General features: G+C 68.5%; 89 protein-coding genes and 4 pseudogenes. 28 read left to right on the top strand and 65 right to left on the bottom strand.

Features of this window, described 5'->3' with window-relative positions:
* On the top strand, positions 1-810 hold an 810-nt coding region (locus tag IE317_RS28640; protein ID WP_229902970.1), incomplete at its 5' end, for an RHS repeat-associated core domain-containing protein.
* Positions 811-1,746: 936 nt separating this feature from the next.
* Here the strand turns inward: IE317_RS28640 and mobF are convergent.
* From mobF to IE317_RS28625, 3 genes are all read right to left on the bottom strand, one after another.
* Positions 1,747-6,858: a MobF family relaxase gene (mobF, locus tag IE317_RS28635; RefSeq protein WP_229902971.1), complete on the bottom strand. Its 5,112-nt coding sequence runs from the start codon at positions 6,856-6,858 to the stop codon at positions 1,747-1,749.
* Between the two features lie 361 nt (positions 6,859-7,219).
* The gene (locus tag IE317_RS28630; protein ID WP_191314448.1) at positions 7,220-7,438 is read right to left on the bottom strand and encodes a hypothetical protein; all 219 of its coding nucleotides are present in this window, start codon (positions 7,436-7,438) and stop codon (positions 7,220-7,222) included.
* A 68-nt stretch (positions 7,439-7,506) separates the two neighbouring features.
* The gene (locus tag IE317_RS28625) at positions 7,507-8,736 is read right to left on the bottom strand and encodes a hypothetical protein (RefSeq protein ID WP_191314447.1); all 1,230 of its coding nucleotides are present in this window, start codon (positions 8,734-8,736) and stop codon (positions 7,507-7,509) included.
* Between the two features lie 912 nt (positions 8,737-9,648).
* Here IE317_RS28625 and IE317_RS28620 point away from each other — a divergent pair.
* The gene (locus IE317_RS28620; protein WP_191314446.1) at positions 9,649-10,212 is read left to right on the top strand and encodes a hypothetical protein; all 564 of its coding nucleotides are present in this window, start codon (positions 9,649-9,651) and stop codon (positions 10,210-10,212) included.
* Between the two features lie 127 nt (positions 10,213-10,339).
* Here IE317_RS28620 and IE317_RS28615 read toward each other — a convergent pair whose 3' ends face one another.
* The 20 genes from IE317_RS28615 to IE317_RS28520 form a co-directional block, all read right to left on the bottom strand.
* Positions 10,340-10,798: a hypothetical protein gene (locus tag IE317_RS28615; protein WP_191314445.1), complete on the bottom strand. Its 459-nt coding sequence runs from the start codon at positions 10,796-10,798 to the stop codon at positions 10,340-10,342.
* A 253-nt stretch (positions 10,799-11,051) separates the two neighbouring features.
* Positions 11,052-11,549: a single-stranded DNA-binding protein gene (locus tag IE317_RS28610; RefSeq protein ID WP_191314444.1), complete on the bottom strand. Its 498-nt coding sequence runs from the start codon at positions 11,547-11,549 to the stop codon at positions 11,052-11,054.
* A 394-nt stretch (positions 11,550-11,943) separates the two neighbouring features.
* Positions 11,944-12,972: a DUF4192 domain-containing protein gene (locus IE317_RS28605; protein ID WP_191314443.1), complete on the bottom strand. Its 1,029-nt coding sequence runs from the start codon at positions 12,970-12,972 to the stop codon at positions 11,944-11,946.
* Between the two features lie 137 nt (positions 12,973-13,109).
* Entirely contained in the window at positions 13,110-14,144 is a 1,035-nt protein-coding gene (locus IE317_RS28600; RefSeq protein WP_191314442.1) for a DUF4192 domain-containing protein, read from the bottom strand.
* Between the two features lie 179 nt (positions 14,145-14,323).
* Positions 14,324-14,761 (bottom strand): hypothetical protein, encoded by a 438-nt coding sequence (locus IE317_RS28595; protein ID WP_191314441.1) that lies wholly within the window; start codon positions 14,759-14,761, stop codon positions 14,324-14,326.
* Entirely contained in the window at positions 14,754-15,170 is a 417-nt protein-coding gene (locus tag IE317_RS28590; protein WP_191314440.1) for a hypothetical protein, read from the bottom strand. Before IE317_RS28590 ends, IE317_RS28595 begins: the two co-directional genes overlap by 8 nt.
* A 170-nt stretch (positions 15,171-15,340) precedes the next feature.
* Positions 15,341-15,580 (bottom strand): hypothetical protein, encoded by a 240-nt coding sequence (locus IE317_RS28585; RefSeq protein WP_191314439.1) that lies wholly within the window; start codon positions 15,578-15,580, stop codon positions 15,341-15,343.
* Entirely contained in the window at positions 15,573-16,148 is a 576-nt protein-coding gene (locus tag IE317_RS28580; protein ID WP_191314438.1) for a hypothetical protein, read from the bottom strand. The genes IE317_RS28585 and IE317_RS28580 overlap by 8 nt, the downstream gene beginning before the upstream one ends.
* Before the next feature lie 197 nt (positions 16,149-16,345).
* Positions 16,346-16,951: a hypothetical protein gene (locus IE317_RS28575; RefSeq protein WP_191314437.1), complete on the bottom strand. Its 606-nt coding sequence runs from the start codon at positions 16,949-16,951 to the stop codon at positions 16,346-16,348.
* Positions 16,952-17,142: 191 nt separating this feature from the next.
* On the bottom strand, positions 17,143-17,859 hold the full coding sequence (locus IE317_RS28570; protein WP_191314436.1) for a hypothetical protein: 717 nt from the start codon (positions 17,857-17,859) through the stop codon (positions 17,143-17,145).
* Positions 17,860-17,873: 14 nt separating this feature from the next.
* Positions 17,874-18,860, bottom strand: a complete 987-nt coding sequence (locus IE317_RS28565) for a bifunctional DNA primase/polymerase (protein WP_191314435.1) — start codon at positions 18,858-18,860, stop codon at positions 17,874-17,876.
* Positions 18,857-19,813 carry a PP2C family protein-serine/threonine phosphatase gene (locus IE317_RS28560; RefSeq protein WP_191314434.1) on the bottom strand — a complete coding sequence of 319 codons (957 nt, stop codon included), beginning with the start codon at positions 19,811-19,813 and terminating at the stop codon, positions 18,857-18,859. The genes IE317_RS28565 and IE317_RS28560 overlap by 4 nt, the downstream gene beginning before the upstream one ends.
* A gap of 147 nt (positions 19,814-19,960) precedes the next feature.
* Positions 19,961-22,003 (bottom strand): ParB/RepB/Spo0J family partition protein, encoded by a 2,043-nt coding sequence (locus IE317_RS28555; RefSeq protein ID WP_191314433.1) that lies wholly within the window; start codon positions 22,001-22,003, stop codon positions 19,961-19,963.
* A 978-nt stretch (positions 22,004-22,981) separates the two neighbouring features.
* A complete protein-coding gene (locus IE317_RS28550) occupies positions 22,982-23,953 on the bottom strand; it encodes an SGNH/GDSL hydrolase family protein (protein WP_191314432.1) in 972 nt (323 codons plus the stop codon).
* A 121-nt stretch (positions 23,954-24,074) separates the two neighbouring features.
* Entirely contained in the window at positions 24,075-25,373 is a 1,299-nt protein-coding gene (locus tag IE317_RS28545) for an O-antigen ligase family protein (RefSeq protein ID WP_191314431.1), read from the bottom strand.
* A gap of 122 nt (positions 25,374-25,495) precedes the next feature.
* The gene (locus IE317_RS45505) at positions 25,496-26,314 is read right to left on the bottom strand and encodes a trypsin-like serine protease (protein WP_191314430.1); all 819 of its coding nucleotides are present in this window, start codon (positions 26,312-26,314) and stop codon (positions 25,496-25,498) included.
* Positions 26,315-26,545: 231 nt separating this feature from the next.
* The gene (locus IE317_RS28535; RefSeq protein WP_191314429.1) at positions 26,546-26,773 is read right to left on the bottom strand and encodes a hypothetical protein; all 228 of its coding nucleotides are present in this window, start codon (positions 26,771-26,773) and stop codon (positions 26,546-26,548) included.
* A gap of 256 nt (positions 26,774-27,029) precedes the next feature.
* Positions 27,030-27,380 (bottom strand): response regulator transcription factor, encoded by a 351-nt coding sequence (locus IE317_RS28530; protein WP_191314428.1) that lies wholly within the window; start codon positions 27,378-27,380, stop codon positions 27,030-27,032.
* A gap of 307 nt (positions 27,381-27,687) precedes the next feature.
* Complete coding sequence (locus IE317_RS28525; protein ID WP_191314427.1) at positions 27,688-28,341, bottom strand: hypothetical protein; 654 nt, start codon at positions 28,339-28,341, stop codon at positions 27,688-27,690.
* Positions 28,342-28,420: 79 nt separating this feature from the next.
* A complete protein-coding gene (locus IE317_RS28520) occupies positions 28,421-29,425 on the bottom strand; it encodes a DUF932 domain-containing protein (protein ID WP_191314426.1) in 1,005 nt (334 codons plus the stop codon).
* 237 nt (positions 29,426-29,662) lie between these two features.
* Between IE317_RS28520 and IE317_RS28515 the strand changes: the two genes are divergently transcribed.
* A complete protein-coding gene (locus tag IE317_RS28515) occupies positions 29,663-29,812 on the top strand; it encodes a hypothetical protein (RefSeq protein ID WP_191314425.1) in 150 nt (49 codons plus the stop codon).
* Positions 29,809-30,075 (top strand): annotated as a pseudogene (locus tag IE317_RS44725) (relaxase domain-containing protein); the annotation flags it as partial. The gene IE317_RS28515 and the pseudogene IE317_RS44725, both read left to right, overlap by 4 nt.
* A gap of 182 nt (positions 30,076-30,257) precedes the next feature.
* On the opposite strand, the gene mihF reads toward IE317_RS44725, so the two are convergent.
* Positions 30,258-30,539: an integration host factor, actinobacterial type gene (gene mihF / locus IE317_RS28500; protein WP_191314423.1), complete on the bottom strand. Its 282-nt coding sequence runs from the start codon at positions 30,537-30,539 to the stop codon at positions 30,258-30,260.
* Between the two features lie 25 nt (positions 30,540-30,564).
* The gene (locus IE317_RS28495) at positions 30,565-31,758 is read right to left on the bottom strand and encodes a DUF1173 family protein (protein WP_191314422.1); all 1,194 of its coding nucleotides are present in this window, start codon (positions 31,756-31,758) and stop codon (positions 30,565-30,567) included.
* A gap of 650 nt (positions 31,759-32,408) precedes the next feature.
* On the opposite strand from IE317_RS28495, the gene IE317_RS28490 reads away from it, so the two are divergent.
* On the top strand, positions 32,409-33,992 hold the full coding sequence (locus IE317_RS28490; RefSeq protein ID WP_191314421.1) for a pentapeptide repeat-containing protein: 1,584 nt from the start codon (positions 32,409-32,411) through the stop codon (positions 33,990-33,992).
* A gap of 77 nt (positions 33,993-34,069) precedes the next feature.
* Here the strand turns inward: IE317_RS28490 and IE317_RS44720 are convergent, their stop codons facing one another.
* On the bottom strand, positions 34,070-34,267 hold the full coding sequence (locus IE317_RS44720) for a hypothetical protein (protein WP_229902969.1): 198 nt from the start codon (positions 34,265-34,267) through the stop codon (positions 34,070-34,072).
* A gap of 169 nt (positions 34,268-34,436) precedes the next feature.
* Here IE317_RS44720 and IE317_RS28480 point away from each other — a divergent pair.
* From IE317_RS28480 to IE317_RS28470, 3 genes and pseudogenes are all read left to right on the top strand, one after another.
* Positions 34,437-37,669 (top strand): annotated as a pseudogene (locus IE317_RS28480) (error-prone DNA polymerase); the annotation flags it as partial.
* Positions 37,656-38,324 carry a GNAT family N-acetyltransferase gene (locus tag IE317_RS28475; RefSeq protein ID WP_191314420.1) on the top strand — a complete coding sequence of 223 codons (669 nt, stop codon included), beginning with the start codon at positions 37,656-37,658 and terminating at the stop codon, positions 38,322-38,324. The pseudogene IE317_RS28480 and the gene IE317_RS28475, both read left to right, overlap by 14 nt.
* Before the next feature lie 602 nt (positions 38,325-38,926).
* Positions 38,927-40,192, top strand: a complete 1,266-nt coding sequence (locus IE317_RS28470) for a hypothetical protein (protein WP_191314419.1) — start codon at positions 38,927-38,929, stop codon at positions 40,190-40,192.
* A 386-nt stretch (positions 40,193-40,578) separates the two neighbouring features.
* Here the strand turns inward: IE317_RS28470 and IE317_RS28465 are convergent, their stop codons facing one another.
* Positions 40,579-42,303, bottom strand: a complete 1,725-nt coding sequence (locus IE317_RS28465; RefSeq protein ID WP_191314418.1) for a pentapeptide repeat-containing protein — start codon at positions 42,301-42,303, stop codon at positions 40,579-40,581.
* Between the two features lie 177 nt (positions 42,304-42,480).
* Between IE317_RS28465 and IE317_RS28460 the strand changes: the two genes are divergently transcribed.
* The gene (locus IE317_RS28460) at positions 42,481-42,846 is read left to right on the top strand and encodes a GNAT family N-acetyltransferase (protein ID WP_191314417.1); all 366 of its coding nucleotides are present in this window, start codon (positions 42,481-42,483) and stop codon (positions 42,844-42,846) included.
* A gap of 103 nt (positions 42,847-42,949) precedes the next feature.
* Here IE317_RS28460 and IE317_RS28455 read toward each other — a convergent pair whose 3' ends face one another.
* On the bottom strand, positions 42,950-43,534 hold the full coding sequence (locus tag IE317_RS28455; RefSeq protein ID WP_191314416.1) for a pentapeptide repeat-containing protein: 585 nt from the start codon (positions 43,532-43,534) through the stop codon (positions 42,950-42,952).
* A 548-nt stretch (positions 43,535-44,082) separates the two neighbouring features.
* On the opposite strand from IE317_RS28455, the gene IE317_RS28450 reads away from it, so the two are divergent.
* From IE317_RS28450 to IE317_RS28435, 4 genes are read left to right on the top strand one after another with little or no spacing between them, the layout of a single operon-like run.
* Entirely contained in the window at positions 44,083-44,610 is a 528-nt protein-coding gene (locus tag IE317_RS28450; protein WP_191314415.1) for a YbaB/EbfC family nucleoid-associated protein, read from the top strand.
* Entirely contained in the window at positions 44,603-44,914 is a 312-nt protein-coding gene (locus IE317_RS28445; RefSeq protein WP_191314414.1) for a type VII secretion target, read from the top strand. Before IE317_RS28450 ends, IE317_RS28445 begins: the two co-directional genes overlap by 8 nt.
* The gene (locus IE317_RS28440) at positions 44,911-46,128 is read left to right on the top strand and encodes a WXG100-like domain-containing protein (protein WP_191314413.1); all 1,218 of its coding nucleotides are present in this window, start codon (positions 44,911-44,913) and stop codon (positions 46,126-46,128) included. The genes IE317_RS28445 and IE317_RS28440 overlap by 4 nt, the downstream gene beginning before the upstream one ends.
* Complete coding sequence (locus IE317_RS28435) at positions 46,125-46,382, top strand: hypothetical protein (protein ID WP_191314412.1); 258 nt, start codon at positions 46,125-46,127, stop codon at positions 46,380-46,382. Before IE317_RS28440 ends, IE317_RS28435 begins: the two co-directional genes overlap by 4 nt.
* Before the next feature lie 15 nt (positions 46,383-46,397).
* Here the strand turns inward: IE317_RS28435 and IE317_RS28430 are convergent, their stop codons facing one another.
* From IE317_RS28430 to IE317_RS28410, 5 genes are all read right to left on the bottom strand, one after another.
* Positions 46,398-49,169 (bottom strand): AfsR/SARP family transcriptional regulator, encoded by a 2,772-nt coding sequence (locus IE317_RS28430; protein ID WP_191314411.1) that lies wholly within the window; start codon positions 49,167-49,169, stop codon positions 46,398-46,400.
* Positions 49,170-49,861: 692 nt separating this feature from the next.
* Entirely contained in the window at positions 49,862-50,293 is a 432-nt protein-coding gene (locus IE317_RS28425) for a hypothetical protein (RefSeq protein ID WP_191314410.1), read from the bottom strand.
* Between the two features lie 205 nt (positions 50,294-50,498).
* Positions 50,499-50,678, bottom strand: coding sequence for a hypothetical protein (locus IE317_RS28420; RefSeq protein WP_191314409.1), 180 nt, complete (start codon positions 50,676-50,678; stop codon positions 50,499-50,501).
* Between the two features lie 318 nt (positions 50,679-50,996).
* Positions 50,997-51,968 (bottom strand): DNA-processing protein DprA, encoded by a 972-nt coding sequence (gene dprA, locus IE317_RS28415; protein WP_191314408.1) that lies wholly within the window; start codon positions 51,966-51,968, stop codon positions 50,997-50,999.
* Positions 51,969-52,016: 48 nt separating this feature from the next.
* Entirely contained in the window at positions 52,017-52,415 is a 399-nt protein-coding gene (locus IE317_RS28410; RefSeq protein WP_191314407.1) for a DUF7715 family protein, read from the bottom strand.
* 561 nt (positions 52,416-52,976) lie between these two features.
* On the opposite strand from IE317_RS28410, the gene IE317_RS28405 reads away from it, so the two are divergent.
* The gene (locus IE317_RS28405) at positions 52,977-53,390 is read left to right on the top strand and encodes a CHAP domain-containing protein (protein WP_191314406.1); all 414 of its coding nucleotides are present in this window, start codon (positions 52,977-52,979) and stop codon (positions 53,388-53,390) included.
* A gap of 88 nt (positions 53,391-53,478) precedes the next feature.
* On the opposite strand, the gene IE317_RS28400 is transcribed toward IE317_RS28405, so the two are convergent.
* The 14 genes from IE317_RS28400 to IE317_RS28335 all read right to left on the bottom strand — a co-directional run bounded on the left by IE317_RS28400 (position 53,479) and on the right by IE317_RS28335 (position 64,266).
* A complete protein-coding gene (locus IE317_RS28400; protein ID WP_191314405.1) occupies positions 53,479-53,988 on the bottom strand; it encodes a hypothetical protein in 510 nt (169 codons plus the stop codon).
* The gene (locus tag IE317_RS28395) at positions 53,985-55,643 is read right to left on the bottom strand and encodes an alpha/beta hydrolase (RefSeq protein ID WP_191314404.1); all 1,659 of its coding nucleotides are present in this window, start codon (positions 55,641-55,643) and stop codon (positions 53,985-53,987) included. Before IE317_RS28395 ends, IE317_RS28400 begins: the two co-directional genes overlap by 4 nt.
* Positions 55,643-55,951, bottom strand: coding sequence for a hypothetical protein (locus tag IE317_RS28390; protein ID WP_191314403.1), 309 nt, complete (start codon positions 55,949-55,951; stop codon positions 55,643-55,645). The genes IE317_RS28395 and IE317_RS28390 overlap by 1 nt, the downstream gene beginning before the upstream one ends.
* Before the next feature lie 370 nt (positions 55,952-56,321).
* Positions 56,322-57,200, bottom strand: a complete 879-nt coding sequence (locus tag IE317_RS28385) for a Scr1 family TA system antitoxin-like transcriptional regulator (protein ID WP_191314402.1) — start codon at positions 57,198-57,200, stop codon at positions 56,322-56,324.
* Between the two features lie 88 nt (positions 57,201-57,288).
* Complete coding sequence (locus IE317_RS28380; RefSeq protein ID WP_191314401.1) at positions 57,289-57,723, bottom strand: hypothetical protein; 435 nt, start codon at positions 57,721-57,723, stop codon at positions 57,289-57,291.
* Positions 57,720-58,118 carry a hypothetical protein gene (locus IE317_RS28375; protein WP_191314400.1) on the bottom strand — a complete coding sequence of 133 codons (399 nt, stop codon included), beginning with the start codon at positions 58,116-58,118 and terminating at the stop codon, positions 57,720-57,722. Before IE317_RS28375 ends, IE317_RS28380 begins: the two co-directional genes overlap by 4 nt.
* Before the next feature lie 7 nt (positions 58,119-58,125).
* Positions 58,126-59,208, bottom strand: a complete 1,083-nt coding sequence (locus IE317_RS28370; RefSeq protein WP_191314399.1) for an SAM-dependent methyltransferase — start codon at positions 59,206-59,208, stop codon at positions 58,126-58,128.
* Positions 59,209-59,325: 117 nt separating this feature from the next.
* Positions 59,326-60,327, bottom strand: coding sequence for a S1 family peptidase (locus IE317_RS28365; RefSeq protein ID WP_191314398.1), 1,002 nt, complete (start codon positions 60,325-60,327; stop codon positions 59,326-59,328).
* Positions 60,328-60,619: 292 nt separating this feature from the next.
* Positions 60,620-61,600, bottom strand: coding sequence for an SAM-dependent methyltransferase (locus IE317_RS28360; protein ID WP_191314397.1), 981 nt, complete (start codon positions 61,598-61,600; stop codon positions 60,620-60,622).
* Positions 61,601-61,629: 29 nt separating this feature from the next.
* The gene (locus IE317_RS28355) at positions 61,630-62,103 is read right to left on the bottom strand and encodes a hypothetical protein (RefSeq protein ID WP_191314396.1); all 474 of its coding nucleotides are present in this window, start codon (positions 62,101-62,103) and stop codon (positions 61,630-61,632) included.
* 461 nt (positions 62,104-62,564) lie between these two features.
* A complete protein-coding gene (locus IE317_RS28350) occupies positions 62,565-62,729 on the bottom strand; it encodes a hypothetical protein (RefSeq protein ID WP_191314395.1) in 165 nt (54 codons plus the stop codon).
* The gene (locus IE317_RS28345) at positions 62,726-63,220 is read right to left on the bottom strand and encodes a hypothetical protein (RefSeq protein WP_191314394.1); all 495 of its coding nucleotides are present in this window, start codon (positions 63,218-63,220) and stop codon (positions 62,726-62,728) included. Before IE317_RS28345 ends, IE317_RS28350 begins: the two co-directional genes overlap by 4 nt.
* 327 nt (positions 63,221-63,547) lie before the next feature.
* Positions 63,548-63,937: a hypothetical protein gene (locus IE317_RS28340; RefSeq protein WP_191314393.1), complete on the bottom strand. Its 390-nt coding sequence runs from the start codon at positions 63,935-63,937 to the stop codon at positions 63,548-63,550.
* Positions 63,925-64,266, bottom strand: coding sequence for a hypothetical protein (locus tag IE317_RS28335; RefSeq protein WP_191314392.1), 342 nt, complete (start codon positions 64,264-64,266; stop codon positions 63,925-63,927). The genes IE317_RS28340 and IE317_RS28335 overlap by 13 nt, the downstream gene beginning before the upstream one ends.
* A gap of 395 nt (positions 64,267-64,661) precedes the next feature.
* Here IE317_RS28335 and IE317_RS28330 point away from each other — a divergent pair, with 395 nt between their 5' ends.
* Positions 64,662-66,131 (top strand): helix-turn-helix domain-containing protein, encoded by a 1,470-nt coding sequence (locus IE317_RS28330; RefSeq protein ID WP_229902968.1) that lies wholly within the window; start codon positions 64,662-64,664, stop codon positions 66,129-66,131.
* Positions 66,132-66,135: 4 nt separating this feature from the next.
* On the opposite strand, the gene IE317_RS28325 is transcribed toward IE317_RS28330, so the two are convergent.
* Positions 66,136-66,693, bottom strand: a complete 558-nt coding sequence (locus IE317_RS28325) for an NUDIX hydrolase (protein ID WP_191314391.1) — start codon at positions 66,691-66,693, stop codon at positions 66,136-66,138.
* A gap of 364 nt (positions 66,694-67,057) precedes the next feature.
* On the opposite strand from IE317_RS28325, the gene IE317_RS28320 reads away from it, so the two are divergent.
* Positions 67,058-67,231: a hypothetical protein gene (locus IE317_RS28320; RefSeq protein ID WP_191314390.1), complete on the top strand. Its 174-nt coding sequence runs from the start codon at positions 67,058-67,060 to the stop codon at positions 67,229-67,231.
* A gap of 463 nt (positions 67,232-67,694) precedes the next feature.
* Here the strand turns inward: IE317_RS28320 and IE317_RS28315 are convergent, their stop codons facing one another.
* Positions 67,695-68,597, bottom strand: a complete 903-nt coding sequence (locus IE317_RS28315) for an MFS transporter (RefSeq protein ID WP_229902967.1) — start codon at positions 68,595-68,597, stop codon at positions 67,695-67,697.
* A 293-nt stretch (positions 68,598-68,890) separates the two neighbouring features.
* Between IE317_RS28315 and IE317_RS28310 the strand changes: the two genes are divergently transcribed.
* Positions 68,891-69,901, top strand: coding sequence for a LacI family DNA-binding transcriptional regulator (locus IE317_RS28310; RefSeq protein WP_229902966.1), 1,011 nt, complete (start codon positions 68,891-68,893; stop codon positions 69,899-69,901).
* A 366-nt stretch (positions 69,902-70,267) separates the two neighbouring features.
* Here the strand turns inward: IE317_RS28310 and IE317_RS28305 are convergent, their stop codons facing one another.
* Complete coding sequence (locus tag IE317_RS28305; RefSeq protein WP_191314389.1) at positions 70,268-70,831, bottom strand: TetR/AcrR family transcriptional regulator; 564 nt, start codon at positions 70,829-70,831, stop codon at positions 70,268-70,270.
* 58 nt (positions 70,832-70,889) lie between these two features.
* On the opposite strand from IE317_RS28305, the gene IE317_RS28300 reads away from it, so the two are divergent.
* Positions 70,890-71,678 (top strand): oxidoreductase, encoded by a 789-nt coding sequence (locus tag IE317_RS28300; protein WP_191314388.1) that lies wholly within the window; start codon positions 70,890-70,892, stop codon positions 71,676-71,678.
* 224 nt (positions 71,679-71,902) lie between these two features.
* On the opposite strand, the gene IE317_RS28295 is transcribed toward IE317_RS28300, so the two are convergent.
* The 4 genes from IE317_RS28295 to IE317_RS28280 form a co-directional block, all read right to left on the bottom strand.
* Complete coding sequence (locus IE317_RS28295; RefSeq protein WP_229902965.1) at positions 71,903-72,400, bottom strand: hypothetical protein; 498 nt, start codon at positions 72,398-72,400, stop codon at positions 71,903-71,905.
* A 136-nt stretch (positions 72,401-72,536) separates the two neighbouring features.
* Positions 72,537-73,070, bottom strand: a complete 534-nt coding sequence (locus tag IE317_RS28290; RefSeq protein WP_191314387.1) for a hypothetical protein — start codon at positions 73,068-73,070, stop codon at positions 72,537-72,539.
* Positions 73,070-73,426 (bottom strand): hypothetical protein, encoded by a 357-nt coding sequence (locus tag IE317_RS28285; RefSeq protein WP_191314386.1) that lies wholly within the window; start codon positions 73,424-73,426, stop codon positions 73,070-73,072. The genes IE317_RS28290 and IE317_RS28285 overlap by 1 nt, the downstream gene beginning before the upstream one ends.
* A 66-nt stretch (positions 73,427-73,492) precedes the next feature.
* Entirely contained in the window at positions 73,493-73,846 is a 354-nt protein-coding gene (locus IE317_RS28280; RefSeq protein WP_191314385.1) for a hypothetical protein, read from the bottom strand.
* A 169-nt stretch (positions 73,847-74,015) separates the two neighbouring features.
* Between IE317_RS28280 and IE317_RS28275 the strand changes: the two genes are divergently transcribed.
* From IE317_RS28275 to IE317_RS44715, 3 genes are all read left to right on the top strand, one after another.
* On the top strand, positions 74,016-76,850 hold the full coding sequence (locus tag IE317_RS28275) for an AfsR/SARP family transcriptional regulator (protein ID WP_191314384.1): 2,835 nt from the start codon (positions 74,016-74,018) through the stop codon (positions 76,848-76,850).
* A gap of 353 nt (positions 76,851-77,203) precedes the next feature.
* Positions 77,204-77,521, top strand: coding sequence for a hypothetical protein (locus IE317_RS28270; RefSeq protein WP_191314383.1), 318 nt, complete (start codon positions 77,204-77,206; stop codon positions 77,519-77,521).
* A 539-nt stretch (positions 77,522-78,060) separates the two neighbouring features.
* Complete coding sequence (locus IE317_RS44715; protein ID WP_229902964.1) at positions 78,061-78,537, top strand: hypothetical protein; 477 nt, start codon at positions 78,061-78,063, stop codon at positions 78,535-78,537.
* Between the two features lie 291 nt (positions 78,538-78,828).
* Here the strand turns inward: IE317_RS44715 and IE317_RS28260 are convergent, their stop codons facing one another.
* From IE317_RS28260 to IE317_RS28230, 7 genes and pseudogenes are all read right to left on the bottom strand, one after another.
* Positions 78,829-79,530, bottom strand: coding sequence for a hypothetical protein (locus IE317_RS28260; RefSeq protein WP_191314382.1), 702 nt, complete (start codon positions 79,528-79,530; stop codon positions 78,829-78,831).
* A gap of 331 nt (positions 79,531-79,861) precedes the next feature.
* Positions 79,862-80,314, bottom strand: coding sequence for a hypothetical protein (locus tag IE317_RS28255; RefSeq protein WP_191314381.1), 453 nt, complete (start codon positions 80,312-80,314; stop codon positions 79,862-79,864).
* A gap of 49 nt (positions 80,315-80,363) precedes the next feature.
* Positions 80,364-82,364 carry a choice-of-anchor P family protein gene (locus IE317_RS28250; RefSeq protein WP_191314380.1) on the bottom strand — a complete coding sequence of 667 codons (2,001 nt, stop codon included), beginning with the start codon at positions 82,362-82,364 and terminating at the stop codon, positions 80,364-80,366.
* Between the two features lie 37 nt (positions 82,365-82,401).
* Positions 82,402-82,812: a hypothetical protein gene (locus IE317_RS28245; protein ID WP_191314379.1), complete on the bottom strand. Its 411-nt coding sequence runs from the start codon at positions 82,810-82,812 to the stop codon at positions 82,402-82,404.
* A 598-nt stretch (positions 82,813-83,410) separates the two neighbouring features.
* Positions 83,411-84,364: a GGDEF domain-containing protein gene (locus tag IE317_RS28240; RefSeq protein WP_229902963.1), complete on the bottom strand. Its 954-nt coding sequence runs from the start codon at positions 84,362-84,364 to the stop codon at positions 83,411-83,413.
* 27 nt (positions 84,365-84,391) lie between these two features.
* On the bottom strand, positions 84,392-84,583 hold the full coding sequence (locus IE317_RS28235) for a DUF2188 domain-containing protein (protein ID WP_229902962.1): 192 nt from the start codon (positions 84,581-84,583) through the stop codon (positions 84,392-84,394).
* A gap of 276 nt (positions 84,584-84,859) precedes the next feature.
* Positions 84,860-86,738 (bottom strand): annotated as a pseudogene (locus tag IE317_RS28230) (PHP domain-containing protein); the annotation flags it as partial.
* On the opposite strand from IE317_RS28230, the gene IE317_RS28225 reads away from it, so the two are divergent.
* From IE317_RS28225 to IE317_RS45500, 5 genes and pseudogenes are all read left to right on the top strand, one after another.
* Positions 86,731-87,789: a hypothetical protein gene (locus IE317_RS28225; RefSeq protein ID WP_191314378.1), complete on the top strand. Its 1,059-nt coding sequence runs from the start codon at positions 86,731-86,733 to the stop codon at positions 87,787-87,789. The pseudogene IE317_RS28230 and the gene IE317_RS28225 sit on opposite strands and share 8 nt — an antisense overlap.
* Before the next feature lie 57 nt (positions 87,790-87,846).
* Positions 87,847-89,166, top strand: a complete 1,320-nt coding sequence (locus IE317_RS28220; protein WP_191314377.1) for a hypothetical protein — start codon at positions 87,847-87,849, stop codon at positions 89,164-89,166.
* A gap of 1,115 nt (positions 89,167-90,281) precedes the next feature.
* Positions 90,282-90,710 carry a hypothetical protein gene (locus tag IE317_RS28215; RefSeq protein WP_191314376.1) on the top strand — a complete coding sequence of 143 codons (429 nt, stop codon included), beginning with the start codon at positions 90,282-90,284 and terminating at the stop codon, positions 90,708-90,710.
* Between the two features lie 1,156 nt (positions 90,711-91,866).
* Positions 91,867-91,962 (top strand): annotated as a pseudogene (locus IE317_RS28210) (DNA-binding response regulator); the annotation flags it as partial.
* 17 nt (positions 91,963-91,979) lie between these two features.
* On the top strand, positions 91,980-92,288 hold the full coding sequence (locus tag IE317_RS45500) for an STAS domain-containing protein (RefSeq protein ID WP_373309134.1): 309 nt from the start codon (positions 91,980-91,982) through the stop codon (positions 92,286-92,288).
* Positions 92,289-92,339: 51 nt separating this feature from the next.
* Here IE317_RS45500 and IE317_RS28205 read toward each other — a convergent pair whose 3' ends face one another.
* From IE317_RS28205 to IE317_RS28195, 3 genes are all read right to left on the bottom strand, one after another.
* Positions 92,340-93,467, bottom strand: a complete 1,128-nt coding sequence (locus IE317_RS28205) for an FAD-dependent oxidoreductase (protein WP_191314375.1) — start codon at positions 93,465-93,467, stop codon at positions 92,340-92,342.
* Positions 93,468-93,549: 82 nt separating this feature from the next.
* Positions 93,550-93,996 carry a MarR family winged helix-turn-helix transcriptional regulator gene (locus tag IE317_RS28200; protein WP_229902961.1) on the bottom strand — a complete coding sequence of 149 codons (447 nt, stop codon included), beginning with the start codon at positions 93,994-93,996 and terminating at the stop codon, positions 93,550-93,552.
* Positions 93,997-94,004: 8 nt separating this feature from the next.
* Positions 94,005-94,334, bottom strand: coding sequence for a putative quinol monooxygenase (locus IE317_RS28195; protein WP_191314374.1), 330 nt, complete (start codon positions 94,332-94,334; stop codon positions 94,005-94,007).
* Positions 94,335-95,257: 923 nt separating this feature from the next.
* Here IE317_RS28195 and IE317_RS28190 point away from each other — a divergent pair.
* The gene (locus IE317_RS28190) at positions 95,258-95,971 is read left to right on the top strand and encodes a hypothetical protein (protein WP_229902960.1); all 714 of its coding nucleotides are present in this window, start codon (positions 95,258-95,260) and stop codon (positions 95,969-95,971) included.
* A 232-nt stretch (positions 95,972-96,203) separates the two neighbouring features.
* On the opposite strand, the gene IE317_RS45180 is transcribed toward IE317_RS28190, so the two are convergent.
* Positions 96,204-96,326 carry a hypothetical protein gene (locus IE317_RS45180; RefSeq protein WP_268246912.1) on the bottom strand — a complete coding sequence of 41 codons (123 nt, stop codon included), beginning with the start codon at positions 96,324-96,326 and terminating at the stop codon, positions 96,204-96,206.
* Positions 96,327-96,511: 185 nt separating this feature from the next.
* Between IE317_RS45180 and IE317_RS28185 the strand changes: the two genes are divergently transcribed.
* Positions 96,512-96,916 (top strand): ribonuclease domain-containing protein, encoded by a 405-nt coding sequence (locus IE317_RS28185; protein ID WP_191314373.1) that lies wholly within the window; start codon positions 96,512-96,514, stop codon positions 96,914-96,916.
* The last annotated feature ends 315 nt before the right edge of the window (positions 96,917-97,231 follow it).

Here is a 97,231-nt window from a genome sequence, read left to right as displayed (position 1 = left end):
AACCCCGGCGGTGAAGCCCACTACAGCGACACCAACCAGCGGACCTCGGTCACGTCGAGTTCCGGCACGCTGTTCACCGCCGGCTACGACACGCTCGACCAGACCCAGCCCGCCTCGACCACCGAGCGGGTCGGCTCGAGCGACGTCACGCACGTTTTCACCCGCACGGCGTTGGGTATTTCGCGGACCGTGGACAACGGCGCAGGCACCATCTACGCCCACGACGTCGACGGCAAGTTCACCGGGTTGGTCGACGCCGCGGGCAAGCACCACAACGCCATCACCGACTACCAGGGCAGCGTGATCGCCCTGGTCGACGACACCGGCGTGGTGACCGCTGGCTACACCTACACCCCGTACGGGTTCAACACCGGCATCACCGGCTCCGCGGGCTCGGCCAACCGGCTCCGGTGGCTGGGTACCTACCAGCTCGCCAGCAGTGAGTACCTGACCGGTTACCGGCACTACAACCCGGCGTACGCTCGCTTCACCCAGCCCGACCCCACCGGCCAGGAAGAGAACTCTTACGCGTACGGGACCGGCGATCCGGTGAATAACAGCGACCCCGCAGGTTCGGATGACGGCGTGAAGTGTGCGACCGCCATTTGGTCCGCAGCCGGCACGTTGATCAGTGGCGGTGGGTCAATTCGCGCTCTGTTCGTAGGAGCGAAAACCGCTGCCAGCGGCTCCGGCGCAGCATCGGGTTTCTTCTCGATCACTACCTTGGTGGGTTCCGACTTCGGTAGTTGCGGGCGAGTTAAGGCCAACATCAACTCGATCGACATCCAGGGCAACCAGTGGCACTATTAGTATGAATGTACGTTGGCATGTGCGGGCCCTTATCGTGAGGGCTCGCACATGTCGTATCTTCGATAAAGAGGTAGATTATGGCAGACGTGGTTTTTGACTCAGGCAGCGGGTCCAACGGTGTCACTTCGCAAGGTAAGAACGACCCCCTGTACTACTTGTGGGTGACATGCTGGTCGTGGTTGACGTCATCAGTGCCCTTGATATCGGTAGCAATATCGCTGTTGTCGTCCACTTCTGGAACATGGGTACGCTTGGGTCAAGTCGGGCAGTTTGTTCTTTTCTTATTCCTCGTTTGGCTGCTCCCGAAATCTAGCATGAAGGTGCTCAGATCGGAGTTGTCCGTCACTTCAAACGCTTCCGCGATGGCCGTTATTCACGATCCCGGCCAACTGCGGCGGCACATTGGCTCGAGCTTTTGGTCTCGTTGGTTGCGTGCGTTTCTTCCGAGAAAATCATTCGATCACGAATCCTTTCGGTTGGCGCCGGTTTTCATTATGGCGATCGTCCTTGTAAGCTGGGATCGTCAAACGGCGGGACATGTGTCGATCCTCTGGCCGATTGCACTGATTGCATTCATTGTCGTATTGATGTTCTTGGTTGCTCCGATTGGCGTGTCTCGTGTTCTCCGGATGCGCAAGTCTTAAGGTTTAGTGGAATGTTTTTCAACTGGAAACTTTTCAACTTTAACCTTGATAAGTTGTCGGCTGGAATGCCATGTGTATGACTACGCCTCGGTCCGAGATTGACGCATGTTGGTGGCCACCGGTCAGCCGCAGTCGTAGTCCCGCGCCCACCCCGAACTTGCACACGGGACTGGAAGGTGCATGCGACCAACCGGAATAGTCTATTTCTGGACAGGGGGGCCATCGTCTAGCCTGCGATCGTTCGCGCCATCGCGGCGTCCGGTGTCTTCGTCGGTCGTCGTTGATAGGCAGGTCAGTAGCTGAGCCCGCGATGAGCGTCTTCGCCTAAACCGTGTTCGCGGCCATCGACCAGTTCTTCTTCCAGATCGGTTCGTCGCGCGGCTGTGGCCGTCTCCGCCTCGGCATCCTCTTCCTGTTCCTTCTCGGCGGCGAGTTCAGTGTAGAACCGTGCGACATAGGCGTCGACGGAGTCACGCAGCGATTCACGAGTCAGCATCACGTCCGAGGCGGCGTCTTCGCGGTCGGGTGTGGTCATCAGGTGCCTCCATTGCCGGGTGATATCCCGCCAGGCCTCGACCCGAAGGTCGTTGCCGGCAGGTTGCTGGCCGAGCGGGGAGACAGCATCGGCGGTCGTGATTCCGTAGGTTTCACGATACGCCGCAGCCAGCCCGACAAGCTGATCCCACTGCCGCGCAAGTGCGGCATCCTCGGGACGTGCACCAAAACGCGCAAGCCACGCCGGTTGCTCCTGTACGACCTGGTCGCGCAGCTGTTCGGTCCGTGCGGTGATCTCCGCGTTCATGGTTGCCAGTCGTTCCAGCGGACCGTGGTAGTTCGCCGCGTGCGCGAGATCAGGTTGTGCCTGCCAGGGCAGCGCGGAGTGGTGCCCGTCGCCGGCGTCGTGCTGGCGGACAAGTGCGCTCACCAGCGCGATCCCAGTTGTCCGCGGGGCGGTGTTCTTGGCACCGGTCGTCGTCGCCGCGATCTGGCGGACGGCGTCGGTGAGCGCGGTGTCGGGGTCGAGTCCTGCGGTGGCACCACCGGCGGCGTGGCGCCACACGATGCCCCAGCGCTCCTCGGTCACGACAGCGTCGGGCAGGTGCGCGGCGACGATCTGCTGCCAGCGGCCGATCTGCTCGCCGGTCGCCGGGGCGATCCGGGCGGGCGCCTCGTAGGTTCCGACGTGGTCGTTGATGCGCTTGGCGAGCACCGCAGCCGGGTCGTCCGCCCAGCTGAATCCGCGGTCGTCGACGAGGTCACGCACGAGACGTTCGGCCTGCCACCCCCGGTCCTGGGCGCGCGCCAGCGCCGCCAGCGCCGCGGGCTCGGCACCGGCGTTGACCGCGTCCGGGACGTAGCGGGCAAGGACATCGAGGTAGCGGTCCTCGTCACCGTCGCGCGCCAGCAGCTCGTAGCGGCGGATGAGCACGTTCAACGGCTCGAGCGCAACCCGGTCCTCGGGGTGATCGAACTCGGCGAACACGTCGTCCGGCTCGGTGGTGTGAGCCGTCGATCGTGGCTTCGCGGGTGCGGATGACGCGGACGCTGGCGTCTGCCCGAAGGTGTCCCAGCGCTCGCTCAGGGTGCGCCAGGCGTGCGCCCTCGCGCCGTGACTGTCGGGTTTGCCGCCTAGCGGCGTCTCGCCCTCGATACGGAAGGTCTCGCGGTAGGCGGCGACGAGGCCGACGAGCTCGTCCCAGTCCTCGGCTGCGATCGGGTTCTCCAGTCGCGGCCCGAGGCTGGCCGTCCACTCCGGCTGGTCTCGAATCACCGCGGCGCGCAGCTGCTCGACGCGATCGGCGATCGCCTGGTTCATCTCGTACAGGTACTGCGCGTGCCCGGGGTGATGGCGGACGTGGGCGAAGTCGGGGCGGGCCAGCCACGGAACGGTGCGTTGATGAGCCTCACCACGCTCACCTCGGCGCTGCAGCTCGGCGGCCAAAGCCGCGTCGGCGTAGCGGTCATCCGGCATCGGATCCGGCACCACCGGACGCGCAGCGAGCTGGTGGCCGACGACGGTCAGCGCCGCGTCGATGTCGAACCCGGCCGCCAGCGCACCGGCGGCACGGTGCCAGATCGGGTCCCATTCCGGGTCTTCCACGGCCACGTGCGGGGCGATTGCGTCGACGATGCCGCGCCAGCGAGTGACATCCGCGGGTAGCGGAGGTGCAGTTGGCGAGGGTGGCTGACGGCGCTCAAGGTGCTTTCTGATCCGGGCTTGCAGCGCGGCGCCCGGGTTGTCGGCGTCGTCGAGCGACTGGCGCCAGCGCATCACGACGGCGACGAGCGGGTCGGGCTCCCAGCCGAGATCGTGGGCGTTGCGCAGCGTCTGGATCAGCGCCGGTTCACTGTCGAGATCGACGGTGGAGGGGGCGTGATGGGCGAGGATGGCGCGGTAGCGCTCGTCGTCGCGGTAGGTGGCGGTGTAGTTGTAGCGGAGAACGAGCGTGCCCATCGACACCGCTTCGTCCTGCGCCTCCCGCAACGTTTCGGTGGCCGAGACCTCGGCACCGGAGTGGTGCAGCACGCCGGTGAGCACGGACTCCGGGGACACTGGTTCGGGGGTTTCGAGGTGCTGGTCGATGACGTGGTGGTGGGTGACGACGTAGAGGTAGTTGCCGAGCATGGCGCGGGTGATGCCGGGGTAGAACTGCTCGCGGGTCATCGTCGGCGGCACCAGCAGGTGGGCGTTGCCGGTGCTGGTCATGCCCTGCACCCGGTTGATCGTGGCGACGTAGGCGAGCTCGACGTGCGCCTGGACGTATCCGGCCGGCAGCGTGATGGCAGCCTTGTGCACCCGGTGCTGGACGGTGATCTTGCCGGAGCGGTGTACGTCGGTGATGGTCCAGACGTCGCCGTTCTTGACGAAATCCTTCCCGCCGAACAGCGACAGCAGCCGTTGGTTGTGGCGGGTGACGACCCAGTCCCCGACACTGGCGGTGGTGGCATTGTGCAGCTCCACCTCCCGCCCGCGATCAACCAGGCCCCGGTTGAGGCGCCGTTCGCGGGCGTCGATGTTCAGGGCGACGGTGTCTTCGTTGGTCGGCACGATCAGCAGCGACTGCAAGCCGGCGTCGAGGTCGGCTTGCCAATGCGAGCGGGCGGCGTCGCGCATCGTCTCCAGCGACCCATCGGAGACCCGGCCCGACTCGAAGTAGTACTCGAGCCCCTTCGGGTTCGCGGCCCGAATCTGCAGCGACGCCGCAGCCTGCTCCCTGCGGTCGTCGCCGCGGAAGCGCACGATCTCCCTGAACCGCACTGCGCCGACGTCGTGGGCGATCAGCCGGATCGCGCCCCCGGCCTCGACTGCGGCCAGCTGGGCGTCGTCACCGATCAGCCGCACGTCGGCGCCGTGGGTCAGCGCGTACTTGACGACCTTGTGGAGCGTGTGGGTGCCGGCCATCGCCGCCTCGTCGACGATCACCAGGTCCCCGGCTTGCATAGGGAACGCGCGGTGGGCGAATCCAAACTTCAGTGCGGTGGTCAGCTGGTGCAGGGTGTGCGGCTTCGCCCCGATCGACGCACCCAGCTCTTGGGCCGCACGTGCTGAGGGGCCGAAGGCGTAGACGCGGTGCCCGGTGCGCCGCCACGCGGTGGCCAGGACCTTCATTGCCGAGGTCTTCCCGGCCCCGGCCGGCGCCAAGGCGAAGTGCAGGCGGCGCCCGGAGCGGGCGAACTGGCGCACCATCTCCGCCTGCCCGGCGTTCAATCCCTGACCGGCGAGGGCTTTCTCGACGGTGTCGGCACGTAGCCGGTGCCCGCCGCCGCGGCGCGCCCAGGCGACCAGGTCGCCTTCGGCGGCGAGGGTCGCGGTGGTGGTGTAGCGGGTCGAGTTGTGCTCCACGAACACCGACTCGCCGTCCCTCCGACGCAGCGAGGCCGGCTCGGTGACCGCGGTCGGCCCGACGAGGGCGAGGGTGTCGGGCTGGGCCAGGACGGTGTCGACGACGTCGACGACCAGCTGTCCCCGCTTGTCGACGGGCATCCGCAGGTGCGCGGACTGGCGGTGGGCTTCGGCGGCGAGGTTCCACCAGGAAAAGTGCGCGTAGTTGTCCGACACCACCTCCCGCGTGACCTGGGCGAGTTTCGCGATGTCGACCGCATCCGGCTCGGCGCGTCCGCTGAGGAACACCGTCCGGCTCAGCGCGTCGAGGACCTCGGCGGCAACGATGCCAAGCGCGTGCTCGCGCCACGCCGCGAGGTGCTCCGGCAGCGTCTTCGGCGGTTGCTTGCCGGGGCGGTTGTCGTACTGGGCGGCCCGGTCGATGGCGAAGATGTCCTTGGGCGTCGGCTCCTTCCCGTGTTTGGCCCGGAACTCCACGATGCGTTTCGCCCGGGCGGCTTCGAACTGACGATGCCGCTGGGAGAACAGCTTCACCAGCTCGACCGGAATCCCGTCGAGCTGCCACACCGGGCGTTTCATGTCGACGCCTTCGGCGCCCCGCTGCACCCAGGAGGCGCCCTGTTCGCGGAACAGGTCGCGCAGGCGGTTGTCGAAGTACTCCGACGCGGTGACGGTCGCGGCCAGCACGGTGCGGCCGTCGAGGGCGGTCCATTCACCGTCGTCGCTGCGTTGCACCTTCGAGGAGATCAGGGCGTGGATGTGCAGGTGCGGATCGGAGGCGCGGGAATCCCAGTGCTCGAACAACGCCGCGACGATGCCGTTGACGTCGACCTGCGCTTCGCCCATGTTCCCGCGGCGGGTGAACGCGACGTTGTCCTCCACCCAGGACAACGTGTCGCGGGCGGCTTGGCGGACCATGCCGGCGATCAGTTCCCGCTCCGCGGGTTGCGCCATCGCCCACGCAATCGACACCGACTTGTCCGGCGTGAACACCATCTCAAAACCCGACACCGCCGACTTGAGATCGCGCTTCTGCTCCGCAAGCCACTCGTTCAGCTCCGTGTCGCCGGCAGGGCCTCTACCATCGTGGGCTTTGCGGTAAGCCTGCAGCTGCACCCCGCGACGCAGCTCGGCACGTTCCTGCGCGGAGATCGGCGCGCCGACTGGACGTCCGTGCAGGCGGTTGTGGTCTTTGTACGCCTGCGACACCTGGGAGCGCAGATGATCCAGCGCCGAGTACTGCGGGAACCGGCGCCCCAGCCGAGTGGCGTTCAATGCCTCTGCGGCGGTGGCGCCGCCGGCGATCATCTCGGCTTCGATGGCGTCGGCGTGCGGGTTCCGGCCCTCGCCGAAGAGGGCGTCCATCTGGGCAGGGGTGACTGCGCCGGAGAGTCCTAAGTGCTCTGCTCCAGCGCCGAACCATTGGCCTGCCGGGTAACCACGGGAGAGGTAGTAGTCACTTAACAGCTCGCCGGGTGCGAGCTCACGGCTGCGATCGGCGCACGCCACCGTGTTCGTGAGATACACATGACCACCAGGGCTCAGCTTCCGCAAGCCCATCATGTCCACACCAGACTACGCCCAAAAGGCAGCGGCGCCCACCCGGTTCAGAACGTCTGCAAGACGTGCTGTGTGCGGGGTAGGGGGCAGGCTGGGTGAGGTGGTGGCGGTGGCGTGGTTGGCGGGGTGAGTGGGGGGCGGGGGAAGGTGCGGGGTGCGGTGTGGTGGCGGGCGGGGTGCGGTAGGTGGGCGGGTTGGTGGGGCGTGGGTGTGGTGAGCGAAATTTCGGGTCGAGTGCCGGCGCCTGCACTAAGGCGCCCCGGCGCCGTCTGCCGGCGCCTGCGCGGTCCCCGGCTGTGCCGACACGCCAAAGCGGCCGCCGATCCGGAGATCGGCGGCCGCTGTCGTGTGCGGACGGTCGTTAGGCCCAGCGGTCGTCGGTGAGGTAGGTCAGCTCAAGGCGGGTGGCGGCCGCCACGGTTTCGACCGTGAAGCTGCACGGGGCAGGCAGCTTTCGGATGTAGCTGATGAGTAGCTCCCGCAGGTCGGTGGTGACGGCGGCGGGTTCGTCGGTCGGGTTCGTGTCGGCGGCGGCTAGCTCGCGGTCGATGTCGGAAAGAATGTCGTGGAAGGTGCGCACGGTGGCGGCTCCTGGTTCGAGGGGCGGGGGCACTCGGTCGGGGGTGGCCCCCGCCGTGTGGCGGGTGGTCAGGCGACGGCGGCGAGTTCGCGCGACAGGCTGAGCGCGGACAGCGGCGGCATGTCGCGGTCCCGGCACATCTCGCACCGGTTGTCCGTGCTCGGGGTGCGCTGCTCGCTGGGGGTGCGTTCGATGTTGCACGCCACGCACAACCCGCCCGGCGCGACCGGGAGCAAGGCAAGCCGCTCGTAATCCTCATCGGACAGGGCGTAGCCGGTCAGGTCGGTTGCGGCGTCGCTGCTGTCGTCCAGGTCGGCGTGACGCTGCCGCTCCTGCTCGTAGACGTCCACCCCGCGCTCGTCCTTGTGGACGAAACCGGCGGTCGGGATCGCCTGCTCAATCTGCCGCCACTGCTCGTCATACCGGGCTTCCACCTCCCCGACGACGTAACGGCCCTCCGCCTGCTTCTCGATCGGCTCGCGCCCGGCCTTCGCCGTGCTCATGGCCTTGGTCTTCTCCTCGGCGGCGGGCGTGGCAACCGGCGCGGTGCCCTCGGCTGCTGCGGCAGGCTCGGCCGGTTCCCCGGTGACGGTGTGCTCCCCGGGCACGGGGCGCTGCGTTGACTCGGCTTCCCGGCGGCAGGCATCGGAGCAGTACCGCATCTCGGGGAGCCCGGCGAGGTTGCCGTCACAGTTGCCGCACCGGTGGATGTCACCGGAGGTGGCTTCGGTGGTCTGCTGCCGGGCGGCGGTGCGGGCGCGCGCGTGCTCGGCGCGGGCCTTGCTCGCGTACACGCACGCCAGGACGAGCGTGCGCAGGTCATCGGAGAGGCCGGGCCAGAGAGCGTGAGCGGTCTGGATGGCTTCGACGATGGCAGAGTGCGTGGCGCTGGGGTTCTTGAGCAGCGTGGCGCACGTGGTGAACGCGTGCTGCTGGCTGCCGCCGGTAGCGGCGTTGAGCCACCGCAACCCGTTGAGCGCGTCGGCGATACGCGGCGGGGTCTCGCGCAGCATCACCGTCACGTCGTTGACCTCGGTCACGGCGACGGCCCGGCGGGTCTCGCTGCTGTAGACGCACAGGTTGATCAGCTCGCGCTCGGTCTCGCCGTAGCTGTCCCACTCGGTGTGAGCGGTGCGCACGGCGGCGAGGACGTCACCGTTGATCGCGGCGTCGGTGTTGAGGAGGGTGGCGCACGCGGCGAGGATCGCGGGCGGGTTCTCGCCGCTGTCGGTGAAGGCGGCCCGTAGCTCGGTGAGGGCGGTCCGGACGCGTGGCGGCTGCGCCTGCAATGCCTGCACGGCGCGGGTGATGCTAGGGAGGTGCTTACGGTGAATGGTCGCAACCATGAGAGTTGATCCTTACGTGTTGAATGAGTTCGGCTATCGGGTTTGCGGTCCCGATCACCTTGCGATGTCAATATTACCGCGCGGCTGTCGTCTATTCCACGCGAAATGGGGTTTTCATGTGACTATTTTGGGCAATTCAACGGGCCTATTTGTTGTCCCATGTGTGACTTACTGTCCGGCTCGCCTTCGGGTGATCACGCGCGCGCTGAGGGCGGCTGCGGGGCGCCGTGGTGCTGCTGGTCGGCGAAGTAGGAGTGACCACGAGCTGAGTGGGTGGTGGGTGGCCCCGAAGCAACCGGGGCAGGCCCCCGGCCTGCCCTTAATGCCTGACCTAGGGAGTAGGGGCCCCGAATGCAAGGGTGGGGCCTCGAAATATTTTTGGCCACGCTTTTCGGTCAAAAATATTTCGGGGTGCCCTTGCATTTGGGGGGACGACCGATACAATTTCGGGGCCACCCACCACCCGCGGACGTAACCGATCCATCTCACGGGTGCGTCCCTGCCGGTGCTCTGGATCTAAGCGGCTGACCAGCGGAAACGGTTTCCCCCGTGGCCGGCACGGGTGTGATGGCCTGCGGGTATGCTCGTCGTAGCGCTCCGCGGGCCTACGTGTCCCTGAGTCGGAGCGTCAGCGGGCCGCCGCGAGTTTTGCGGCTTGCCACTTCGGTGGCGTGGCCCTTCGGGGCTGCTGCGGCGGTACCGCGCCCTTCTCCTCGCTCGCCGGCTGTCGTCGTGAACACGGTCGACGCTGTCGGTCGCCTTGTCGGCGGTGCGAGCGCTGCCCCGCCGGTGTGACGCGGTGACGCCGGTGCCGCGGGTAGGTTGGTGGATAGAACCGCAGCCCTCCCCCGCGGGAGGTGCGTCATGGTTGAACGTCACACAACACGTTCCAAGCGGAAGCGTCGGTCGTCGGCGACGCTGGAGCGGCTGGAGGCAGCGCGGCGCCGCCGCGTCGAGCAGCTGGAGCGCGAACGCGAGAACGAGCGGCGTGTTGATGCGGCGCTGGGCCCGTTCGCGGAGGCGGTGACGGCGATCGAGGCGGTGGAGCGCCGGCGTGCGGACCGCATCGGCGCGCTGGGCGCGCAGCTGGAGCGGAAGCTTGCCGAGCTGGACCGGCAGCGCGCGGCGAAGGTCGCGGAGTTCGAGCGGGCGGCCGAGCAGGTCCGTGCAGATGCGGAGATGGAGATCGGCGAGTGGCGGGCGGTGATGGCGACCGCGGTGGCCGAGATCCGCGCGGCGGATGTGGGTGCGGCGGAGACTGCGGCGTTGCTGGGAATCTCGGCGAAGGTGGTCACTGCCTTGTCGCGGATCGCCGCGGCAGCGTCGGAGGTCGGCCAGCGGAGCGACGCGGACTCCACGCGCGCGGAAGCAGGGGACGCGGCAACTTTCGGTGATGAGCGGGCTGCCGAGGCGCCCGCGAACGAGTAGGTCGAGCCATCCGAACGAGATTCAGGGGTGGATGTTCCGGCAGACTGATTCGGCCGGGCACCCCGGGCACGAGAAGAGGGGCGGTGGCACAGTCAGGTGCCACCGCCCCTCTCGTGGTGTCGGCGAGTTAGCGCGTCGCGGTCGGCTGGTTGGCCTGCTGCTGGGCGAGACGCCGGGCTCGGCGGGCCAAGGTGGCGCGTCTGCGGCGCTGGTAGTAGACGATCATCGCGGCGATGCCGCAGCAGAACGGGATTCCGACGGCCCACTGGCTGGCAGTGCCGCCTTGATCGGCGCCGGGGAAGTGCCCGATGAACAGGTAGCCGGGCAAGGTGACGGCGCCGAGGATGGCGCCGCGGTGGTAGCGGTGGGCGAGGTTCGGTTTGATTCGGTTGCGGCTGAGGTAGGCGACGCCGCACCCAATGAGCGCACCGAACAGGACGGCGCCGGGGAGGGCGAGCAGGCCGGCGGGGCCGGTGAAGGGCGTGACGAGGAGTCCGATGTAGCCGAAGGGCTGGATGCCGAGGTAGAAGCCGGTGCCTCCGGCGAGGACGAGCCCGGGGATCGTGACGCCGTAACGATTGCTCATGTTCCGAGCGTAGGACGATTCTCCTACCCTAAAGGGTGATTTCCGGCCCAGGGCACGAAGTATCCGCTCGGGCGCGACACGGCTCTTCGTCGGCGCATCGGATCGGGTGGACGTCGTGTTGTGTGCGGCGGGCATGGTGATCTCCGGGGTGCGGTGTGTGGCATGGGAAAGGCCGGGGCCAGCCGTCAGGCTGGCCCCGGCCTTCGGGGTGGTGCCCGGCCGGAGGGGAAGTCCGGCCGGACACCGGCTCTCATCAGAAGGGCGGCTCGTCGCTGAACCCGCCGCCGGCGGTCGCGCCGACCAGGTCGCGCTCGGCGGCCGGGCCCCACGGGTCGTCGGCGGGGGCCGCGCCGGTGTGGGTGCTGGTGACGCGGTCCGAGTTGGCCTTCGCGTTCTTGGTGACCGTGGTGGTGGCGTAGCGCAGCGACGGGCCGATCTCGTCGACGGTCAGCTCCATCACGGTGCGCTTGTCGCCTTCCTTGGTCTGGAACGAGCGCTGCTTGAGGCGGCCCTGGACGATGACGCGGGCGCCGCGGGTCAGGGACTCGGCGACGTTTTCGGCGGCCTGCTGCCAGATGGTGCAGCGCATGAACAGTGCCTCGCCGTCCTCCCATTCGCTGGTGGCGCGGTTGAAGGTGCGTGGGGTGGAGGCGACGGTGAAGTTCGCGACCGGGGTCCCGGTCTCGGTGAAGCGGAGTTCGGGGTCGGCGGTGAGGTTGCCGATGATGGTGATGGTGGTGTCGCCGGCCATGGTGTGTCTCCCTGGTGCTCGTTGGGGTGTGGAACGCGGCGCAGCTGAGCACGCGGCGGCCGGGGGTCGCCTTTAGGCGACGTCCCCGGCTCGGCTCATCCGCCCGCGCGCGAACCAGCTCGCGCGCGACTGGCATCGGAGCTCGGCAGGGTGAGGAGGCTGGTTCACCCGGGCGGATCGGGCCGGGCTTCGGGGACGCACTGCCCCTGGCCGGGGTGTGCTTACCTTCGGGCGATCCACGACCCGGCGAGCCGGGCGAGGCCACCGCCGGTGACAACGCCCCACCCGTCATGCCATCCATCCACGACGACTCCGCACCGGGCCGGTGACTGCCGACCGATGCCCTCGCACTGACCGCACGGTCGCGCGGCGCGAACAGCGAGAGGGGTGGGCGTCACGCCTGGTCGGTCGCGGGCTCGCTCAGGAGCGTGCGGCGGGCATCATCGCTGGCGTTCTGGAACACGTGATGGACCTTCGACGGCGCGATTGCGTGGGCGAGGACGGTCGAGAGTAGGCTCGCCAGGGGTTGTTCGGGGTCGGTGTGCTCGAGCGCGATCCGCGCGACGGTTCCGTCGCCACGGAGGTAGGAGTAAACCGCGACGACGGTGGCAAGCTGGCCGGCAATGGGATCGCAGCTGTGGCGCCACAGGTGTAGGACCAGGTTTTCGGCGGCCAGGCGTGCCGCGTGGTCGGGTAGGGCGAGCAGGGCGTCGCGGAACGCGGGCATGGCGAAGGTCGCGGCAAGATCGATGATGTCGGCCTCGTCGGTGGGCAGCTGGCCGTGGCCGGCGGCGCGGATCGCGGCGTCGGCGCGATCCAGCCGGACGTGCGCGGCCAGGTGCCAGGATTCGTCGATGGCGGCGGATTCGGTGGCGTGGGCGATGCGGGGGTGCAGCCGTGCGCGGAGCGGCTCGGGGACCGGGGTGAACCGCGCCGCGAGGGTTGCCCGACTGTCGGCGATGGAGTGTCCGGCGGTGACTGCGGCGGCCGCGGCTGCGGTGGCTGCGGGGTCGGGCAGGACACCGGTGCGGTTGGTGTTGCGGTAGGAGCGCCAGCGCGCGCCTTCGGCGATGTCCGGCACGTGCACGATGTCGACGTCGGTGAATCCGTGGTCGGCCAGCGCCGTGATGATGGCCTCGATGTCGGCGCGCAGCGGCAGCGAGTCAACGCCGTCGGTGCCGACGACGACACCGGTCATGCAGAGGACGGGCAGATCGGCGCATTGCCGGTTGAAGTGCTGCGCGCAGCCTTCCGGATCGTGGGCGAGGTGGGCGAGGTCGATTCGGGCGAGCGGGCCGCTGCTGGCCGAGCCGGTGTCCTTTGTGAGCGTGGCGATCAGCACGAGGGAGTCTTCGGGCATGAAGCAGAGCAGCGCCGGGATGCTGGCGACTACGACGCTGGTGTCGGCGGGAGTGAGCGGCATCGACGATCGTCCTTTCGGAGAAGAGCGAGCACGGACTGTCGGTGAGGACTGGGCTGGGGAGAGCGGCGGCAGAGTTCGGCGTGCAGGGTCCGTGTGGCGGGAGGCTGGGATGAACCCGTCGGCGGTGAAAACAGTTGTCAGCTATCGGTGGAGGTAGTCAGAGTTGCTCGCAACTGCTGTGCGACGTCTGCGATGTGGGTGTGCAGAGTGGCGAAGTCGACGCTCTCGCGCATCCAGTGGTGGACCAGCCGGGTGAGCTTCGTGGGGTGCGGACCGCGCTGGATGATGAGCCCGGCGACGCTGCTGTCCTTGCGCAGGAGTGCGGTGACGGCGGTCAGCGCGGTCATCGTGGGTGCGTATCGGTCGGAGGCGTGTCGCCACAGGTGCAGCCATAGCGCCTGGGCAGCCCCGCATCGCTGTTCGGTGTCCTGGATGAGGTGGATGTCGCGGAGGAGAAAGCTAGACAGGGCAGCGATCAGTTCGGCGATCTCGTGCTGGTCGGTGGGGAGCTGGCCGTGGGTGGCGGCGGTGACCGCATCGTCGATCTGCTGCAGGCGTCGGCGCAGCTGGGGGAAGTCACCGGCGAGTTCTTCGGCTTGGACGTCCTCGGCGATCGGGTCGGCCAGGCTTGCAATGCTGTCGCGAATGTCGGCGGTCGCGGGAACGAATTGGGTGAGGAAGGCGTCGCGGTTGCTGTAGACGCGGTTGCCGTGGAGTACGCGATTGGTGGTGGCCGGGGAGATGGCGGGGTCGGGCAGGGTGCCGGTGTGGTCGGCGACGTCGTAGCAGGACCAGGGAGCGCCGGCGGTGAAGGCCGGCACGTGCAGGAGTTCGATGTTGACGAATCCGGCCTCGCGCAGCCGGTGGGTGAGTTCGTGCAACTGAGCCCGGTAGGGCAGATCGTTGGTGTCAATGGTGTTGTCGTGGACGACGGCGCCGATGAGGCGCTGGACCGGCTGGTCGCCCAGCGCGCGGTTGAGGTCCGCGACGATCACGCGGGGCAGCCGCATGGCCAGGTCGAGGTCGAATCGGGTGATTCGGCCCAAGCGGACGGTGCCGTCGGCATGCACGACTGCGGCGACGATCACGAGGGAGTCGGTGGGGACGAACCCGATCAAGGCGGGGATGGCGGCCAAGAGACCCTCGTCGGTCAAGGAAATCGGTTCGGGCATCAGGGAACCTCGCTGACTACAGTGGACGAATGGTGCCGATGGGAAGGACGTGGCGGCTGCCCGGGGGCCCGACCGGCCACTGGTGGGTCGGCGACGTCGCCGGGGAATCGACGGCGGCTGTCGCCGCACGAGCGCCCGTTCCGGCAACGAACAAGGGCGTGGGCGACTGGAGCCGGAGGTCACCGGCCGAGTTCGGCGCGCAGCGTGTGCGCGGCGGTGTGGGCGATCCACGGCGGTGAGGGCCGTCGGACGTCCCGGCCGGAGGCGGGAATGAATCCGTTGACCGCGACGCTCCAGAACTCCAGCCAGGGTTCGGCGTCGGTGCGTTCGCTGCGGTAGATCACGCGCACGTCCTGCCCGTCGGCACGGCGGGCGTGCGCGGTGATCCGGATCGCGACGCGCAGGCGGTTGCGGCGCTGTGCGGGCTCGTCGTAGAGCAGCGAGACCGGTGTCGCGGGCAGCGCGCGGCACAGTTCGACGAGGACGCCGCGCGCGAGGTTCCAGGCGCCGTAGTCGCCGAGGCTGCCGCGGTGGGGGATGTTGCAGGCGACCGACTCGGGCAGCAGGTAGGAGCGGCTCCAGTCGTAGGCGGTGAGCCACAACCGGTCCTCAGGCATGGTCGGCCACCGCCGTGTTCGCCTCGGCGAGCGCGCGGGTCACGCAGTTGTCGGTGAAGCGGCGCCGCTCGTCCTGCAGCTGCTCAGGCCACGTGCCTGCGTCGGGTTCGAGGATGTTCCAGGCGGCGGTGAGCGCGGCGTCGGTGCAGAGGCCGTCGGGGTCGAGGTAGGGGTAGACGTTTTCGACGACCCGGCAGGCTTCCACGAGACTGGAGGGGAAGCAGGTGTTCCAGACTGCGGTGATGAACGCGGTCTTGTGCCGCCGGATGCGGGCGAGGTCGTCGAGCCAGGTTCGAGGTTCCGGCGCGAGTCGGCGGCCACCGAGTTCGGTTTCGATCAACCGGCAGGCCCGGGCGTAGGCGGATCCGGTGTCGTTGTACGGTGCGCTCTGGGCGGTGGTTGCGGTCATGGCGTGCCTCCGGGTCGGGTGGGTGAACCCGACCTCCCGGAGCACACCGGGGATCCTCGGGCGCCTGGCACCGTGCGGGGCGTGGCGCGGGAGCCGGCGCCCGAGGGTCCGGGTGTGCTGTGCTGGCGGCGGTCGTCCGCACCGGCCGGCGTGCCTGATCGCGGCTACGGTCAGTCGGCGGGCGGCGGGGAGGTGCGGTCCCCCTCTTCTTCCAGCGCCTGTTGGGTCCGGCGCACGAAGTCGAGCAGTTCGGCCCGGGTGCCCTCGACGGTGACCACCGTGATGTTGCGGTCATCGGTCAGGACGAGGGCGAAGTCGCCGTCGGCGCACAGCTGGACGCCGGCTTCGTCGCCGGGGCGTGCCAGCGTGACGTCGCATCCGGCGGGGATACCGGCGTAGTCGCTACTCATCGTCGGTCTCTCCCTCGGACTCGGTGGCGTCGGCGGGTGCTGTGGTCGAACTCGCGAGTGTCCGGTGCTGGATGCGGATGTCCCGGAGCGTCTGCGGAGTCGGTGCGGGGTGGGCGTTCTCGGTCACGTAGCGGATCAGGGTGTCGACTGGCTGCGGATCGTCGTGTGTCAGGAGGGCCAACGCCGCGTAGGTGTCCTCGTCGAGGGAATCGAGGTCAACGTCGGGGACGTGCCACTCCCAGGTCGGGAAGGCGTACCGGCCGCCGGCGTCGGGCCGGAGGCGCTCGACGGCGGGACCGCTTGTCGGATCGGTGTCGTCGTGGAGTGCGTCGTCGTCGGTGACGATCAGGTCGTCGCCGTCCCATCGGAAGCGCAGATGGTCTGAAGTGGCTTCGACGGTGATGGCGATCCACTCGGTGACGACACGACGAAACCGCGGCGTCACGGTGTAGTAGCGGCGGCCGTCTCCACCGTCGGCCGCGAACGTCGGCTCGCCCAGTTGCGCCGGGAAGTAGGGCTGGTCGTCACAGTCCTCCGGTCGTCCGATCGGCCAGGGGCGGTTCGGCACGTCGATGACGGTGCGGACCGGGTGGACGTACTCGCGGGCGGTCTCGTCGCGTCCGTGCCAGCGGACCGGTTCGTTGCGGCGGCGCAGGACACCGAGCCCGCCCTCAGCTGTAGCGCCCGCGGGCCGGCGAGAGGAAGCGGGCCCGGCGGCGCGACCGAGAACGCCGGGCAGAGAAGGTGCGGACATCGGGATTCCCTTCAGCGGGCGCAGAACGCGTGATGGATGGCGCGGACGAGCGGGAACCGGGAACGGCACCGGCGGCAGGAGACCGCGGCGGGGTAGCGCAGTTCCGGCGGTGCGGGAGCCGCACCGGGCGATGCCGCTGGTGGGGTTTTGGTGTCGTAGCGGGGGTTCCACGGTGTGCGGTAGGTGGTGCGCTGCGAGCTGTCCCAGCGGATCGTGATCGACCAATCCGGTTCGGTCAGGTCGCCGTCGCGGAACCGGATGGCGACGGTCTCGACGCGGTACCGGCGATGCCAGTACCCGTCCCAGTAGGTGCCGCCGACCTGGCGCGGGCCGATTTCCTCGAGCACCGCGCGCATCCGTTCCCGGTGACGCCACAGGCGGGTCTGCGCGGCGTCGAACGCGCGTAGCTCGTGCGGCGGAGGTGCCCAGAGACAGGCGCAGGGCTGCGGGTACCACAGTTCGGGCTCGTCGCCATCCGACGGCTCGATGGGGTAGTCGCGGTCGCTTACCAGGAATTCGCCGTCGCCGCCGCAGTCGCGGCAGCCGATGAGGGCCCACAGCCCGCGCAGGTGGGTTTGACGGTATCCCTCGGGAACGTGGATCGTCGGTTCCGTCATGTGCACCTCCGTGAACGGTCGGTCATCTGCGGGCGGGGCCGCCGGTGGTGAACGGGGCCTCGCATGCACGGCGCGGCCCGGGCCGACGACCGCCAGACGGGAGGTCGGGTTCCGTGGCGAGGTCCGGGCCGCTCCGTGCTTTTCTGGTGACCGGGCGCGCCGCGCGGCGTCCCGGCGAGGTCGGCAGCTGGCTACTTCTCGTGCGGGGCGTCCAGGATCGGCGCGAAGTGGGCGCAGACCACCGGTTGCCGTTGCCGGGCCTGGGAAATCACGATGTCGATGGCGTCGCGCAGGCAGGTGCGGACGGCGTGGTGGCTGGGACGGCGCGCCGGGTGGTGATGGACCACGACCGGGTCGAGAGGCCGCTGGCGCTCGCGGTGCTCGCCGGCGTGCTCGCGTTCTTCGACGCTGGACAGCGTGGCGACGAACCCGATGTCGGGCTGGAAGGCGATGTGCAGGCGCGCCCAGGGCAGCCAGCCGTCACCGGCCGACCGGCCGAGGTTCCAGTACGCGGTCGCGGTGTGGCCTTCCCGGCGGATGACGGGGTCGGGATGGGGCTCGATCGCCGAGACGATGACCGGGTCGGCCGGTGCGGCGGGTTCGGCGTCGTGCGGGCGGACGTCGGTCTTGTGGATGGTGAACCCTGAGCCGGGGCGCTCGCCGGCGATGGCTACGCACATGCCCTGGTCTTGCACGACCGTGCCCGGCTGTTGCACCCCGTCCCAGGTGAAGTCGACGCGGTCGCCTTCGGTGTAGCGGTGCTGAAGCATGGGCAGCCAGCCCGCGGGGATCAGGTGGGCGGGGATGAGGGCCTTTTCCAGGTCGGTGCTGTCCGGTTGCCGCTGCCAGAGCCAGACCAGCTCCGGTGTGCCGGGGGCGGCGGGATCTGATGGCGCGGTTTCGGGCATGGCGGGTCTCCTTCTCAGCGGATGGTGAGTCGTGGTCGGGGTGCCGGGCGGTCGGTGAGGATGCGGGGGTGTTCGCGGCCTGCGGCGATGCCGTCGCGGATGGTGGTGGCCAGTTCGGGGGTGTCGAAGTCGGCGACGCCGAGGTGGTGGCGGGCGGCGTTGGTGAGGTGGTGGGTGATCGCGGCGGCGCTGATCCAGCCGTTGCCGTGCAGTTCGCCGAGGGCCGCGGCGGCGGCGTAGACGGTGATGTGGCGGTGGCCTTCGGTGGCGGTGGCGACGTTGCGGCACTCCGCGGTGACGGCGGCCTGGACGTAGGCGCTGACGCGGCGGCTGGTCGCCGGAAGCGGCGGTGGTAGCTGATGGGCGGCCGGTAGCGGTGCAGGTGGTGGGGTGAGGGCGGTGACGAGCCAACTAGGCAGGACAGCGACCGGAAGACCCCAGGTGACGGCGTAGGGCACCGGCACGCCGTGGACGGCGGCGACGGATCCTGGGGCGGTGATGAGCGCGCCGGGTCCGCGGGTGTCGACGTGCCAGCCGAGCCCGCGGCCGCGGGCGCCGACGGTGCTGCGCAGCCGCGACCCGGACGGCCGGGAAAAGTACCGGTGTTCGCCGCCGCGGGGGGTCGCGACGGTGAACGTGTTCACCGGGTCGGGTTCGCCGGTCTGCTGGGCGAGCAGGGCGAGGACGTCGCGGCCGTGGGTGATGCCGCGGCGGGACCAGTGGATGGGGATGGGTCCGTGGGCGGCGTCGAGGTCGAGCACGAGCAGACCCGCGGGTCCGCAGGCGATGCCGACGTTGTGCCTCGGGTGGCGGCGCCACCAGCGGCGGATGCGGTCGGGATCGCAGGTGGCTCGCTGTTGCCAGTCGGGAATGGCGGGCCGCTTGCTGCGCGGGGCGAGCGGGAACACCGGCCATCCGCGCCCGGCGGCGCCCAACGCGGCTGCCAGCAGGCTGTTGGTGGCGGGGACGAGCGCCGGCGTCGGCGTAGTCGTGGTGGTCATGGCACCGGCTCGGCCGAGACCGGGGCTGGGACGGGGTCGATGACCATGACTGCGGCGTTGTCAGTGCCGCCGAAGTACCGGGTGGCGAGTGTCAGCCTGTTCGCGCACGCAGCTGGGCCGCTGAACGTGCGGCACGCGCGGACGAGGGAGGCGTGCGGGACGGGTTTGTGGACGCCGTCGCTGGTGAGGACCAACCGGTGGCGCGGCCCGTTCGTGGTGACGTGGCCGAGCGAGTCGTGCTCGGCGGTGGCCACGGAGCTGGTCACGACGTTGTCCCGCCGGGCGGCCAGCTCCTCGAGGTCCTGCGGCCGGTCGCAGTAGTGCTCGGCGAGGCTGTCGCGCAGATGCTGTCCTTCGGTGTGGTCGACGGTCAGCGGGGTGAGGACGCCGGAGTCGGGGTCGTATTCGTAGGCGCGGCAGTCCCCGACCCACGCGATGTCCCACCCGCCCCCGTGCTCGCGCGGGCGCGGGGCGGCGACGACCATGACGGTGTCGCCGTCGTGGATGGCGGCGAGGGTGCCGGTGGCGGCGAGCAGCCCGGCGACGGCGCCGCGGTCGGCGGCGACGTAGGCGGCGGTGTCGGCCGCGCTACCGGCGGCGTGCACGGCGAGCGGGGAGTCGCCGATGCCGTCGGCCAGGGCCCAGCCGTGGCGGGCGCCGACGAGGGGGACGTGGGTGCCGGTGGCGTCGGCCTGGTGGGTGCGGCCGCCGATGCGTAGCGCCGTTCCGGGCAGGTAGGTGGGGTGGTCGGCGGCGTAGCGGCGGTGGTGGCGGGCCAGGGCGCGAGCGTCACGGTGGGATTCGGCGATTTCAGCCCAACCACATCGGCAGGTGACGTGAGTCCAGCACGGGCCGGGCGGCAGCGGGGCGTAGGGCCAGACGGGGTGGTGTCCGGCGGCGTAGGTGCTGGTGCGGTGGATGGTGTCGAGGACCGGCGGAAGGTGCGGATGCATCGAAGTGAACTCCGTTCACGCGCGGGCTCGCGGCGAGCCCGGCGGGAGGCGAGGACGACGGGAAGTGGCAGGAAGCTGGGGCGGGCCCGGCAGCGCAGCGCGCGGGCCCGCCCCAGGGGAGGAACCGGGTGCGGCCGACTGTCTGGGCTAGATCGCGGGGCCTGTCAGCTCCGCCTCGACGTTGGTGTCCTGCTTGACCGGCTCCGGACCGGTGCCGTCCGCGGCGTCGCCATCGGCGTGGTCGGTCTCCGTGTCGTTCTGGTCGTCTGCGCCCGCGCTGTCGACGTCGTCGACCACGGCGGTGGGGTCGTCGGCGGGGTCTTCGACTTCGGCGTGGTCGGCGTCGTCCGGGGCCTCGGCTCCGTCGGCCTCGTCACCCTCGGCGGTGGTGCCGCCGTCGCTGGTGGGGTCGGTGGGGAGGTCGCCGAGCTGCGCGGCGATGACCTCTTGCTCGGTTTCGGGGTCGACGACCTTCCGCTCGACGTCGGAGGCCGGGTAGCCCCAGCCGATGATCGCGGCCATGTACTCCCGCGCGGAGCCCCACGGGTTGCGCCAGGTGTTGCGGGAGAGGTCCGCCTCGATCGCGCAGAGGGTGAGGAACAGGTCGTAGAGGGTGGCTTTCCCCGCGGTCGGGGCCTTGGCGACCTTGGCGGTCAGGTCAGCGAGCGTGGCCCCCACCTGCAGGCCGATCAGCTTCATGGCCAGCGGGTGGTTGCGCTCGAACGCGCGCCGCAGCGCGTAGCCGCCGTGGGCCTTCTGCAGGGCGAGGAACATCTGTGCGCCCTGCGGTGCGGTCTTGCGCTGCACCAGGTCGGCCAGCCATTCCCGGCGCGGGGCTGCGGAGGCGTCCCAGTCCTTGTTGTTCTGGATCACCCACTTGCGGATGATCGCCGCCTTCCGGCGGTCGAGTTCGGCGGCGGCGTGGGCGGCGCGCGCGGCCGCGACCTCATCGGCCTGCTCGGCCGCGTCCTCGTCGTCGGAGGACTCGTGGTCGTTGGGTATGCCGGTGCTGGTGGGCGCGGGGGTGAAGTCCGCGCGGCTGGCTGGGGCGTAGCTGAGGGCGTGACCGTGGGCGAGGAAGTCGGCGCAGCCGTAGACGGCCACCGGGATCTGGTTGCCCTGCTCGTCGTGGTGGTCGGTCTCGATCCAGGCGCCGTGCCCCGGGCAGGACGCGTGGTCCTCGGCGGTCAGCTCGGTGTGTGGCTCGTGTTCTGGGGTGGGGCGCAGCCGGTCCAGCGAGCGCGCGTCCCCATGGTGCCCGGCCAGGCTCGTGTCGAAGATCGTGACGTCCGCGGCGGTCAGTTCCTCGGTGAGGTCCTCGGTCAGGGCTGCGAGCCGCTGCTGGTCGGCGCGTTCGGTGCGCTTGCGCTCGGCGAGTTGGGCGAAGTTGTTCGGCGCCGTACGCGCGGTGAGGATGAGTTCCTTGGCGGTGTCGGTGTCGCCGGCTTCGTCGAATTCAGCGATGACCGCGGCCTGCAGCAGATCCAGGTCGTAGCGTTCGCTGGCCTTGAGCGCCAGCTCGCTCTGCCCGGCTCGCAGGACGTTCTCGACGTAGGTTTTGCCCTTCCTGCCCAGCGCGAGCTTGCGGGCGATCCCGGCGGGCTTGAGGTTGAACGCGGCGAGCTGCTGCAGCGCGCGAGCGGTGTCGGCCAGGGTCAGGGACCTGCGCAGGGCGGGTTCGTTCTCGATGAACTGGTTGACGATCCGCTCGATAGTGGCCTTGCGCTCGTCGGCCGGCGGCGGGGTCTTCATCCAGACCGGCACCGTGCAGCCGGCTTCGCGGGCGTTGAGGACGCGGCGCTGGCCTTCGGTGACCACGATGGCGCCGGTGTCGTAGTCGCGGTAGCCGTTGACCGCGGTCTTGACGCCGTGGGTCTTGAAGTTCGCTGTGGTGTCCTCGTCGGCCTCAGCGTCGGTGGCCCGCACGTTCTGCGCGAGCAGCACGGTGTGCGGGTCGGCCCGGACGATGGTGTCGATCTCGGCATCCCACGTCGCGTGCAGCGCCGCGCGGTCCTCGTCGGACAGCTCGTCGAGCGCGGTGTCCTCGCCGTCGGACGAGGACGTGTCGCCGTCGGGGGCGGCGTCGGCGGGGGCGGCACGGTCCAGGTCGGACGGTGGGATGTCGGTGTCCGGTGTGGTCGTGAGGCTGTCGGTGTCGCGCTGGGTGGGCAGATCCATCGTGCTGGTCACGAAGGGACTCCTTCACACAGGCCGGCCGGTCACCGGAACGAATTCGATGACCGACCACGAACCCCGCACCACCTTCTTTCTCCATGACCGCGTCGCGGTGAAGGAGAAGCGGAGTGCGGGCGTCCCGGTCGGGACGCACTCGCCCGAGCGGGGCCGCCCGCGTCGGCGGCAAGCCCGCCCCTTTCCTGCCCATCCGCCGCCGACGTCGTGATCGGGCGGGCTTCCGCTGACGCCAGGTTCCGCTAGAGTGCGTCGGCCCGACCGGAACACCCGCACCGCTTTTCTGAGCGCAGCAACACTGTCCGCGTCTCTCTGCCAGCCCTGCTGCAGCGGACTTATCGCGATCGGGCTCTTGCGTCGCTCATCTCTTGTTCAACTCACCTCGGAGCCGGATTCCGTAGCAAGGTCCGCATTCCGCTGCGGTGGGAGAGTGTCAGCCAGATGTCGGCGATGTAGCTTCACGGTGAGTCACCCGATCGGGTGGTCGTGCCCCGGGCTGGCTCGCGTCGCGAGGTGTATTCGAGTTGAGGGTGTCGCCGGCTCGGCACGGTCAGGGCTCGAGTCTCCTTACCTCCTCTAGAGCCATGTCTCAGGCGCGGGTTGTCGACGATCCAGCGCAGCTTGCCGCTATGGGCCGGCTAGGAGCGTCTGCGGTAGTAGCGACGCCCGACCACAATGCCAACGGTGACAGACCCGGCGAGCCACAAGATCGGTATGCCGACAGTGGCCAGGACCGCCCACCATCGACTATTCGCGTGCTCGTGGATGCCGTACCAGGCATCGGCATCACTGCCCAGTACTCCGCCGAGAGCAAGAAGCACCGCTGCGGGCGCCAGGACGAGCCCGGTACCCGCAGCGGTAACGACGCCGAGCATGATGGAGCGAAGAAGCACATTTTTTGGCGCGCGTGTCATAGTCTGTTCATTCGTTAATTATGTACAACCATAACAATTTTGCCGTGCCCGGTAACCGCCTGGATCAGAACGACGGTGTTGTGTAATTATTGATGGCGGCGGCGTACTGGGATTGGCCAGTCGCTGTCGGATGGAACGAGCGGCTAGCCACCTTGACGAACGGTGGGTTCGACGTGAGCTCGAGGCTCGGTTCGGCGATCCACTGCCCGCGGTCGCCGCAGACCTCGTGCCCGGCAAACGTGCCGGCCACGCCGACGAACTCGGCGACGCCGGAGTCTCGGGCGGCCGAGGCGATGACATCGTTGAGTCGGCTGTCGACTGAGCGAAGGTAGTTCTGCTCGTTGTGGCTAAAACCGATGGTCGGTCCCGGGAAATAGCGATTTCCGATGACGGCGCCTGGCGTCCAGTACTCGCGTAGCCATGCGCAGTTCTGTTCATGATCGGATGCGGGGAAGATCTGAGGGTAGCCAGTCACGATGAGTCGGGCATTGGGTGCATGTGCTCGTACGTTGCGGTAGAGGGCCACCAATCTAGAGTGCAGGGCCGAGAGTTGACTGTTCATCCAGTCGGCGAGGCTGCGTCGACCGCTGTATGGGTCATTCTGACAGTTGCTGTGGTCCCATGCGCAGAACGTCAACACGTTGGCAAAGCCCAGATTATCGCCACCAACAGTCAGTGTGACGAAGGTTGTGGCGGAGCTCAGTCGAAGGTTGTTCGAGTTGCCTCGGTCGACTTGATTGTCGAGTTGTCTGGCCGTTACGTCGTCGGTCGTAGCTCCGCTGCAGGCCAGGAAACCCCAGCCGTGGTCGGTCTGGCTGCGTGTGGCGTAGAAGGTCGCGCCGCCGCTAAACGGGATCTGGACCCGCGTTGAGTAGGCTTGCTTCGACCGATGGCAGCTGTTGTTCGGATCAAAGTACGGTGAGACGCCTTCGCCTGAGGCGTAGGAATCGCCGAGAGCGACGTACCGCAGGCTGTTGGATAGGCTGCCAAGTGAAGCCCCAGCGGCGGTAAACGTCGTGGTGAGCGCCGCGACCACGAACAGGACTCCGATTGTCAGCTGGGTTCGATTGATACGGCCTTGGAGCGTTCTTCGCCAGGCGGATGGGGCACGTGTTGCTGCAAACATCGTAGTTCCCTTCAACTTAGATATTGCGTACCTACGTCTCGGTTGGTGCAGGTTGTCTCGCCGCGTTAGGGCGGTCCTGTGGGACCACAACAGCTCGAGCTGGCCAAAGAGTTGCACCGACGATCAAGCCGACGACCGCTGGTACAAGCGGCACTTGGAGGGGAAAGTCGACCGAGCTGACGACGCTGACGCAGAGGAGAGAGGAGACGCCAACGACCCAGAGTTCGCGCTGGTGGCTTGTCCGTGTTTTCCAGGACAGACGTCCGAGTCGATACACGCAGAACACGAGTCCCAGCAGGCCGGGTATCCCGTAGTACAAACCGTATTGAAGGACGTCGCTGTGCACGAGCAGCGCCACGGTCTCGTGATGACTGAGCGCCGCCAACTCGTGCGGTCCCTCTCCGAAGAGACCGACTGTTTGCATGCGTGCGAGCGCACCTTGCCAGATGTCGATCCGTCCTCGGTTGCTACCGTTGTCCAGGAGTCGTGAGCGAAGGAGGACGACTCCGACTGCGCCGCAGGCTAGAGGAAGTAGCTGAACGGCGATCCGTCCGAGTCGGTGACGGCTTAGCCACGGCGTGCCGAGGACTAGACCGACGGCAGCAAGTGCGCTCAAGATGGCAAAGGCAGACCACGGACCATCGCCTCTTACTGCTGGCAGCAAGCCGGCGAAGGCGACCGCAGCCGGCGCGAGGCTGCTCCACAGTTTTGCCGCTACCCTCCGATGAACGACGAGAAGAACTGCGCCGCAAACGAGGACCGCCACGAGGACGCTCCGAGACTGAGTCGTCAGTGCGGCTGCGGCTAGCGTGGCGCAGCGGAGATGGTCGACGGCGCGCCCTGACTCGCGGGCAATGATGCCAGCACACAGCCAGCCGATAAGGAGCAGGAGGCCGGCGACGTTGGCATAGCCGAGCGTGCCCGATGCTCGCCAGCCATCGTGGAGCAGTTGCGCGAACGCAGGCACGTGAAAGGTTACGCCGACCCAGCAAAGCACCGCCTCTAGAGTCATGACATTGGCGACGAGGCGGACTACGTGCATGCCACTTTCGCAACACGCTGACGCGACGACACCGAGGCTGACCGCGGCAGCGAGAGGCGCCAAGGCGACGACAAGGTCGCTAGCCGCGCTGGTTGCGACGGCCGACGCGACGATGGCTGCCGTCGCCGGTGTTGCGGTCAACGACCACCAGCGAAGTGACCGAGGCAGCGGCTTGAATCCGAGTGACAGCATCGTTGAGAGAGCTAGAATAACAAAGATAATTAGGTTGATACCGTAGAACGCGCCGCCGGCCAGGACACCCCAGATTACGGTTAACGAAAGCAGCACGAACGTAGCGTTGCCGGGACCTTGAGCCGGATGTGGTCTAGTGGGCTCTTCGATAGCCTTCGCGAGGTGCGGCGGCAGCGTTCGCGCTTTTTTCGAGTCCGTTGGCGTTGAGTGGCACTGTGTCATCGCTGCGTCCCCGCTGGACCTGGCGATGGCGTCGGCCCGAGCCTCGGGGAGGTGTCTTCGTCAACGATGCGGTGTACCCACTCGTTCAAGACGTCTACACGAGCGACTGTCTCGGTTGAAGTGTGTGGGCAAGCGGGGCCGCCGACCTCGATGCCCGTCACGATGGCGGGTTGCTGGTCGAATGGTTGGCTCAGATAGGGAGCCCCCGAGTCGAACAGGCAGGCGCTTGTGGCAGCTGACGGGGACAGACCGTGAACACCGAACGTCGTCGCTGCGGTTGTTGCAACGCTCACTGTGCCGAGATGTAGGTGGGCTGCGGGTTCAGTCAGCCGCGGCAGGACGGCGCCCCAGCCGGCAAAGGTCAACTGCTGGTCGACGTGCGGGGCCGTGGTGCTCAGCATCGCTGGACGGATGCCGAGAATCGGCTGCGCAAGTTTCGCTAAGGCGATGTCGTTTACTGGCGATTGATGGACTTCTACAACCTGTCGTAGATGACCGCTGGTCTCCTTGAGGTCGGCCGTCCCCACTGTGACACTTGTCGGATAGCGAGGTGCTCCAGCTGTCCGAAAGTGCTGAGCGTCGTGAAAGCAATGGCCCGCCGTAATCGCCCACTGGGGGCTAGCTAATGCCCCCGAGCAAACTCCTCCAGTTGTGCCATTGGCTGTCGTGGTCACGAACCGGGCATTGAAGGGGTAGCTGTCCGGTTGGGCGGCAACTTTGGTAGTGCGTGCATCGGAAGCTGGCGGGACGTTTGAACTGGTCAACGCAACTGTGGCTACAGCGAGGAGTGCCACGATCAACTTGGATGATGTCATGGGTGTCTCTCATGCAAGGGCCGGTTGCGCAGGCCGGGTATGGCGACCTGAGTAATGGTCGCTGTCGTCGGTTGTGTTGTTACGAAATCAACCCTCGGTAGGCCTGTTGAGGCGACCTGCACTCGGATGGCCCAGTCGAGATATCTAGCGATAGGTTCAATTTGGTGAGCGATTGTCCGTCCGGGGGAGCTGATTCGTTTCGTTACTAAGGCCTGCTCGACTGCGTGGCAGTCAATTGATCAAGTTTGAGGCCGGCTGATCAAGTCGCCCGATGCGAAATAGCCGCCGCTGGTCGCGGAACGGGGCGATGACCTGCTCGAGGTAGCAAGCGCGACGCTCCGTTCGCGTGAACAATACGACCAACGGGAAGACGTCTTGGCCCTCAGGCCAGCCGTAGTAGGCCAGCTGCTGCGGGATCTTGGTGGAGATCTTGACGCCGTACTGCGTACCGCGGTCCACCTCGATGAAGTAGCTGCGCTTGCGACGCTGACCAGCCTGCTCAAGGCCGAGCTGAACGACAAGGTGAGGGTGTCGGTGAACTCCGAGCCGACGACGGCGTGCAGCACGACCAGATTCTGGGGGTCGACGTCGTACCGGGTGGGGTTGGCGAGGATTTCGGTGAGGTAGGCAGAGCTCTCCCCACCGGCACCGCAGGACACCGCGTCCAGCGGAGGGCTCCCACGCTGGTTCCCGAGCGAGAACAGCGCAGGCTCGGTCATCGCGGCCCTCGCCCGTGGCGGACGCCGCGACGAGCAGTTGCGGACGCCGCCCGACCCGGCTGCCCGGGGTCGCACCTGACGTGGCCCGGCGGCGACACCCGCCGCGGTATCGCTTGAGTCGTCGGCAGGTGCGGTCGTGGGCACTGGAGGATGCCGGTTTCGTGGGCGATGGCGACGGCGTGCGCGCGGTTGCGGGCCTTCAGCTTGGCGAGGATGTTCTTGACGTGGGTACGGATGGTCTCGTGTGACCGGAACTGCTTGAGCGCGATCTGGATGTTGCTCAGGCCGCGTGCGACGTCGTTGAGGACCTCCCGCTCCGTAGCGGTCAGTGTGGCTGGCTGGGACATGCTCGGATCTCCGATGGCAGGTGGCGAAGCAAAGGGGGCTGACCGGGCAGCGCGGCGCGTGCGCTGGCCCGGCCAGCCCCGAACCGGGAGCCGGCTCGCCCGGGGGAAGGCGTGCCGCTCGGGGATTCCCGGTTCATTCAGGTGGCCTCGCGTGGGGTGGTGTGCGGACGACCGCGGTCACCCAGGTTCCGCCGTGGCGCCGGTCAAGGCCCCGTGCCTGCGGCGGGGACGTCGATGTGCCGAGGTGGGGCCTTGACCGGTGTCGCGGGACCTGGTCGCGTGATTAGGACCGCACGACACCGCGAGGTCACGGGTGCCCGGGACACGGCATCGGGTGCGGCTCGCGATCGGCCGTCCAGGCGATGAGGGCGTCGGCGGCGGCGTGGACGGAGTCGTAGCGGGGCTGCTCGTCGTCGGGCAGGTCGGGACGTAGCAGGGATCCGGTGAGGTTGCGGGGTTCGTAGCGGTCGAGCACGCCAGCGCTGACACGATGGACGGTCCCGACGGCGCGGCCGTCGACAGGCACCGTCCAGACATAATCGAACCGGTATGCCGCACGGACCGGCGCGGTGCGCGGGTGGTGCTCGGGGTAGCGGTAGGCGGCCCACCAGTTGGTGACGGAGCAGTCGATGACGTGGTCGCCGGCGTTGACGATCGCGGTGACCGTGTCGCGGGCCAGCGCCGGGCCGAGGAGGTCGGCCAGCATCATGAACGCATCCCGCGCCTCATTGATTGCGGCCAGCACCGGCGCGGCCTGCTGCTGCAGCTGTGTCGCGTTCAGGTGCCCGAGTTCGGTGTTGTGGTCGGCGTAGGCGCGCTCGTCGGTGAACCCGCGGATCCAGCGAGGGGCGAGCACGTCTAGGCAGGCGATGCAGTCGTGGCAGTGGTAGATGCTCGGGCGGGGCACCGCGATCGAGATTCCGTGTCCGGTGTTCGTGCAGCCGTCGGTGCCGCACGTCATCGGCGTGATGGTGCTGGTGTCATGGCAGACGTCCTTTCGCGGGCCGGAACAGTGAGCGAGCGCGGGGACCGGAGAGCGTTCAGACGGTGGCGAGGACCTTGTGCAGGGTCGCGGCGGCGGTGCGGTCGTGCTTGGCCAGTTCACCGGTCATCACCCGGGTCATGTTCCGTTCGGCGCGTCCGGCACCGCGGATGAGGGCCTCGTGGTTGAGGTGGGTGTTGACTGCCTGCACCACACCCCATCCGGTGTTCTTCCACGGGCTGACTCGGCTGTCGCTGGTCCACAATCGGGTCAGCGCGGCGCGTTTATTGGCGGCGTTGGTGCGCCCCCGGCCCGGCTCGGTGGGGATCGGAGTGTGGGCGTCGAGGAAGGCTTTCCAGGCTCGGTCGGTGACCGTGGTCTGGCACAGTTTCTTGACCTCGGCTGCGAAGTCGTCGGCGACGGTGTGCACGATCTGCAGGGCCTCACGGGCGGAGAGCAGATGCAGGGCGCTGTTGCGCTTGTGGACGATGGCGACTTCTTGGCCGTCTTCGCGCAGGCTGAGGTTCATGGTGTTGTCGCAGACGACGTTGGTGACGACGCGCTTGTAGCGGGTCTTGAGGCTGGCGTCGTGGCTGGAGCAGGCGAGCAGGTTGGGCCGGAACTGCACGCCTTCGGGGGTGGTGATGTTGTCGGGGATTTCGACGCTGACCCAGGCTTGCTTGCGTTCGCGCAGCAGTCCGGCGGAGCCGATGGCGAGGCCGTCGTCGAGCAGGGCGGCGACGTTGTCCAGCAGCCAGGTGCTGTACTGGTGGATGCCGTATTCGTCGGTGTGGATGGCGAGAAGGTCGCCGGTGTCGGAGGTGGTGACGCCCAAGTGGTGCTCGGCAAGGCGGAGCCCGAACCGGTCTTCGACGAACACCCGGGCCGGCTCGGCGCTCCAGCCGAACAGGCGTCGTTTGACCTCGGTGATGGGGATCGGGCCGGGGTAGTGGTTCGGTTCGGTTCCTTGGTGGTCGGCGCGGTAGTGCCAGGCGTGGCCGCGTTTGTCGGTGAATCCGATGAGGACGTGAGTGTTGAGCCACGTGCTGGTTTCCTTCGACACGGTCGGAGTCCTCTCTTCGTGGCCGGTGCTTGCCCGCCGCACGGGGCGGCGGGCTCGCGGGTGGACGGCCACGGCTCACCAGGCCGAGCGCCGGCGGTGCACAACGCGCCGGAACCGCGGAGTGAGCCGGTGCTGTGGACAGGTGGCCGTGCACCGCCGGCGCGGGCCTGGTTCCCTCGGTCCGGTCACACCGCGACGGCCGAACGCCCGGCACCCCGCAACCGCCGCTCCATCGGGGTGCGAGGGGCATGCCGGGACGTCACCCGGCCCGAGTTCCCGCCGTGGGAGGGCATCCACCTGGAGACGGCGTCGACGATGCTCGCCCCGTCCAAGTCGCTCAGCGTGCTCATGGCACTCGGCGACGACCCACCCGCGAGCGCGCCATGAGCATCCACCGCCAGGCCATGCTCGACACCCTGACCTACGCGGAGGACAACATCGCGCTCACCCGCCGCGGCGACGGCGGCTACACCCAGTACGACGTCAAGGGCATCACCGCGGCTATCTTCGAGCACTGAGACTCCCGCGCCGGAGACCCGCACCTGCACACTCACGTGACGATCTCGTCGAAGGTCCAGGGCCCGGACGGGCGCTGGACCGCGCTGGACGGCCGCACCGTCCTAGCCGCCGCGGTCACGCTGTCAGAGTTCTACAACAGCCGCATCCGGGACCTCGCCCGGGAGAACGGTGCCTCTTGGACCGAGCGCAGCGCCTCGGGATTACCCTGCTGCAGGGCATACCGTGCACGATCCAGACCGGAGGCCGTTGCGCCATCATCCCGTCCGCCATCGAGCGCTTGGCTCGGAGGGCAGCCGTCGCGCGGAAAGCCAGATCAGCTGGTCGCGGAGAGAAGAGCTTCGCGCTGGCGGGGGCCAAGTCCGCCGATGCGGAGGCTGCCAGCTATCCCGGGGTTGCTCGAGCAGTGGCGCGCCCGGACGGCCCCGATGCCCGGCAACGCCTTCACCACCGCGAGGACCTTCGTCTTCTTCACGACCTCGTCGCCGATGTCGGACTTGTGCAGGACGTCGGTAAGTTTCGTTCGTCCAGTCTTGAGTGCAAGCAGCAGCTCCGCGCGAACCGTGCGAGCCTCCGCCGAGCTCGGCGCGCGGCGCACGCTGCTCGAACTCCGGCCGTTCTAGTCAGCCGAGGGTGACGGCCGGCAGCGGATTGCGGACGTCCCACTCCAGCAGCGTCCGCCCCGACTCGCGATAGAAGGACTGTTTGGCGCGTTTGCGCGCCTCGTAGCTCTCCCGTCCGCGCACGCCCCACACCTCGATGTAGGTCTCCGGGTCAACGTCGACGAGCACGAAATCCGGGAACACCTCAGTGCCGTCGTAGCGCAGTGGCTTGTGGAATGCGCGACCGGCCGCGGTGAGCGCGTCGGCCATCTGCGCCTCGTAGCTTGAGTCGGCCGGCAGATACGAGCTGGTGGTGAGCATCGCGGCCAGGTCGACGACGGTCGGGTAGCCGCGAGGGCTGCGCTCGACCAAGGACAACACCACCTGCCGATGGCCACCTTGGGTCGCCTGCTCGCCGAAAGCGCTCGGATACGAGCGGCGGACACGGTTCATCAGCTGCGAGGAAGCGAACAGCGGCGCGCGCTGATGGGCCAGGCGAATCCGCATGCCGTAGTCGGTCGGCTCGACAGCGCGGATCTCGCCGAGCACCAAGCCGCGCCGACGTATCCCCCGGAGGTTGGTCAACCGGCCCAGATAGCGCTCCCATGCGGCGTTGATCTTCTCGGCCTGGTCGCGCTGGAACGGCGGCACGATCCACATTGCGTCCGCCAGCTCCAACCGGTTGACCCGACAGTCGGTGACCTGCTCGTTCAACAGCTCCCGGCAGTCGTGCCAGCTCCTGCGTCCGTCGCGCGGATGCCACACGTTCAGCTGCGCGGACTCCCACATGAAGTGGAGCAACGCCAGCAGGCCCATCGAGCGTCGCGCGGTCGCGTCAGACCCGGCCGCCGCCGGGGACGTTGGGGTGTCGGACGGCGCGGCGGTCGCGCCGCGAACGGTCAGCGGAATGGACAGTCGTATCGACGTCCCGTCGTCGTCGACGGCGATGGCCTCGGCGTAGGCGCTGCGCCCCGACAGCGAGGACGGACTGCGGAACCACGGGCATCCGGCAGCATGCTGCTGCCCGCCCGCCGGCCAGTTGGCCAGGTGGTAGCGCCCGGAGCGGCAGCGGATCACCAGTCGGACCAGCTGATCAGTGCGGCACAGACACACCGCGTGCCCGACCTCGCTGCGCGCACGCTCGAACAGCGAGGTATACCGCTCCGGGTGTTCTCGGACAGCGGAGATCGCGACGACCCGGTCGGCCAGGCGCACGTGGCCTGCTGTCTCCGCGACGGAGCCTGCGGCTGCGCGGCGGGCCGGTGGGTACATGGCATCCTCCTCTCGAAGGCCGATCCACTTCAATTCTTCCTGTTCACGTCCCAGTCTCGCCGCCTCGTACGAGCACAAAACCCGACCTGTGGCCTGTGGCTGCGGGAATGGCCGCCGCGCACCCGCCGTGCTGGCCGTGGGCGGCCCCTATCGGGTCGGCGATGTCCCGGCTTTTCACGCGCGGCGGTGCTGATCGGCTGGATCCAGTACCTGCACGTCACCGGCTTTGGCTGGCACGGCGCTGCCTAGCGCGGTCGTAGCGGCAGGCCACGCCGCGGCGATTGACCATCTGTGACGAAGCGGAAGCTGATGCTCTTCGAATCGGTCGGGCGGGGCTGGGCGCCGGCGCGCGGGGCGCTGGTCCTTAGCGGGGTGGCGCTGCTGGCCGGGATGGTGGTGCTGTTCGGGTGGGTGGACTGGCCTGCGCTGGGCCGGTGGGCGCGTCCGCTGGCGGTGCCGCTGGCCCTGTTCGCCGTCGCCGCCGGCGGGCTGGCGATTGCGGTGGCGCGGCGGCGCGGTGAGCGGGCGCCGCGGGCCCGGGCGGTGGGGATGAGCTGGTGGGTCGTGGTGGCTGCCGCGATCGCGGTGCCGCGGTGGGGTGGGCGGCGACCAGCTGGTTGCTCGGCGAGGCCGACCAGGCCGGCGATGCGGACAAACGGGCGGCGGCGCGGGTTGAGGCGATCAAGACCGGGCTCGGGATCGGCGCGGGCACGACCGGCATTTTCGCGTTGCTGCTGGCGGTGCGGCGCCAGCAGCACACCGAGAGCGACGCGACGGAGAAGAACGTCACCGAGCTCTACACCAAGGCCGCCGACCAGCTCGGCTCCGAACAGGCCCCGGTCCGGCTGGCCGGGCTGTACGCGCTCGAGCGGCTGGCTCACAACAACCCTGGCCAGCGGCAAAGCATTGTCAACGTCATTTGCGCCTATTTGCGGATGCCGTTCACCCCGCCGGACCCCAAACCGCCCGCCGCCACCGAAGACACCCAGCTTAAGGAACACCAGGGCCGGGTGCAGGAGCAGGAAGTCCGACTCGCGGCACAGCGCATCCTCGTCCAGCATCATCAGCCAGAGGTCCGCCGGACGTTCTGGACAGACATCGACCTCGACCTCACCAACGCCCACTTAATTGGCTTCACGCTGGACCGATGCCGAGTAAGGAAGGCATCTTTCGACGGCGCTACCTTCGCCGGCGACGCCTGGTTCAGGGAGGCGACCTTCACCGGCGAGGCCTGGTTCGTCGGCGCGACCTTCACCCGCGACGCCTGGTTCGACGGCGTGACCTTCACCGGCGACGCCTGGTTCGGCGACGCGACCTTCACCCGCGACGCCTGGTTCGACGGCGTGACCTTCACGGGCCACGCCTGGTTCGTCGGGGCGACCTTCACCGGCCGCGCCTCGTTCGACAAGGCCACCTTCACCGGCGACGCCTCGTTCGGCGGCGCGACCTTCACCAGCGGCGTCCAGTTCGGCGGCGCCTCGTTCAGCAAGGCGACCTTCACCGGCGGCGCCTCGTTCGAGGGTACGACCTTCTCCGTCGCCTCGTTCCACTTGGCGACCTTCACCGGCGGCGCCTCGTTCAGCGGTACGACCTTTACCGGCCACGCCGGGTTTCGCGGCGCGACCTTTACCGGCCACGCCGGGTTCGTCGGCGCGACCTTCACCGGCAGCGTCCGGTTCGTCGGCGCGACCTTCACCGGCAACCTCCGGTTCAACGAGGCGATCTTCACCGGCGACGCCTCGTTCGTCGGCGCGACCTTCACCGGCAGCGTCCAGTTCGACGAGGCCAGGTTCACCCGCATCGTCGAGCTCGACTCTGTGACCGTTGTGGGCGGCGCCAGGTTCGCCCGCGCAACTTTCTACGGTCGCCCGGGCGACCTCCCGGATCTCCGCGCGCTCTTGGGAACGGCAGTGATGCTTGCTCGGACCACGTGCCGCAGCGCGATCGTCGATCCGCAGGACCTCAAAACCGTTACATCGCGGCGCGCATTACCCAAGGTTTCTAGTAATGCGGCCTGCATCACTCACTTACGAGGCGTCGGCCGAGCTCTGCCAGCTGATCACCGGTCGAGCGGGACTGTTCGCCAAGTTTCGGTGGCCCGGCGCTGGGTTGCGGCCGTGACGATCTGCACGCGGCGACCGTCCTTGTCGAGTTCGGGGCGAAGGTGCCGTCACTGACTGGCGGAGAGGCGGTATTCGAAGCTGCAGTATTCGTTTGCCCAGGTCCGAGCCCCTGCCAGCGTGGCGGTTGCTGGTCAGGCCGGTTTGCGGACGAGTCCGGTGTAGGCGGCGATGGCGAGGGTGGCCAGGCTCCAAAGGAGGCCTTGGAGTGCCCAGAGGATGACGGTGAAGGTTTGGCCCCAGCCGGTGGCGGTGTCGAGGTCGCAGCGGGTGCGTAGGCCGGTCGCGCCGAGTGGGAGCCCGTGGTCGACGCCGAGCCCGGCGAGTTCCATGGGTGGGCAGGGTGTGCCGGGGGCGTCAGTTTCGCGGTGGCGGGTGGCACGCGTTCGGCGGCGTGGTGGCCGGCGTGGGTGGTGACGTGCCCGGCGAGCAGGTTCAGTCCGGCGGCGAGGGCGAGCACGACGGCGAGGGCGAAGACAATGCGGTGGGTGCGGTAGCCGTAGCGGCGACGGTGGCGATTCCCCGGCCTGGTCGCGTAAGCGCGAGGGCTACCGTCCGCCGGAGGGGTTGCCGGCGCGCCGCAGCCGCGACGACGGCGCGGGCGAGCTGCGGCGCCGTACGCCGAGTTGCACACGCACTCCTACTGCAGCTTCCTCGACGGTGTGTCCTCGCCGGAAGCGCTGGTGGAGGAGGCCGCGCGGCTGGAACTGGACGCGGTCGTGCTGACCGACCACGACGGCATGTACGGCGCGGTCCGGTTCGCGGTCGCCGCGCGCGAGCTGAGCCTCGGGCTGTCCGCGCCGCAGGCCGGGGTGCCGGACCCCGAAGGCACGCACCTGCTGGTGCTCGCGCGCGACATCGAGGGCTACCGGCGGTTTGTGCCGGGTGATCTCCCACGCCCAGCTCGCGGGGAGGAGAAGGGCCGCCCGGTCTACGACCTGGACGAGGTGGTCGATGAGCTGGCCGGGCACGTGCAGGTGCTGACCGGCTGCCGTAAGGGCGCAGTCCGCCAGGCCCTCGTCCAGCGCGGCCCGGACGCGGCAGCCGACGAGATGAGGGTGCTCGTCGACCGGTTCGGGCTCCGAAACGTCGCCGTGGAGCTGATTGACCACCGTCAGCCGCTCGACAGCACCCACAACGACCACCTGGCCGCCATGGCGAAGCACCTGGGGTTGCCGACGGTGGTGTCGAACAACGTCCACTACGCGCGCCCCGAGGACGCCTGGCACGCCGACGCCGTCGCCGCGATCCGCGCGCGCCGGTCGGTCGAGGAGATCGAGGGCTGGCTCCCGGCGGCCGGGACGGCGTACTTGCGCTCGGGCGCCGAGCAGCTGCGGATGTTCGAGCGCCGGTATCCGGGCGCGGTCGCCCGCGCCGCCGTGCTCGGCGTCGAGTGCAGCTTTGACCTGGCGTTGGTCGCGCCGAAGCTGCCGCCGTTCCCGGTCCCGGCCGGGTTCGCCGACGAGGAGGCGTACCTGCGGCACCTGGTGATGGAGGGCGCGGCCGTCCGGTACGGGACCCCGGCGGAGGCGCCGGAGGCCTACGCCCAGCTTGAACACGAGCTCACCGTCATCCGCGAACTCGGCTTCCCCGGTTACTTCCTGGTCGTCTGGGACATTGTCCGGTTCTGCCGCGAGCGTGGCATCCTCGCGCAGGGCCGTGGATCCGCGGCGAACTCGGCGGTGTGCTTCGCGCTCTGGATTTCCCACTGCGACCCGGTCCGCTGGGGCCTGTTGTTCGAGAGGTTCCTGGCGCCGGAGCGGGACGGGCCGCCGGACATCGACGTCGACATCGAGTCCGACCGCCGGGAGGAGGCGATCCAGTACGTCTACGCCCGGCACGGCCAGCTGCACGCCGCCCAGGTCGCCAACGTCATCACCTACCGGGCGCGCTCGGCGGTCCGGGACGCGGCGAAGGCGCTCGGGCACAGCCCCGGCCAGCAGGACGCCTTCGCCAAGGCCGTCGACCGGTGGCACCGGGTCGCCGACGCCGACAACCCCGGTGAGCGCGGGCACGGCGTCCCCGACGACGTCCGCGAGCTGGCCGCGCGGCTGGAGGACACCCCGCGCCACCTCGGCGTGCACTCCGGCGGGATGGTCATCGCCCACACCCCGGTCTCGGAGATCGTCCCGGTCGAATGGGCGGCCATGAAGGACCGCAGCGTGCTGCAGTGGGACAAGGACGACTGCGCCGAGATCGGGCTGGTCAAGTTCGACCTGCTCGGCCTCGGGATGCTCTCCGCGCTGCACTACACGATCGACCTCGTCGCCGAACATCACGGCCGCCGGGTCGACCTCGGTGAGCTCGACCTCGCGGACCCGGCGGTCTACGACATGCTGTGCGCCGCCGACGCGGTCGGGGTGTTCCAGGTCGAGTCCCGCGCGCAGCTGGCCACGCTGCCGCGGCTGCGGCCGCGGAAGTTCTACGACCTGGTCGTCGAGGTCGCGCTGATCCGGCCCGGCCCGATCCAGGGCGGCTCGGTGCACCCCTACATCCGGCGCCGGCGCGGTGAGGAGACCTGGCGCCACGCCCACCCCCTCCTCGCCAACTCCCTGGACCGGACGCTGGGGGTGCCGCTGTTCCAGGAGCAGGTCATGCAGATGGCCCGCGACGTCGCGTCGTTCACCGCGGCCGAGGCCGACCAGCTGCGCCGCGCGATGGGCGCCAAGCGCTCCAGCGCGAAGATGAAGGCCCTGATGGCGCGGTTCTTCGCCGGGTGCGCGGCCAACGGCATCGACCGTGAGCTGGCCACCCGGATCTTCGAGCAGATCCACGCCTTCTCCGGCTACGGGTTTCCCGAGGCGCACTCGATGTCGTTCGCGCTGCTGGTCTACGCCTCGGCGTGGTTCAAGCGGTACTACCCGGCCGCGTTCTGCGCCGGGCTGCTGCGCGCCCAGCCGATGGGCTTCTACTCACCGCAGTCCCTCGTCGCCGACGCCCGCCGCCACGGCGTCCACGTCCGCGAACCCGACATCAACACCTCCCTCGTCCACGCCACGCTGGAGCCCGAGCCGGGCTCAACCGGCGGGGTGGCGCTGCGGCTCGGGCTGGCCGGGGTCCGCCACGTCGGCACCGACGTCGCCGACGCGATCGTCGCCGAGCGAGACCGCGGCGGCCCGTACGAGAGCATCGGCGAGCTCACCGAGCGCGTCCAGCTCAAGCAGCCCGTGGCCGAGGCCCTGGCCACCGCTGGCGCGTTCACCGCGCTGGGCCCGGACCGACGGCAAGCCCTGTGGGCCGCCGGGGCGGCCGCGCGGACGCGGGCCGGGCATCTGCCCGGGATCGCGACCGGGGTCGACGCGCCCGCGCTGCCGGGCATGACCGCCCTCGAGGTCGCGGCCGCGGACGTGTGGGCCACCGGCATCACCCCCGACCGGCACCCGGTCTCGTTCGTGCGCGAGCACCTCGACGGGCTCGGCGTCGTCCCGGCCGCCCGCGTCCTGCACGTCCTCGACCGCAGCCGGATCCGCGTCGGCGGCGCCGTCACCCACAAGCAGCGCCCGCCCACGGCCGGAGGAATCACCTTCCTGAACCTCGAAGACGAAACCGGCATGATCAACGTCTTGGTCCACCCCAGTACCTGGACAAAATTCCGACAGATCCTCGCCGCCAGCTCGGCGCTGGTCATCCGCGGCCAGGCCCAGGTCACCCAGGGCACCGCGTCGGTCGTCGCCGACCAGATCACCCCGCTGGACCTGCGCGCCCTCGCGGCGAAGAGCCGTGACTTCCGCTGACCCGACCGACCGCCGCGACGGCACCGGGGCAGGCGCCGCGCGGGCAGGGCGCTACCTCGACGTCCCGCTCTGGCCGTGGCCCCGCCCCCTCGACGGCCAGCAGCACCTGCCCGGCACCTGCCCGGCCGGACACCGCCTGCGACCCGGGTCACTGCAGGAGACCCCGAACCAGGACTACGGCACCCGAGAACTCGTGTGCCTGTGGTGTGAAAACCAGCCGGATCGCGGCGGCCGGTGGGCGCTGGTCGACACCTCGATCACTGCGCAGGTCACCGAAGCCGAGGTGCAGCAGCGGAGGCTGCAGCTGGTCGTCGTCCCGCCGCCCGTCCGCGCCGGGGCGGGACAGATCCAGCTGCGGTGGGGCGCCACGATCTACGGCCACGTCGAACTGTCGCTGTGCCCGGTCGACCGGCGCGGCCTGCTGCTCGGTCTGCACGTCGAGCCCCGGCACCGGCGCCGCGGCGTCGGCCGGGTCCTCGCCCGTGCCGCAGCAGCGCGCGGTGGTGGGTTCAGCTGGAGCGCCAACCCGCCGGACGAGGCTGATGCGGCCGCGTTCTGGGCCCGGGTCGGAGCACCACGCGCGCCGGCGAGCCCGTGCTCGCACCAGGAAGCCGTCGGGCTACGCATCGAACCCCGCTGGCCGAAATGGTGGTAGCACCCGCCGTTGAACGCTGATGAGGCCGGTTCCCAGCTCCGATACGACGGGCCCGCACCTTCAGCCCCCTGTTCGCGCAGCACGTCGCCGGGTTCAAGGGCGCCAACACCCAGCAGCGCGGCCGCGCTGTCGCCGCCGAGTGGACCCTGGACCAGCTCCAGGAGTTGCTGGACGAGTGGCTGATCGTCGGCTGGGCCCGCCGCCCGCACGACGCGCTGCGCGATCCGCACACCCCGCGTCGCAAGCTCACCCCCCAATGACCGCTACACCGCGCTCGTCGTCGTCGCCGGCTACCTGCCGCTCACCCTCAGCGGCACCGACTACCTCGAGCTGCTGCCGGTGAAGTTGGCGCGCGATCAACGCCTACGGCATCCGGATCGACTACCGCACCTACGACTCCCCCGATGCCCGTCCGGGCAGAGTGGACGGTCGTTCGGCTGCCCGCCCGGTCCTTCACGCGGCTCCTTGACACCGGTTGAATCGGTGGTGTGTCGCACGAGTTCCTCAGGTCCCGGTCGGTCGCTCCCGCGAGGTCGCGGGCCGGCGCGGTCGGGCGCCCAGATGCGGGGGGTGCACCGCTGGCCGGGGCGCCGTCGCCTGCCTTGCTGCTGTCGTTGCAGCGGAGCGTGGGCAACCGGGCGGTGGGCTTGGTGGCGAGGGGGGCCGTCCAGCGGACGGTGGCCTTCACGCGGGACGGGACGCCGGTGTCGAGCGTTAGCCCGGAAGAGATCTGGAAAGCGTTCAACGCGCGGATGGACGAATTGCGGTCGTCAATACCGGAAGCCTGGTGGGTTGATGGTAAAGCGAAAACGCAGTTGAGCCGACTATCAATCGGGAAAGCTTTCCGGGCCGCGAGAGATTCGCCGACCGATCACGGCACTGTGGCCCTGGACTCATCCGACGACCTGTTCCGGTTCTGCCGGTTGCTGATCGGGATCGCCACCGGGGCCGGCGGGAACACCGCCGTGGGCGGCGCACCGTCCACGGCCGCGCCCGCAGGCGCCCTTGCGGGGGCGGCCGCGCCCGCAGCGCCGGGCAACCGGCAGGTGCCGGCGTTGACCGGCCACCCCAAGTACGACCAGATGAGCGCGGTGATCGTGACCGAGCGCGTCCGGGATGAAATCGTCCCCATCCTCGACGAATGGGAGGAGTACGCCGAACAAAAGTGGAACGCGCTCAGGCCACTTTTCCAAGACCTGAAAGATGAGCGCGTCGCGATGGGGGTGGCCTACTACTCGGCGGAGAACGAGAGGATCCGGGCCCGCTCCAAATCGTTGCGCACCGCGTTCAGGCACCTGGGTGGAGCAAAGGACGAGTGCAAGAGCGTGGCGAAAGGTCTGCGAGCCGCAAATGGGCCCGGCTTGGCGAGCTTTGCCGCGCTCTACCACGGGACGCAGTTGCAGGGCGTCGTGGAGTGGAACTACCCCGACGCCAGCCGCATCGAAAACATCGCCGGCAACCCCCACAACATCGTCGTACCCACGGATGTGCAGCCCCCGCATGTACGGCCCGTCCGGGGCGTGGCGGCCGCGCTGCTGGCGCTGACGGTCGCCCAGCACCGGTCACACGCCAAGCCGGGACAACCAGCCGCGGACATCGCCCTGTTTGCGTTGAACAACAAGGTCAAGCCGATCTACGACCGCTACTACTTCCAGGTGTTCGCCGGCAAGAAACTGCACCCCCGCCCCAAGCGGGAGGACAGGGTGGCGAAGCGAGCTGCGGGTCACAAGCCGGAAAAGGAGACGTGGCATCAGAAGCGCGGCATGGTCCTCTCGCATGAGCGGGCGGACAAACTGCTCAAGGACGTGCAACCACACACGTGGCTGGCCGTGCCCGATACGCTGAGGCCGTACCTGCAGCCGCAATGAGCGAGACCGGGGCGATGCCGCCGACCCGGCGGCGACCAAGGTGACGCCGGGGTGGCACGTCCTTCACCTTCGTCACCGAGCCGAGCGGGCCGTCGAGCTGGCCCGGGCCGTCGCCGTGACCAGGACGTGGCGGTGGCCGGCGGCGCGCCGAGTGCTGACCGTCGGCCGCGTCCTCGCCCGAGCCGCAGCCGCCCGCGGCGCCGGATACACCTGGAGCGCCAACCCACCGGACGAGCCCGACGCGGCCGCGTTCTGGGCCCGGGTCGGAGCGCCACGCGCGCCGGCGAGCCCTGCTCGCACCAGGAAGCCGCCGGGCTACGCATCGAACCCCGTTGGCCGAAATGGTGGTAGCACCCGTTGAAGGCTTGTGCGAGCGATTTTCACCTTTACACCGGGCTGGGACCTCCAGCGGGATCAGGCTCATCAGCGCGCCGGGGTACACCATGCTCAGCCGGGTCGAATGCGCGTCCGCCGTCGTATACCGCCCCGTCGAAGCTGGTGCTGCCGCCGAACTTCGCCCCACGGAACCTGGCGTCGCCGCCGAACTCCGCCCCGCGGAAACCGACGTCGCCGCCGAACTCCGCCCCGCGGAACAAGGCGTTGCCACCGAACTTCGCCTCGTCGAACCAGGCGAGACCGCCGAACTCTGCCCCGCGGAACCCGGCGTCGCCGCCGAACTCCGCCCCGCGGAACAAGGCGTTGCCACCGAACTTCGCCTCGTCGAACCAGGCGAGACCGCCGAACTCTGCCCCGCGGAACCCGGCGTCGCCGCCGAACTCCGCCCCGCGGAACAAGGCGTTGCCACCGAACTTCGCCTCGTCGAACCAGGCGAGACCGCCGAACTTCGTCCTGCGGAACACGGCGTCGCCGCCGAACTTCGTTCCGCCGAACAAGGCGAAGCCGCCGAACTCCGTCCCGCCGAAATCAGCGACGCCGCCGAACTCCGTCCCGCCGAACCCGGCGTCGCCGCCGAACTCCGCGCCGCCGAACCCGGCGTCGCCGCCGAACTCCGCGCCGCCGAAATCGGCCTCGCCGAACTCCGCCTTGCCGAACCCAGCGACGCCGCCGAACTTCGTCCCGCCGAACTCAGCGACGCCGCCGAACTCCGCCTCGCCGAAATCGGCCTCGCCGCCGAACTCCGCCCCGCCGAAATCGGCCTCGCCGAACTCCGCCCCGCCGAACCAGGCGGAGCCGCTGAACTTCGCCTTATTGAAGATGGCGTAGCCGTGGAAGGCTGACCTTCCGAAGGCGGCGTTGGCGACTGTGCAGTTGGCGAGGGAGAAGTCGATGAGGGTGGCGCCGGTGAGGTCGATGCTGATGCCTGGCCAGAAGTCGGGTCGCGGATGTTCGGGGTCCTCGCCGGGTTGGAGGTGCTGGTGCAGGATGCGTTGCGCGGTGAGACGTACCTCGCGTTCCTGCACTTGGGCTTCCCGGGTGCCGCCGGCGGAGGGGCTCGCGGGTGTGCGGGAGCGGTCGGCGGATTTCAGCAGGGGCCGGTGCACACCCAGCCGCCGGGTGCCGGCGGTGTTCGATGGCGGGGTGAAGGGGCTGCGCAGGTAGGCGCAGATCACGTTGACCACGGTCTGCTGCCGTTTGGGGTCGTCTTGTGCGACTTGCTCGAGGGCGTAGAGGCCGCCGTGGCGGACCGCGGCCTCGGCGGAGCCGAGTTGCTCGACGGCCTTGAGGTACAGCTCGTTCTGCCGCCGCTGGGCGGTATCGCGTTCGGTGGCGGTGGCGGTGGCGACCCGGTCCTGGTGCGCCATCGTGGCTGTGTGGACTTCTTGCTGGTGGGCGAGGGTGCGTTCGGTGGAGTGCTGGCGCCGCCAGGACAGGTACAGGGCGACGACGCCGCCGCTGCCGACACCGACGCTCAGCCCGATCTTGAGCGCGTCCAGCCGGGCGGTGACCAGCTCGGCGCCGTTGAGGCCGCGGGTCGCCGCCCACCACAGCACCACCACGACGGCCGTGGTCAGGAGCGCGATCACCGCAGCGGTCAGCCACATCGCCCTCGGCGACAGTTCCCGCAACCGGGCCTGTGGTGCTGCTGCGGAGGACTGCTGCGAAGCCGCCTCCGCCGAAGACTTCGGTGGTGGCGTGGTGTCGTCGGTCATGTTCGTCTACGTCGCCGAAGGCAACCCGCACGTTGCAGACATCCGTGGCCGACCGTCCGCGAGCCCGGTCATGACCAGCAGTGCACAAGTGTGCTTGTGGTGTGAGAACCAGCCGGAGCGCGTTGGCCGATGGGCGCTGGTCGACACCTCGATCGCGGCCCAAGTCACCGAAGACCAGTGCAACAGCGGCGACTGCAGCTGGTCGTCGTCCCGCCGCCCGTCCGCGCCGGGGCCGGACAGATCCAGTTGCGGTGGGGCGCCACGATCTACGGCCACGTCGAGCTGTCGCTGTGCCCGGTCGACCGGCGCGGCCTGCTGCTCGGTCTGCACGTCGAGCCCCGGCACCGGCGCCGCGGCGTCGGCCGGGTCCTCGCCCGTGCCGCAGCAGCGCGCGGTGGTGGGTTCAGCTGGAGCGCCAACCCGCCGGACGAGGCTGATGCGGCGGCGTTATGGGCCCGGGTCGGAGCGCCGCGCGCGCCGGCGAGCCCCTGCTCGCACCAGGAAGCCGCCGGGCTACGCATCGAACCCCATTGGCCGAAATGATGGTAGCACCCCGTTGAAGGCTTGTGAGGGCGATTCCCGCCTTTACGCCGGGCTGGGACCTCCAGCGGGATCAGGCTCATCAGCGCGCCGGGGTACACCATGCTCAGCCGGGTCGAATGCGCGTCCGCCGGCGTACAGCGCCCCGTCGAAGATGGTGCTGCCGCCGAACTCCACCCCCCCGGAACTCGGCGTCGCCGGCGAACTCCGCCCCGCGGAACGCGGCGTCGCCGCCGAACTTCGCCACGTCGAACTCGGCGTCGCCGCCGAACTCCGCCCCGTCGAACGCGGCGTCGCCGCCGAACTTCGCCCCGCGGAACGCGCCGTCGCCGCCGAACTCCGCCCCGTCGAACGCGGCGTAGCCGGCGAACTTCGCCCCGACGAACGCGGCGTAGCCGGCGAACTTCGCCCCGTCGAACCCGACGTCGCCGCCGAACTCCGCCTGGTTGAACCAGGCGTCGCCGTCGAACTTCGCCCGGTTGAACCAGGCGTCGCCGTCGAACTTCGCCCCGTTGAACCAGGCGTCGCCGTCGAACTTCACCTCGCGGAACCCGGGGTAGCCGCTGAACTCCGCCCCGAAGAACAAGGCCTCGCCGCCGAACTCCGTTCCGCCGAAATCGGCGTCGTCGCCGAACTTCGCCTTAGGTCTGGGACCCTCCGCTTCAACGGCGGAACGGCCTACCGCCTGCACGGCAACACCAGCCGCCAGGCGCTCGACGGCTACCTGCAGGCCCAGGCTGTGTCCTACCGGTCCGTCTGGAACGCCGCGTAACCCGTTGCGGGGAGCCCGTCCGCGTGACGGGCTCCCCGCCCTTCCACCCTCCGGCCGGACACCGGCCGCGAACTCCCCGAACCTGACGTCGCCGTACGCCGAGATGCCCGGCATGAGCACCGAAGGCCCTGGTCAGTCGCCGTCGCCGGAGCACGCGACGATCCGGATCGCGAACGCCTTCGAGTCCTACGACCAGGTTGGCCGGCACTGGGAAACCGCCGGCGACGACGAGAGCCGAGCTGGGCGGCGGCGTAGCTCGCCGTGCACAGCAGCGATCCGTACGCCGCCAGCAGTGGCAGCGCTTCCGGATCGCCGTGGGCGGCGCCGAGTGGCTGTGCCGGTCGCCTGGACGGCGTGTGCGTCGCGTGTGCGCCGCGTGTGCACGCCGGGACGCATGCTTGCGGCCTCAGCGGAGAGGCGGGCGGCAGGGTGGGGACCACCCGGCCCCCGGGGCGAGGGGGTGGAGTGTGTTCGAGGAGTTCGACGAGATCCTCGCGGTGGAGGACCCGGTCGACATGGCCCGCCGGCTCGACGAGCAGGACGTCAAACTGGAACGGATGGCGCGGTCCTACGCCGAGCTGGACCGGGCCACGGAGTCTCTGCGCGTCACCGAGACGGACCCAAGCGGCGCGATCGCGGTCACCGTGGATGCGCAAGGGCGCCTGCTCGAAGTACGCACCGGGCCGGTCGTGGCGCGGCTGGCGCCGGAGCAGGTCGGTCCGCGCGTGCTGGCCTGCGTCCGGCGTGCGCAGGCCGGGATCGCCGCCAGAGTCGAGGAAGTGGCCCGGCAGACGGTGGGCGAGGACGAGATGGCAGTGCACGTGGTCAGCACGCTGCGCGAACGGTTCCCGGCGCCGGAACCTGCGTCCCCGCCACGCACCACGGCGGACCCGGCGGTGCTGAGCTTCGGCTGGGACGACTCCGACGACGACCCGCCGCGCCGAAGCCACCGGCGGTACGGTTCGCGCGCGGCGGAAGTGGGCCGTCGTGCCTGACGGATATCAGGTCGATCCGGACGATCTGGCCCGGCATCGGGGTCACGTCGAGGCTTTGGCCGACGAGCTGCGCGAGGCGCATTCCGCGGCGCGCGGCGTCGCGCTCCCGACCGAGGCGTACGGCAGGATCTGCCAGTTCTTCCCGTCCCGGCTCGACCCGGCGGAGGACAAGGGGGTCGAAGCGCTGCTAGCCGCGGTCGAGGGCATGACGGAGGTCGCGCGATCCCTGGGCGTCTCGGGCGCGCGTTACGGCGACACCGAACGCAAGCACACCGACGCCTTCCGCAGGGGGCTGGCGAGATGACCAACGAGCTGATCGCCGCACCGAAGGACGAGACGAAGTGGTATTCCGGGATCGCGCAGGCCGAGGAGGTCGTGTCACTGTGCGACGCGATTGACCACGGCGACTGGAAAGACGCCACGATCAGCGGCAGCGGGCTCGCCATGGACGGCCTGACGCTGATCTACGACCCCGCAGGGGCACTGGGGATCCTGGTGGCCGCGGGCCTGGGCTGGGTGATGGAGCACGTCGGTCCGCTGAAAAAGGCACTCGACGACCTGGCCGGTGACCCCGCGGTCATCAAGTCCTACGGTCAGACGTGGAAGAACGTCGCCGGCCGCGTCCGCCAGGTCGCACACCGGCACGAGGCGGACGTCAAAGCCGATCTCGCAGGCTGGACGGGCCCAGCGTCCCGGACCTACCGCGGCGAAGCAGCGCAGCGAGTGACGGCGATGAACGCGGCGGCGAAGGCGGCGGACACGATGGGCGACGCGGTTGTCCAGGCGGGCGCGATGGTGGCCACGGTCCGCACGATGGTCCGCGACACGATCGCCACCTTGGTGGCGTCGTTGATCTCGGCGCTCCTGCCCCCGGGAGGCGGCACCGCGAAGGCGGTCGGCATGATCGCGAAGGCGGGCCAGAAGGTCGCCCGCTTGATCGAGAAGCTGACCCGGGCGCTGGGTCGGCTCGGCGAGCAGCTGTCGAAGCTGGCGGAGATGATCGGCGGGCTGATCCGCCGCCTCCGCGGCGGAGCTCGGCAGACCTCGCGGACCTCCACCCACGTGTCGGCGGCCGGGGAACCGCCGGAGCCGCGGCTCGCCGGTGCGGGAGGTCACTGGCCGACCATTGACGAATCACCAGGTGGCGCGGTCGGCCAGCTGAACAACGGCTCTTGTGTTTCAGCCTGCGGGGAGATGATCACCAGCGGGGGCCGCAGCCAAGAGGAGCTGATCGGGAAGATCGGCGCGCCGGCGCCGTTCGAGTCTCTGGCCAAGGAACTCGGTCCGGAGTGGCGGGCAGGTGGGATTTCGTGGAAGGACTTCCACAACATCGTCGAAGAGACGCCGGTGGTCGCCGAGCTGATGGAGATGGGCAAGATGCCCCATGCGGTGATCGTCGAAGGGTTCGACGAGGCGGGTAACCTGAAGATCAGGGACCCGTGGAGCGGGGGAAGCACCTACAAGATGACGCGGGAAGCTTTCAACCGGGTATGGACGTCGAGGGTCGTGTTCAAATGAGCGCTGTTCGGCTGGTTTCGATCCAGGATCTCGGTTCCAACTGCTACGCCGTCACCCTGGCCGACGATCAAGGAGGTCGGCGGAGCTTCAGGTTGACGGTGGACGACTCCATCGTTCCGGTGGTGCCAGCGTCCGACGAATTGCTCGCTGCTTGCCACCTGAACGTGGGCGCGCTCAAGCCGGTGTTCCAGGCCGTGCTCGACTTTCACGCCGCCTCGCGGATGGAACTGGACATTGACCTGGCGACCCGCTGACCGTCCCGCCCGCGGTCACGGCTCTGGCCTGGTTGTCATCCCGGCGGCCTGGAGGAGCGCACCCACCGCGGCCGCCTCCGGGCCGCCCAGTGCCGACAAGATCCCGTACGCCTCCTGCAGCAGGCGGCGGACCTCCGCCGGTCTCCCGGTTGCCGAACGCAGATCCGCTAGCCGCCGCAGTAGCTTGGCCGCCGTGCGGCGGTCGTCGACCTCGCGGGCGATGGCCAGGGCCGCGGAGTAACTGGCATCGGCCAGCTGTGGCTCGCCCGTGTCGCGCTGGAGGTCGCCCAGGCTGGTCAACGTGAACCGCTGCCCGGCCCGCTCTCCTGTACGGCGCTGGATTAACAGTGCCTCCCGTATGTTCGCCGTCGCTTCATCCGGGCGGCCCAGCTCGCGGTGGGCGTCACCCAGGTTGGACAGCGCAATGCTCTCGCCGTGCGGATCTCCCGCCCGACGGAACAACGGCAGTGCCGACCGATAGCAGTCCGCCGCCTCCGCGTAGCTGTGCAAGTCGTCGTAGGTGACGCCCAGGTTGTTCAGGTTCCACGCCTCCCCGAGAACGTCGCCGGACCGGCGGAACAGCTCCGCCGCGGCGCGGTGGCACCACACGGCATCGTCCAGTTGGCCGAGGTCGCTGTGGGCCACCCCCAGTCCGTTGAGCATCCGCGCCTCGCCGTCCGAATCGGATACCTCCCGGGCGGCGACCAGGCCCAGCCGGTGCGTGGCCACCCAGTCGTCCCAGTGCTTGCGCAGGTAGAAGAAGCTCAGGCACGCGCACGGCAACTGCCAGGCGATCTTGTGCTCGCGCCGGTCGACGGCAGTCTGTACCAGCGTCACCAGCGCCGAGCGCTCGTCCTCGAACCAGTCGAGCGCCGCTTCGCGGTCGCGGAGCGACGGCAGGTGCGCCGGGGCGGCGGCCGGGTCGAGCGGCACCCGCCTGCCAGCGGGATTTACCACCCCACTCGCCGCGTCCGCCGCGTGGAGGTACCAAATCAGCAGGCGCTGCAGGGAACGGTGAATGGCCGCATCGGATTGTTCTTCGGTCGCCCGGGACATGGCGTAGAGCCGGATCAGGTCGTGCGGGCGGAATCGGCCCGGCGTGATTTCCTCCAGCAGATGCTCGTCGGCGAGCGCTTCCAGCGCGTCGTCGGCGGCTGCTGGTCCGATCCCGGCGAGCGCGGCGACCGATAGGGCAGTGAAGGACTCCGCGGGGTGCAGACCGGTCAACCGGAACACCCGCTGCACGCCGGGCGGCAATAGCCGGTACGACAGGTCGAACGCCGCCCGGACCGCCCGGGTGCGCCCATGTAGTGCCGCCAGCCGCTCGGTGCGGACCTCCAGCAGCCGCGCAAGATCCCCGATCGTCCACTTGGGCCTGGTGTGCAGCCGTTGGGCGGCGATGGTCATGGCGATCGGCAGCCGTCCGCACAACTCGGCAACCCGCGCCGCCGCGGCCCGATCCGCCAACACCCGCTCCCGCCCGGCGACCTGGGCGAGCAGCGTGATCGCGTCCGCGGTGTCGAACACCTCGAGGTGGGTGACGTGGGTGCCGTCGAGGTCTGGCAAGGCGCGCCTGCTGGTCACCACGACCAGTGTCCCACTGCTACCCGGCAGCAGCGGGCGGACCTGCTCCTCATCGGCGGCGTTGTCCAGCAGCACCAGTGCTTTCCGGCCGGTCAGCCGGTCGCGGTAGAGCGCCGCGCGAGTTGCCGGATCGGCTGGCACCCTATCCGGTGGCACGCCGAGCAAGGCGAGAAATCGGCTGAGCACCTGCGCCGGCTCCGCCCGCGCCGCTTCCGGGTCGAAGCCACGCAGGTCGGCCCACAGTTGCAGATCGGTGAACCGGCCGCGGCGCACCAGTTCGTGGGCGGCGTGCACGGCCAGGCGGGTCTTGCCGACTCCGGCCATGCCGGTCACGACCCAGACCGTCACCGATTTGGCCGGTTCCTGCGCCACCAACCGGTACACCTCGTCGAGCGCGGCTTTGCGGCCGGTGAATCCGCGGGCGTCCATGGGCAGCTGGTGCTGCGCTCTGACCGGCGTCGCCGGGACGGGGGAGGGGCTTGTGGTGAGGACGTCCCGGTGCACGGCGCTGAGCCGGGCGCCGGGTTCGACACCCAGTTCGCTGACGAGCCGGTGGCGCGCCTCGGCGAACACGGTCAGCGCATCGGCCTGCCTGCCGGAGTGATGCAGGGCGAGCATGAGTAGCGCGGCGAGCTCTTCACGCGTGGGATATTCGGCGACGAGCCGGTGCAGGTCGGCGACGACGGTGTCCGCTGCGCCGAGCGCGATCCTTGCCCGTGCGAGTCCCTCGGTGGCCAGGAGCCGCTGCTCGGTCAGCCGGGCTCGCTCGGCTCGCAGTGCCGGCCCCGGTTCGGTGTTCTCGAACGGTTCACCGCGCCAGAGCCCCAGAGCTACCGCGAATGCGTCGGCCGCTTCGCCGTCTTTGCCGGCACCGGCGGCGCACTGGCCTTGGCGGAAGGCGTCCTCGAACGCGGTGAGGTCCAGCTCGCCCGGCTGCACCGCCAGTCGGTAGCCGCGGTTCCGGGTGGTCAGCCGGTCGCTGAGGCCCCGTCGCCCGAGGAATTGGCGGATCTTGGCGACGTAGGTGCGGATGTTTGAGTCCGCGGCCTTCGGCGGGACGTCCCACACCGCTTCGCACAGGTAGGGCAGGGTGACGGTCTCGTTGGCCCGCGTCAGCAGCGCGGCCAGCACCGCGAGCTGACGGGGACCGCCGGGCCAGGGGCCGGCGGTTACTTCGACCGGGCCCAACAGCAGAAATTTCATCCGCGCCACGGGCCTGAGGTAGTGACGAGCACCGGTTCGCTCCCCCCGGATCGATGGTGCCTCCACTTTACGGAGTCCAGGGGGCCCCGTCAGCGGATCGCCTCGCTTCCGCGAGAAGTCTCCGTAAAGCCCAGTGAAAAAGGGTACCCGGCTGCGAATCCGGTTCGGTCTCCGTAGACGCGAAAGTGTCGCTCGATGGCTGTCAAGCCACAGGGGGAAGTCGGGTAAGCTGTATAACGCCCTTTATCGGAGCGACATGCGCGCCAACCTGGTGTTTTAGTCATTGTCGTGCTGAGGCTCGCGATGACCTTGTCGATTTTCATCGGATGTCCATACGAGCGAGAAGGATCCGAACATTTGCAGTAGACGGGCGGTCCCCGGCGCATAGACCGCACCGGGCTCCCGCCTCCACCCGTTGATCCACTCTTGGCTTCAGTCCGCCAATGGACTCCAGAAGGAGGCGTCGGCGTGGAACCGGTAGAGGTCGCTGTCCTCGATCCGGGAGCCGGCGAACAGATGGGTGATGGGGTCGTCGGGGTCCACGCGGCAGATGTGGCGGTCCAGGAACCGATGCCACCGGACCGCTAGAGCACGTGATGCACGAGGTGACCCTCCAAGAGGTGAGGGCGGCGACGTCCCGAAGCGGGTAACGATGCCCGGGATGCCACGGCCGAGATGGGTGTCGAGCGTGGTTACCAGCGGGTCGCGCCGACGCGGCCGGTGAGCATGTCGAGTTCATTCTCGACGACATGGGGTTCGGCGTGCTGCTGGAACAGCACACCGATCGCAGCGGCGCCGAGTGCTCCGTGCCCGTGGGCCAGCGCCCGGGAAGTGAGGGGCTGGTCGTCGCGGCGCAGGGTGCTAGCCGCGATGAAGGTGGCCGGCCGAGCCCGTGTCCGGGGGTCGGTGGTGCTGCGGCAGAGGGCCATCCGCAGCTGCTCGACCCGCTGCGGACCGAACTCGGCTGGCGGCAGAAGCATCGGCCCGTAGATGGTGTTGTCGGCCAGCGCGGTGGTGACGGCGAGCGCCGCGACGTTGTCGACGAATTCGCCGCGGCCGGCCTGAGTGGTGGTGTGGGCGACGATCCGGTTCGCCTCGCCTCTGCGCCGTGCGATTAGCGGCACGACCCGGCGGGTGAATCGGGCCGATAGTGGCCGGCAGGGTCTCGCCGGGCTGGGTGAAGGGCAGGCTCCAGGTCGGGGTCGGGGCGTCCCCGCCGAGATGCAGAGGTGCGGCGAAGTCGAGGTCGGCGCGCGGGGCGATGACGGTGCCGATGAGGGTGGGACGGCGGTAGTCGCGCCATGGGGCGCCGGGGCGGGTGTGTGGAGCTCAGTAGCGGCCGAGGATGGTGTGTCCGGCGGGGCGCAGGTCGGCTTCGAGCGCGGCGATCGCCGCCCGCAGCGGAAGCCCACCTCGGGGGTTCTCCTCGGCGATCACGACGACCAGGTCGGTGTCGCGCTCGGCCGAGAGCGCGGCTCGCAGATGCTCGGCGATCTCGTGGGTGGTCATGCCGCGTACCCGGGTGACGGGAATGCCGTGCCGGTCGGTGTGGTGAGGCGTCGTCGGATGGTGGTGCGGGGGCGGGTGTGGGGTGGCAGGGCGATGACGTGCAGTCTTGTAGGGATCCGATCAGTTCATCGGGGGTCCGGTACGTGATCACGGTCAGCGCTCCTGGAGATCGGCCTCTCCGGCGAGCAGGCCGGGGAGGCGGTGACGGCCCACGCAGGTGTGAGCCGCCACCGCCCGAGCGCGTGGCCCGGCGGCGGCCTGCGAAACTTCCCGGCGTCACCAGGGCCTCGTCAGCCAGGGCTGCCGCCGGAGCGTGCGCTAGCGTCGCCCGGCCTCATCCGCAGGAGCGGCCGTCTCCGGTTCCGTGCCGGCATCGTCGCCGTCCTTGACGACGGCGATGATGTCATCGGCGGAGGTGACCAGGCGCGCGGTGCCGTCCTGGATCAGCTGATGGCACCCTGCCGATGTCGTTGAGGACACGGGACCCGGGAGTGCGAGGACGGGCCGGCCGAGCTTGCCGGCGAGGCGGGCGGTGTGGTGGGTGCCGCTGCGCCGTCCGGCCTCGACGATCAAGGTGGCTCTCGTGAGGGCGGCGGTGAGCCGGTTGCGGGCGAGGAAACGGTGGCGCGCCGGCGGGGTGCCGGGCGGGTATTCGCTGACGAGGGCGCCACTGTTGCTGACGATCCGGTTCAGCAGGCTGACGTGTCCTGCCGGGTAGCCGACGTCGATCGCGCAGCCCAGCACGGCGACGGTCACGCCGTCGGCGGAGAGGGCGCCTCGGTGCGCGGCGCCGTCGATGCCGTAAGCGGCGCCAGAGGCCCCCGGCACGCCTCGGGAGGCCAGCCCGTAGGCGAGGTCGGCGGCGTGGTGTTCGCCGTACGCGGTGGCGGCCCGGGATCCCACGATCGCGATCGAGGGCGCGGCTGCCAGCCCGTCGAGCCGTACGTCGCCCTGAACCCACAGGCCCAGTGGCGGCCCGCCCAGGGCGCCGCCGTCGGCGGCCAGGGGGCTGAGTCCGGCGAAGACGGCGGTCGGCCACTCGTCATCCTCGGGGATCACGAAGCGGCCACCCAGACCGGCGGCGGTCTGAAGACTGGTGTCGACCGAGCGCCAGCTCACGTCGCGGCGGCACTCGTGCAGGACCTCGGTGGGGGCGGTGCGGTCGGCCACGTGGTGGGCGGCGTCGACGGGTCCGACGTCGGCGATGTAGTGCGCGATGACCGGGGTGGTGGGTTCGGCGGCGTGCTGGAGGAACGCGCGGGCGCGCCGCGCCTCGGCGGAATCGGGCATGAGGACTCCTTCAAGCAGTGTGCTGGGGGTGTGAGGGGGCGAGGGCGCTCAGGTTTCGTCGGGGAAGCGACGTACGCGGATCTCGTCGCCGCGTCGCTCGACGACGGTGCCGACCGGCCACTGCGCCGCGATCCGGAGCATCTCCATCGCGTCGTTGGCGGCGTCAGTGCGCAGCTTCGGACTGTCTTCGAAGCGGAGGGCGAGGAGCATGGCGTAGAAGCGGTCGACATACTCCGTCGGGGTCATGTCGGATTCGACGATCTCGGCTGTTGTGGTGGCCTGACGGCTGTCGAAACCGACGAAGCTGCGCGCGCATCCGCAGATGGGGCTGTCGGGATTGTCATGGCATGTGCCGGGGAGGTCGACGAGTTCGACGTCGGGAACACTGTTGGAATCGTTGTCCCGGTCGCCTTGGGTGCGGTGGGTGGAGACGAAGTACTTGAGCACGGTTCCTCCTCGGTGGCTTCGCCCGGATGGGCGGTGGACGCGGTCCGCGAGCGGGCCCCGCGGGTCCGGGGCAAGCCGGCGGCGCCCGGTTGGCGGTGTCCGCCGTGGACGGTGGGCTTGCCCCGGACCGCGGGTCTGCTGCACTGCGCTTGCAGGCACGGCCAGTCGGGGTCGTCCGGGGAGGATGTCGACCGGTGCTGCGTATCGCGCATGACTCGACACTCAAAGTAATTGTCAGAAAATCCGCCACACTTGTGGCGAATTACTGGTTTGTGGGGCACTCTGGTTTCAGAAGGTGATCCACGGTGGTCCACAGGAGCGGCCACAGTGGACCCTTCTGGGGATCCGGTCCGCTGCCAAAACCCCGGTGGTAGAGGGATTCCCGGCTCGGGAGGGGGCACTGGGGAGGGCGCTCCTCCTGAGCCAATTTCAAGGTTAAATAAGCCGCTGCCCCTTGTCCTCATACGAGGCACGTCGAGTGAATGCTCAATCCGAGTGACGTCGACGAGTGGTTCCAGTAAGGTTGTTGTTCTTCTCGCCGCCACACTCCCGGGGGACCTGATGGTGCGTGCTCTGCGGTTCTGCGCAATCTTGCTGATGCTGTCCGCCGCGCTGGCAGCGCCTCCGGCCGACGCAGTGCCCGTCCCTCTCGTCAACCACTACGCACCTGGCGAGTGCACGTGGTGGGCCTCCGCCCGCCGCGCTGAAGTTGGCCGCCCCATCCCGCAGTTCTGGGGTAATGCCAAGACCTGGGATGACTTCGCCCGCCGAGATGGCTATGCGGTCGACCAGACCCCTGAGGCAGGCGCCGTCATGCAGTCGGATGCTGGAAGTCTCGGGCACGTGGCCTTTGTCGAGACCGTCGGTGCCGACGGCAGCTGGCAGGTCTCCGAAATGAACCAGGTTGCCTGGAACGTCGTCAGCTACCGGACCTTCACCGCAGCACAGGCAGCTTCCTATGACTTCATCCACTAAGAGGCCGTCGAACCATTGCAAGTTCGTTGTGGCGAATGGAGACGGTGGTGGAGCTTGCGTCGAACGTCAGTCGGCTTCGACACCAACGCTAGCGACTTGCCGGTGGCGTGCCGTCTCGCCACACGCATGGTGTGCTGGCGCCGATGTTGAGGCGGCCGGCGGAGGATGCTTCCAGGCTCATGAGGTAGTCGTCTCGTGAGGCGTTGAGGAAGGGATCGTGGGGGCGTTTGTCGGCTTCCACGTGCCAGCCGTTGGCCGCGAACCACGTCTTCAGCTTGTCGAAGTAGGTGGTGTTGGCTGCCTTGTCGATCCCGTCGACCCAGTAGTTGACGCTTGTCAGGACTTTGCCGGTGGGCCTGTCGGTGGAGTCGTTGCACTGCAGGGGCTGGGGTCCCTGGTCGGTGAGGTGGAATCCGCTGGGGAAGACGGCGCCTGCGGCGTCCTTGACCATCTTGTCCGCGTTGGCTTGGACCTCGGCGAGTGACGCGGTTTTTTCCATGTCTCCCTGCTCTCCGCATGCCGACACCGTGAACAGCAGCGCCGTTGCTGTTGCGGCTGCGAGGGCGCGTGTGATGGTTGTCCGGCTCTTGCTGTTCATGGTCGGCCTCCGGCGATGACGTTTCCCATTGACCTGAGCGAGTCGGAGCGGGGGAGCCAGTAGTCGCCGTGTGAGGTCAGCGGGTTGGTCGATTCCGACTGGAAGGTTTGTCCGCCGAACCAGGCTGTTGTCGGGTCGGGGCCGAGGGGGTCGATCGTGTCGGCCGCGGGGTTGTCGAAGTTGGTCAGGGCCGGGATCGGGTCGGTGGGTGCTTTGGTGGAGTAGAGGTGCTGGCCGACTTGGTCGGGTGGGATGCCGTCGAGGCGCAGGTCGCCTGCGTGTTGGACGCCGACGCCGGGGCTGGCGACCATGACGAGGTTGTCGGCCGGGAGTCCGAGATCTCGGGCGGTCTGTCCGACGACGGTGGTGCCGTAGCTGTGCCCGATGATCGTGGTGTTCACCTCGCCGGGCTGGTGGGTGGCACCGAGGCCGTCCTGGAAGCGCCGGAGTGAGGTTTCGGCGTGGTCGGCGTAGCTGGTGCTGGCGGCGTCGACGAGGGTTTGCGGGGCGTCGTAGCCGGCCCAGGTGATGACCGAGGTCGAGGGTGATCCGGCGCGCTGGGCAGCTTGGACCATGGCGTCGGAGCGGTTGATGTCGGTGGCCATCCCGTCGTTGATGCCGGCGGTGGTGCCGGGGACGTAGGTGGCGACGTTGACGGCGGTGTCGGGGTTGTCGATGGCGATGATGGCCTGGCCGGAGTTCTGCGGGTTGATGCCCAGCAGGTAAGCGTGGGGCTGCCCGGGCAGAGGATTGGTCAGGCGATCGTTGATCTGGTCCATCCCGGTCAGTGTGCCGCTGAGGCGGTCGCGTTGCCGCTCGAGGTCGAAGTACTCGTTCTGCTGGGTAGGGTCACTTTGGTTCAGGCTGTCCATCCGGTGCTGCAGGTCGTCGCGTTGGCGTTTGAGGTCGTCGTAGCGCTGGGTGAACACGACGCGGTTGGCTTTGTCTCGGATGTCGGCGGGGATGCCGTCCATGGCGCCGAGGGCGGCGGGCCGGTCGTGCAGCAGGATCGCCTGTCCGGCGGGGGACAGCGAGTTCCACCAGGCGGCCGTCTGGGACGGTGTGGCGTTGGGCGGTGGTTCGGGCAGCGTGAGGCCGGGGTCGCGGGCGCCGTCGGCGGCCGCGGCGGTGACGGTGGTTTCGTCGCCGGTGCCGAAGTCGCCCTCCTGGGCCCGCTTCAGGACGGAGGCGAGGTCGGCGTCGATGTCGTCGGCGGTGCGCAATGCCTGGGTGACCGCGTCGGCGACCTGGGTGCGGATTCGGGCGCGGTCCTCGGGATGGATGTCCGGTGGCGGGTGGCCCGCGGGGAAGGTGTCGATGAGGGTGCCGTCTTCGGCGATGCGGTAGCCGTATTTGCCGGCGAGGGCTTCGGCGTTGGTGATGGCGTGCTGGACGCCGGTGATGGCGTCGGCGGCTTGACCGATCGCTTTGGCGACGACGCTCGCGCCGGCCGCCATCTTGTCGATCCTGGACATGAGGCTGTGGTGGGCCGAGCCGGCGGTGTCGGCGGACGGGCCGGACCAGCCGTCGACGGGCATCACCTTACCGAAGTCATCACCTGAATGGGTGAGGGTCTGGAGTCGTTGCTGGACGGTCTGGAAGATCTCGTCGAGTTGCGCGGTGTTCCACCGTTTGACGTCGGAGAGCGCGACCATCAGCGTGGCCCGTGCAGTCGGCCGGCGTCGGTGGTCGCGGTGGCGGCGCCGTGGTTGCCGGCTTCGTAGTGGTCCGCAGCCAGCACCAGGTCGCTGCCGTAGCGTTCGGCTTCGGTGCACCAGCTGCGGAACGTCATGCCCCAGCTCGTTCCGAACGAGGAGGCGGCCGGCGCAGCTTGGCCGCCGGGGAGGGCTTCGGCCACGCCGGTGACGGGTTGGGCGCAGTCGGCGCTGCGGAGCTGGCTGAGCGCGTCGACAATGGCTCGTCCGGCGGCTCGGAGCGCGTCGGGCACCGTCCGGAATCCCATGTGTTCCCTCCCCGTGGTCGCCGCATCACTCTATGGGACATCCGCGAGCCACTTCAACGCGCCGAGGGTGCCCGCAGGGACGAGGAAAAGCACGTCAGGTGGGGTTGCGCAGGCGCGGTGAGTAGATTTGCTCAGCTCGGAGGTCCGGGCGTTCCGTCGCCATTGCCCGGTGTGATTTCTGGAGGCGAGGTGGGCGCGGTGTCGAGCATGGCGGCGGCCGTGTCGAGCAGGTGCGCGAGCTGATCGGCCGAGGCTGGTGGCACAGTGCCGGCTCGGACGGCGGCGCGCACTTGGTCTGCCGCCGATGTGATTGCGGCGCAAACGTCGTCCGGGCCGACATCAGAGGGGTCGGGGGAGCGGGACGGCGGTGTCACGGTGTCTCCGCTGCGTCGGGCGACTGCGTGGTGCCGTCCGTCGGGCGTAGCGGCGTTTCGTCGATGTCCTGCAGGTCGACGCCGTGGTGGCGCAACTTGTGCGTGACGCGCTGGTAGGCGGCAAGCGTGTCGCGGTCGGCGAGATAGGTACTAGCGCGGTAGTGGTGTAGCGCGATGGCAAGTGCGACCGTGTGGTCGCTGTAGAGGGTGAACGCGCTGATCAGGCCAGGTGGGCACACGTCGGCCGGAACTATGAGCAGTGTGATGTTCGGTTTGGTCGCCAGGCGCTCGAGGTTGCCGAGCTGATCGGTACGTAACTGAGGTGGGCAGGCGCGCAGCGCGGCGTCGCCGACGAGGAACGTGTAATGCCGTTCGCGGTCGGCGAGGTTGTTGCGGCGTGCAGGTGCGAGGAGGCTGGGCGCGTCGGCATGGCCGATGTCGGAGACCGGGTGGTTGAGCAGGTAAAGGTCATGCTCAGGGGTTCGTAGCGGATCGGGAATGAGGGTGGGTGCCCACGCGAAAACGTGGGTGGCGAGCTGTTCGTAATGTGAAGCCAGGGTGGCGTGGTCCCAGTGGTCGAGGTCGACGAATGCGGGGTCGCTGGCGTGGCGAGCCTGATCGAGAATGCGGTGGGTTGTGGCCGAGTCGGCCTGGAGTGCGCCGAGTAGCTGGGCCACGACGGTGATCGGCGGGATGCGTTTCGCAGTTTCCCAGTTCGACAAAACTTGCGCGCGGAGCTCGAGCTTGGCGGCCAGCCGGCGCAGCCCGATACCCCGGGCAGTGCGCAGTGTGCGGAGTGCCTGGCCAACGGCGACTGTCGCGGGACTCTGAATGATGTTCGTGCTGTGGCGTGAGCCGTGGATCTGTGTGCGCATTGCGGCTTCTTTCGGTGGGTGAGGCGTCGTCATGAGCTGGGATGGGCGTCGTTGGTGACGTCAGCAGACGTAGCGGGCTGGGGCTCCTTTACACCGAGGTACCTGTGCTGTCCGGGTTGTCGGTTTGCTGCCGCGGCGTCGCAGCTGCGGACGGTCGTGCAGGAAAGCGGCGCAGGCCGCGCAACACGCGGACCACGACTTCCGGGTCCGGTCGTTCGGATGAGCAACGGGGTGCCGCCTCGGCACGGCCGACGTACGGCCGCGGGCGGGGCGGAAGCACGAGTGGCAGGACTTCGGTGGGTTCCATGTCCAGGGCGGGGTGGATGACGGGCAGGACCTCGGTCGGGGCGTCGGCGGCTTCGACCTCGGCGCGTTCGCGGGCCACTCGGCTGCGGATGCTCGCCACGCTGGTGGGGCTGCGCTGGATGTGCCGGTTGTGTCGGGCGTCGTGCACGATGAGCGCGACAGCCAACGCGATCGGCAGCGCCAGGCAAGCCAGCACGGCCAGCACGCCGAAGTTCACTGATCTGGCGGTTCGGGTTGGCCACTTGCGTTCGTCGGGGTCCGCAGGCCCAGCGTGTTGGCGTGAGTCTGCAGCATCCTGGTGACCTCCAGCAGCGAGTCAGCCGTGTCGTGGAATTGGTCCGGCGTCGCCGTGGTCGTGCGCAGGCGCACCGCGACCGCCACGAGGTGGCGGCCGCCGAGGCCGACGTGTTCCGCCAAGGTCACCGGTGCTCCTCGTGCGTCCGCATTGTTGGCGTGGGTTGTCAGCACGTCCGCCAGCTCCATCAGAAGAGCGGCGAAGGCGCGTTCCCGCTCAGGCGGCATGGTGCCGGTGAGGAGCTCGCAACTGATTTCCGGCACATGCTTGAGCACGCCAGCCAGGGTGCGTACCAGTTCGGCTGTTTGCTGGTCCATCGGTTGGCTACTCCATCGCCGGGCTGCTGCGCGCACCTGTGCCCCGGCGTCCAGAGCCAGGCGTTCGCACATGGCGTCCTGCAGCAGTGCGGTCAGGGGCAGGTGCCGCAGACTCGGCACGACCACGTGCCGGGCGTCCGCCCGGACCAGGCCGCCCAGGCTGGCGACGCCACAGGAGCAGGCGATACTCCAGGTCACCGGCCTTGCCTCCGTCCGCCGACGTGGATGGCCCGCTCACTGCCGGGGTGGAGCGCCGTGGGCTGCGCGGGTCACGTTGGCCGAGCAGCGCGGTGTGCATGATGGGGCTGGCTGCGTCTCGGTCCAGCGCGGCCCGTATGTCGAAGTCCGTCGTGATGTGCGCGATGTCGCCGAGCAGCTGATCGGCTGCGAGCCGGTGCTCGATTGCGAGCGGGATGCCGGCTTCGGCGAAGCGCGCTCCGAGAGATGACGCACCGGTGTGGTCCTGATCGTCCGTCCCGTGCGTGATGAGCTGGGTGATTGCTGTGGGGCGGCCGGAAGGTGCGCTGTCCAGCAGCGCGAGGATGGTGGCGAGGCGGAGTTCGGCTGGCCGTAGCAGCCCGGTGGCGAGGATGCCGAGCGGCGCGCGGTCGGTGAGTAGGTGCGTGACCGCGGGTGTTGTTGCGAGGTTGTGGTGGCGGTGGGCGGGCAGGCAGAGGACGTGGGCGCGGCCGGCGGCGGCGCCGTGGTCGATGCGGCTGTGCAAGTGCTGGGTGACGGGGTCGTGTTCGATCACCAGGATCCGCGCGCCGGCGTCGTGCAGGTCGGTGAGGGTGGACGAGTGAGCCCAGAGGGGCAGGCCGCCGGTGCCGAGGACGAGGAAGTGGCGGAGCCCGTGATCGAGCATGGCCGCTGGGGCGCGGCGATCCCAGGTGGCGGCCGCGATCGCCAGCTGGGGCAGCTGCGGGTGGTCGGCGAGGAGGCGGTCGGCGAAGAGGCGGTCGATGGTGGTGTTGAGGTGGCCGTCGAGCAGGTAGTCGGCGACAGCGTCCCGGCGGGGACTTTCGATGTCGACGTGGACGCGTTCGCCATCGTGCGGGTGAGCGGGTGTGGCTGCGGTGCGTGGTGGCATGTCGAGGTGCTTTCGAAGCTGGTCAGGCGCTCGCGCAGTGGCGGGGCGTCCGTTGGACCGGGGGTGGCCGCGGCATCGGATCTGCCGCGACCACCCCGAGAGCAGGTGTTGTGTGTGTCAGCCGACGGGCGTGGCCGACGCGGTGTGAATGGTTGCGCCTGGGGCGCCGGGCAGTAGCTTGTGGATCTGCTGGTTGATCCACCACTGGTAGGCGTGGAGGTTGGTGTAGATGGCCGCGCTGCCGCAGAACTCGGCGATGGTGCGGGAGGCCGCACCGAGCAGGTACCAGTCGCTGCCGTGGCGTTGCAGGAGCCCGGAGCCGGAGTCGCCGTTGCAGATGCCGCCGCCGGTGGGCGGGACTCCGGCGCACAGTTCGCCGGTGCCGATGCCGCCGGGGGCGCACTTGGCTGTGTGCAGGAGCGGGACGTCGAGCTGGCTGAGCTGGGCCGGTGCGGGGCCGGTCCAGGCGGCGGGGTCAGTGGTGATGCCCCAGCCGATCGCCCGCGCGGGCTGCCACAGCCACGCGGGGGCTATGCGGGCCGGGCGGACGCCGTCGACGTGGCCGGTGAAGCGGATGAGGGAGACGTCCCAGATCTTGCCTTCATTGTCCGGCAGGCCCCAGGCCCAGCGCAGCGGGACGACGATCTTGGCGCCGATGCGGACGACGCCGTCCTGCAGCCGGTTGGGCGAACCGAACCGCGCGTGGTAGATCGCGGGATCGCTGCGGTCGATGGTCGGGTCGCGCAGGTCAGTGCGGAAGCTGGCGAAGGTCTTCTTCGCCGCGGGGCTCATCCGCGATTGCTCTTCGGGACTGGGCGGGTTGCTGAGGCAGTGGCTGGCCGTGGCGGCGACCGCGGCCGGCTTACCGGTTTCGTCGTAGCCCTGCTGGAGGAGGGTGACCCCGCATGAGTGCCAGTCGGGTTCGCCGTGGTCGAGCAGCTGCAGGGACCCGGCGCCGGCGTAGGCCACCGGGGCGGGGTCGCCCCCGACGATCCGCGGCGACGCCGTGGCGGTAGACGGTGAGGGCGGGGGTGTGCCGGTGTCGGCGGTCGCGGCGGAGATGCTGAACAGCATCGGCAGCAGGGCGAGCGCTGCTGCGGCTGTTGTTCTGAGACGCACGAGTCGAATGTCCTTTCTCAACGAAGCTTCGGCGCAATTCGAGTGCGCCGGGTGCGGTGTGTGGGTGCCTGGCCGTGCGTGGGGGGCGTGAGCACGGCCAGGCACCGGTGGTCACCCGCGATCGGGGGAGGCCGGTTGCTTGACCTTGTGATCGCGGGCGGGTGACCGGCCACCCCGGTAGCCGGTCGAATCCGGGCAACCGGTGTCCTCGCGCGGGTATCCCGTTCCGTGCGAGGACGCCGGTCCCGGTTCCCTGACTGTCCGCGACATCGGGGCACGGACGGTCAGGAAGTCAAGGGCGTGCCGGCCGCCACGGGGGTTCCGGCAGGTCGCGGTCCGGTCCAGGTTTCTGGGTGAGGACCGCGGCGGTGAAGTTCCCGCACAGCGGCGTGTCCGTCGGTGGCCCGTCGGGAAACCAGGCGAACGCGGGGACGATCCCAGGCGGTAACAGGCTGGTGCCGTGGATCATCGCTTCGATCTGGGCTTCGGTGGCGAGGCTTCCGGTACCGGGGCCACGGCGCTGCAGCGCAGCTTCGAACTCGAGTGCCTGGACGGCGAGGTCGGGATGCTCGGGCTGCAGCAGATGTGTCATGGCCAGGAACGCATTGGCGGGCAGCCGGGCGAGGTGATCCTGCACGACCTGCGCGGCTTCGGCGCGGCTGCCGCCGTGAAAGGACATCACCCCGCCCAGCAGCAGCGCCACGCGGTCGTGATCAGGCGAAACCAGGCCCGAGGTTTCCTTGCCGGTGTTGTAGAGCGTGTTCCACATGGCGTGGGGATCCCAGGGGTCGGCGTCAACGACGTGGACGCCATTGCCCTCGTCGGCGAGAGTGCGCAGGTGCGCCAAGACCAGAGGGTCGTGATCGACATAGATCACACTCGCGCGAGCGACGGTCTGCTCCCGCGTGCGGTTAGTCGCCTCGCTGCGGCGGATGAGCGAGTGCAGGTCGTGTTCGCCAGCGATGTTGGGCAGTCCCGCACCGGCAACCACGATGCTGCTGACGCCCTGCCGGGCAACCAGGTAGGCGGCTGCGCGATCAAGGAACGAGCGTTCGGACCGGAACACGAACCCTGCGTCCGGCACCTGGGCTTCGAGCAGGAGCGCAGCGTCGAGTTCGTTGTTGTGGGCGAATTTGACGCAGGGGACATCGCGGTTGTCGCTATTTTTGGCTGTGCGGAAAGCATCGAGGAGGAAGGCGAGGTTGACCCGGTCGGGATTCGTCCCGACTGGTCTTTGCCACCAGGGCTTCCCAGTGACTGTGGGTTGGTGCATCGGGGTGGCGTGTGTCGTTTCTGATGGCGTCATGGGCGTGCCGGCGCTTCGGTGGACAGGAGGACGGTCAGGTGCGCGATGCTGAGGCGACATCGATCCGCCAGCCGCGCGAGGTCGACGGGCCGCAGCCCTCGAAACGGGGGTCCGCCAGCGCGGAGTTCCTCTTGCGCCCAGCGGGCCGCGGGACGGAGTGCGTCGAGCTGGGTGACAGCCAGGACAGCGAGGTCCACGGCCAGGTCGGGATCCCAGCCGATGCGGCGCTCAGCGCGGGCCAGCAGCTGCGAGGGACGGATCAGGTAGATTCGGCTAACGTCGCCGAGCTGACGCAGGGACATCGAGCGGGTGGCTTTCTCCCACATGATGAGTGTTCGCGCGTTCGCTCGGCCCTCGGACCATGCGGCGAGAGCAGGGCGGGACCAGCCACGGTCTTCCCGCTGCCGCTGCAGTTCCGCGCCCACGGCATGGGCAAGCTCGCCGGTGTCGGTCGTGGTCATCAGGGTCATCCAAGGCTTCCTGGAGCGGGTGGACGGTGTGCGGATAGTCGGGATCGCGAGTCGGCCAATGCCGTATCCGAGCCGTGGGTGTGCGGGAGTCGAGGTAGTCGTGCAGCGGCCGCGCGCGGACGATGGCCCACCAATAGGTGTGGGGTCTTGCGCCGTCGGTCACGGGCATGGTGACTCCGCGGTAACTGGAAAGTGGGTCACATCAGCCGGCGGGTCGGCGCCAGCGTCGTCCCCACTGCATCGAGATTTCTCGCAGGTCACGGCGGCTGAGGTCTCTCGGTAGCGGGGCCAACGGGAGCGAGCGGCGTGGACAGTGTCGCGTCGGGAATCCGCTGACGCGCACGCGGGTGCGAGCACCCCTGTGGATTCGAACGTGGCGTCATCGACGCGGTGGATCCGCGGATAGTTGGTCGACGGCGACCGTAGAACGATCGCGGTCGGCCGACTGCTTGAGGATGCCGTCATGCCACGACCTCGCGCTTCCACCGGTAGACACCCTTCGAAGCGGGATGTCGCGATCGCTTCGCCGTGCTCGGCGTCGCTCGCTTCTTCTTGTTGCTGGCGAGTGGCTTCTCACCTGAGTCGGTGCGCCAGCGGTCGGTGTCCACCTTGCTGTGGTCGGTCATGCGAGCTCACCATCCGACCGTTGGCCGTCGTCCTTGTTGCCGATGGCGTCGTCGTGGTCCTCGCCGACCGGGTGGATCTCGGCGATGACTGACGGGGACAGCCCGGCCGCAAGTCGATACAGCCGCCCGGTGGCCTGCGCGCAATCCTCGGCCAACGCCTCGATATCCATCGCCACCGAATCCGCGCTCGCTGAGCCGCCCGCAACGTGCTCTGCGAGGCCAAGGGTGGTCCGCAGCTCCTGGGCAACTTCCGCCGCAACCTCTCGAGGGTCGTCGGCCGGCTGGTCACGACGAGCGCAGGCGTGGATGAGGACCTGTGCTCCGACCCCGATCAGGTCGTAGCCAAGTTTCCTGTAGGACGTCCAGTCATGACGGTCACACTCGGCGTAGGCGAGGCGTACCAATGCATCGGTGTAGGCGTCGGTGATCAAGCCGAGCAGCTTCATCGGCGGTGTGCCGGGCTGATCCGGCGATCGTTCGGAGTCGGTCATCAGTGTGTTCCGGTGACGTGGTCAGCTAGACGGTGAGGCAAGCAGTTGTTGCGTGCGAGACCGGTGACGGTCGGCCCAGAGCCGTTTGATGCGAGTACATCTGCGGAGTCGAGGGTGACGAGATCGACGCGGCGGATTCGCGGATGGCTCCGTGGCAGCACGGTGTTGTTGTTGAGGTCGTGCATGGTGATCACGTTCCAGGTTTGGGGATGAGCACGTTGGATGCGCCTCGACCGCCCGGTTTGGGAGTTCGCGTTCGGTCGAGGCGTGCAAACCGGACAGAACGGAGGTACGCACACTGCCTGTCCGGGCTGGGATTGCGGAGGGTTAGGTTCGCGAGACGGGATCGTCGGGGTCACCTGGCGGATCGGCGTTTCCGTTCGTTGCCAAGCGCAGAGAAAGGGCGCGCAGTGCATCTATGAGGCTCTGGTACATGGGGGCGAGGTGTGTCGGTGCGATCAGGTCGGGGTCGCCCCAGCCCGCGAGAAACGCTGTCAACCTCGCTTGCGCGTATTTCAACGCCCGCGCTTCGTCCGATGACGCGTGAACTCGCCGCAGTGCGCGGTCGACGATCGCGCCAATCTCTTGCAGCTGGGTGCGTGCCTGTTCTTCGGACTCGGGATCGTGCCAGCGGACGTCCGGCAGAGAGACCAGCGCCTGCCGGGCGTCGGCGATGGTGAGCTGTCGTCGCGCTCCCGGCCATTTCACGGTGTCCACACCCGCGGGGCCGAGCCGATTACGAGGCGGGGTGCGCGGGGGTCGCTGGGCGCGGGTAGGTCGACGAGCTGGTGCAGGATGGTAAGGGCGTCGCCTTCGCGTTCCCAGACCTTCCCACCGGCGTGATCCATTCGGATGGCGGCGGCGTCGGTCTCGCTCTTGACTCGGAGAGCGTCGACGAAGCCGTCCACCTCCCACGTGAAGGCGCCCGTAATCTTCTTGAGGAGGCCGTCGGCGTCAAACACGGGCAGGAACTCCCAGTGGCGTCGCAGCAAGGTCGTGAACGGCTCGATGGCCGGCTCGTCCCAGAGGAACGCGAACGAGCTCATGACGGGCAGGATCATCGGAGGTCACAACCTGACTCGTCGAGCCGCCCATGGCGCGGATGATCGCCGAGGCCAGTCGCGCTATCGCATCCGGAGTGGTCTCCGCTCGGCTCACGCGCGGAATCGGCGAGATCGAGCAGCTTGTCTCGTGACAGTGGCTCAGACTGTGCTGTCCGACGGTCCGAGAGGCCGTCACCGACCTTCCTATCACGGTGTGTTACCTCGGGCATGCCTCGAGCATCTGCCTGATGTGCCCCGGAGAAAACGATGTCGGGGTATCAGATCGCACGCTCGGAGCCGCTTAACGTCAGATTCCATACATCAAACGTATGGAATCTGACGAGACCTTCGCCGCGTCACATATACTGCGGTGAACGTCGGGCGAGGGAGGTACTTTGGTGCGGAAGGCAGAGCGCACGTGCGTCGGATGCGGTTCGCGCCTCGCCCGTCATCGCGTGAGCAATCACTGCGGCGCATGCACCCGACTGCTGATCTCGACCAACGCACGCCAGCAGACGGCGGCGTTTTGGGAGTCCGACAGCATCAGTGCTGCAATCAATGCGCGCCACTTTGGCCAGCTCTTTGCGGCCTACCGCCGCGAATCAACTCCGCGCGTGTCACAGGCCACGCTCGGCCAGTGGCTTGGCATGACACAAGCACAAGTCAGCCGCCTTGAAGCTCCCGGCGCGCCCCCGCCGAGCAACCTGCGCAATCTCGAGCGCTGGGCGAAAGCTCTTCATGTTCCACCGACGCTGCTCTGGTTCGATGTGTCTTATACGCTCGACGAATCAGTCGAACCTGAACTCGCGGCTACCCTCGAAGACGTGCAACGGCGACAGTTCTTCAAGACCGCAGGCGCAGGCGCCACAGCGATCGGCGCCTCGCTGCTCGGAGCCAGAACACCGGTGGCAGTCGGCCCGCTAAAACCGCGAAGCTCCGACGTCGAGATCGTGCGCGACATGACCGCCACATTTCGGTGCCTTGACAACAGATTCGGCGGCGGGCACAGCAGAGCCACAACCACGATCACCGCATACCTGACCTCGACTGTTGCACCGATGCTGAACGACGCGAGTAGGCATCGAGCATCACGTGACGAACTGTTCGCCGCTGCCGCGGAGCTGCACCACGTGGCCGGCTGGATTGCCTACGACGTCGGCAAACCCGCAGAAGGCCAACGGCATCTGCGCGACGCTCTCAAGCTCGCGCAGGACGTCGGTGACGAGGCGCTCGAGGCCGAGATGCTCGCTGCGATGAGTCATCACGCCGCATTCGCCGCGATGGACGAGCACAAGGCGTTCGACGTGTCCCGCGACGTCGCGCTTGACATGGCGCTCGCCGCCCGGCAGCGGGCGAAGCGATCCGGCCTAGTCGCCCTCCAGGCAGAAGCCGCGGTCCTCGAAGCTCATGGACATGCCCTGAAACGAAACACATCGGCGTGCTTCGCCTCGCTTAGCGAGGCCGAACGCGCCTTCGAGCGATTCTTGCCGGGTTCGGGACCAGCGTGGCTGGCCTATTTCGACAGCGCATACCTGTCGGCAAAGTTTGCGCATACATTCCGAGACCTCGGTCGACCAGTCGAGGCCGAGCAGTTCGCGCGTCGATCACTCGGAATGAGTGAGGGGTACGACCGGGGCAGGTTATTTAACACGGCGTTGCTTGCTTCGACACTCGCGGATCAAGGGCGTGTCGACGAAGCATGCGCGGAGGCCACGAAGGCAGTAAGGATGAGTGAGGACGTCCGGTCTATCCGCGGCAGCGCCTACCTCACCGATGTTGGCCGACGCCTCGCCCGGCACAAGGGCGACCACCGCGTGCGCCGGCTCTACAGCCAAATGAATTCTGCGGGTGTGCCCACGCCGGTGTAGCCAATCAACGGTAGAATGCGAGGATGTGAAGTAGCGCGACCTGCGACGCCGCACCGACGATCTCACCTTTCATGATGCGGTCTCTGACCGTGTCGAGTTCAATCCACGCAACCCGCGCCGCTTCGTTGATGTCCTCGGGTTCGCCGATGTACTTGGATCGTCGAGCCACGTACAATAGGTTCTCGGCGTCAGCACTTCCCACAAGCGGCTGCAACGAACCGAGCGGCTCGACATCGAGCGGTCGCCATCCGGTCTCTTCTTCGACCTCTCGCGCCGCGGTCACGGCGGGGTCTTCTTCCGGGTCGACGTAACCCCCTGGTAACTCCCACACCCACCGGTCGATGATGAACCGGTGTCGCCAGAGCATGAGCACTCGGTCCTGATCGTCGAGAACGGCCATCATCGCGGCCTTGCGGATGCGGAACACCCACTGCTCGAAGGTCACCCCGTCAGGTAGCTCGACTGAGGCGATGCTGACGCGATCACGGCGTGTGTCATCGACCAGTCGTTCGCCGTGGATCTTCCAGCGCGTCGATTCTTGCTCGTCGGGTTCTGTCGCCACGAAATAGATGCTACGGAAGAGCCGTGGCTCGCCAGCTGACGCGGTACCGATCGACTCCAGCGGTCGCGGTCACTCCGCAGCTGATCGAGCGCAGCGGCCAGCCGGGACAGCGTGACGATCTCCACCAGATCATGCTCACCACCCCCCGTGCCGACCTGGAGCCGTCCAGCGAGGCTCACCGGACAGTGTCGGACACCGTACTCCCGCCGATAGTGCCCTGCATTCTTGCTGGTCAGGCTGCACCTGCGTGCCGTTCTGCTGTCCGGGTCGCTACAGAGCCCGTGCCGGACCCCGTCCCGGGCTGGTCGGCTGGTCCTCGAGCACGGACTGGCCGGGCTCGCGACCGGGAGAACAGGAAATGATCATGTGGACGCCGTTGGTCACCCTCATCGCACTGGTGCTGCTCACCGCCGTCGGCGCCGCCACCGGGGTGGCGCTCACGACAACTGACCACCAGCGCGCGGCGCGGGCGCTGACGCTCCTCAAGGTCCTCTCCTCAGCGCACTCCTCGGCAGCAGCGGCGTGCTCGTGGCGGTGATTCGCCTGCACCAGGCCGGACTGCTGTGACACAGCGACGGAAAGGAATGTGGCTCGGAAATCGTCCGGGGCTGCGAGCTCGCCGACAGGTTGGATCTCTGCCGGCCCCGGGGCCCGGCCCGGCCCGACCCGGCCACACCGGTCGTCCTGCAAGCAGCCGATGCAGGCGGCAGCGACCTCTCCCGATGCCGGGCTAGGCGTGCCTGGCGGAAGTCTCGGCTGGTGGTCGAGTTGCTGGCGTAACGGGCGATGCTTCAGGAGAGACTTCTCGTCACGACCGTCGAGATGGGAGTCGCGGGCGTGGTCAGTTGGCAGTACTCCCGGCTCGTCTAGGTACGTCGGTGGCAGACCCGCTACGAATCCGAGTCGGATCCTGCGCACTGGCCGATGGTGAACTCCGCGGAAGGACGGCAAGCAACTGGGGGCTCGCGGCGCGGACCTTGGCTCGCAACTACCGAGAGCAGTCAGATGCGAGGAGAGTCCCCTTCAGCTCGCTTGAACGCCGTCGCGCGCCAGACCACCAAAGCCGACGTGAGTCCGCCCGCGGCCGCGATCGCCACCGCGGCCGGGAGCGCGTCGTGGTCCACGCCGAGGCCGCCCAGGGCCGCACCCAGCGCGATACCGATCTGGAACGCCACGATGTACACCGCCGACGCGAGGTCCGGCCGTCCCTTTGCGACCCGCAGCACTGCCGCCTGCAGCACCACGCCGATGCCCGCCGCCGGGGCGGCCCACGCCACGACCGCGCCGCCGGCCGCGACCGGGCCCGGCGCCCAGAGGAGCACCAGCATGCAGGTGGCCAGGCCCGCCGTCGTGACCAGCGCCGTCGCGCGCGGGTGGCGGTCGATGTGGCGGCCGATGATGAGTAAGCCGAGCAGCCCGGCCGTGCCGTGGGCGAGGAGCAGGACCGACGTCGGCGGGCCGGTCAGGTGGACGTACCGCGCGATCAGCGCCGTGATGTAGGTGAACGCCGCGAAGTGGCCGGTCACCAGGAGCAGGGTCGTCAGGTGCACCGGGGCGAGCGCCCGGTCGGCGACGATCCGCGGCCCCGGTGCCGACGTCTCCGCGGGCATCGGACCGACCGTGAGGCGTATGACCAGCGCTGTCAAGGCCGCCGCCCCTGCCACGGCGAGCACCGCCGTCCGCCAGCCGAGCGTTGCGCCGAGCCAGGAGCTCACCGACAGCCCGAACAGGAAGGCCACGGAATTCCCGGCGAACACGACCGCCGTCGCGCGGCCGCCCTTCCCGGGACCGAGCAGCCGGGCTGCCATTGACGCGACGACCGACCAGAACACGCCGTGGCCAGCGGCCGCCACGAGCCGCGCGGCGACCGCGACGCCGTACGTCGGCGCGAACGCGAGCACCATGTTCGACACCACGACCAGGCCGAGGGTGAGCAGCGCGTCGTCCGGCGGTCCCAGCGGGAGGTCAGCGCGACCAGCGGCACCACCGAGACCGCGACGACCAGCGCGTACCCGGTCATCAGCAGCCCGATCGCGGAGTCGTCCGCGCCCAGGCCCGCCGCGAGCTGTGGCAGCAGCGCCACAGGCAGGTTCTCCGAGGTCACGGACGCGAAGCAAGCCGCGCTGAGGGCTCCCAGCGCGATTCGGGTACGGGGCTCGACGAGCATTGTTTAACGATACACAGCTAAGGTGGGCCCATGTCCAGACCCACGATGGCCGATGTGGCGCGCCGGTGCGGGGTTTCGGCGATGACCGTGTCGTACTGCTACAACCAGCCGGACCGGGTCGCGCCGGAGACGCGGCGCCGGGTTCGGGAGGCGGCCGCCGAGCTGGGCTACCGGGGGCCGGACCCGACAGCGCGGTCGCTGCGCCGCCGGCACGTCGGCGCAATCGGCGTCGTGCTCGGCGAACACCTCGCGTACGCCTTCGAAGACCCGCAGGCCCGCCGGTTCCTGGCCGGGGTCGCCGAGGTTTGCCGCGAGCGGGGGAGCGGGCTGAACCTCATCCCGACGACCGGCGCGGACGACGACGTCGAGCGCGTCCGGTCGGCGTCGGTCGACGGCTACATCGTCTGGACGACCGTCGACACCGACCCGGTGCTCGAAGTCGTGACCGGGCAGGGCAAGCCGGTGGCGATCCATGGCGGCCCGGCGTTTCCCGGCGCGCGGGTGGTCGGCATCGACAACCGCGCCTCGGCCCGCGAGCTGGCCGCCCGCACCTTCACCGGCGCGCAGCGGCCCGCCGTGCTGAGCTTCCCCTTCGACCGTGACCGCCGGCCGCGCCGGGAAACCGGACCGTCGCCCGGCGGCGTGTCGTTTCCGGTGACGCGCGAACGTCTTCTCGGGATTTACGACCACCTCGAAGACGCAAGCGGCCTGCCCGTGGCCGTCGTGGCGCGCAACGACCGCGAGGAAGCCGCGAACCTGGCCGACGAGCTTCTCGGCACCGGAGCCGACGCCGTGGTCGCGATGAGCGACCAGCTCGCGTTCGCCGTCCTCGACGCCGCGGTCCGCCGGGGCCTGCGCGTGCCCGAAGACCTCGCGGTCGCCGGGTGGGACGGCGGCCCGGACGCGGAAGCCGCGGGCCTCACGACGATCACGCAGTCACTGTTCGCCCAGGGCCGCGACTGCGCCCTGATCGCCCTCGGCGAGCGCGGTGCGGCACGGGCAGCGGAATGGACAGCGACGGTCCGGACGTCCACCCGCTGACCGGCGGCGCCCGCATTGAGGAACGCGCCGTCGAAGAAACTCTGGGCGGCCGCTACCGACGGTTTGCCGCGCCGGGCTCGGCTCGTTCCCTTCGTGTGGTGACTGAAGTACCGCTCGCCTGGAAAGCTCGCGAAGCTCACTTGGCAGATCGCGCTCATCGGCATGTCCGGACGTGCGATGTCGTCACTGTTGTCGACTCGTCACCCTGGGTGAGCCCAGCAGGGCCACGGAACCCTGTTGGGAGCTGCGGCAGGCTCCTATCCTGTTCGCCGAGGCGGCGGCTTGGCGCGTCCCGGGAACGATGTCACCGCTCGGGCGTTCGTGAGGAAATGATCTGTGTGCGGACTGGGTTAGTGGTCCGAGGCGCTACTTCGGGTTCAGTAGTTCACGGGCGAGTGCGAGCGCTGCCGTAGCCCGCTGCTCCGCTGTCCCGCCGAGTTGCGCGCCGCGCGTTTCGGCCATGATCAGGGTGCTCACGGCGAGCCGGGCGCGCATGCGGCCGTCGATGTCGGTGGCCGGGGCGAGTGCCCGCGTTAGGTCGTCGAGGTGGTGGAGCAGCTCGGCCGCCGCCGGGCGGCCGGCGAGCGCGTGCTCGTTGATCCGGGCGCACACGAGCAGTGCACCGTGCTCGCCTTGGATAAGCGCGGCGAACCGGTCCAGGGCCTCGCTGCGCCGGTGCCACGGGGCCGGCTCCGGGTGCAGGGCCTCCGCGAGCTCGGCCAGCTCGGGCAGAACCTCGCCGTACGAGCTCGCCAGCACGTCTTCCTTGCTGCGGAAGTGGTGGTAGACCGCCGGGCGGGTGATGGCGAGTCGGTCCGCGACCTCGGCCAGCGTGGTCCGCTCGTACCCCTGCGTCGTGAACATCTCCAAGGCGGTGGCGCGGATGCGCTCGCGGGTGTCAGTACGCCGACCGTCGGCGCGTTCGCTCATACGGTCAGCATCCCACCCAGCAAACTGACTTACACGTAAGTCAGGTATCTTCGGCGGTATGGAATCCGATTACGACGTCGTCTCCGCAGGACTGGCCGGTCGCCGGGTGCTCGTGACCGGCGGCAGCCGGGGACTGGGCGCGGCGATCGTCCGGCGCTTCGCGGCCGCCGGCGCCACCGTCCTGGCCTCCGCCCGCAGACCACCGGAGCCGGGTGAACTGCCCGCGACGTTCTTCGCGGCCGACCTCGCCACCGCCGGAGGGGCCGCGGACCTGGCCCGCCGGGTGCTCGACACCGCGGGCGGCGTCGACGTCCTGGTCGACAACGCCGGAAGCGCCTCGCCACCGGCGGACACCCTGGTCCGCAGCGACGAAAGCTGGGAGGCCGACCTGGCGCTCAATCTGCTGGGCGCGGTCCGGCTCGACCGGCACCTCGTGCCCGGGATGGTCGAACGCGGGCGCGGCGTGGTCGTGCACGTCTCGTCGATCGCGAGCCGGTTGCCGCAGCCGGGGCAGGTCGCCTACGCGGCAGCGAAAGCCGCGCTCAACACCTACAGCCGTGCTTTGGCGGCCGAACTCGGCCCGAGCGGCGTGCGGGTGGTGAGCGTGCTGCCCGGCTTCATTCCCACGCCGGGGGCGATCGCTCACCACCGCGAGATCGCCCAGAGCCGCGGCGTCAGCCTCAAGCAGGCCCAGCGGGACCTCGCCACCAGCCTCAACGTTCCCATGGCTCGGCCCGGCTCACCCGAAGACGCGGCAGAACTCGTCGTGTTCCTCGCCTCGGACCGCGCCCGCTGGTTGACCGGCGCGCAGTACCGGGTGGACGGCGGGATCCTGCCCGTCGTCTGAGCAGTGCGAGGGCCGGACGAGCCGGACCGGCCGAGCACGCGCGGAGAGCCAGGCCCACAGCCTGCGTCGCACGTGACTCTGTATTGCCAAGTGCTGCCATGCGTGGGCCCAGCACACGCTCAGCGGCATGTGAGTGCATTGGCGGTGCATGCGTTACGGCGGCGGTGCAGCAGTTGCTCGCTTGAGCGACAGTGGTGATCAACGGTCCGGGGCCGATGACCGGCTCACCGGCGGGGCCATGGGCGGCCGGTGATGGTCATTGTTTCGATGTGGTGGTGTGGTGCGGCGTCGGGAGGTAACTCGTCGGTGGTGATCAGCCATTCGTCGGCCGAGGACGCGACAGTCAAGTCGCCCGCGTCGAAGCTGAGGAGGACTCCGCCGACGGATGGCTCCGTGGAGGACTCCCGGATCAAGGTGGCATCGCGAAGACGGGAGCCGACGTACTTCGTGAGAAGGCTTGGTGCCTGAGCGGGACCTACTCTGCCCTCGCCGTACTCGCCCATGTCATAGGAGCCACCGGGCACGGATTCTTGCAGGTGAAGCAGGTCGCCCGTGCAGTGCAGCCGCAGAACGAGTGCGTGGCGAAAATGCAACCAGACCCTCAGCAGTGAGCTCTGCTCGCGTTGGTACCAGTGCCACTCTTCGGTCACCGACTCCAGCGCCAAGTGCAGCCGGGCCCGAAGCAGCGCCGCGGCCCGGGTGCCGTCGTCCGGAGCGAACATCGCTGCAGGATACGGTGCTGGCGAGGCGTGCGGCGAGCGAAATTCGAGGCTTGATGCCACTGATGTGCCCCGGTGGTCCTACCCGGCTCCGCTCATCCGCTCGTCGGCATGAGCGAGCGACGATGTCCCACCGACCTCAGTAGAAGATGGTGATTGCGCCCGGCAGGTCCGGAAACGTCGCTTTAGCGGCCGCCGTCAGGCAGTCGTTGAATTCGGTGCCGGCGCGGGCCTGGCCGTGGTAGTCGCCGTAGTCGGTCTCATCTCCTCGCGCTTTGATGCCCTGTCGTCGGAGGCATTCGACGGCGTCGTCCCGCAATCGGGGATCCAGTTTCCCGGGGTGGGTCGAGAGGTAAGCCGGCTCGATGTCACCCAGGTCCGCGTCGTGGTCGCAGGCTGCGAGCCTGGCGTTGAACTCGGCGGGTCGTCCGTCGTGCGGCGGGACGACGTCCCGCAACAGCAGGCGCTGGTCGAGCGGGCTGACGACCGGGCCGGACACCAGGTAGCCGTGCCTGCGCATGCAGTCCAGGAACGAAGTCACGGCGGCCCGGTACTCCGCGGCGCTGACGGGCGCAGCGGAGCCCCGTCCGCCCGCGCCCGCGTCGGCGCAGCCCGCGAGGGCCAGAGCGGCCAAGACGGTCGCGGTCACGGCGCGGGCGGACGAGGCCGGCATCACGTCACTGACACCGAGCAGCTGTTGCAGCCCCAGTGCAGGCCGCGGATGGCGTCGATGTTGTAGATCCGGGTGAACGCTTGCGAGTTGGTGCCGTAGACCCGGGGCGAGATGTATCCGTCCGACGACTGCAGCGCGACGGAGAGGACGCCGTCGCAGGTCCCGCTGACCTTGGTCGTCTGGGCCCAGAAGTTACCTCCACCGCCGCCGCTGGCGATGTAGTTGGTGCCGCAGGAGCGGTTGACGTTCCGAGAGCCGAGGGCGTCGGCGGGCGCGGTCGACATCAGCGTCATCCCCAACGCCGCGACCGCACTCGCGACCGTCACTTTCTGCCAGCGTTTCACAGTTTTTCTCATCACGTCCCCTTCTGTCGAGTTCGAATGGCGAATTTGTTCGTCTGTCGTCATCGGTCGGTACGCGCGTTACCTCCAGATGTGCACGGTGGCGCCGGGACAGCCGACGTCGCAAATGATCGTCGCGTCGTACGCGGAGTACACGTTGGACAGTCCCTTCCACAGCGCTGAGTTGAAGTAGCCGCTGTAGACGGTCTTGCCGTTGTTCACGTCGACGACCTTGATCTGGTAGTTCGAGCTGATGGTGCCGGTGGCCAGGAAGATCTGGTGCGAGGCACTGGCCGGTGTGCTGCCGGCGGTGCAGGTCTTGGTCTTCACCGTGCAGTAGTGATCGTCCGCCGCGAACGCCGGCTCCGACGTGGCCACCAGCATCGCGCCCGCCGCTGCCGTGGCGGCCACCGCCGCCGTGATCGATTTCCTCATATGTGCCCCTCTGTCGTGTCCGCCCGGCGCGGGCCGGTTCGTGAAGAGAGTCGGCCCGCGGTTCCTCACGACGTCACCACGTTTTGGCAATCGCCTGGTCAGCGGTCGTACGGCGGTGTACGAGCGGAGTAGGAAAGGGCGCGGGGAGGTGGACATCGTGGGGACGGAGATGTCTGTGCTCGGACCGGTTGAGCTGCGGGTCGACGGCCGCGTGCTGGAGGTCGGCCACGCGCGGCAGCGGTGCGTGCTGGCGGTGCTGCTGGTCGAGGTGAACCGGGTCGTCACGACGGAGCAGCTGCTGGACCGCGTCTGGGCGGATCGCCTGCCGCACAAGGCACGGCAGGTGGCGAGCAACTACGTGTCGCGGCTGAGACGGGCACTGACGTCGGCCGGCGACGTCGCGGTCCTCCGGCGCGGCGGCGGGTACGTGCTGGAGACGGATCCCGAGTCGGTGGATCTGCACCGGTTCCACCGGCTCGTGGAGCACGCACGCGGGCGAGAAGACCCGCAGGCGCTGGCCCTGCTGGAGGAGGCGGCGGGGTTGTGGCGGGGTGAACCGTTCGCCGGCCTGGACACCCCGTGGCTCGCGGCGGTGCGCACCAGCCTCGAGCGGGAACGCGTCGCCGCGCGCCTGGACCGCGTCGACGTGGCCCTGCGGTGCGGCCGGCACACCGAGGTGCTGCCGGAACTACTGGCCCTGGCAGATCAGGATGTCCTGGACGAGCGCGTCGCCGCCCAGCTCATGCTCGCCCTGCACCGCGCCGGCCGCACCGTCGACGCGCTGGCCCACTACCGGCGACTGCGCGCCCGGCTGATCGAGCAACTGGGCACCGAGCCCGGTGCCGCACTGCAGAACTTGCACCAACGCATCCTCGACACCGACCCCGCCCTCGCCCCGCCGCCGCCGCCGACGATCGAAGGAGGGACGCTGGAGCGGCCGGTGCCTCGGCAATTGCCCGCGCCGCCACGGTGCTTCACCGGCCGTGGCTCCGAACTGGCCCGGCTGGACCAGGCTCTGATCGCCTGCCGGCCGGCCAGTACCCGATCGGGAACAACGGTGGTCGTTTCGGCGATCGGCGGGGCGGGCGGGATCGGCAAGACCTGGCTCGCGCTGGCGTGGGCGCACCAGCACCTGGAACGGTTCCCCGACGGGCAACTGTTCACCGACTTGCGCGGTTTCAGCCTCGTCGACGCGCCGGTCACGCCCGACGCGGCGCTTTTCGGGTTCCTCACCGCGCTGGGGGTCACCGCGAATCGCGTTCCCGCCGACATGGACGCCGCTGCTGCGCTGTACCGCAGCCTGGTCGCCGGCAAACGAATGCTGGTGGTCCTGGACAACGCCGCCACCGCCGACCAGGTTATCCCGCTGTTGCCGGGCAGCCCGACCTGCGCCGTACTGGTCACCGGACGCACCGGACTCGCCTCACTCATCGACCGGCACGGCGCCCGTCACCTGCGCCTGGACGTCTTGGACCGCACCGAGGCGCGGGCGCTGCTGGCCGCACGGCTGGGCGCGGACCGCGTCACCGCCGAGCCCGATGCCGTCGACGAGCTGGCGCAGCTGTGCGGGGGCTACCCGCTGGCCCTGTCGATCACCGCCCGCCACGCCGCCACCCGCCCCTCCGTACCACTGGCCGAGATCGCCGCCGAGCTACGCGAGCTCGGGTTGGAGATGCTCGACCACGACACCGACCCCGCCGCCAGCCTGCCCACCGTCCTGTCCTGGTCCCTGCGCCACCTGACCGACGAACAGCGCACCGTGTTCGGGTTGCTGGGCATAGCCCCCGGCCCCGACACGACACTGCCCGCCGTGGCCGCCCTCACCGGTCTGCCCCCGGCCGCCGCACGCAAGGCGCTGTCGGCACTGGAGGAGGCGTCGATGGTGGAACGGCGGCCGCACGGCCGGTATGCGATGCACGACCTGATCCGCGACTACGCCGCCACCACCGCCCACGACCTGCCCGACAGCGCGCGGGAAGCGGCCCTGCTCCGGGTGATGGACTTCTACCTGCACACCGCCTACCTCGCTGACCGCCTTCTGGAACCCCACCGCGAACTCCTGCGCCCTGACCCGCCTATGTCCGGGGTGCACCCGCACCCGCTGCCCGACGCCGCGGCCGCGTTGGCTTGGCTGCAGGTCGAGCACGCCACCCTGCTGGCCACCCAGCGGGCCGCCGTCGCCCTCGGCCGCCACCACGTCGTCTGGCACCTCGCCTGGGTGCTGGACGCCTTTCACTTCCGGCGAGGACACCTGCGCGACGCACTCGCCTCGTGGCGAGCGGCCTTCGACGCCGCCGCGCACCAGTCCGACCCCACCGTCCGGATCCGCGCCCAGCGGTTTCTCGGCAGCGCCTGTTCCCGGCTGGGGCGGCACGAAGAGGCCCTCGAGCACCTGGGCCGGGCCCTCGACTCGGCCACGCACCATCGCGACGACACCGAACAGGCGCACACTCATCGGGCGCTCATGGCCGCGTGGGCACTGAGGGGAGACGACCAGCAGGCCCTGGACCACTCCCTGCGCGCCTTTGACCTCTACCACGCGGTCGGCAACCCGGTGTGGGATGCCGACGCGCTCAACGCGGTCGGCTGGTTCGCCGCACGTCTGGGCAACTTCGCCACCGCCCGCGACCACTGCCACGCCGCCCTCGTCCTCCACCGGCGCCACCACAACCCCGCCGGCGAGGCGGACACCCTGGACAGCCTCGGATTCATCGCCCACCGCACCGGCGACCACCGCGCGGCGGTCGACCACTACCACCAAGCCCTCACTCTGCTCCGCAGCCTCGGCAACACCTATCAGGTAGCGAACACCCTCGACGCCATGGGCCACCCCCACGCCGCTCTCGGACACCCCGACCAGGCCCGTGCAGCCTGGAGAGAGGCGCTGGCGCTGTACCGCGAACAGGACCGCGCCGACGACGCCGCCCGCATACAACAACAGCTCGACAACCTCGCTGAGTCAACAGAGTCGAACAGACCGCCGGACACGGGCGCAACCGCGTAGTGCACGCGAACTTCGACTTGGCTCTCGCCCATTCGATCAGCGGCATGAGCGGCGCTGGGCCGCAGCCAGCCTCACCCAACTCACTCAGTGGATCTGATCAACGCCGTGTCGGGGTGCCAACAACTGTGCACCCAACCCACCCACCAGTGCTCCCCAGCCATCGGACCTCATTCCAGCACTCACACCCAGTCCCCGTGTCACCCGCCGGGTTCGTCGACGCCTCACATGTCGAAGCCAGCGACGGTCACACCGACGGCTGACACCTCAACGGAAATCGGCCGAACGGGTTCATTCAGGTGGAGTCCTCGCAAGTATACGTCATCTGGTACGTGGCTGACGCTAACTTTAGCCGCATGACACCGTTAGCGGCCGCCACATGGGGCCTTGTCGGCGCGCTGGTTGTCGAGGTGCTCGAATTGGCTGCGGAGATCCGCCGCAGAAAGGGCCGCTGGCCTTGGACAGGTCCACGGCTGTGGCCATCGCTGCTGGCGGTGGGCTTGCGGTTGACTGCGGCGGCGCTCGTGGCCGCCGCGATGTCCGATCAGTTCGCGGGTAGATGGCCAGCATTCTGCGTCGGGATCTCAGCGCCTTTGATCGTTGCGCGCATCGCGCAAGAGGTGCCACCGTTCACCAGCGGTCGCGATGTGTCGGTTGGGAAGTCGACCACATGACATCCGCTGAGTTCCGCCGCTTCCTTGACCGACTCCTTGACGCGCTCTCCCATCACCGAAGGGGACAAGTGGTCGAGTCCGGCTTACCAGCCGCGGGCTTCGGTCAGCGACTTGTCCGCGCTGTCGGCAGGTTGCCCATCGAGCCGCCTGACCTTGCTACAGGTGAGTCGGCGACCCCGGCATCCCACCGTGATCTTGAACGAGACGAATCCTCCGCACCGAGCTCGCCTGCGATCGACGCGCATCCGAGCGCGAAAACGGAAATTCGATCGCTGAAAATGGGACATGACAGTCTGGCGTATGGGGTGCCGAACGCGAAGCCTGGCACGATCTTCGTGCTCAGCCGAGCTGGGGGGGTTGCCATCGAACCAGGCGAGGGCCGAACGGTCGCGTTCGGGCGGCACCCGTTGGAAGTGGACGTTCGCGTAGGCGAGGACGACCCGTACGTGGGTCGCCGTCAGGGGACACTGACCTACCGCCAGACCAGATGGTGGTTGACTAACACGGGCCGGTTGCCTATTCGAATGCCATATTCGCGCATGCTGCGGACCACCGACGAACCGGTGCCGCTGGAAATGGGATACACCCCGTTGTTTCTCAGCGGGCGAAGCGGTCGTCAGCATCTGATCGAGGTGGTCGTCACCGACTCACAGGTACAGTCCAAGGTTGTTGACTCCGTGCCAGTGGGCTGGCGTCTCGTCGAGGACGAACGGCTGGTGCTGGCCACTCTCGCCCAGAAATACCTATCTTATGAAGCATCTCCACTACCGCTGTCATGGCAACAAGTCACCGAGCACATGAACCGATTGCAACCCGGCGCCGGATGGACGCCACGCCGGGTGGAAGAAGTTGTTGACGGGGTGCGTACACGCCTCTTGCACGCCGGCGTCCCAGGTTTGGCCCGAGAGGAAATCGGAGATCAGCCCCGCTACGCAATCCTCGACAATCTCATAACGGAACTCATCCGGTCTACCACCCTCGTGCCCACCGACCTCGCCCCGCTCAAGTTGGCCTGAGTCACGCCTGCAATCATCACGCATAGCGGTGAGCAGATCGGTGTGCCGCTCACCGCGAGGTCGGCCTCGCACCAGCTCATTACCGAGCCCGGAAGAGACGATGATCACCGCTCACGAGACCAGGCGGGGACGCCCCACGTGTGAGACCAGTCCAGTAATAGGTGCATGCATACTGGTGGCATCCCCAGCGGCGCAGTTCCACGTTTGTCTGCTGTCGAGTTGTGTAACCTCGATCGTCTACCCCCTGGTAACGGGAAGGCCGTGCACCGGCGGAGGGGCGTAAACATCGGACTAGACCCGGTGGACCGTGGCCAGGCCGGCTTGAAGTGACGGGGATGTGCCGGTCGGAGGTGTTCGAGATGACGCGCCAGCGTTCGCATCGGCTCGCTTGTGCCAGTCGGTGTCCACTATTTCGATGTTCTTGACACCGGACGGTGGTGTGTTGTTTCCGCAGGAGAGCGTGGCAGTGGGGGAGATGGACGCTGTCGCGTACCCGATCGACCAGAAGTCTCTCTTGCGAAATGTGAAGTAAACTTCGCTGTGTAAATCCGCTTTCCTGGTTGCCTCGACGGCTCCCCAGGTGATGTGAAAAGTGTAGGTGCCGTCACGTGGGACTTCGGCCTTCACCCATACGCGGCCTTCACCGACGCCGAAACCCACGTTGCCGAACTTGCAGTCGATCGCTTCGTCGCTTTTGTAGACAGGCTCGGTGACTACGGCCACGAGTGTCCCAGAGATCAAGGTGACTGCGACCGTCGCGGAAAGGGCAATCGGCCTTCTCTGGCCTTTACGCGTTGCTAGGGCAAGGACGGTCAGCCGGGTCAGTGACAGCAGGAAGATCAGTAAGAATGCAAAGCCAATCCAGGTGTCTAGGTAGAATGGGAAGCTCACCTTCACGGCGAGGGCGGCGACGGCAAGCAGAACTCCCAAGATGCCCAGGAGAACGCCGTGGTTGCTCTGTCTCTCAGCTTGGCTGCCGTCCTTTTCGTCCATCCTGCTTGCCTCCGGTGCATTGGCCAAGTCGCTGGGTGGCGAGATCCTACAGGAGGGTGTCGGTACGATGGCGATGCCTGTAAAACGATCAACGAAATGATCGACAACATGCGGGAAATAGCCTGACTGGTCACGGCTTCAACGTGGGCGCGACCTTGGTGGTGGTGCCCACCGGTCGGGGATGCCCCGCGTACCGGTGGGACATCGACTTCCTGCACAACGGCGAGTACTGGTCCTCCTCATAGCGGCTGCTCAGGCGCCCGCCGGACGGTGTTGACCTCAGGCAGCTGCTACGGACCGGGTTTGCCGATCGTGAGGCCGCTGCCTTTGTTCAATTGCTGATGAGTCGGATGGTCCAGTTTTCAACGTGGTGCTGCCAGTTCGCCTCCGGGAGTTCGGCGGCGTCGGCGTGTCCGCGCACGGTGATGTCGGCGAGGTAGTGCCCGGGGTGCGGGAGGCGGAGGTAGCGGATGGTGGGGGCGGTGATGTCCGGGTTGTCGGAGGCGGGAAGGTGGAGGACGGGACCGTTGATTGTGGTGGCCAGGCATAGCTTGTTTCCGGCTACGACGAGGGTGGTCCGGGCGTGGGCGTCGCCGGGCACCGCTGCGTGGGGTGGCGTGGTCCAGAGTTCGACTCGGACGTGGGCGTAGTGATCGGTTCCGCCACTGTGCAGCCACAGCGCGCCGGGGGTGGCGGTGGCGAGGTGGTGAGGCGGGTCGCCGGGATCCTGACGGGTGCGCAGGTGGGGGTCGAGAAGGAGGAACGTGCGGTGTTCGACCAGCACGTCCTCCTCCACGACCGCCTCGGGGTGCTCCGTCAAGGTGCGGGCACGGTCAGCCGAGACGGCATTGGGCGAGGACGATTTCCTGTCCGGGCACGATGACGACGCCGCCGACGACCACGGGAGGTTTGACCACGCGGACCGCGTTCTGCACAAGATCTCCCCGTGCGTTGGTGGTGCTTTCGTTCAGGTAGAGCGACGCCACGCCGGGAATCTCGAGCGAGGTCGTGCCCGGAGTGATCGTGATGCCGTTGATGCGCCCGACGGTGGAGGTGCGGGTGATTCCCTCGGCGCCGGCGGTGCAGCGGCTCTCGATCGCGTCGATGCGGATCAGGCCCGTCAGCAGGCTCGCCGAGGACAGCGTGGCGCGGACGTCGGTGTGGCCGATGGCCGGGTCCATCGTGCAGGTGACGCTGAGTGCACCGGTGCTGCCAACGGGGGTGGTGAGCCCGACTTGGGTCTGGCGGTCATCGGGTGGGCAGTGCACGTCCGGGGTCGCCGGCACGGTGAGCAGGCCACTGGCTTGCAGCGCGAATCCGTGGCCGGGCACGTATAGCACGATCCGCACGGTGGCGGTGGCCGTGGCCCCGTCGTCGTCGGCCACCGTGACAGTGATGGTGCGCGGGCCGAGGCCGCCGAAACCGTAGGTGTGGCTGGCGGTGCAGGTGCCGCTTCCGGCCTTTTCGGTGACCGTGCCGGTCGCCGGTGGAGTGGCGTCTCCGAACGCCAGGGTGCAGGTGTGACGGTCGTTGGCGCCCGGGTCGGTCAAGGTCACGCTGACCGGCACCGGGTTGCGGGCGTTGAACAACTGTCCCGCCTGAGGGCTGGTGATGGTCGCGGCCGGGGCGACGTTGGTGACGGTGACCACTGCGCTGTCGGTGACCGGGGACGGCGGTCCGTGCCGGTCATCGGCGAACAACGTCACGGTGACGGTGCCGTCGTCGGTGCAGGCGATTGTCGTGGCGGGCTGGTTCGGGTTGCCGAACTGGCAGGTCATGCCCGGGTCGGTGTCCGGGTCGAGCTGATAGGACCAGGTGATGGCCGGGGTGTCGTCCGGGTCGGTGACGCTGCCGGCCAATGCCACGGTGGCGCCTTCGGTGACGGTGGTGTCGGGACCGGCGTTGACGGTGGGTGGGGTGTTGCCGGGAGGGATGGGTCCCGGCTCGCCGCCGCAGCCGTCGCAGCCGGTGACCTGAACCCAGAAGGTGTCGCCGTCGAGGATGCCGTCGGCGGTGTACCAGGCGCCGAGCTCGCGGCCGGCCTTGTTGTTGTGATCCCGGTTGATGGGACGCGCGGAGTAGGACCAGAACGAGTCGGGGAACAGCACGCTGAAGTAGGCACCTTCGTAGGTGCTGCGGAAAGGATACTCGTCGCACTCGCGGGGTCCCTCGGGGCCGCGGGCATAGTCGACGCCCCAATAGCGTTTGCAGGTCTCCACGGCCGTGTCGTGGTTCATGCGGTAGCGGTTCGAGTTGTACCCGGGGTACATGCGGGTCAGCTTCTTGGGGATCTGGGCGTGGTCGTCGCCGGGGATGAGCTTGCCGTGAGCGCCCGGCTTCGTCTCCTCGGGAACCTTTTGCGCGGCGAGCACGTGCGCTGCTTCCTCGTCGATGCCGTCCTCCGGGCGCAGGCTCAGGTAGTGCACGGCCGCGATCTCGGTGAACTGGCAGCCGCCGCCGCTGGCGTAGGCCGCGGCGTCGCAGCGGAACGGTGCGGTGAGCCGCTGGACCTCCTCGAACTCGGCCGGGTTGGTGAAGTAGGTCTGCAACTCGTGGTAGCTGACCTTGTCCAGCTTGTTGTGGTATGGATCGCCGTCACCGCTTCCCGGCGAGGCGGAGGTATCGTAGTGCGCGACCGGCATGGTCCGGTCCGCGACCCACTCCGGGATCGTCTTGGTGACGCCGAAGACGGTCTGGCTGCCGCAATTCGCGCCGGGCAATGCCACGCAGTCCATCTCCACCCTCATCTGGGGCGAGGGCCCCATCTCGCCCACATGTTGGGGCTGGTCCATCTCTGCGACGTAGCTGATACCGCGGTCGCCGCGGTTGCCCATGCCGATCTGTGTGAACCGGAAACGCGTCGTCCCGACCTCAGTGCACTGCCCAGGTCGGGTGCAGACGTGACGCGAAGTGGTTGCGGTACTTGGGTGTCTTACCATCCAAATTGTACTGCTGGCGGCATTCTTCCAAGGTGTACCAGTTGTAGGGTTGCGCAGCGACGGCCTGCGACGCGAGCGCCGCGGCCGGTTTCTGAGTAGCGGCGCGCTCCACCTCTGCCGCCTGCGCCACCGAGTGCACCGGCTTCATCCGTTCCTGCGGACCGGGACGGTCGAGACGCGATCCGGTCATCGGCGCGTTGGCCGCCGGCGTGGACACCGTCACCGTGTTGTGCCATTGCGTTACCGGCTCTACGGCGACCGCTGGTTGAGCTGCGCTCACACCGGCCAACGCCGGCACCATCGCAACAAACGAACACATGATCAAACCACGACGTGCGCGCATGATCCCCCCATTGGCGCGACGACTACGTATGAGCAAACTGTAGGCTCAGCAAAATCGACAGATACCGTGCAACCGGGTCAAATCACCCTAATGGAGCATCAGATTTAGAAGTGATCTTGCCGACGAGACATTCAATAATTGCGCTCACGCTGCGAGATACGAACGAATCAGCCCCACCTTCTGCTGAATCCGCACTCCTCGACACTCGTTCCTGGCACGCGCCAACGCTGCGGCGCCACAGCCGGCGCTGACGTCGAGACACGGGGCGATGTGACCGCTCTGCAGTGACGACCAGCACGCCCACGCTACAGGCGGACGCGGAATCCCGTCCGAGACGCGGAACCGCCAACGCGTGTCAGTTGTTGCAGCGTCCGGCAGCACGGCGACCTCCTCGCGCACCTCCACGACACCACGGCGCCGCTACCAGCTCGGTGATATCCAGCCACGCCGCGCCGAAACGGGAGTGGTCTGGATGAGAGAGGCTGGCTCGGCGGCAACGGGGACGTTGGACGTACCGGGCACGGCTCCGATGTGATGATATTCCGGGTGAACCGTCCGTAGGACCACGAGAGCAGTGGGTCAGCGGCACGCGCGGTCGTTACGCGGCCGGTGTCGTGGTCGGGTCGGCGGCGGAGCCGTCCGCGGTGGCGAGCTCGGTGGGCACCGCGAGGACGACGCGGTTGCGGCCGGTCTTCTTCGCGTGCAGCAATGCCCGGTCGGCGGCGAGAAGAAGCTCGTCGGCGGTGCCGCCGGCCTGGGGGAAGGAGGCGACGCCCATGGACGTCGTTACTCCGCGCAGGATGTGGTGCTTGCCGTCGCTGGTGGCGGTCAGGGTGATCGGTGTGCCGGCGAGCCGGGAGCGGATGCGTTCGGCGACGTCGAGTAGCTGTTGATGTTCGAGGTCGGGCAGCATGACGGCCAGTTCGTCGCCGCCCCAGCGGGCCACCAGATCCCAGGAGCGGACCTCGGCCTGCACCAGGTCGGCGATGACCTGGATGGCTTGGTCCCCGGCGGGGTGGCCGTAGATGTCGTTGATTTCCTTGAACCGGTCCAGGTCGAGGAACAGCACACCGACTGAGGTGCCGGCGAGCTTGGCGCGGCGCAGCGCGGCGGTGAGGGCGTCGGACCAGTAGACGGCGGCGGCCAGGCCGGTTTTCTGGTCGGTGCGGGCTTGGCGCATGTACTGAGGCAGCAGTAGGTCGCGGTGCACGCACAGCACGGCCAGCATGGGTGCGGGCAGTACCCACGGGGAGTGCACCAGCACTACCGCCATGGTCACCCCGAGACCGAGCGCGGCGGCGACGACCAGCTGGTCGGCGGGGTGGCCAAGGGCGGCTTTGGCGCTGATGCGCTCGTCGGAGGACAGCAGGATCGCCAAGACGACGAGGGCGTAGTTGGTCAGCCACCAGGCCGCGGCCGCGGCGACCACCATGAGCAGCGTCCAAGCGCTGGTCGGCAGGCGCGGTGCGGTGCTGAGGCCGCCGGCGTGCAGGACGGCTTCGGCGGTGGCGGAGGCTATCACGAAGGTGCTGCCGGAGTAGACCTTGCGCACGGCGACCGCCGGGCCGTAGACCCGCAGCTAGCTGTTGCGTTCGCCGATCGTGCCGTCCATGTTGCGGATGAAGTGTTCGACCTCGCGTTCCCTGGCCAGCTCACGGCCCTTCTCGACGGCGGCGGCCTTGGTGTCGTGGCTGCCGAGCATCTCGGTGGTGCCTTCGATCTTGTTGTGCCACTGGCCGTTCTCGTGGTAGGTCTCGACGTCGCCCTTCACCGGCAGGCCCCTTCCTCTTCCTTGATCGTTGCGCGACAGGAGGACCCGGGAGCCCCGGGGTACATCGGCCCTGTTCAGGCCGGTAAGGCAGTGGGAACCGAGAATGCCGCGGCGGGTACGTGGCGCTGATCAGCGGGCGGAGCTCTGCTGACGGTGGATGCAGGGTGGTGCCGTTCTGGGGAAGGAGATGCGGGCGCGGAAGGACGTGCCGGGGCCGCTGTCGGGCAGCGGCGCAGTCCAGGTGTAGCCGGGTGCGCGGGCGGGGGCCGCGGCGACGAGGGCCGGGTCGGCGAGGTCGAGTTTCCCGATATCCACTGTGGTCTGGTGGTGTTCGGCGACGAGGTCGATCATGTAGTACAAGGCCGAGAGCATGCCGAGCCCGAGCAGGTCGAACTTGACCAGCCCGACGGTGGCGCAGTCGTCCTTGTCCCACTGCAGCACGCTGCGGTCCTTCATCGTCGCCCATTCGACGGGGACCACTTCGGACACCGGCTGCTTCGAGATCACCATGCCGCCGGAGTGGATGCCGAGGTGGCGCGGGAAGTCCTCGATCCGCGCGGCCAGGTCGAGGACGTCGTCCGGGATCGCCCCGGCCGCCTGCTGCTTCGTGGCGGCGACCCCGCCCCAGCGGTCGACGAGCTTGCCGTAGGCGTCCTGCTGCCCGGGGCTGTGCCCGAGTGCTTTCGCCGCGTCACGGATGGCCGAGGGAGCGCGGTAGGTGATGACGTTGGTGACCTGCGCGGCGTGGAACCGGCCGTGTTTCTCGTAGACGTACTGGATGGCCTCTTCGCGGCGATCGGACTCGATGTCGATGTCGATGTCCGGCGGCCCGTCCCGCTCTGGGGCGAGGAAGCGTTCGAACAGCAGGTTCCACTTGACCGGGTCGGCGTGGCAGATGCCGAGGGCGTAGCAGACCGCGGAGTTCGCGGCCGAGCCGCGGTCCTGGCAGAGGATGTTGGATTCCTTACAGAAGCGGACGATGTCCCAGACGACGAGGAAGTAGCCGGGGAAGTCGAGGGCCTTGATTACGTCGAGCTCGTGTTCCAGCTGCGCGTACGCCCGCGGCGACTCGGCGCGGCTGCCGTAGCGGGTGGCGGCGCCGGCCCACGTGAGCTCGGCCAGGAACGACATCTCGTCGTGGCCAGGCGGGACCGGGAACGGCGGCAGGTCCGGCGCGACCAGCTGCAGGTCGAACGCCACCTCGACGCCCAGGGACGGCGGCCCGGCCGACCGCGCCCGGATAGCGGCGCTCGAACCGGCGCCGCTGCTCCATCCCGGAGCGCAGGAACGCCTGCCCCGACGGCGGCCGCCAGCCCTCCAGCTCCTCGCCGGATCGACGCGCGCGGACCGCGGCGACGGTGTCGGCGACGACAGCGTCCTCCGGGCGGGCGTGGTGAACGTTGTTCGACACGACCGTCGGCAGCCGCAGCTCCTTAGCCATCTTGGCGAGCTGGTCGTTGATCGTGGAGTCCAGCGGGAGCCGGTGGTCGATCAGCTCGACGGCGACGTGCGAACGCCCGAACCAGTCGACCAGCCGGCCCAGCTCGGCGTGCGCGGCGGCGGGACCGCGCTCGGCCAGGGCCCGGCGGACCGGGTCCTTACGGCAGCCGGTCAGCACGACGACGTGCCCAGCCAACTCGTCGACCAGCTCCTCGAGGTCGTAGACCGGGCGGCCTTTCTCTCCACCGGCGAGCTGGGCGTGGGAGACGACCCGGCACAGCCGGTGATAACCCTCTTGTTGCCGCGCCAGGACCAGCAAGTGCGACCCGGCCGGGTCCGGTTCGCCGGCCTGGGGCCCGGGCAGGTCGAGGGACAGTTCGGCGCCGAACCCGACCCGCACCCCGAGCTCCCGGGCGGCGTCGTTGAACCGGACCGCGCCGTAGAGGCCGTCGTGGTCGGTGAGGACCAGCGCGTCCAGCTCCAGCGCGGCCACGGGAACCGGCTGGCGATGTCGCGTTCGGCGAGCGCGGCGAAGGCACCGAGGGTTGTCAGGCCTAGGCGACGCAGCTGCCCGACCAGCTGATCTCTCCTGCCTACGACATTTGGGTGAAGAAGTGCGCCGGGCGTCAACCTGGCCTTCGATGTCCGCGTTTACGTCGCGGGCCCGGAGCTCCCGGTTGTCCGATCCACGGCGGGGAGGCGGAGAGTTGGCCATCAAACGTGGTCTGGTGTCGCGAACGCTCTTGGTGTTGGTGATGGCGTTGGGGGCCGCGGCGCCGGCGACAGCGGCTGCCAGTGACCCACAGGCGCCACTGTCAATGATTCTCAGATCGACCGGGCGGACGAATATGTCGGCGGCGGCGGTCGGCGACAAGCTGCAACGCTCGACTGCCCGGTCGCGGGACGTCACCGGCGACGGCTGGCCTGATGTCATCGCACGGCAGCCGGACCTGAACAACGGAACGTTGTGGGTCTACCCCCACGCACGCACCCCGCAGGGGGCCATCTTCGGGGCCAGGACGATGGCGGGCACGAATTGGAACACGATGAGCTGGATCGGCGTCGCCGAACTCACCGGTGACACGCCCGAGTACGAAACGTCGGCGTCGGCGCCGGCCGATCTGCTCGCCCGGCGCACCGACGGCACCCTGTTCATCTACCCGCACAGCGGAGCCCTCAACGGTAAGAGTACCTGGCTGGCCCCGATCGTCGCAGGCACGAACTGGAATATCTACGAATTCATGATTCTTGGCGACATCAACACCGATGGATTCGACGACATCTTCGCTATCGACAACGACGAGGGAAAGGTCTACATCTACCTGCACAGCGGAAGGCTTAACGGAAAGTCAACGTTCATGCCGCGGCAACTCTGGATGGAAGGCTCCTGGTTGGGAACCTGGATGTTCCTCACAGAGTGGAGCCGGGAAGACCCTGACTTGGTTGGAACTATATATGATGAAGACGGCGCCCCTTCTGGCAATGGCGAGGCCGCCCGACACACACACAAGCTGAACGTGGGCCCTGGAACCTGGGACACCACTGATGTGTGGAAGTGGGCTACCGCGCAGGAGCTCGCGCCTGCCACCACTCAGCGCGTCTTTCTGATGGATGTCAACGGGGATGGTAAGGACGACGTGGTCAAGACTACGCCGGCGGGAGCGTTGGTCTACTACCCGTTCAACGGCTGGAAGTCCAACCCGGCTCTGGGGACGCCGAGACAGATCGGCAATGGTGGCTGGCAAGCCTTTGACCTGATCACCTGACCCTCGTCGACCCATCCGGCCCATTCGACCTAGGAAACAGGTGTTCACGCTGTGAAGATGATAACCAAAGTTGCCGTGTGTGCCCTGGTGGCCGCTCTAGTGGTGCCTCCGGTGTCGACGGCTGCGACCGCGCTTCCTGCTGCTGATTCAGCGGTGCTCGACCCTAGTCGGTCCGCGGTCTTCGTCGGATCGACGGTGGAAACCGATAAGGTCCACGAGGCTCGGTTGAAGGCCGGTCCGCAGGGCGCCGCGCTGTACAACCTCGCGGAGCAGGGTGAGTACGTCGTGCAGACGACACCGGAGATGCTCGCGGGCGACGAGATCGACCCAGTAACCTTCGATCAATGCCAATCGCACCAAGTCACCCCCGAGAATCCTTTCTGGTACAAAAACAAGTACAACGCATGCAGTTCAGTCAAGCTGCAGGTCCAGTACTGGGAGAGGGATGCCGAGGGGCGCCCGTATTTGGCCGGTACTTCCACTTTCCTCAGAAGCGCTATTTCAATCGCGCAAGCCGGGGAGAGCAAGATGAAGTTTGGCGTCCGGCTCATTCACGACAGCGATTTGGGCACTGTTGACGACAATACGACCTTGGCGATCAAGATCGGATGTCTGGAGGTCGATCTTGACCCGAACCGGGTGGGTTACTGCACGGTGTCGCCGGGCGAGGTGAAGAAGACCCTCGGTCAGTGGAAAGCCGAGAAGGGGGCGAATCCGGCATGGTTCGAGTCCGCGATGGTGACGACCAAGGTGCCGGCTGACAAGTACGCCGCAGAGAAGCGCGGCTACTTCTCGGTGGACGAAGTTGTCACCACGGAGGACTCGACGGGGCCGAGGACGATTTTCCATCCCGCCGCGGATGTCCGATGTGACGAGGCCACCTATGTGGCCGGAAGCAAGTGCGTCTTTCAAAAGGTTACTTCGTCACTGGGTCTTTACGCCAATGATCCGGAGCACGGCGAGTCGGCGAGGTTCATCAGAGACGCCCAGACCAATATCGGCCTGACTTACCCCGGTCTTCTGGGTAAGAAGGTACCCGGCACGATATCACCGCCGGAACCGTTGCACAGGTTGTACAAGGACTATGACACCGAGAACGATATCGACGGCTCGTCCCGCAAGGTCCGTCGCGCTTGTCAAGTTCGGTGGGGCGTTGGCTACACCCTCAATGCGGCTGGTGAAATTCTCCAATGCGACGAGTATCCCTTCAAAACCACTTATGAAAACGCTGCGAGAGTCGATGACAGCAGCCCGTACACCTACGCCGTCAGGGCGATCAATGCTCTGCACAACGAGACTGCGGGACGGATCTACGGTCGATGGCTGACAGATGATCATATCCTGGACGGCGACCCGTTCTTTGTGATCATTTACTGAGGGTCACCCGCGGGCTGACGCCGGCAGCTCGGTCGAGCTGGCGACGCCTCACAGATGCTGCCTTGGTGCCGGAGCGGGGGAGGGTGAATAAAATAGGCTTCGGCGTGTGTGGTCTGGATGGTGGCGATGAGAATGCGGCACGGGCGAAACTAATCTCGTAGAAGGTCATCTTCACCTCGTCTGGGTGCCTGCGCTGTCGTGGTCGGCGCGGGTGAACCGTCTAGGAGAGCTGGGGTCGAAAGAGCTGCGCGAATCGGAACCGGCGAAACAGCGTCGACTTCCGTGTCATCACCGACACTCAGTCGTCTGCCTGTATGCGAGTGCTACACATTCAGTAGCGTGTCATCGACTATGGGGATGTGGATGAGACGCAGCCCTGACCCGTGCTGGCAGACCTAACCGAGCTCGAGCAACGGGTGATCGACACCGCCCGACGGCGGGGAAGTCGCTAAACTCGCCATCTGCGACCGAGCGTGCCGCCGGTCACAACAACAGCGCCCGCGAAGTACTGCTCACCCAACAACACGACCTCCGCCGCCGAACCCCTCAGGCTCTGGGCGATCGGCTCGCACAATGGCGGCACGCGCTGGGTCTGGCTCGGCCGCTACGGCTACCGCGCCCACCGCGTTGTCTTCGCCCTCGCCCTCGCCGTCGCCCTCGCCCTCGCCGCCGGACTGAGCCTGCTCGCTGGGCACGTCACCACCCACCCCGGCCACCACGCCGCCGAACGTGTGCAACCCGCCACGGCGAAACCTGACACCCCGGCAGACCCTGCTCACCGGTGGAACCCGTCGGGCTCGGCATCGACCGCGGGCTCCCGCTCGGCGCGACCGGCCTGCGCACCCGCTGCGACCTCGACACGCCACCGGCTGGGGCCAAACCTTCACCGTCATCGTCTCGGCACTCCGAGCCATCCTTCGAAGCCTGGCCACCCTCGCCATCGCCGCCTATACCGGACTGGTCCGCAAACCGGCCTGACCAGCACCGCCACGCTGGCAGGCCTCGGACCTGGGCAAACGAATACTGCAGCTTCGAATGCCGCCTCTGCGCCAATCGAATGAGTTGAAGTCGTTATCAGGTGTCAGATCCCGCAGTGAGTCATCGACTATGGTGGGGTGGACGACACACAGCCCGTACCCGTGCTGACGGACCTGACCGAGCTCGAGCAACAGGTAGTCGACGCCGCCCGACGCGGGGAACTCGCCGTACCTGCCACGACGACGACCGTTGAGAAGTTGTCGGTCACCGATGACCCCGCACTGCGCGTGCGAGCTGATCTGCTCCGCGAACTGCTCCGCGGGCTGCATGGTGACCTCGACCCCCGCGGGATTCGGGTCGGAGGGGTGCGGGTCGTCGGAAGCCTCGACCTCGATCACGTCACCGCTGTCACCGGTTTGGACTTGTTCCGATGTGCGGTCCCGGACGGCATCACCTGCCGACACGCACGCCTTCGCCATCTATACCTGAGAGGCAGTCTGCTTACCCACCTGTACGCGGATGAGCTCCGCACCGACAGCAGTTTGTTCCTGTACGACGTTACGTGACCGGCGCCCGAGAATCCGGCGCGATCCGACTGCTCAGCGCTCAGATCGGCGGCACACTCCAGCTCGATCGCGCCACCATCACGAACACCACCGGCCCAGCCCTCCACGCCGACGGCCTCCGCACCGACAGCGACCTGTTCATGTGGGACGCCACCGTCACGGGCGCCCGCGAACTCGGCGCAATCCGACTGCTTGGCGCCCACATCGGGGGCCAGCTCGGCCTCAGCGGCGCCACCATCACGAACGTCACCGGTCCCGCCCTGCACGCCGAAGGTCTCCGCACCGACAGCAGTATTTTCTTGCGCGGCACCACCGTGACCGGCGCCGGCGAACCCGGCGCGATCCACCTGCTTGGCGCCCACAGCCGCCGTCGGAGATGTGATCGAAGCTGTCCGGCAGTACGAACTCGCACTTGCCATTGCAGCGCGAGGGGACCACCTCCACGAACAGGCCCAGGCGCATCAGGAACTTGCCGGTACCTACGCCGGCGATGATCCGCGAACGGCTCGAAACCATCGTACGGCTGCTGCGGAACTGGCCGTCCAACTCGACCTGAAGTACCCGAAATCGCTTCCTCACCTCCGTCCGGCCGGCTGGTGAACGCGGTGCGGTGGGTGGCAGGAGGTCTTGGAGGCGGCAGGTACCCGGATCGGTGAACCACTCGGCCATAGGATTCGCGGCGTCGGCGGCGAGAGGAACGGTGCGCGAAACGTGATCTCCGGCCCCGCGGGTAACTCGAAGAGGTCATTGAAGACCGCGAAGATCGGCATTCTGCCGACGCGCAGTGGGGCGCACTGCGGCATTCGGGGGGATTCGCCGGAAAAGCAGACACGGACGAGTGATTACCTGGATGGGCGGCGACGAACACACTGTGTGATGTGACCGCCACGGCCCCGTTAGGCCAGTTGGGCCGTGGTTGCCGGGTCCGCGCCCTTCCGTGCGGGCTTGGCCCGCTCTGCCCGGGTACTGGCGTCGCGGTCGTGCGGGCGCGTGGGTCAGCGCGGTCGGTCACCGGCGGGTACCAGGTCGCTGTCAACGAACGCTTCGGTCAGGGGAGTGTCACCGTCAGGAGCAGCTCGTCGACGTTGCGGCATCCCGAGATTGGGGCGACGCCGAGTTTTCGGCCGCGACGGCTTGGAGGTGCTGCCGGTCATCCGGCGACCTCGCCGACGACTACATTGTGAAGCCGTTCGTGCTAGCCGAGCTGGTCGCGCGGGTCACCGCCGTGCTGCATCGGACCGGCCGCACTCGCCGTCGAACACCGCGCGGCTGCAGAAACGGCTCGATGAGGAACTGGCGCTGCGGCTCGCCGCGCTCATCATCGACCTCACCGCGGTCGGCTTCTACTTCTCCGGCGGCCTGTCGGTCCTGGTCAACACCGTCGCCAGCGCCCATGCCCTCGGAATCGCCTGCGCGCTTGCTGGTCCTCCCGTCCTGTTGGCACGGAGTGGCCTGGACCGTGCGTGCGCCGGCCTCACGTCGCCTTCTGTGGCGGCCGGGGCAGCGCCAGCCCAGCTACCGCGGCGACCGCGGGGGCGCGCCCCGCTGGCATCGCGGGTTCTGCCGAGTCTTCGCTAGTCGCTGGAAGCACCGTTCGAAGCTCTCCCGTGATCGCGGTGGCTGTGACGTTCAGTTGCTGTGTTCCGTGTAGAGCTTGATCAGGCCCGCGGCCGGATCGTCGTCGAGGTCGTGGAGTTCCGCGCCGATGGAGCCGAACTCCACGCTGCGGGGGAACATGGCTTCCTCGTACTGGGTGAGAGCGGTCTCGATGTCGCCGGGGTGTGCGGCGATGGCCTTGCCGAGTTCGGCGCCGTCGTACATGGCGCTGTTGGCGCCTTCGCCGTTCGGCGTCAGGAGATGGGCGGCGTCGCCGAGGAGGGTCACCCCGGGCACCCGGTCCCACTTGTGCCCCAGCGGCAGGGCGAAAATGGGCCGCAGCAGCGGTGGGACATCGCCGTCGGTGATCAGCGCGGTCAGTTCCGGCTCCCACCCGTCGAACTCCTTCGCGATCCGTGCCGCCGCGGCCGCGCTGTCGGCGAAGTCGATGGCGTCGAACCACTCCTGCGACTCGCGGAGTACGACGTAGGTGTGGATGGTCTGGCCCTTCTCCCGGTGGGCCTGGATCCCCTTGCCGCCCGCCGCGGGTGCGGCCATGGAGCCGCTGCCGACGGCGTGTGCGGCAGCCGGGTGCCGAGTGTCGACATCGAACAGGTAGGTCTCGATGTAGGACATACCGGTGTACTCGAGTGTGGCGTCGGAGAGCAGCGGCCGCACCCGCGACCAGGCGCCGTCCGCTCCGACGAGGAGGCTCGTGGTGATGGTGGCGCCGTCGGCGAAGGTCACCTCATGGTGCACCTCGCCCAGCGAACGGGTGCTGACGGCCTTGCGGCCCCACTGCACGGCGCCGGCGGGGAGTGAGTCGAGCAAGATCCGGCGCAAGTCACCGCGCTGCACTTCGGGTCGTCCGCCGTTGCCGTCGTCGGCCTTGTCGAGCAGAACGGTCCCGTCGGAGGCGAGGATCCGCATGGCCTGGCGGCCCGGGAGAATGATGCCACGGAACTCATCCATCAAGCCGGCCGCCTGGATGGCGAGCTGCCCGTTGTAGTCGTGGATGTCGAGCATCCCGCCTTGCGCGCGGGCCGTCGGCGCGGGCTCGGCTTCGTAGACTGTGGCCGGGATGCCGTGGATGTGCAGGACGCGGGCGAGTGTGAGGCCGCCGAGGCCGGCGCCGATGATCGTCACCTCAGGGGTGTTCATGACGCTCCTGTTTCCGGGCAGGATCGAGCGCACGCCGGCGCGGCGCGGACGTGGTGGGATGCGCGGCGGGCCACGCGCTGAGTCAAGACGGGGTCGGCTGCGGCAGATCCGCGGCGATTTTGGTCAGCAGAGTCTGCAGGGTGGCCCGCTCCGCCTGGTCCAGGGGGGCCAGAATCGTCTCCTCGACCGTGGTCATCGCGGTGTCGAACCCGGCGATGAGTTCGCTTCCCGCCGGTGTTGCGTAGACGCGTTTGCTGCGCTCGTTGCCGGGGTCCGTGCGCCGCTCGACGAGACCACGCCGCTCGAGCCCCTGCAGGAGGCTGGACACGCTTGCCTCGCTGGTGCGGCTCATCTGGGCGATGTCACGCTGGATCGCGCCGGGATTCCGGACCAGGTAGACGAGCGCGGCACTCTGCCCATGACTGAGCCCGCGCTCCCGGATCCATTCCTCACCGGTTTTCCGCTGCGCCCAGACGATCCAGCGCATCAGATCAAGGCTGCTGGTCGGTGTCGTGCCCTGCGCATCCATCCTTCGCCTCAACTGGACGAGACGATGTGCACCGGCGTCCGGACGCCCCATTCCTCAGCGCCGTCGGCGACGAGGTCAGCGATCCGTTGGTGCCCTTCGTCGAGCCGCCCTTCCTGGAGCGCCGGACTCGAGTAATGGCGATCGAACGACGCGTCGTCGCGATAGAACTCGAAGGCCCACATGAGGTCCGGGTCTTCGTCCGAGCGAGCCAGGACCCAGTCGACTGGGCCGTCGGCGTCACCGTTGAAGTGAAGCTCGCGGCAAGCCTTGAACAGTTCGTCCCCCATCCCGGGCTTCGCCTTGACCTTCAGCACCATTCCCGGCTGCTTGGCATGCATCTCGTGCTCCTTTCGATCGATCAGGACACTTAAGACTCTAAGTGTTAGAACTCTAAGTGTCAAACATAGGTACCAGGCGCAGATGGGCCGACGAGGTGCCGATCGCGTGGGGCGACGAGGGCTCGCCGGGCCATACCTGGGAGCCGGCCAGCCGGGAGCGGTGATCGACCAAGGAGTGAGCGTCGTCGAACTGGTCCCCGGGCGCCTCCCGGCGTGCGCGGCCCTCCCGGAAGGCGGGCAGCGCACGGCTGGCTCCATCGCCGACCATTACGAGGGCCCGCGACGCCGAATGGTGCTCCCGTCGCGTCGGACTAAATGCAGCTTTAGGGATCTTCCAGCGCACCGAGGCAACCAAGACGGCTTCCGGCGTGTCGAGGCATGACGTCGTCGAGATCCAAGCTGTTTCCCGCGGCTGTGCTGTGGCTGCCGCTGCGGCTGCCGGGGCTGGCTGGTGGTCATGTGCGTCGGTGTTCACGCGTTCGCGGACGGGAACCGGTCGGGGGTCCTTCCCGGGCCGGCGGTCGCGGCCGGTGACCGGACCGCGAATGTCGAGTACACCGGATTCGACGGGCGAACCACGGCGGCCACCGCCGAGCTCCAGAAGTCCTGCACCGGTGGCAGCAACGGCTCGATCACCGCCCACGCCTCATCCGTCAACTCACCGCGACCAACCACCGGACACGACTACCAGAGGTCCAGCTCAACGACTCACAGGACACGCTCTAGCTGTTCGAAGCCATGACGTTGGTGACGCCGGTGTGGAGCCGCCCAAATGAGGGGCGTTCGCCCTGCGTGCGTCTCGCCTGCATCGGCGGGCCGGGCTGGGAGAAGTTGTAGAGAGCGCTCGGCCGGGTATCCACCTTGCAGACCAGGACCCGTGGATGACGGGCTCCGACCGACTCGAACGAGGAAGGGGATCCGCCGTGGGACTGCTGAACCGGCTTTTCGGCCGTCGCTCGCAAGGACAGTACGGGCAGGTGCCGTACCGGTATCACGGGGACGGCTACCTGCCCGGGCAGTACAGCGGTCAGCCGGGCGGGCCGGTGGCGCAGCCGGGCGGACATCCTGCGCAGTCCGAGGACGAACGCGCCATCGAGCGGTACCGGTACCTGTTGCGCACCGCACCGCCGGACCAGGTCGAGGCCGCGCACGCCGAGGCCTTCGCCAAGCTCACCCCGCAGCAGCGGCAGCAGGTCCTGCAGCAGCTGGCCGACGCTGTCCCGGAGTCCGAGCGGCCGCGGACCGACGACCCGCAGGGCCTGGCCCGGGTCGCCACCCGGGCGGAGTTCCGCCAGCCCGGGTTCCTGGAACGGACCTTCGGCGGATACGGCCGAGACGGCTACGGCGTGTACGGACGGGGCTACGGCGGCGGCGGGTTCGGCATGGGCGGGGGCATGGGGATGGGCAGCATGATCGGCGGCAGCCTGCTGGGCACCGTGGCCGGCGTGGTCGTCGGCTCGGCGGTGGCCGACGCGTTGTTCGACACCGGTCTGGGCGACGGGGGCTTGTTCGGCGGCGGTGACGAGGAGGCGTACGCGGCGGGTTACGAGGACGGCTACGACCAGGGCGACGCGGCCGACAGTGCCGCCGACTACGGCGACGATTTCGGTAGCGGCGATGACTTCGGCGACGTCTGAACCTACTCGTTTGTTGTCGATGAGTCGCGGACTGCGGACGTCCGACAACAGTTAGCTCAACTAGCTAACAGACAGTCACGATCCGATCGGTCGGCTGATTACGTCTAGGGGGTGTCTGTGGGGCAGTGGCTCCAGCCGAGGGCTGCGTGCCACGCGGTGAGCAGTGCCTCGGCATCGGCGTAGGTCGGGGCCGCCCCCAGCGGGCTCCGCTGCCGACAAGCTGTCCGAGTTCCTAGCGCCCGGCGATCAAGTTCGGCAGCTCGTCTTCGTCCCGGACGGGCGACTTGTCCGCGACGTCCAGAGAGAACGGCGGCGATGTCACATCGTCGCCGTCGCCCGATTCGTCGTTCCTCATCGGCAGGGATCTCCGTCCGGCTCTTGGTCTCTTCCTTTCAGATACCCGAAATGGAAGAGCAGGCAAACGTGAGGTGCGGAGGACACCCGTCGCCGAAAATTCACCGGAACGGCACGTTTCCGGTCTCCTCCCGGCGAAGCGGGGCAGCCACCATTTCCGGTGCCCGTACGAGACGAGGAGGTTCCGTGCTCGCTTCCCTGCTTTCCCGGACCGCGCAGCGGCTCGCCGTGACCGTGACCGCGGTGGCTGCCACGCTCGGTGTCAGCGTCACGGTCGCCGACGCCACCGTCTACAGCTCCTGCACGCAGTCCCGCTGCTCGGATGCCCGCTCGGCCAATACGACCTGGCAGAGCAAGGGCTATCCCGGCACGCGTGGCTGGTACGACTGGCCCGGCGGCAAGTGCAACTACGCGGGCGGCACCTATCAGAACCGCGAAGGTGAGCTGCCGGCCGGCCACTCGTTCCGCGAGTTCGACGTCTACCCCCGCACCTGTGGCGCGGCCCGCGACGCCTACCGGATCGTCGTTGACCTGACCACCGGCGTGGTGTGGTTCTCGCCCAACCACTACACGGACTTCTACAAGATCTGAATCCACCACGCAGGTTCACACGTACTATCGTCACGACAGAACTTGAGCCGGCAAGCGGTGATTGTGAACTCGGCACGGGGCAAAGTTTCATCAGTCACAACATGCCAAACTGCCAGCAAGCTTCTGCAGGCGTTCAGCGATGTCGCCGACGATCTTGGCGTTGGGCCCTCGCCCTCCATCGGCGAGGGGCGATCGCGGCTACCTCGGGGTGGTGGTGAACCCCGATACCGCACGACGATACGGACAGACCTCACCTCAGGCGGTCCGTTTCGTCGATAGAGCCGGTCGGCTCCCGTTCCGGGTGAACGGGAAGAT

The sequence above is a fragment of the Amycolatopsis bullii genome (genome assembly GCF_014654205.1).
Classification (GTDB): Bacteria; Actinomycetota; Actinomycetes; order Mycobacteriales; family Pseudonocardiaceae; genus Amycolatopsis; species Amycolatopsis plumensis.
Note: the sequence above shows the minus strand (reverse complement) of the source record. Positions and strands in the feature narration are given on the sequence as shown.

Bases quoted from the DNA above. Each gene is read 5' to 3' on its own strand.
- mobF (WP_229902971.1), bottom strand. From the start codon at position 6,858: ATGGGCTTGCGGAAGCTGAGCCCTGGTGGTCATGTGTATCTCACGAAC.
- IE317_RS28620 (WP_191314446.1), top strand. From the start codon at position 9,649: ATGGTTGAACGTCACACAACACGTTCCAAGCGGAAGCGTCGGTCGTCG.
- IE317_RS28615 (WP_191314445.1), bottom strand. From the start codon at position 10,798: ATGAGCAATCGTTACGGCGTCACGATCCCCGGGCTCGTCCTCGCCGGA.
- IE317_RS28610 (WP_191314444.1), bottom strand. From the start codon at position 11,549: ATGGCCGGCGACACCACCATCACCATCATCGGCAACCTCACCGCCGAC.
- IE317_RS28605 (WP_191314443.1), bottom strand. From the start codon at position 12,972: ATGCCGCTCACTCCCGCCGACACCAGCGTCGTAGTCGCCAGCATCCCG.
- IE317_RS28600 (WP_191314442.1), bottom strand. From the start codon at position 14,144: ATGCCCGAACCGATTTCCTTGACCGACGAGGGTCTCTTGGCCGCCATC.
- IE317_RS28595 (WP_191314441.1), bottom strand. From the start codon at position 14,761: ATGCCTGAGGACCGGTTGTGGCTCACCGCCTACGACTGGAGCCGCTCC.
- IE317_RS28590 (WP_191314440.1), bottom strand. From the start codon at position 15,170: ATGACCGCAACCACCGCCCAGAGCGCACCGTACAACGACACCGGATCC.
- IE317_RS28585 (WP_191314439.1), bottom strand. From the start codon at position 15,580: ATGAGTAGCGACTACGCCGGTATCCCCGCCGGATGCGACGTCACGCTG.
- IE317_RS28575 (WP_191314437.1), bottom strand. From the start codon at position 16,951: ATGACGGAACCGACGATCCACGTTCCCGAGGGATACCGTCAAACCCAC.
- IE317_RS28570 (WP_191314436.1), bottom strand. From the start codon at position 17,859: ATGCCCGAAACCGCGCCATCAGATCCCGCCGCCCCCGGCACACCGGAG.
- IE317_RS28565 (WP_191314435.1), bottom strand. From the start codon at position 18,860: ATGACCACCACGACTACGCCGACGCCGGCGCTCGTCCCCGCCACCAAC.
- IE317_RS28560 (WP_191314434.1), bottom strand. From the start codon at position 19,813: ATGCATCCGCACCTTCCGCCGGTCCTCGACACCATCCACCGCACCAGC.
- IE317_RS45505 (WP_191314430.1), bottom strand. From the start codon at position 26,314: ATGACATCATCCAAGTTGATCGTGGCACTCCTCGCTGTAGCCACAGTT.
- IE317_RS28530 (WP_191314428.1), bottom strand. From the start codon at position 27,380: ATGTCCCAGCCAGCCACACTGACCGCTACGGAGCGGGAGGTCCTCAAC.
- IE317_RS28525 (WP_191314427.1), bottom strand. From the start codon at position 28,341: ATGACGTGCGGCACCGACGGCTGCACGAACACCGGACACGGAATCTCG.
- IE317_RS44720 (WP_229902969.1), bottom strand. From the start codon at position 34,267: ATGGAACTCGCCGGGCTCGGCGTCGACCACGGGCTCCCACTCGGCGCG.
- IE317_RS28465 (WP_191314418.1), bottom strand. From the start codon at position 42,303: ATGACCGACGACACCACGCCACCACCGAAGTCTTCGGCGGAGGCGGCT.
- IE317_RS28440 (WP_191314413.1), top strand. From the start codon at position 44,911: ATGACCAACGAGCTGATCGCCGCACCGAAGGACGAGACGAAGTGGTAT.
- IE317_RS28435 (WP_191314412.1), top strand. From the start codon at position 46,125: ATGAGCGCTGTTCGGCTGGTTTCGATCCAGGATCTCGGTTCCAACTGC.
- IE317_RS28430 (WP_191314411.1), bottom strand. From the start codon at position 49,169: ATGAAATTTCTGCTGTTGGGCCCGGTCGAAGTAACCGCCGGCCCCTGG.
- IE317_RS28420 (WP_191314409.1), bottom strand. From the start codon at position 50,678: ATGACCACCCACGAGATCGCCGAGCATCTGCGAGCCGCGCTCTCGGCC.
- dprA (WP_191314408.1), bottom strand. From the start codon at position 51,968: ATGCCCGATTCCGCCGAGGCGCGGCGCGCCCGCGCGTTCCTCCAGCAC.
- IE317_RS28405 (WP_191314406.1), top strand. From the start codon at position 52,977: ATGGTGCGTGCTCTGCGGTTCTGCGCAATCTTGCTGATGCTGTCCGCC.
- IE317_RS28400 (WP_191314405.1), bottom strand. From the start codon at position 53,988: ATGAACAGCAAGAGCCGGACAACCATCACACGCGCCCTCGCAGCCGCA.
- IE317_RS28395 (WP_191314404.1), bottom strand. From the start codon at position 55,643: ATGGTCGCGCTCTCCGACGTCAAACGGTGGAACACCGCGCAACTCGAC.
- IE317_RS28390 (WP_191314403.1), bottom strand. From the start codon at position 55,951: ATGGGATTCCGGACGGTGCCCGACGCGCTCCGAGCCGCCGGACGAGCC.
- IE317_RS28385 (WP_191314402.1), bottom strand. From the start codon at position 57,200: ATGCGCACACAGATCCACGGCTCACGCCACAGCACGAACATCATTCAG.
- IE317_RS28375 (WP_191314400.1), bottom strand. From the start codon at position 58,118: ATGGACCAGCAAACAGCCGAACTGGTACGCACCCTGGCTGGCGTGCTC.
- IE317_RS28370 (WP_191314399.1), bottom strand. From the start codon at position 59,208: ATGCCACCACGCACCGCAGCCACACCCGCTCACCCGCACGATGGCGAA.
- IE317_RS28360 (WP_191314397.1), bottom strand. From the start codon at position 61,600: ATGCACCAACCCACAGTCACTGGGAAGCCCTGGTGGCAAAGACCAGTC.
- IE317_RS28355 (WP_191314396.1), bottom strand. From the start codon at position 62,103: ATGACCCTGATGACCACGACCGACACCGGCGAGCTTGCCCATGCCGTG.
- IE317_RS28350 (WP_191314395.1), bottom strand. From the start codon at position 62,729: ATGACCGACCACAGCAAGGTGGACACCGACCGCTGGCGCACCGACTCA.
- IE317_RS28345 (WP_191314394.1), bottom strand. From the start codon at position 63,220: ATGACCGACTCCGAACGATCGCCGGATCAGCCCGGCACACCGCCGATG.
- IE317_RS28335 (WP_191314392.1), bottom strand. From the start codon at position 64,266: ATGAGCTCGTTCGCGTTCCTCTGGGACGAGCCGGCCATCGAGCCGTTC.
- IE317_RS28320 (WP_191314390.1), top strand. From the start codon at position 67,058: ATGTGGACGCCGTTGGTCACCCTCATCGCACTGGTGCTGCTCACCGCC.
- IE317_RS28315 (WP_229902967.1), bottom strand. From the start codon at position 68,597: ATGGTGCTCGCGTTCGCGCCGACGTACGGCGTCGCGGTCGCCGCGCGG.
- IE317_RS28310 (WP_229902966.1), top strand. From the start codon at position 68,891: ATGTCCAGACCCACGATGGCCGATGTGGCGCGCCGGTGCGGGGTTTCG.
- IE317_RS28305 (WP_191314389.1), bottom strand. From the start codon at position 70,831: ATGAGCGAACGCGCCGACGGTCGGCGTACTGACACCCGCGAGCGCATC.
- IE317_RS28300 (WP_191314388.1), top strand. From the start codon at position 70,890: ATGGAATCCGATTACGACGTCGTCTCCGCAGGACTGGCCGGTCGCCGG.
- IE317_RS28295 (WP_229902965.1), bottom strand. From the start codon at position 72,400: ATGTTCGCTCCGGACGACGGCACCCGGGCCGCGGCGCTGCTTCGGGCC.
- IE317_RS28290 (WP_191314387.1), bottom strand. From the start codon at position 73,070: ATGCCGGCCTCGTCCGCCCGCGCCGTGACCGCGACCGTCTTGGCCGCT.
- IE317_RS28285 (WP_191314386.1), bottom strand. From the start codon at position 73,426: ATGAGAAAAACTGTGAAACGCTGGCAGAAAGTGACGGTCGCGAGTGCG.
- IE317_RS28280 (WP_191314385.1), bottom strand. From the start codon at position 73,846: ATGAGGAAATCGATCACGGCGGCGGTGGCCGCCACGGCAGCGGCGGGC.
- IE317_RS28275 (WP_191314384.1), top strand. From the start codon at position 74,016: ATGTCTGTGCTCGGACCGGTTGAGCTGCGGGTCGACGGCCGCGTGCTG.
- IE317_RS28270 (WP_191314383.1), top strand. From the start codon at position 77,204: ATGACACCGTTAGCGGCCGCCACATGGGGCCTTGTCGGCGCGCTGGTT.
- IE317_RS44715 (WP_229902964.1), top strand. From the start codon at position 78,061: ATGCTGCGGACCACCGACGAACCGGTGCCGCTGGAAATGGGATACACC.
- IE317_RS28260 (WP_191314382.1), bottom strand. From the start codon at position 79,530: ATGGACGAAAAGGACGGCAGCCAAGCTGAGAGACAGAGCAACCACGGC.
- IE317_RS28250 (WP_191314380.1), bottom strand. From the start codon at position 82,364: ATGGGCAACCGCGGCGACCGCGGTATCAGCTACGTCGCAGAGATGGAC.
- IE317_RS28245 (WP_191314379.1), bottom strand. From the start codon at position 82,812: ATGCGCGCACGTCGTGGTTTGATCATGTGTTCGTTTGTTGCGATGGTG.
- IE317_RS28220 (WP_191314377.1), top strand. From the start codon at position 87,847: ATGATAACCAAAGTTGCCGTGTGTGCCCTGGTGGCCGCTCTAGTGGTG.
- IE317_RS28205 (WP_191314375.1), bottom strand. From the start codon at position 93,467: ATGAACACCCCTGAGGTGACGATCATCGGCGCCGGCCTCGGCGGCCTC.
- IE317_RS28200 (WP_229902961.1), bottom strand. From the start codon at position 93,996: ATGGATGCGCAGGGCACGACACCGACCAGCAGCCTTGATCTGATGCGC.
- IE317_RS28195 (WP_191314374.1), bottom strand. From the start codon at position 94,334: ATGCATGCCAAGCAGCCGGGAATGGTGCTGAAGGTCAAGGCGAAGCCC.
- IE317_RS45180 (WP_268246912.1), bottom strand. From the start codon at position 96,326: ATGAGGAACGACGAATCGGGCGACGGCGACGATGTGACATCGCCGCCG.